This is a genomic window from uncultured Fibrobacter sp. (genome assembly GCF_900316465.1).
In the GTDB taxonomy this organism is placed as follows: Bacteria; Fibrobacterota; Fibrobacteria; order Fibrobacterales; family Fibrobacteraceae; genus Fibrobacter.
This window is the reverse complement of sequence record NZ_ONDD01000004.1, coordinates 57,672-139,786: the sequence shown is the minus strand read 5'-3', so window position 1 is coordinate 139,786 and position 82,115 is coordinate 57,672. Positions and strand designations below refer to the sequence as shown.

Here is an 82,115-nt window from a genome sequence, read left to right as displayed (position 1 = left end):
GCCATCGACGTGATGATTGCGCATCACGAATTTGCCGTTACAGATTACAGAATGGATTGCGCTAGAATCACCAGCATACACCCAATTGCTTACCAGGTTATAGTTCGGCGTAAGGCGTTCATTCTTTAAATCGAGCAGCAAGGCATCGGCATAAAAATCATCGGCAATCAGCCCCGCCGGAATCCCATAGGCAAGCGCCGTATTCCAAGTCGCCATTTCAAGCGCCTCTATCGCCGGCAGAAATTCCGCCTTACCGGTTTTCGGCTCCACCTTTGCAAGGAGCGAAATCAGCTTCATTTCTTCGTGCATGTCGAGGTTGTTATTCGACGAAGCACCATCAGTACCAAGGCCCACGAGGACGCCACTGTCCATAAGTGCATTCACCTTAGGAATCCCGCTACCGAGTTTCAAGTTCGAACACGGGTTCAGAATTGCCGCCGATTCCGATTCGGCCATCAGCGACATTTCGTATTCGTTCAAATGAACACAGTGTGCGCCCACAAAGTTTTCGCCGAGAATCCCCCACTTGTCGAGCAATTCTACGGGAGTGCAGCCGTACTGCTTTTTGCAATCCTTGACTTCCTTGAGCGTTTCGGACAAATGAGTGTGCAGAATGTAGTTTTCTTCGCGGGCCACCTTGGCGCAGCGCTTAAAGATTTTTTCGCCAACCGTATAAATGCTGTGCGGCATCACGGCGAGTTTAACGCGTTCCGACTCAAATCGATGATCCTGCAGGAACTTGAAATTTTCTTCAATATGTTCGGGCGTATCCAAGTTTTCGGCAATCGTTACACCAATGGCTGCACGAATGCCCATTTCCTTGACCACCTTCATGGTAACTTCACGACGCCAATACATGTCCGAGAAAAAGACCGTTCCGGACTTAATCATTTCAAGTACGGCGAGACGCGTTCCGATTTCGATATCCTTGGCGGTGAGTTTCGCCTCAAACGGCCAAATGTATTCCGTGAGCCATTTCTGGAGAGGCATATCGTCGGCATAACCGCGCAAAAGCGTCATGGCGGCGTGAGTGTGACCATTATAGAACGGCGGTACAATGGCAAGGCCATCGCACTTGACAATTTCGGCATTTTCGTAATCACGCTTGGAAAGTTCGCGACCGACCTTGGCAAATTTCTTGCCAGAAATCAGGATGTCCTGTTTTTTTCCCTGAAACAATACTGATTGGAGAATCGTTTTAGCCATAAAATATCTCACTCATGCCTTTTTGCATAAAAGTAGTAAAGGCTCCTCGAACGAGGAACCTTTCTTTTAAAATTTTATTGAATATTAGAGTCGCTTGAGGACTGCTGCAGCGTGGTGGATAAAGCCTTCTTCGGTAGCGACGGCGGCAATAGCCTTCGCATTCTTCTTGATAGCCTTTTCGCTGTAGCGGATGATGCTCATGCGCTTGAGGAAGTCGTACACGCCGAGCGGGCTGAAGAAGCGGCCCGTGCCGTTGGTAGGCAGCACGTGGTTCGGGCCGGCAAAGTAGTCGCCCACCGGTTCGCTGGACCACGGACCGATAAACACAGCACCCGCGTTTTCAATCTGGGCAGCCATGGATTCAGCTTCGGCTGTCATCACTTCCAAATGTTCCGGAGCAATGCGGTTTGCAATTTCAACGCCATCGAACCAGTCCTTCACCAAGAGGATTCGACCGAAGTTGCCGAGCACCTTTTCGAGAAGTTCACGCTTCGGAGAGTTTTCGACCTGGACATCCACGCAGGCAGAAATCATCTGGGCGGTTTCCATGTTGTCGGTAATGCAGATTGCAGCTTCGAAGCCGGAACCATGTTCGGCCTGGCTCAAAAGGTCTGCAGCGACAAAGTCCGGATCGCAAGTATTGTCGGCCATCACGAGCACTTCGGAGGGGCCTGCCACCATGTCAATATCGACGACACCGAAGACTTCTTTCTTGGCGATGGCGGCAAAAACGTTGCCCGGGCCCACAATCTTGTCAACGCGTTCCACGACAGTCTTGCCCTTGGCATCCTTGGCACCGTAAGCGAGCAGGCCAATAGCCTGGGCGCCACCGATGTGGTAGACTTCGTCAATGCCGAGTTCCTGCAGCACGAAGGCCACAGCGCGGTTAATTTCGCCCTTAATCGGGGTCACCACCACAATGTCTTCCACGCCAGCCACAAGAGCCGGAACCGCATTCATAATCACGGTGCTCGGATAAATGCCTGCACCACCCGGCACATAAAGGCCCACGCGCTTCATCGGGCGAATACGCTGACCGAGCACCACGCCATCCTTGCCTTCCATAAGCCAGGATTCTTCCATCTGGTTCTGGTGGAAATCGCGCACGTTCTTGATAGCCAGCTTAAGAGCCTTCTGGAGTTCTGCAGGGCACTTGGCAGCAGACTTTGCAATAGCGGAAGCCGGCACGCGAATATTCTTGCCTTTGAGACCGTCAAACTTCTGAGCGTATTCGGTAGCCTTCGCAATGCCACCCTTCTTGATATCGGCAAGAATGTTCATGACCTTGTCATGAATTTCTTTAGACGGGGCAACTTCACGCCCACAAATGCGTTCGATTTCAGCAGACTTCGGAGTAACTTTTACGATTTGCATGGATTATTTCTTCCTTGAAACACCGGCAAGATTACGAACCTTGCGGGCAGTCAATTTTTTCGTTTTCGTCGGAGCAGGTTCTTCTTTGGCCACAGGCACAACAGGCTTTACGTCCAGATGCTTGTAGGCACCTTCAATCACCTTTTCATCGACAAGAATCTTGTAGGTCAAGCCATCAACGAATGCCATCCAGGACGCTTCGATAATGTTGCTCGAAACACCGACCACATTCCAGTAGCCCTTTTCGTCGCCGAAGGTCGTCCATACGCGAACGGTTGCGTCAGAAGCCACCTTGGAACCCAGCACACGCACCTTATAGTCGTCAAGTTTGACCTTCGCCATATTCGGGAAGAAGGGCAAGAGAGCTTTACGGAGAGCTGCGTCCAAAGCGTTCACCGGACCGTCACCTTCGCTCACCTGATGGCTGATCTTGTCGCCAATCTGAAGCTTCACGGTGGCCTGAGAAACAGACACGCCCTGGGTCGTCTTGTCTTCAATGACGCGGTAACCCAAGACCTTGAACGGTTCCTGAACCATGCCCAAATGACGGTACACAAGCATTTTGAAGCTTGCTTCGGCACTATCAAAATGCCAGCCGGCGTTTTCGCGTTCCTTGATGAGCGTAAGAAGCTTGCCCACCACAGGGTCCTTCTTGTCGATGCCCGGCTTGATGGCCTTGAGTTTTTCAACCACCAAAGAACCGCCCGCCTGGTCGCTCGTAACGAACACGCGATCGTTACCGACTGCATGCGGGTCAATGTGTTCAAAGCTGCGAGACACCTTCATCACGCCATCGATATGGGCACCACCCTTATGAGCAAAGGCTGCATCGCCTACGTACGGAGCATGCGGGTCACTCGGTAAATTCACAATCTGGTCAATGTTTCCGCTCAACTGGCGGAGTCTTGCAATCTTTTTCGCGGCAAAGAACTTAGCACCCATCTTGAAGTGCAAATCAGCCGCAATGGTCGTGAGGTTTGCATTACCGCAACGTTCACCAAAGCCGTTCACCACGCCCTGCACCATGGTCGCGCCGTTCTTGACGGCGTAAATGCTGTTGCACACGCCAAGGCCCGAGTCGTCATGAACATGGATTCCAATCGGAGTCGAGATACGCTTCTTGACGTCCTTGACAATTTCTTCAAGTTCCCACGGCATGGTTCCGCCGTTGGTATCGCAAAGCACGATATAATCGGCATGGCCCTTTTCTGCAGCGCGCAAGGTTTCCATGGCATACTCGGGATTAGCCTTGTAGCCATCGAAGAAGTGTTCAGCATCGTAAATGACTTCTTCAGAGTTTTCCTTGAGGTATGCGACAGAGGACTCGATCATGTCGAGATTTTCTTCGAGTGTCGTGCGAATCACGTCGGTCACATGCAAATCCCAGCTCTTACCGAAAATGGTCTTGACCGGTGCACCCGACTTCACAAGTGCCTGCAGCAGGGGGTCCTTTTCGGGAATCACGCCCGGACGACGCGTCGAACCGAAAGCGGCAATCTTGGAGTGTTTCAGCTTGACGTCTTTAATCTTCTGGAAAAATTCTTCGTCCGTCGGATTGCTCGGGTTGGGCCAGCCGCCTTCGATATAGTCAAAGCCAAAATGGTCCAAAAGGCGTGCAATCTGCAACTTGTCCGCTAAAGACAAACTGATTCTGCGATCCTGGTTTCCATCGCGTAGGGTCGTGTCGTATAAAAAGACTTTCATGAGCTATAATTACTTTTTCTTTTTGTCTTTACCGTAATAGCTATACTTGCCGTAATAGCCGTAGCCACCGTAACCGTAGCCGTGTCCGTCGGATTCGCAATGGTTCATTACAAATGCGCGCGGCTTACCTTCACAGCAGCGGTCTAGTTTCATCATGGATTCCTTGATTTGATCCATCGTATGCTTGCCATAGTGGAGTACGAACAGGGCAAAATCAACAATCGGGTAAATCAGTTCAGAATCCGTCACCAGTTCCAGAGGCGGCGTATCCACAATCACGATATCAAACTTGGTCTTTGCTTCATCCAAAAGATTCTTGAAATTATCACCGCGCAAGAGTTCACTCGGCGACACATCAGTCTTACCGGCACCAAGCACATAAAGGTTCTTGGTAATGGAATCGGCAACGGCGCTATCCAAGGAGCAATGGCCCGAGAGCACATCGCCAAGGCCCTGCTTGTGATGGCTATACACCACACCGCGACGCATGTCGGCATCGATGAGCAAAGTCTTTTTGCCAGAACCCGCAAAGAGAGCCGAAACGTTCTTGGAGACAAAGGACTTACCCACGCCAGGCACCATACCGGTCACCATCATCACGTGCAAGTCAGACGTTGCAAATTCAATAGCCGTATACAGGGAACGGAGCGCTTCGCTGGAGGGCGAATCAGGATCGTCTTCCACAAGGGGCTTGGTATTCTTACCCTTGTTACGCTTCGAAAGAATTGCATTTTCAGCCTTCGGAATCTTGGCGTAAACGCTAATGCCCGTTTCACGTTCAATTTCAAGAGAGCTGCGAACACCGCGCTTGGTCATCTGCAACAGGTAAATCAGCAAAGCTCCCAAAAGGAATGCGCCACCCACGCAACCGGCAAAGATCACCTTCTTATTCGGCTTGGAAGGCTTGCGTTCAATCTGGGCATAGTCCACAATGCGTACGTTACCCACTTCGCCGGCACGCACCACACGGAGCTGCTGGATATTGTTCAGCATGGCCGTGTACTGGGCATTGTTCACCGCCACTTCTTCTTGCAAGCTCATCACGTCTTGCTGGGTACGCGGCATGTTTTCAGCAGACTTCTTCAAACGGGAAAGTTCGGAACGCAGACGGCTCTGCTGCTGCATAATCGTCTGGACAGCCGGGTGTTCTTCCTTGAACAAGCGAGTCGCTTCCTGGCGTTGCTGTTCCAATTCCAGAACCTGCTTTTCCAATTCCGTGACCTTTTCCAAGTGAACCCTAGTTTCACCCGTCATGTCCACAGAGCCGATCTTCAAGCGGTAATCAGCCAGTTTCTTTTCGGCCGTATCAAGCTTGGCCTTCACGCCCGGGAGCTGTTCTTCCAGGAATTCCAAAGTCTTTTCAGCTTCGGCACTACGCATTTCCACATTCTGGCGCAGATAGATATTTGCAATCGTATTCAAGACAGAAGCAGCCTTGTCTGCATAGCGGTCTGTGTAAGACACACCGATGATGCCCGTCTGCTTACCCCTTTCAGCAACATCGAGCTTTTTGACCAAGCCTCGGACTGCATCCAGCGGTTCGGACTGGGCAAGCACAAAGAGCTGACCGGGCCTTGCAAGCAAATGCTTGACATGAATTCTAAGCGTATCGCCACCATAGGGAGCCGCGAGAGGCTCGCCCACTTTTCCCTGCAAAAGCTTTACACCTTCAGGCGTGTAAACGGCGAATTCATTATCACCCACGACTTCGGCGGTCCACTTCTCGATGCGGGCAATTTCAGGGATATAAAGATCTTCAAGATCCATTCGGCCTTCCTGATGGAGCAAGCGATCGATAGCGCCCTTCGGGTAGGCATTAAAGCAGAGACGTTCCTGTTCCACCACATAGGTCAGCACCATGCGGCTCTTCAAAAGTTCAATTTCAGCTTCAGCAGGCGATGCCACATCCAAAAGGGCACCCATTTCACCCATAGCCTTTCCGGCCTTGTTTCCCTTCACATCAATCTGCAAAAGAGCATCACTCGTAAACTGCGGGCGCATCCAGTTCGAAGCCAGGAAACCCGCAGCGCAACCGAGAACTATACAACAAGCCAAAAACAGCTTATGCTTCAACAGCAAGCTCAAGACTTCAAGGATATCAATTTCATCATCGTCCTTGTGCTTTGCAGAGGAAGTAGAGCCTGTAGAATTATACTGATTATTCGGTTCCATTTTCATCCTTTCTTGTTCTTCTTTCATAAAAATAGAAAAACAAGAAAAGACCGAGGATTACCCCTCGGTCTCTTTAAGCTTTTTGGCTTAAGTTAGATTACTTAGCCTTTTTGCAAGCAGGCTTTTTGGCCTTTGCGGTCTTATTAGAAGCCTTGCAGAACTTCACGTAGGCAGCGAGAGTGTCGCAGAACACTTCGTCCGGAGTGTTGTCGCCATTGATGCGGCTGATGATAGACTTGCTGTACTTGCCGAGAACCTTAGCGGTAGATTCCTTGTAAACCTTGAGGCGGTTCTTGATCACAGCTTCGTCAGCGTCATCCTTACGACCTTCGATCTTGGCGCGGTTCAGGAGGCGTGCCACGATGGTCTTTTCGTCCTTGATGTCGAGCACGAAGATGTGCTTCACGTCGACCACGGATTCGATGAGCTTGACCTGTGCAACCGTGCGAGGAATACCGTCGAGGAGGAGGGTATCCTTATCCGGGTTCACCTTGTTCGTATTGATGAGGCCTTCGATGAAACGACCGAAAATTTCGACAGTGGCTTCGTCCGGAACCAAGAGGCCCTTGCTAGAATAAGAAGCGAGGAGCTTGCCAGATTCGCTGGAAGGAGCAATGCCACGGAAGATGTCACCCGTGGAAATGTGCTTGAGGGACGTAGTAGCAGCGAGCTTTGCGCCAACGGTACCCTTGCCGGAACCCGGTGCGCCAAAGATAAGAACTGCAGGAATTTTAGCCATTGTATAACCTCTTGGGTTTAGTGTTGAAATTTTTCGAGCGGAAATATAGTTAATTCCGATTTAACTCGGCAATGCCTCTGACGTGAACTTGAGCTTGTTGTTTTCAACATCGATCGAAATCGTCGTGAAGTCCTTGTAGATTCCAAGCAGCAAGCCTTCGGCAATTTCGTCTTCGACCAGGTTCTGAATGGAGCGGCGAATCGGGCGCGCGCCGAGTGCAGAATCGTAGTTGTGCGAAACAATGAATTCCTTGGCAGCTTCGGAAACTTCCAGAAGGATTCCGCGTTCAGACAAGTTCTTCTGCAAGAAGGTCAGCTGAATGTCTACGACAGAAGAAAGGTCCTTCTTGGTCAGCGGGCGGAACACAATCTGTTCATCGACACGGTTCAAGAATTCCGGAGAGAACACGCGCTTGACTTCTTCGCGGATGGCGGTTTCCATACGTTCGTAGTCGTCGGTCTCGCCCATCTTGGTGAAACCCATGCCCGAGCTGTGGCGCACTTCGCGAGCGCCCGCGTTACTCGTCATGATGATGATGGTATTCTTGAAGTTGATTTTACGGCCGTAGCTATCCGTAAGGATACCGTCGTCCAAAATCTGCAAGAGCAAATTATAAATGTCCGGATGAGCCTTTTCAATTTCGTCGAGGAGCACCACGCAATACGGGCGTTTGCGCACCTTTTCGCTGAGCTGGCCACCGTTATCTTCAAAGCCGACGTATCCCGGAGGCGCACCAATCAAACGACTCACGCTATGCTTTTCCATGTATTCGCTCATGTCGATACGAATCATGGAATCTTCGCTGCCAAACAGACTCTGGCTGAGAACCTTTGCAAGCTCCGTCTTACCCACACCTGTGGGGCCGAGGAACAAGAAGCTGCCCATGGGGCGCTTGGTGTCGCGAATGCCTGCGCGAGTACGGCGAATGGCTTTCACGACGGCGTCTACAGCCTGGTCCTGGCCAATCACGCGTTCCTTGATTTCGTCGCCGAGCTTCAGGAGTTTCTGAGTTTCTTCTCCAGCGAGGCGGCTCACAGGAATGCCCGTCATCTTGCTAATGCAATCGCGAATTTCGTTTTCGTCGACAATCGGGAAGTCCGCAGAGTCTTCTTTATTCAAGGCTTCGCGGCGTTCAGCGATGCGGTTCGTCAAATCTTCAATCTTGTCGCGGAGAGTGGCTGCAGTTTCGTACTGCTGGTCTGCAATGGCCTCTTCCTTCTTTTGCATGGTCGCGGCAAGTTCGTCTTCCATTTCTTTAAGGTCTTGCGGCGTACGAATCGAATTCAAGCGCACGCGGGCACCGGCTTCGTCGAGCACGTCGATGGCCTTGTCCGGTAAGAATCGGTCGGTAATGTAGCGTTCGGCAAGCGTCACCGCGTTGTGGTGCTGCTCGTACTTCGGGCGCAGCCCTTCCAAAATCTGGATAGAATCTTCGGAATTAGGCGGATTCACGACAATCGTCTGGAAGCGGCGTTCAAGCGCGGCATCTTTTTCAATGTACTTGCGGTATTCATCGATCGTCGTGGCACCAATGCACTGGAGTTCGCCTCGGGCGAGCGCCGGCTTAAAGATATTGCTGGCATCAAGGCTACCTTCGGAACCGCCCGCGCCCACAATCGTATGGAGTTCGTCAATAAACAAGATTACCGAATTGTCCACGCGCTGGAGTTCCATAATCAGGCCCTTCACGCGTTCTTCAAACTGGCCGCGGTACTTAGTGCCTGCCACCATGGCAGCCACGTCGAGTGTAACCACGCGCTTGTTCATCAAGAGTTCCGGGATCTTTTTCTGGACAATCTTCTGAGCAAGGCCTTCGATAATCGCCGTCTTACCCACGCCCGGTTCACCGATGAGGGCCGGGTTGTTCTTTTTGCGGCGACAAAGAATCTGAATCAAACGTTCAATTTCGCGACCGCGACCGATAATCGGGTCGAGTTTGCCCTGTTTGGCAAGCGCCGTCAAGTCGCGACCAAAGTGGTCGAGAATCGGCGTCTTGGAACGGCTCTGGCTACGCACCTGCTGGCGGGTATCGCCACCGCGGCCTTGTCCCATAAAGCGGTCATCGCCTTCCATGCCCTCGCCCTCTTCACCAGAGGGCTGGCCGTTCATCGCCTCGCGCTTGATCTGCTGCAAGGCATTTTCAAAACTTTCATAGGTCACGCCAAAAGTCGAAAGCGTGCCCGCGGCCGGAGATTCGGCCTGCTGCAAAATGGCAAGCATCAAGTGTTCGGGACCAATGTACTGGTCGCCTTCTTCTTTGGCAATCTTAGCCGCATTAAAAAGGGCTGCCTTACAACGAGTTGTAAAAGAAAGCAAAGCTCCATGGGCATCGCCTACAGTCATAATGCCACCATTTGTGGTCAACGAGCGCTGCACATTTTCGCCAAGTTCATTCAAATTAATCTTAAGCGCACGCAAGGTTTCGGCGGCAAAGCCGGAATCTTCACGTACCAGGCCGAGCAGCAAATGCTCGGTCGTAACGCTGTCGCTACCCAAGTTGCGGGCCGCAATGCGGGCAGCCTGCAAAACAGCCTTTGCTTTCTTCGAAAAAATACCGTTGATATCAGACATATTTCTCCTTAAGCTACTGAATGACGCCACCGTGCATCACGACACGTCTTTTTGCAAAACTAGCCAATTTTTCGTCGTGCGTCACAATCAAGAAAGCCTGATTAAACTTTTCGTTGAGTTCGCCAATCAATTCGTTCAGCATCGCGGAATTCGCCTCATCGAGGTTGCCGCTCGGTTCGTCGGCCAGCACCAAGTCCGGATGGTTCATGAGTGCACGGGCAATGGCCACGCGCTGGCGTTCACCGCCGCTGAGTTCTCGCGGCAAATGCTTGAAGCGGTCCTTGAGGCCCACCGTTTCCAAAAGCATCGCGGCACGTTCCTTGCATTCCTTTTCAGAAGTCCCGAGAATGCGGCCCGGCACGCACACGTTTTCAATCGCCGTAAATTCGCTCAACAAGTGATGGAACTGGAACACAAAGCCCACCTGCACACGGTGGTAACGGTCGCGTTCAGCGTCATTGAATTTGGAAAGAGCCTTGCCCTTAAAAAGGATTTCGCCAGAAGTCGGTGTATCAAGCATTCCCACCAAATTCAAGAAGGTCGACTTTCCCGAACCCGAAGAACCCGTAAGGGCCACAAGTTCGCCTTCTTCCATGGAGAAGTTCACGCCCTTGAGGATTTCAAGCTTTTCGCCCGTTTCAGAAAATTCTCGACGGAGGTCAACCGTTTGCAGTAAACTACTCATGTCTAATAGCCCCCACCGGATCCAAGCGGCTAGCCTTCCATGCCGGCAACAAAGTCGCCAGAACACAAAGCGCAATGCTAATTACAAAAATCAAAATCACGTCAAGAATGTGCACCGAAATCGGGAAGTACGGAATCACGTAGACATCACCCGGGAGCTTGATAAAGTGATAAGCCTCTTGCAACTTGCAAAGCACAAGGCCAATGGTGCCACCCACAATCGTACCACCCACGCCAATAAAGCTGCCCATGAGCATAAAGACGCGCATCACGCTACCTTTGCTCAAGCCCATGCTGCGGAGGATGCCGATTTCCTTGGTCTTGTCAATCACCACCATAATCAAGCTACTGATGATATTGAATGCAGCCACCAAAATGATGAGGCAAATCACCGCCGCCACAATGAACTTTTCATAGTTCATCCACTTGAGGAGCGTGATGTTTTTCGTTTTCCAATCCATGGCGTAATACGGATAACCGAGCCAAGAGGCAAGGCTATCCACCGCCTCGCCCGCAAGCCAATGGTTATTCAGGCGGAACTGGATACCAGTCACCACGTCATCGAGGCCAAGTAACTTCTGGAGCTCCGGAATGCCTACGTAAGCAAGGTTTCCATCGTATTCGTAAGTACCCGTTTCAAAGATACCACTCACTACGCACATCATCATTTTCGGGCCACCGCTTGTGACCATGGCGTCGGGGCTTTGGAAGGTCTGCAACACGAGTTTATCGCCAACCACCACCCGAAGCCTATTGGCAAGGCCAGAACCCAAAATGATTCCAGGGCGGAGCGTTCCGCTCAAGTCTTCAAGACTGTCGACGGAGTAATTGCCCCACTTGATATACTTATGAATGTCAGTAACGCCCTTCGCCGTTTCGGTTTCGATACCATAGATTACGATACCGTCGTTTACTTTCTTGGAGCTCACGCCCACCTTGTAAATGATAAACGGAGACGATGCCACCACACGTGAATCGCGGCTACGCACTTCTTTGATGAGACTGTCATACGGCGCGATAAAATCGCCGTTGTACGCCATCACTTCGAAGTGAGCGTCTTTGCCAATCATCTGGGCGGTGACTTCTTCTTCGAAACCATTTACTGCGGCAAGGGCCACCACCAGCGCAAACACGCCAATGGAAACTCCCAGCATACTAAAGATACCGATAAGCGATACAAAGAGACTCTTACGTTGAGCCCCTAAGTAACGCCAGGCGATGAGCCATTCCAACTTATGCATTAATTAACAGGTCTCCGGCTTCATGAGCGGGAAGAGTTGCACGTCACGGATTGTCTGCTGGTTCGTGAGGAGCATGACCATACGGTCGATGCCGAAGCCCACGCCGCCGGTAGGAGGCAGGCCAGATTCGATAGCGTGCATGAAGTTTTCATCCATCGGGTGCGTTTCGCCTTCGCCACCGCGGCCGCGGCGCACCTGATCTTCCAGGAGTTCACGCTGACGGATGGGGTCGTTAAGTTCGGTATAGGCGTTGCCCAGTTCCCAGCCGTTAGCGTACGGCTCGAACTGTTCGATAAGGCCTTCGATGGTACGGTGCTTCTTGCAGAGCGGAGTACTTTCAGTCGGCATGTCCTTGATGAACATCGGCTGGATAAGCTTGTCTTCCACGGTGAGCTCGAACAGTTCGAGGATACCGCGGCCGCGGCTGAATTCGCCATCCAGGTGTCCGCCGAGTTCTTCCATCTTGGCCTTGATTTCGTCGTCGCTCATTTCGTTGACCTTGAGGCCGCCGAACTTTTCGATGGCTTCGATCATGCTGTAGCGAGGCCACGGGGCCTTGAAGTCAATTTCCTTGCCCTGGTATTCAATCTTGGTGGTGCCGTTGGCGGCAATACAGGCGCGTTCGTAAATGTTTTCGAAGTGCACCATCATGTCGTTGTAGTCGGCATAGGCTTCGTAGAATTCGAGACCGGTGAATTCCGGGCTATGGGTGCGGTCCATGCCTTCGTTGCGGAAGTTCTTGGAGAATTCGAACACCTTTTCCATGCCGCCCACGATGCAGCGTTTCAGGTAAAGTTCCGGAGCGACGCGCAGGTAAAGCGTCATGTCGCAAGCGTTGTGGTGCGTGGTAAACGGACGGGCGTTTGCACCGCCGTAAATCGGCTGGAGCGTCGGAGTTTCCACTTCGATGAATCCCTTTTCGATCAGGTATTCACGGATAGCCTGCATGATCTTGGAACGCTTGATGAAGACTTCCTTCACGTCGTCGTTCAAGGCCATATCGATATAACGCTGGCGGTAACGGGTATCCACATCGGCAAATTCGTTGAACACGACCTTGTTGCCGTTTTCGTCGACCTTTTCCTTGGCCACCGGAAGCGGACGCACGGCCTTCGAAAGCATGGTCACCTTCTTCACGTGCACGGAGTATTCACCCGTCTGGGTTTCGAACATGGAACCATTCACGCCGATAAAGTCACCGAGGTCGGTCATCTTCACGACTTCGTAGTTTTCTTCGCCGACTTCGTCACGGGCCACCACCACCTGCAAGCGACCGTAACGGTCCTTGAGGTGCATAAAGCACATTTTGCCCTTGCGGTTGAAGCGAACCACACGGCCGGCGAAAGCGATTTCTTCGCCAGAAGCCATCAAGGCAGCTTTATTTTCTTTCAAAACCTTAGAATCATGCGTGCGGTTGAACTTGTGCGGATAAGCCTCCACACCCATTTCCTTGAACTTTTCGAGCTTAGCGAGGCGCGCCTGCACCTGGTCGTTCATATCTTGCATTGCCATAGTATTTATCCTGTGATTAAATCACGTTTAAAATTTACGGCAGAAAGATAGAAATTTTAGAGTTCGCCATGGCGGCGCATCTTGCGGATATTCTGCGGAAGCACGTGATTGTGCCAGTGTATCCATTCGTCGTAATAGATGTACTGGCGTTCGCGGCGTCTAAAGTTACGGCCATGCACAATGCGACGGCCGTTCTTGACTTCGACCGGAATGGCAATATGCAGGCATTCATGGTACACGACACCGGCCACGGCGTATTCCGGGCAGTTCGCGGCATCGTAACCCTTGCTGATGCTGATCAAATGGAATTCTTCGCCAGTCACGGGGTCCTGACGGACCGAATGAAAACTAAGTCCGCCAACGCGGTTACTCCAGGTGATACGGCAAGTTAATTTATCTTCAAAATAAGTGCTGTTGATAGCAGCAAGCACATCGTTCAAATTATGGTACTTGCCTTGGGGCTTAATCGGCGGGAGCCTGCCCTTGGTTGACAAGGATTCATCGCCCCGGTCTGCAAGAATCTGTTCCACCAATGTCCAAAAGCGGCTGACCAAATCCTTGATAATCGCCTTGTTCTTCGCCGTCTTGCGTTTTACGGCGTGTTCCGCCCATTCGGCGGCAAGCTCACGCGCCGGCGCAAACTCAGGCTCCTTCATGTAAGCAGGCAAAATCACCTCAGGGTGGCCAAACAGCACTCCCCCCTTGCAACGGATACTCTTTTTGAGCTGGGTATTGTACTTGAAATGCACCAATCCATTCTGCGAAACCGAAGCCGGCACTTTCGGCTTTGCCGGTTCCTTGGGAGCATCGGTATTGTTCCCGAACAGGTCGAGTTGCATTCCAAACAGATTCATTTCTAGTTTCCGCCAATCAAGCCTTCAAAGCGGTTTACGGCCAAAAGTCCGCCAAAGTAACTTTCGGGCAAATCCAATAGGGCGTAATGCTCCGAGATTCCGTAAACGGCATCTTCGATGCTATCGGGCAAGTACACAATATAGCTATCGTTCTCGGGAGTCTGTAAATGCTCCGGCGTACAGAACTTAGGATCCGTTTCGCTAAAATACATACGGCAAGAAACTGGGCGCAACGGGTAGACCGTGCAATCGCCCTTCTTGTCCGAAAACGGGCACGGATTCCAGGCGCTAAAATAATCATGCAGGGCCTTGTCTTCGGCGTAATCGTCCAAATCCATCTGGTCAGGAACTGCCCCCTCGGCCCGTCTAGCCTCAAAAAACTTGCTAAACAGCGACGACCTTACCTGGCACGCTTCCATAATATCGAGCAAGTCATTCCGCCCCCTGAGGTCACAATACAACGTCACAAGTTCAAAGGGCTCTACCGACATCGGGTAATGATGGCAGCAATTACCACAGGCGGGTCGACACTGAATAGGCCTCGGCTGTTGCGGCAAAACAGCGTCTAAATATTCCGCAAAAAGCCGGTGGTATTCCCGCGTAAATTCCTTGATTTTGGGGAGTTCTTCGAGTAAGTTATCAGGACCGATTGCCGATTCTCGACCAAGCGACGTTGCAATCGCATCTAAACGGTCCCTTTCCGCCCTTAACAGGGTTGCAAGGCGCATTTCGGCTACACGAAACGCCTTTGTCGGAAAATACTCTCGATACGATTCCATACCCCAAAGATAGATATTTTAGGTTTCCAAGAAAAAGCGCATGAAAAAAGCGACAATAATCACTTATTTTTTCAAAATTCCCGCAAAAAACAGATTGATACATACTTTTTGTAAGAATAATGTTATCTTTTACGCAAACGGGGAACACGTTATGAAACGCATACTTCAATCCAAGATTTTATGGGCAACGGCACTATTGCTTTCTCTAGGCATTGCCGGATGCAACATCTTTAACCCGACCGAAAGCATTAACATCAAGGACAGCGATGCGGAAGCCCTCACCTACGAAGGCTACAAGCACATCCGCAGCAACGAATATTCTGAAGCCGAGCACTATTTCAGTAAGGCTATTGCCGCCGACTCCAACTATTCCCAGGCTTGGTTCGGCCTCATGAAGGCGAAACTGAACCGCATGCTGAACAGCACCCAAGAAACCAACGTTTTTTCGCTACTCGCCTACGTAAACGCCAGCCGCGAATCCAAGGTTCCGTTCTCTGGCATGTCAGACCAAGTTGCCGCACAGCTCCAGGAAACGATTGATTCCGTCAATGTCATCGCCAACGCCTTTATCGCTCGCGACAAGGCCGGAAAAACCGACAGCGTTATTACTTACAAGACATTTTCCGAAGGCTACATGGTTCTTCAAATGATGAAAACCATGCTCGTCCTGCGCAAAACGACCCAAGGAATGAATGGTTGTTCCTTGAACAAGAACGATGAAAATTCCTGCGACATGGCCTCGGTCCTGAACAACATCAAAAACGAGCCGGCAGAAGCCGTGGAAGCATTCGACGCCGTGTTCAAGACCTGTGAAGAAAGCCCCGAAAGCATGACCAAGATGTTCGACAGCTACCTGCAGGGTTTCGGTGACTTAAAAGAAGAATCTCAAAAGAAAGCCGTGAGCAGCATGTGTGGCGCTTTGGCCCAAGAAACCGAAGACGCCAAGGATGACGAAGACCAGCAGACCAAGACTTTGAACATCATCATCGGCCAGTTCGGCTACAGCGACATTCTCGATGACGATGGCGACGGCTGCGTCGACGAAGAACTCTACGACGGCGAAGACAACGATGGTGATGGCGAAATCGACGAAGACGTGAGCGACAAGAGCAACGAAATCGAATACGACAACGACCTTATCCTTAAAAACGTTACCGCCGGAAAAACAGCCATCAGCGACCTCCGTGTGATTAAAAAGGCTGGCCCGAACGAAAAATATATGACGGTCGATATCGACATGAACGGAGTAACCGTCGCAAACGACCCGTCCAACAACCAGAAAGAACTCGGTCGAGAATGGAAATTTGTCTATCCTGAATACAAGAACCGCGTCGCCGCTGGCGACCACCGCTTAGTTTTTGCAGCCGGGCTCGTCTTCAACCCGCAAGGCCGCCCCTTCGAAGAATTCATCGCCTATAAAAGAGCCGTAGCCAAGGATACCCATTATCCCCCCACCTACGATCTCGAGTTCCGAAAGAATTACATCGGTGGATGCTGGGCAAACTACAACGAAGAACGCTTTATGCAGTGGTTTGCGGGGAGGAACTAAGCTATGAAAAAGATTCTGTTTTTCCTGATTTTTGTACTTGCAATCGCCTCATATGCAGCCAAGGCTCCGACGCACCATTCCCTACGAGCCGAAGCCATGGGTAATGCACATGTTGCCCTTGTTGACGACAAAGAAGCCATCTACTTTAACTACGCCGGTTTGAGCCAGATCAACCGTTTGGGCAACTATGAATTACGCCCCGAACAAGGTTACTATCCCCGCAATTTCTTGGGCGACATGCGATTGAACTTGGGTGGAGCCGGTCCGTTCGAAACCTACTTTTCGACCTATAGCCTGGCAAAAGACTTGCAGAAGATTTACAAGAACGCAAGAAATTACGCCAACGACAATGGTCTGAGCCAGTCTAATGTGCTCATGGACACGCTCGCTGCCCACCCCGAACTGGTTCACAAACTGAATAATTACGACCACAAGTACCTGACCATGAAAATCAAGATGGATGCCGAAATGGCATTCCACGGATTCGGCGGAGCTATTTGGGTTGACGGTAACGTCGCGCCTTACCTGGACGGAGGCCTTATTCTTCCGTTCCTTGTCGTTGACACCTTCTACGTCGACGGTGTGGCCCAGGCAGGTATTTCTTACGGATTTACGAACAATTTCTCAGTCGGTGTGGGTATCAAAATGGCCAAGCGTCAGAAAGTCGAAATGATTACAGTCGACGTTCTGAACTACGATGCCCTCCAGGATACTCTTGAAGACCGCTACCATGACGCCACCGACAATATTTTTGATTTCAAATCCGTTTCTGCCGGTATCGACTTGGGCGTGCTCTACCAGCTCACCCGTGAATTCAGAGTCGGTATGTCCCTGCGCGATATCTATTTCAAGGAACTTGCCGGCGACAAGATTACGCCGAACCTGACCGCAGGTTTCAACTACAGTCCGCGATTCTTCAACAAGAACACCGGCTACGCCCGCAAATTCAACATTGCATGTGACTACGCCGACGCAATCAACAGCGATAGGAACTACAAGGTTTTCTCTCACCTGAATATGGGTCTTGAAGTCGAGCAGAACTTGCTTGCATGGCCTGGCTACAACAATGAAATCCGTGCCCTCGCCTTGCGCCTTTCGGGCGGTTTCAAGGGCGGCTACCCCGCTGCAGGTTTCGCGATTGAAGCCCTCCGATTCATTACGGTTGAATTCGCCACTTGGGCTGAAGAACTCGGTTACTACACCGGCCAAGACGAAGAACGTGTCTACATGGGCCAGTTGAGTATCGGTTTCTAAATAGGCCGCATATCAAAATTTAAAAGAGCTCCTTCGGGAGCTCTTTTTTTAGACTCATTTTTTATCTTGAGGAACGAGGCGTTCCACCACACGGAACAGGTCATTATATATTTCAAGGAAGTCTTCAATCCAAATCGGGTCACGCTCGCCCACCACATGGAAGGTTTCTTCGAGCGTATGCAATGCATTGTACGGGCCAACCAAACTTCCGGCAGGCTGTACCGAGCCATGATACAAGTCGGTAGCGACCAGACGGGCACGGAAACTACGCCTCAAGCGGGCAATAAGCGCCGTACGGAGGGCCAGAAGTTCATCGTGGGCCTGCAAAAGCTGGCCTTCGCGAATCCAGCCTTCGACAAGAGTCAAGCGACGAATCGTTGATTCACGTTCCGTTGCAGGAACGAGCTGACGTTTTTCAAGCAAGGTCTGCTTCAATTTGGCAGACATGCCCAAAAGCATTTCCGCATTCCAGAAAACCATGGGATTTTCGGAGAATCGTTCAGAGGAATCGACACGCGGTGTATGCGTCTTGATCCAGCGATCCAATTTGTCGGCCACCATGTTCGCTTCAGGGAGCCTGTCAACCGCCAAATATTCTCCGGCACGATTCAGCAGGTTTTCGGCATAGACCATACGCCAATGGGGCAGCTTTCCGCTCTTGCGGATAGCATCGATTCCCGTACGCAATGTTTCCAAGCGTTCCTGCATAAAAACCTAATTACTCCTGCGTCGTCTTCTGGAGCGGGGTCACACCGATTTCTACGCGACGGTTCAAACGACGATGTTCTTCGCTGTCGTTGGGGTACTTGGGCATGTGTTCGCCAAAGCCTGCGGCAAAGAGCCTGTCAGGCGGGAACCCCTGCGCAATCAAAGTCTTGACCACGTTCACGGCACGTTCGGTAGAAAGGTTCCAGTTGGTATAAGTCTTGGACTTCACCGGAGTATCGTCAGTAAAGCCGCTCACCATAATCACGTCAGTAGAATCAAGTGCTTCCAAAAGGCCCTTGCTAATGCCACGAATCACGCCCTCACCTTCTTTGGTAAGGTCGGCGCCGTTAATCGGGAAAAGGAAGGAAGCCTGAATCTGAATTTTGCCATCTTCGAGAGCGATAAGGCCCGCTTCGATGGAAGTCTGCAAGCTCTTGGACAAGAGCGCATTGCGTTCGGCCGCAATTTTACGCATCTGCTCCTGGCAAGTCAAGACTTCTTCTTCGGTACGGGTAAGGTCTTCGGCCTTTTGTTCCTTCAGGGTCGCCATCGCCACAAACGCAAGGATGAACAACGAAACCAGGGCAACACCCAAGTCCGTGTACGCCATCCAAGGATTGCTGTTTTCGTCTTTCTTAAAGCGCATGCTTAGCCCTCGACCTTAGGCTGCTGAATAGAACGTTGCGTCTGTTCCAAGACTTCGAGCAAGATTTCCTGCGTCTTGACCGCGTTTTCCATAAGCACTTCGCTTGCGCGTTCGTGGAAGGCTTCCAGAGACTGGTTGAGGTGTTCCACAAAGCTTTCTTCGTCGTCGCGTTCTGCGGTATCGCCAGATAGCTTTTCGAGAATCGTTTCGAGACCAGCGCGAAGCATTTCGAGGTTTGCGCTGAGTTCGGACTGGTTCACGCGCATGAGTTCTGCGGTTTCCACAATGTTTCCGCCAAGCGCATCCGTCGCTTCCTTTTCCTTGACCACGCGGTTGTCAATGCTTTCGGTAAGGGCCTTCTGGGCTTCGAGCAGCACGGCAGAAGTTTCGGAAAGTTTCTGGAAGGCGCCGAGAATGTCGGAAGAAAGGGCAGAAAGCTTTTCAGCCACGGAATTGCTAAGTTCGGCAGAACCGGCCTGAGCCTTTTCGGCCACCTGCAAGGCAACATTCTTGAGGGTTTCGAGGCCTTCTTTCTGGCTGTCGACATTGGCAGAAGTTTCGGCGGCAAGACGTTCCATGAAGGCTTTCCACTGGTCGCCAGACTGTTTGACCTGATCGGCCACGGCAGCAGCCACATTCTTCGTAGAGTCGTTCATGGCCGATTCCGTTGCAGAAGCAACTCCATCGAGACCGGCCTTCACATCGGAAGCCACCTTAGAGAGAGCCGTTTCAACATTGTTCGAAACACCTTCAAGAGAAGCCTTGAGCGTCGAAGAAATACCGTTCAACTTTTCGTCAAGCTTACCCGGGATCGATTCCACAGAAGCAGAAAGCGTCTTGATATTCTGTTCCATCGGAGTGAATGCGCCCGACAGGGAATCCTTGACAGAGGGGCCCAAGTTTTCGACAGCCTTGTTCATGTTCTGAGAAACATTGGCAAGGGATTCGTTCAACTTCGTCGTCATGGAAGAAAGTTCGTCACCCACCATGGCGACAACGCCGGAAAGGCCTTCCTTGACAGAAGAGGCGACAACAGAGAGATTCTTTTCAACAGAATCGAACAGGCGTTCCAATTCCGTCTGAGCCTGGGCTTCTTCGCTACCATCGCCGGCAGCACCCTGCAAATCGAGAGTCAAGGCATCAAGGCGAGCGACAAAAGAGTCGCGGGCGGACACCATCATGTTGCGGCTAGCATTCAGAATCAAGGCGGCAAACAAACCACAAAGGCTAGTACCGAAAATACCCTTCATGTTCTGGAACAAGAGCTGGATGGTATCGAGCGTCCCCTGCGTCGTGGAATTGTCGATTGCACCGCCTGCCGTTGCCACAGAATACATGAGACCAAAGAAAGTACCCATCAAACCGAGCAGAATCACCGTACCGCCGGCACTCTTCGGAACAGCAATATCAACGCTATTCGAAAGCACTTCGTAGGCCATCGAAGAATCGAGGCGGATGTTCTTGGCAAGCAAATTACGGGCAAGAGCGACACGCTTTGCGACTACGCCATCACCATTCACATAGCCACCACGCTTTTCGCAAGTTTCCAGAATTTCCGTTTCAGCAGCAATCTGCTTCACCATCTTGAGAGCGACAAGTTGTTCTCCGATAAACACGGCAAAAATGGCCGCCATGATAATCCAGCCAAAGAGCGGAGCGCCAAAATAGAAGGCGGCAACCACAAGGGCAAGGAGTCCTACGATGGTAAGCGCTAAAATTATCTGGAATGCATTTTTCATTTCATACCTGCATCTTTTAAGACCTTGTAGGGCCTGTTGTTTCGAACAAATTCAATTGACCGCGCGAGAATCCGCGCAAGAACAAAGCCCACTTGCTCTGGTACCATTCAATAATCTGAAGGGTAAGCCCGCGGGCATAATCACAAAAATCATCGGTAAAGGCAAGGAAGCCGTTTTCGTAAGCGTAGTGCGGATTCCAGAAACGGCCCACATTACGGGCGCAAGAGGCTGCAGAACTGTAATAGTGTGCAGGGCTCTTGGTATTGAAGGCTGCGGCAAAGCGTTTCTTCGCAAGCGTATTTAGCGAACTACGAAGCGAAACGACCATGGCGTTTTCTTTATCGCGGAGCGACGCTTCCAAACTGGGGAGCAGTTTGGACACCGCATCCACGGCGCTTTCGGAGTGCCAATACTTGCATAACTTTTCCTGCAACTGCATGACGCGGCCATGCATGCGGACGAACAACGGTTCGGCGTCGCTCACCAGCAAGTGAATCGTCGCCGAATAAAAAGCATTGATGTCTTGCTTGTTATTCTTGACCGTGAGAGCCCAGCCCTTTTCTTCGTCGTGATGCAAGAAGTCACCGCCTTCAAGCAACAAGCGCATCACTTCGTCTGTCGAAAAGCGCTGCATCCACTTGGTGCGGAATTCATCGTACAGTTTGTTGGCGTCCGCAATGATCTGCGGGAAACTGGAATCAGCCAATTTCCAGGCCGTTTCACTGAAAGAAATCAGTTCCGTCGTTCCGACGTTTACCGCCGGATCGTTCATCATGGCATCCAAGTGTTCATGCAACACAATCGACCAGGTCACCATCATCGACTGCGAAAGTGTCGCCACCATCGTCGAGCGGTTCGGGCATACCGATAGACGGACGCTATTGCCCGTCATCTTGCGTATGGACCTGCGAAAAGCTTCTTGCACTTAAATCAACCTCTTAGAAAGCTGTTTCAATACGATGCCAAATATTCCTGTTCACGCGCTTGCCCTGTGCGGCAAGTTCTTCGGCTTCGTTGCGGACATCGGCTTCAAGGTTATCCTTGATTAAGCTCTTGTCGCCATCAAACTTTCCACCGGGTTCAAGATAAAGACCGTAAACATTGTCGCTGATCTTGGTATCGGCAGAGACCACCTGGCCTGCACGAATCGAAAGTGCGAAACGGTTGCGCACGAATTCGCAACGAGCCAAGAAAACTTCGGGCACATCGTCAATCCAGAGGCCGTAGTAGTTGTTCACGAATTTCACGTTTTCGAAAATGCCCTTGGAACGGAACACCGTATTGCGGAAAGCATTTTCAATGATCAAGTTCTTGATTTCGAACGGGCGGTTGGCCGACACAAAATGAACACCGTTCCAGCTCTTGACGGAATCAGCGCTCTTGAAGACCACAGGAGCCGCATCAGTACCGATAATCTTTACCGAGCCGCGGAACATGAGCTTTGCATATTCGCCCATAAGCACCGTGACACCCGGTTCAATTTCCAGGGTATCCTTTGCAGAGAAAACAGCCCCCTGTTCCAACAAGTAAGGGCTATCCGCCACCACTAGTTTTACCTTGCCATTTTCAATTGGCGGAAAGGGCATCTCCCCTGCCACCGCAACACAGGCAAACAAGAGCGACGTTAAGGCTAACCCCGACCATTTTTTAAAGCCTAAAATCAAAATTCACTCCTCAGCTTGATTTTCTGAATCACATGCATATCGGGAATCACGTTGTCAGCGACAATATCGTTAACACTCAGGTCGCCAGACAATTCCATTTTCACACTCGAAATTGCACCATGCGTCATATCGAACAGGATTGTTCCTGTACCTACAATAAAGCCCTTGCTTTCCATGCGCAAGTCAGAGGTCGAATCTGCAAGTTCCTTGTACTTGATGTTCATGCCAATCTTGGCCATCTGGACACCATCATGAACGTAATGGTCTTCAAGCGTAAAGGACTTGTACACCACCGTCTTTTTAGATGTACCCGGGATTTCGACCTGACGGTCCCAAGTTTCACCCAGTTTGACCGGCTTACCCGGCAAAAGCGGCTGCACCTTGAGGAAAATGCGGATAAGGTCCAAAGCCTCAGTCCCAAGCATCACCGAATCTTCGATGACAGCATCGCGAATATCGCCATCTTTTGCCATCTTGAACTGGAAATGTTCGGTAGACATGTAGCGTTCCATGCTGCGGAATTCTTCGACCGTACGCTTGTCGGACTTGTAGTCCACGGAGTCTATTTTGAGCTGGAACTTGGCAGAGCCATCGTCATACGCGGTCAAAAGTGAATTGGTCGCACGGACATTGAGGTGCGTATTCATCGCTTCGGGCGTTCCGGATACAGAATCCGTCGTCGGGAGGATCGCGTTCAAGGATGATTCGAGGAAATATGTCTGCTGGGGAGCATTCTGAGTGTTGAACGAAAGAACAAACTCATTTCCGTCACAGGCACAAAGGGCAAAAAGAGCGCTAGCGCTCGTAAAAAGCTTTAAGAAATTCATGTTTAGAATGTAGTAAATAGTCGGCTAAACTTAGCTAGCGGAACCTTGAAATTCACCCTTGTTGCCGCTATCGCCTTTTTCCAGCCGCATCTTTTGAAAAAAAGCCTTTAAAATGCCTAAACATTCGTCGGCAAGAAGGCCTCCAACCACTTCAACTTCGCGTTTGAGAGCGTTGTTCGAAATTACGTCAATCGTCGTGCCACAGCCGCCGAAACGGGTGTCCGGGGAACCATAGACCACACGGGAAACACGGCTATTGAGGATGGCTCCTGCGCACATCGGGCAGGGTTCAAGAGTCACATACAAGGTACAGCCATCCAAGCGCCAATTTTCAAGGCTGCTTGCCGCCGTCCCGATCGACAAAATTTCGGCGTGGGCGGTAGCGTCTTTGAGCATTTCAATCTGATTGTGGCCTTTCCCGATAACTACCCCATCTTTCACGATAACGCAACCGATAGGGATTTCCTTTTCGTCAAAAGCCTTCTCCGCTTCGCGGAGAGCCATGCGCATAAACTTTTCGTCGTCGGCAGTGAAACTCACAGGCCTCTCCCGTAAGCGCAGTAGGAGTCTTCTTGCATGTAGTCGCCATCGTGGTAGTAGGCAGCACGAGCACGGCAACCGCCGCAACGGTCATTGAACTTGCACTTGCCACAGGCACCGGCGTAAGCCTTGGTGCGGAGTTTCTTGAACACTTCGGCATTCGCCCAGATTTCGTCGAAAGGCGTGTCATGCACATCGCCAGCCTCTTCCATCATGTAGGCGCAGGGGCGCACCTTGCCAATGGGGCTTACGATGCAGTAATCCAGGCCAGCGAGGCAGCCGCGGCTGTAACGCGTCTTGATGTCGAGTTGGTCAGCAATGCGCAGGAATTGCGGAGCACACGTGGGCTTTACCGGGATGCCGAGCGTACGGCTCTTTTCCATAATCTTGCGGAGAAGTCCCTCGTATTCAGCAACGCGCAGCGCATGGCCTTCGATTTCCTTGCCGCGACCCACGGGAATGAGGAAGAATATCTGGTGGTTTACGGCACCGATTTCCTTGACCCAGTCCATGATGTCGAAAATTTCGTTCTGGTTCCAGTCCATAATCGTCGTATGAATCTGGAACGGGAGGCCTGCCGCCTTGCAGTTTTCAATACCCATCATCGTGAGCTCGAATGCGTTCGGGAGACCGCGGAAATCATTGTGACGGTCATGATCGATACTATCGATGCTAATACCCATGGCCATGGCACCGGCAGCCTTCAGCTTGAAAGCCAAATCGTGGGTAATGAGCGTACCATTGGTACCGAACACCGGGCGAAGTCCCTTGCTCGAAGCATGGGCAACCAGGTCCACAATGTCGGGGCGAGTCATCGGTTCGCCACCGCTAAAGATCATAATCTTGAACCCCGCCTTCGCGATTTCGTCGATCAGCTTCATGGCCTCGGCGGTCGTGAGTTCGGCAGCCTTGTTCTCACCTGCGTCCTGGTAGCAGTGTTTGCAGGTCAAGTTACACTTGTTGGTGGTCATCCAAGATACAATCATTTAAATCCTCAATTTTTCGAAGCCCAAAAATAGAAATTACAGCGACTTGAAAACCTTGCGGGCAGCTTCAATGGTACGGTCGATATCTTCATCAGTATGGGCCGCACTCACAAAAATCGCCTCGAACTGGCTCGGGGCAAGGTAAATACCTTCGTCGAGCATGCCGAGGAAATACCTGCGGAACAGTTCCAAATCGGACTTTTGCACGTCTGCAAAGCAGGTGACGGGACCTTCGGTAAAGAAGATACAGCCCATGGAACCCACCTGGTTTGTAGCTAGCGGAATTCCGGCCGACTTTGCCGCATCCTGCAGGCCCGCAATCAACTTCTTGGTGCTATTTTCGGCGCGGACATAATATTCGGGGTGCGAATCCAATTCGCGCATCGTAGCAAGACCAGCTGCCATCGCCACCGGATTACCCGACAAGGTTCCCGCCTGGTAAATTCCACCAAGAGGCGCAATCTGCTGCATCACATCCAAGCGGCCGCCATAAGCGCCTACCGGCATGCCGCCGCCAATAATCTTACCGAAGGTGGTCAGATCCGGCTTGATGCCATAAAGCCCCTGAGCGCAGTGAATTCCGACGCGGAAACCGGTCATGACTTCGTCTACAATCAAGAGAGCGCCATGCTTCTTGGTTTCTTCGGAAAGAACCTTCAAGAATTCCGGCTTCGCGGGCACCACGCCCATATTGCCGGCCACGGGTTCTACAATGACGCCTGCAATTTCGTCGCCAATCTTATCAAACAATTCGTGTACGCCGGCCACGTCATTGTATTGCAGCGTCAGCGTGTACTTGGCCAAATCCGCCGGCACGCCTTTGCTGCTCGGCTTACCGGTGGTAAGCATACCCGAGCCCGCCTTAATCAGCAAGCTATCGCTATGGCCGTGGTAGCAGCCCTCAAACTTGACAATCTTGTCGCGGCCCGTGAAACCACGCGCCGCACGAATCGCACTCATGGTCGCTTCAGTACCGCTATTGACCATGCGAATCATCTCGACACTCGGAACAAGTTCCATCACGAGCTTCGCAAGTTCCGATTCCAGTCCGCAAGGAGCACCAAAACTCAAACCATTCTGGGCCGTATCAGCCACCGCCTTAATCACGGCATCATGAGCATGTCCCAAAAGCATCGGGCCCCAGCTGCCCACGTAATCGATGTAATCGTTACCGTCCACATCGTAAATGTGGCTACCCTTGGCACGCTTGATAAACGGAGGCGTCGCCCCCACATTGCTATAGGCACGAACCGGGCTATTCACGCCACCGGGCATCAGACCCTTGGCTTCGGCAAAAAGCTTTTCGCTCAAAGAATGATTCATTTCAACAACCCTTTTTCAAGAGCTTCTTTGGCATGGTAAGTAATAATGATATCGGCTCCGGCACGCTTGAATGCAATCAGGTTTTCACGGATAATCGCGTCTTCGTTGATCCAACCGTTTTGGGCAGCAGCCTTGACCATGGAATACTCGCCACTCACGTTGTAAACAGCCACAGGCACATTGCTCATTTCAGCCGTTTCGCGCAAAACATCGAGGAAGGCAAGCCCAGGCTTAACCATCACAATATCGGCTCCTTCTTCCAAATCAAGTTCCACTTCGTGCAAGGCTTCGCGACCATTGCGAACATCCATCTGGTAACTCTTGCGGTCACCAAAATGCGGAGCGGAATCAGCGGCATCGCGGAACGGGCCATAGTAAGCGCTCGCAAACTTGGCACTGTAAGCCATAATCGGCAAATTCGCAAAACCTTTTTCATCTAGTTTTTCACGAATCGCTGCCACACGGCCATCCATCATGTCGCTCGGAGCTACCATGTCTGCACCGGCTTCGGCATGCGAAAGCGCCGTCTTTGCCAACAGTTCAAGCGTCGGATCGTTATCGACATCGCCGTCATCCTTAACAATCCCGCAGTGACCGTGACTCATGTATTCACAAAGACAAACGTCGGTAATTACGTACAAGTCCGGGAAATGCGCCTTAATCGAGCGAACCGCACGCTGCACAATTCCGTCATCGTCATAAGCAGACGAAGCCATTTCATCCTTGTAGCTGGGAATGCCAAAAAGCAAGATGGACTTGACGCCCACCGCCACACAGTTTTCCAGTTCCTTCAGGATTTCATCAATGCTAAAGCGATATTGGCCCGGCATCGAAGGAATTTCTTCCTTGACATTCTCCCCTTCGACCACGAACATCGGGTAAACGAGAGAATCGGGATTCACGGCGGTTTCTGCCACCATGTTGCGGATTGTTGCATTCTTGCGTAAGCGACGTGGACGTATAATCATTGCTTAGTTCCTTATTTCACCTACAATATAAAAAAAAAGGCCAATTTACATCAGCCCCACTTTTTCAAGTCTCATTTCCAAAGTTCTATTCTGTAGGTTCGCGGCTCATAAGAGATGTCGCAGGTTCCTTCATGTAAGTATAAACATAGGAGCTCATCGGCGCCGACAGTTTACCATCTTCAATTGTACCTTCAACGGAAATGGATTCTCCGTTTTCTACAATAGTAACATTCACAACATTATTCAAGAAATCATTTTCTTTCTCAACGCTGTATTCACCTTGAGCCGTAATACGGCGCGTGATTTCACCTCTTTTCAAACGAGTCTTGGTCACCAGGAATGTTCCATTTTTAAAAAGATAAACGGTTTCAATGTGGGAACTCGGGAACTCACCATCTTCTTCATATTCAGTCAAGTACCACGCAGCCACATCTTCCGCTTCGTAACCAACAGGAAAGAACGGACCAAAAGCACTGCTGTAAGATTCAATGCCCGGAATATCTTCATCTTCTTCACTAGGATTGTCTTCCTCTACATCAAGTGGGTTATCGGACGAAACAGCCGGAGAAGAGGTATAGCCCTCAACTTCGGTTCCCGGAGGAATAATGAAGAAAGCCTTGCTGTACAACGTCAAGAGTTTTCCCTTATACTGACCGACAACATAAGCGCGAGCAATTTTCAGGTTATCAATCTTCTGGGAAATGGTTACCGTTACCGAATTTTCTCCACGAGAGATATTCAGAAGATCCCACTCGTTATTATTCCAATCACGCGGCAAGGACTCTTCCTGCACACCAATGGCGTGTACCGGGTACTGACCGATTCCTATCGCATTTTCAGAATCGTCAATTGCGAATTTTTCGTCATCCCAAGCTACCGTAATTGTATAAACAGCCTTATACACTACGCCAACTTGTTCCCATTCCGGTTCAGCAATTTCAAAGGCTATTCCCTCCGCAGCTTCTGCTCCGGAACCCTGAATAAGCAACTTCGCTTTTTCAAGCTGTTCTTCAGTCCCGTTGCGGCTTTGTTCCACGACTTTGCTGTTGTCTTCTACACCACTTCCGCCATTACTCGGCTTCGGTACATCCGATTTCATGAGAGTGTAGTGCATTTCCCCCTCGCCATCGGGATTGATCGAGAACTTTCCATTCTTGATTTCGAGCGGGAGTTTATTGCCATTCATCGTGATTTCAATGGTTCCATTGCTGTAATCGGAGCCTTCGGAGGACCAACCTCCTTCAGCAACGACACCCTTATGGTAGCCTTTAGAATCTCTCAATTGGCTTTCCGTTACAATAAAGGAGCCGTCGTTAAACAAGTATACCGCAGACACATAAGTCAGCGTCACTCCTTCTCGACTTTCGGTCTCGACATCAGTTGCATACCATGCCACCACATCGCTTGTACTGCGCTCAGCGGGGAAAAACGCCGTTACAGATCCAGTCTTATCACTGACGTCTGTACCATAGTCGTCTTTGGTGTTCGGATTTGTAGGAGAATCGGAAGAGCTATCGCCACAACCGATCATTAAACCCATAGAGATAGCCATGGCTAGGAATAGTACTTTTTTCATATAGCTCCCCTTGTTAAGTTATTTTACAAGATATACTCTTTTTCAAAAAAAAGCACAAAGCCCAATACTCCAATTCAGAATATTGGGCTTTTAGAATCAATCAAAGAAATCAGAATAATCCATATGCTTCAATTCTTCGCACTTTGCCTCGGAATCAGCGGCAATATCAGAAAGAGTGTACCCATAACTAGGAACGGTATCTAAAGCAACACCCTCAGATGATTCGTCTCTAAGATAAATCTTGTCACCATCTAAAGTCATTGTCGACACAAAGGACTCGCTAAAAGACTCACCTGTAGCCGAGCCTCTCACAATCACAGAGTTTCCTTCGGTTGTCACATTGCATTTTACATCTATCGAACCGGGCTCTACATTCTGCGGAGTTTCATCCTCAGAATCGCTCTTCACCTCGGTGTTTACTTCATTAGACGGTGTAGGCACACTGGACTTTTTCAGCTTAAATGTCATTCCACGACCGCCATCAGGACTAATGGTCATAGAGCCATTCTCAACCTGAAGAGGCAACGTTATATTTTGGCCTTCCATATTGTACGAAATCTGGAAAACTCCGTTTTCAAAATCATCGGAACCGGACCAAGTTCCCGTAGTCGCGACCCCATTAGAAAACTTCGTTTTGCCATCTTTTACTTTTAACTTAGATTCCGTTGCAAGGAACGTGCCATCCTTAAACAAGTAGACAGCATCAACAGTCTTTTTGAGCATTTCATCATCTTGGAAGGTTTCGATATCGGTGGCATACCAGGCTACCACATCTGCCGTATTGTAGCCAGTCGGGAAAAATGCCGCGACAGATTCAGTGGAGTTTCCATTTATGTTTGTGGAATTGCTCGGACTTGTGGAAGAATCGTCACCACAACCGATCATTAAACCCATGGAGATAGCCATGGCTACGAATAGCATTTTTTTCATATTGCGCCCCTTGTTATAATTTTATTTCAAAAAACTATACTCTTGTAAAGAAAAAAGAACGCAGCCCCATATTCCAACTTGGAATATGGGTGATATTTATCACAATTGATTTTAGGAGGAAAACGCCTTATTTGTCGAAATTTCGTTCAATTTGTTCGAGACCTTCGGCCCAATCAGATTGAATTTTCTGTTTAAGTTTTTTGGCGAGCGAAGGGGCGCGGCCCTGGGTGGAGACCGTTACGGCGATATTTTCGCCAAAATCCATGCGGGCGGGCACGATAAAGTCGCCGTCAAGGTAGTCGCAGGCGTTATTGACCAAGATACGGCGAGCACGGGCATCGTTGCTAACCTGGGCATTGACCGCGGGCTGGTCGGTGCAAATGAAGACCATAAAGATTCCGCGGAGGTCAAGCGGCTCGTAGGGACGATTTTTCAAGACGAGAGACGGTATCGCAGCAAATTCCGGATCGAACTGCGGGGCGACTACGGTAATGCGGGCTCCCGTGGGCAAAAGTGTTTTCACCTTGCGAAGGGCAATGCGGCCTCCGCCCACCACGAGAACATTCTTGCCTTCGAGATTCAGTTCGATGGAAAAGAGGGATCGATTCTGTGATGGCGTAGATTGCTTCGCTTCGCTCGCAATGACGGGTTCAGTTTTCTTCTGGGCAGAACGAATACCATCCACAACCATGTCGGCAAATTCTTTCCAGTCGCCAAGACAAGGCAAAAGCGTAATCGGAATCTGCGGGAATTCAGCTTGCAAATGCGCCACTACCTTGGGCACGTCATTCTTGGTATGCTGACCGTTCAGCAGCAAGTACGGCAAAAGCGTCACCGATTCCACATCTTCGCGTAAGAGCGTGCGCAAGTCATTTTCCAAATCCAACAGGCTCGTGCTTGCCACGCGCGTACCGGGCAAATCATGGTGCAGTTTATCCATGATTTCTTCGAAGCCCTTGTAGGCCCCCGGCAAAATGCAGTGATGCGCGATAATCAGGATTGCCTTCATTATGCACGCCCCCCTGCGTAATATTCCGCGATTTTCTTGACGAGAGAATCCATGGTGGTTTCGTCGGAGGTGACAGTTTCAAAGCCATGCTTGCGGGCGGCGGATTCAGTCATGCGACCGATGCAGAACGAGGTGCGAGGTCGCGCATCCGTCATCTTAACGTAGTTCTCAACGGCGCTGGTGCTGGCAAAGACAATGGCATCGGCAGATTCAACGGCTTCGCGCTTCCATTCAGGGAGTTCAGCGACCGGGAGCGTTTCGTAAACGACCCAGCGGGTTGCCTGCGGTAAAAGTCTCAGCAGAGTGTCATCAGCGAGATTGCCCTGTAGCAACAAGATGCGGGATGCATCTAGTTCGCCTGCGGAGCATTTTTCGGCCAGCAGCTTTCCGAGGCCTTCGCCGGTATGGTCTTCGGGCACGTAATCGCAGCGGATGCCATATTCCAGCAGTTTCTTTTCAGTAATCTTCCCCACACTTGCAATTTTCTTGCCAGCTAGAATGCGAATGTCATTGCCAGAAGCAAGCAACTGCGTAAAGAAAGATTCAACACCGTTCGTGCTTGTGAAAGCGAGTACATCAAAGTTCGCGAGGTCAGCCCAATTGAACGAACCCTCAACCGCACGCGTTTCAATCATCGGGGTTTCGATGACTTCGGCACCGAGAGCCGTAAGGCGGGCTGTAATTCCGCTAGCCTGCTTGGCGGCGCGAGTCACCACCAGACGCTTGCCCGAAAGCGGCAAATTCTTTTTCCAAGCGAGAGTCTTGCCGAGTTCAACGACACCGCCCATAATCGTAATCGCGGGAGCCGTCACATTTTCGCGGACAATCGTCTCCCCCGCTGTTTCAAGCGTTGCCATGACCGTACGCTGGTACGGCGTGGTTCCCTTTTCGATAAAGGCAAGCGGAGTCTTCGGGTCCTTGCCACATTCCATAAGGCGCTTGGCGATAAAGTCCATGTTGGCAATGCCCATCAAGAAAATGAGGGTGCCCTGGCACTTCGCGAGATTTTCAAAGTCGAGAGAGAGTTCGCCGTTCGACTCAGCCTTTTCGTGGCCAGTGATAATGTGGAAACTTGTCGCAATGCCGCGATGGCTTACGGGAATGCCCGCGTAAGCCGGCACCGAAATCGCCGAGGTAATACCCGGCACCACATCGAATTCGACACCGGCTGCCACCAGTTCCAAAGCTTCTTCGCCACCACGCCCGAACACAAACGGATCACCACCCTTCAAGCGAGCAATAATGCCCTGCGGGTATTCCTGCGCAAATTGCACCAGAAGCTTGTTGATTTCGGACTGTTTCACCTTGTGGTGCGTCGGCATTTTGCCCACATCGACCATCTTCGCCTTTGAATTGCACATTCCAAGAATCGCCGGAGAAACCAGGCGGTCGTACACCACCACGTCGGCGCGTTCCAGGATTTCTTTTCCGCGAATTGTCAAGAGTCCCGGATCGCCAGGACCTGCACCAATCAAGTAAACATGACCAAAATTCGCCATCAGAACTTAATCCTTATCATCAAAGGCTTGTGCGTCTTCAGGTTCTTCCACAATCCAGTCGCGAATGTGGTCGGCAAGAGCCTTCTGGCCGTCTTTTTCGATTGCATCAGCAAGGTCCGTCAGTTCTTCGGCATCGAGCGTCGTCAAGTCCTTTTCAAAACGGTCCACGTAACCCGAAAGCTGTTCGTAACGTTTCATACCGGCAAGCAACTGCATAAATTCAAGGTTCGCCGTATTGCCGTTACGGAACTGTTCATGTTCCTTGAGCACGCGGTCGGCCTCAGCATCGGGCAAGAAGGCGGCCAAACGCCCGAGGTTCATCACCTTCGGGAAAGTCTCGTACAGGGTGCGAGCAATCTTGATGCAGTCAGACTTGCGACCTTCCTTGTCGGCAATGGCGGCCTGCAAATCCAGATACGCTTCTTCGTCTTCGGAGCCGGGGTTGCGCACATCGCCGAGCCACTGTTTGGCCAGTTCGATATTCCCCGCCATAAACTGAGCGTTTGCAATGTCGATGAGCGTCGCATTGCTCTTGTCCGGATCCTTGAGGAGGGCTGCCTTCGCAAAGTTCGCCGCATCCTTGATAGAATCAGCCATATCGCAAATAGCATCCAGAATATCTTCGCGGTTGCCCTGGTCAACTTCAGTAACCTTGTTGATCAGTTCTTCGAGCAAAGCCTGCGCGCGTTCCTTGGGCAAAATTTCTTCAACACTCAGGAACACCACCGAGCGGCCTTCACCACCCACATGGCGCATGGCGAGGTCATGAATCAAGTCCGCGACATAATCCTTGTCGGTATACTGCGATGCCAGTTCCACAAAGAACGTTCCGGCATCGTAAAAGAGGTTGTCCCAATATTCCTTTTCTTCGTCAGTATCGGCCTTGAACGAAATAAAATCGGTACGCAGTGTCCAAGCCAAAAGTTCCAGCTGATCCTTCGGATTCTTGAAGTTTTCGATATCGTCAATGCCGTTTGCAATCGCCTCGTACAATTCTTCGGGGCGGTGTAAAAGTCTGCTCTGTCCACTTACAATCTGCGTAAGCGTTTCACGGAGTTTGTCTTCTTTGCTGCGCATGGCCTGTGCCATAGCAGGAGATTTCCATACCTTTTTCTTCTTTGCCATGAGACCAAATGTAGAAAAAGACGCCGTACCCTATTTAATGGCGGTCCAGCTTTCGTTTGATTCGCGCTTGTTTCAGCTTGTTTTTCCGGCGTTCCCGACGGCGTTCCTTACGGAGCCTTCGGCGCAGTTCCGCCATTTTCTCGACTTGGTGCAAAATGTCCTTGATTCGCTCGGTCGCGAAAGCATTATGTAACTTTTTGCGAGTCACATAATCGAGCAAGCATACACACAGCAAAAGACAACCCACAAACAACGCTAACGCCACCGGCCACACAATCACAGATGTCTTGATGGCTACAAGTCCAAACGCAGGCGGCATCAGAATGGAGCCTACATAAGAACCCGCCATTTGAATACTGATGGCGCGACCCGAAAGTTCTTCGCCAAATCGCGCAGGAGTCGCATGAATAAGTGACGGATACACCGGAGCGCAACCGAGCCCAAGCAGACAAATACACACCGGCGTAAACCAGAGCGGCAAAGGCAATACCAGAACAAGACAGCCTAGCACCACGATGGCAATGCCCGCATGCACCAAGCGCATATCCGTAAACTTAATAGCGAAAAAGCCACTCAAAATGCGCCCAATCATGACAGAGGCAAACATGAGCGAAACCGCGATTGCCCCGATTTCAGGTTCAAAGCCGCGGGCCACCAAGTAAGTACCGCACCAAAGACTTGTGGAAATTTCAAGCGATGAATAAAAGAAGAACACCCAGAAAGAAAGCTTCATTCCAGGCACCTTGAGCGCCGCCCACAGCGAGATATCCTTTACCGCAGGCGCCTGCTGCGAGTCATCGCGCTTTTCCGTCTTTTTCCAAATAGGGAGCGTTATAAGCATCATTGCGGCAATCACCGCAAGCAGCAAGGCGACCATGTCGTAGGTTCCACGCCAGCCGACACCCGTCACCACCGAAATCGAAAACAGAGCCGGGCCAAGACACGCCCCAACGCCCCAACTGGCATGCAGCCAACTCGTGTGTTTCGATTCCAAATAAATGGCTGCAAAATTGTTCATTGCGACATCAATCGCCCCCGCCCCGATTCCCATGGGAATGGCGAACAGGCACATCATCCAAAATGTCGTCGAAAATCCGTAACCGAACGAAGCCACCGCCGTAAGCGCAATGCTTATAAAGACAAGCTTGCCAGTCCCCATCAAACGCAAAAGTGCCGGAGTCCACAAGCTAGAAACAATCGTTCCCACACTTACAATGATCGACAAGAGCCCCGCCGCCGAAAGAGGCGCATTCAGGTCATGCTGCATTAGGGGCCATGCCGCCCCAAGCACCGTATCAGGGAGCCCTAGGCCAATAAAGGCCGCGTATATGACAACGAGTAAAAGCAAGCGCTACACCACGAAGAATCTACTTTTTCTCGCGAATGCGCTTGTACAGGCTTTCGGCTTTTTCAGTATCGCCTGCATTCGAGAACACATGGCCCACGTTTTCGGCACCGATACGCCCCTGAGAATTGCCGGCAATCCATGCCTTCATGTAGCAATCGAACGCTTCGTCGTAGCGTTTCTGGGTAAAGTAAATCTGTCCCAAATCCAAGTTCAAATCCGCCTTGCCCTTATTGTGGCGAAGTCCTTCTTCAAGCGTGAAAATGGCCATCCACGGAGAATTGTTCTGCACATACATTTGCGCCAAGTAGCGGCGGGCCGAAACATTTTCCGGATCCATCAAGATTCCGTTTTCCATTTCGTTCAAGGATTGTCTCGTGGAATCCATGCTGCGGTAGTAATAGGCCATCGTAAAGTGAACATCGGCGCCCGCGGTAGCGGTCATCTGCAACGCATTCTGAAGCGTCTTGATGGCGTATTCGTAGTCGCCCAATTTTTCGTAGACTTCTGCAAGGCCATACCAAGCATCCATACGGTCCGGGTTCAGCTGCAGGGCGCGTTCAAAGTTCTTCTGGGCAAGGGTCCAATCGCGGCCCTTCAAGTAGCATTCCGCCAAGGCAAAATGCACATGGTCCGATTCCACGCCAAGTTCTATAGCGCGATTGTAAGCCGCAATGGCCTCGCCCACATCGCCACCCAAGTAGTAAAGGTCGCCGAGGAGCATCCAGGCTTTCTCGAAATTCGGCAAAAGTTCTACCGTACGCTTGTAAGCGACCATGGCCACCTGCTTGCGGTCAAGCTGCACCATGGCGTTGCCCAAGTTGAACCAGGCAAAAGGTTCGTAACGACCTTCGTCAATCGCTGCACGGTACAGCGGCACCGCTTCCTTATATTTTCCTTGGTCGTAAAGTTCGTTAGCCTTGAAGAAATAATCCTCTGCGGCAAGCAGCGGGAGCGCAAATAACAAGACGAGAGAGAAGAGTCTAGTTGACAAAGCGGAACTCCTTTGTGGCCTTCTGTGCCACGGGGAATCCGCCCAACTGAGCCGGACTAAACTTCCACTGTCTTACAGCCTTCAAGGCTTCGTTATCAAATCCATAGCCGGCAGGTTCCTGCGTCAGCACCTGGGCCTGCGCCACATCGCCATATACGTCAATCACGATCAAGACTTTCACGTAGCCCGAAACGCCCATGCGTTTTGCCTTTTCGGGGAACTTGGGCTGGATTTCACGCAACACCTGTGCCTGCACATCCACTTCGCCCGCTTCGTACACTACGTTTTCCATGGAACCCGTCCCCACGGCCACACCATCGCCGGCGGCACCGCGGGCAAGCGACAAGTCCATCTGGAAATTCTGGCTGCGTGACACGCCCATGTTCGAGGTAATCTTGAACGGGTTCGGGTTCACAATCGTGCGAATCACTTTCTGCTTGACTTCGGGTTTCTTTTCACTCACCAAAACTTCGACTTCAGTGACCGCCTCAAGTTCCTTTTCACCCTTAACTCCTTTATCCGACATCAACGCATTAATCACCGGAATCGCAAGGAAGAACACCGCGCTCAACACAAAGGAGAGCACCAATGCTATCGGGTAACGGAGGTATTTTCCAACAAAATCAAGCATAAAAAAACGGGGCTATTCTTCCTTATTCGCCGAAATAGAAACTTTGCGCACCTTGGCGAGGTTGCATTCATCGAGAATGTCGACAACCACACCGTTAGGGGCATCGCGGTCACTCACGATAATCACCGGGCGGTCAGGAGCTTCAGCCATCATCTGGCGGAGCACCGTATTCAAAGTTGACAAATTCACTTGGGTTTCGTTAATGTGAATTGTCCCCTGGCGAGTTACGCCAATCAAAATGCTTTCCTTTGCCAAGTCCTTTGCAGAACTTGCCTTGGGCTTGGTAACGTCCACGCCCGTTTCGCGGGTGAAAGTCGACGTCACAATAAAGAAGATAAGCAGGATAAAGACGCAGTCGAGCATCGGCGACACGTCAATCTTTCCTGTATCATGAACTCTTTTACGAATAAAACTCATTATTTGACCTCAAACTTTACTTCTTTAAAAACGTAGCTTTCGTACTTGAGCGCTTCGCTCCAGGCCAGTTTCTCGATTTTTTCGACGCGGCCCGCCAAGAAGTTATAGGCAAGCATCAGCGGGAACGACATCAAAAGTCCCGCCTGCGTCGTGAGCAAAGCTTCAGAAATGCCGTCGGCAAAAAGCACCGGATTTCCGAAACCGAACAGCTTAATGTTTTCAAATGTGTGAACCATGCCCGAAACCGTCCCCAACAAGCCAAGCATCGGAGAAAGGGCGGCGCATGTCGAAATCGTCTTGAGCGACCTAGACAAATTCAGCGATATGCGGTGGCGTGTTTCTTCCATGGCATTGCGCACAGCAGTTGGCCCCTGGTCGCGGTAATTGCGAACATCACGGGCAAGTGCATAGAAGTATCCGAACCGATGGTGCGAAAGTTTTTCAAAAGCGAAATCTTCGCCCTTCTTTTCGAGATTCTTCCAGAATCCACCCACCACACCATTCACGGTACCGCCGCGAAGCATAAAGTAGTAGGCGTAGCGTTCAAGCATCAAAAACCAACCGAACCACCCCAACACAAAGATTGGGGCAAGCACCCAGCCACCTCTAAAGAGGATAGCCATTGCCGCTTCAAGCACGGAATTTTGGTCTACCGCAGGCACTACTTTTCCTTAATCCAAAGGGCGTTCAACACGGCAAGACCGGCCTTTTCCATGCGACCGCGCAAGGCTTCGGAACGGTTCACCAGGAACGTGTGAATCAGCTGCAACGGAATGGCAACAATCAAACCCGTTTCCGTCGTGACAAGGGCGATCGAAATACCACCTGCCAAAAGTTTAGGATCAGAGGTACCGTGCATGGTAATCACGTCAAAGAGTTCGATCATACCCATCACCGTACCCAAAAGGCCAAGCAACGGAGCCACAGCCGCAAACACGGAAATCCAGTTCAGACCAAAGTCCAGCTTGGGAACTTCGGCAGAGAAAAGTTCTTCAAGGGCACGTTCTGCACTTTCGCGATCCTTGTAATTCTTGGTCAGCACCGTCTTGAGCACGCGACCCACTTCGCCATGAGTCTTTACGGCAAGCTTGCGGGCACCTTCGATATCGCCCGCCTTCAAGGCCTTAATCACACGGCGAGCGGCAATGGTACCAAAGCCCTTATAAGAGAGCCACACAAAGCGCCACAGGGCAATCAAAAGACCCAGCGCAAAGAGGACTGACAGCGGATACATCAGAAGGCCACCGTTCTTGAAGAATTCCCTCAAGTCATCTTTCCAGGTGGTTTCCTGGTGGTTTGCCATTTCAGACGAAAGCTCGGTACTCAAGAGCACATCGACCGGCACCATCACGTAGGCGGAATCGCCCACATTGGCAAACACCTTCGCAATGTCTCTCTTGGTATCGGGAGTCAAATTTTCTTGCCAGCTGTAAATACGCTTCTTTTCGCCGGCCACCGGGAGCATCAAAGCCGCCGGATGCATGCCATTGATATCGACCGCATTAGCCATCTGCATAGCATACAGGCCGCCCAAACGCATGCGACCGCCCTGGGCAACCGCATTACCGAACACGAGTTCAGCCTTTTCGACTCCGCTTTCACGGGTAAATTCCAATTCGGAACGCGCAGCATTCAAGACAGACTGGGCAATACGCACAGGATCATCCCTGTACAGCCCCATTTCCTTTTTCACCTTGTTCTGCACTTCGACTCGTTCAGCAATCTTGAACGGGATACCCTGTTCGCTGAACTTCGCAAGAGTCTCAAGGCGTTCGGGGCCAGCAGCAAGCGACAGGTATTCAGCACGGGCCTTTTCAGCCTGCAACTTGACCTGGGCCAAGTCTTCACGGGCAACGCGCACATCTTCGAACAGGCGTGCACGTTCCGACATCAAGGCATCGACCTTTTCCTTGCTTTCGTTATACTTTTCGTTAAAGAGTTCGCGTTCCTGGTTGGCCGTTTCACGGTCCTTCCAACGGGCAGCCACAGCCATGTCGCGCTTCTTGCGGGCTTCTTCGAGGTCAGCCTTCGCGCTGTTCAATGCGGCACGCTGCTTTACGGCATCAATATCAGCATTCTGCTGGGCGTAAGAGAGCGGAGCCAAGGTAGCGAGAGAGGCTGCCAATACGAGAGCCCCCATTCCGCATCTCACATTCCACATTTCACGTTTCATTTACTTGCCCTCCTTCGGAATCGTCACCGGAATCAAGACAAGTCTCGGAGCGGTTTTCCCTTCGGCCACCTTCATCACGTCCTTCAACACAGTACGCATGGAAAGGTCATCGGACACGTTGTTCCAGGCATAACCGCCATCGCTTGTCCGACTAAGCCACAGCACATCGTTGCCGTCATTGCTCACGAATACCGAGGCGACAGCACCATAACGCAAGAAAGTTCCCGGAACACTGCGGGCATCTACCTGCAAGAATCCCTTGTACACTTCGGTCGTGTATCCCAAGCGAATGCGGTCATAAAAAACTTCGAGCACGCGATTCAAGCCATCGTCTGCTTCAATCAACCCCTTATGGAGCTGGCCTGCAATTTCTTGCACGCTCTTGACGGTTTCTTCGTTACGGTACGGGAAATCCGATTCAAATACCGGCACCAAGGAATCGATTACCAAGGCCAGGGATTCGCCATACTTTGCCTTACGATTTTCGAAGTACTTGATGGTCCCCAAAGATTTTTGACGGACACTAGCCAAATTCTGGAGTTCGGCCTTAAGGGAATCGATTTCGGCCTTCAAGGTCTTGTTCTGTGTCGCGAGCGCCTGCACCTTTTTGCGTCCCACCTCGACAAATTCGGCGTGGCGTTTCTTTTCGGCATCATGGAGCGATTTTTCGCGGGCTGTTTCTGCCTCCACCGCCTTAATCTGGCGACGGACACTTTCAACCGTTTCCTGCGCCTGCGAAAAAACACCCGCAAGGCTCAGGCAAAGGAATATCTTGGTCAGTAAATGAAATTTCATATGCGAAAAAATACAAAGAACCGCGGCCACTAGACCACGGTTCTAAGCGAGAAAATCGCGAAATTTGCGTAAAATTCAAGAATTACTTCTTGGAATCCTTGAAGTACTGCGGAGTATTCTTGGCACCAGCCTTCTTAAGGGCCTTGATTAAGCGGGTGTAGCCTTCGTTGGTAGCCCAGTCGAGCACAGAATAGCCCTGACCGCACTTGGCGTTCACATCGACACCCTTGTTGATGAGGAACATCATGGCATCATAGTTACCATTCTTCACGGTCCAGTGAATCGGGAGGTAACCGTCAGCGCTACGAGAATCCAGCGGAGCACCGGCATTTGCCAAAACTTCGAGCATGTCAACCTTACCGGTCTTTGCGGCGAGGAGCACAGCCGTACCGAGAGTCTGCTTTTCAGCACCTTCGGCATTGAGCTGGGTCAAAAGGCGGTTCACCACTTCCTTGTTGCCCATCATCACGGCGTTGTCGAGCACGGCTTCGCCGTTGCCGTTCTTCACGTCGGCCTTGGCGCCATGTTCGAACAAGTAGTTAAGCACAACCATGTTGCCCTTGTTGGCAGCGATAGCCACAGCATTGTTACCGTTGTCGGCCGGAGCGTCAATTTCAAAAGAAGCCTGCAAGAAGAGCGTCATCTTGGCAGTATCACCATTCACTGCATAAGAAACGAACTGGTTCGGGGTAAAAGGAATCTGCTGCTTGGTCAAGTACTTGCGCACGGACTGAGGATCATTCGGGTCCATTTTGCTATCGCAAGCGGTCATGGACATCATCATAGTGGCGGCGCAAAGGGCCAACAACTGCTTTTTCATAAAAATATGCTCCAAATGAGGTTTTCTTATTTTTGGTCTAAAAAATAAACAATTTTTAGCCAATTAACACAAAAAAACTCAAATTACAACTTTTTTTTACCAAAATATCCCCCACACCTCCACAGCCCTTTTTCTCGTTTTTAAGCAATCCTTTTATATTTAAGACATGAGAAAGAGAATTTTAAGTCTGATTTTGCTTTTCAGCACCCTCACTTTTGCCGACCGTCTGGTCATCGACACTACCATGGCGGCCTCTACCGACAGCGACTACAAGGATTTCGAAGACCGGGGATCTTTCGGGCCCTACCTTGAATTCAATAATATCAAGATGAAAAACGTGGATTACTCCTACAAAGTAAACGGGAGAAAGCACACGATCACGGTCGACAACACCTACATTTACGGCGCCTCGGGTAGCCTCCCCCTCACGGAATGGTTCGACATTTACCTGATGGCGGGCTACCAGTACCTAGGAGTGAGCCACAAGCCGCGCAACAGGGACGCCGCCTACAATGACCTTGAAGACTGGGACGATTTCTTTGAAGCCCCCTTCGATTCCAGCGACATCGAAGGCCGACACGAAATCCACACCGCCCTTTTCCAGCTGGGATTTGACCTTGCGCTACCGCTGGTGATGAACTACAAGCACCAATTCATGATCAAGCTTTACGCCTTCGGCGGCGCCGTATTCGGCAAGACTTTCTTTGCCGACGACACCAAATTCACCTCGCCCGCCATCTACGGGTACGCTTACGGTGCCGGCATCCGTACCGCTTGGCACGGATTCTTCCTTTCGGGCGGTTTCCGTAACAACCACGAATACTTCCACACTTATTTCGAGCGTAAAACCGGAGAAGTCCGCGAAAATGACGAATTCATGTTGGATTACACCACGTATTTCCAGCCTTACGTAAGCCTCGGAATCACGCTGTTCTAACAGGAATTTTTCTAAGAAAGCCTATTTCTTAATCTTAAGCTTTTCACCCATCTTGATCTTGGTATCCTTCAAGTCATTCCACTTGACGATATCTTCGATGGTCACATTGTATTGGCGAGCGATATCCCAAAGGCCCTCGCCCTTTCTGACAGAATGAATCTTGTATTCGGCTTCAGGAGCAGAAGCGACCTTCAACTTTTGACCGACACTTAAGCTCGTGGACTTACCCATATTGTTGAGTTCCTGGATCTTAGCCACAGTGGTGCCGAACTTGCGGGAAATGCTACTAAGGTTATCGCCCTGCTGCACGACATAGACAGAGACCTTTTCGTTAGAGGTCTTCTTGGCGGCCGGCTTAGATTCAGACTTGGCGGGCTTCTTTTCGCCCTTTTTCTTCACGTATTCCGGAATCACCAGGGAATCGCCCACGGTAAGGCGGCGGCTAAAGCCCTGGTTTGCCTGCATCAGCATCACGACAGGCACTCCATAAGATTTTGCAATGTCGGCAAAGGTATCACCTTCACGAACGGCATACTTTTCGCCCTTCGAAATCTTGGGGCGGTCCTTTTGCGGACGTTCGCTTTCAACCTGGGGTATCGGTTCGGGTTTAGAAACCATCAAGGTATCACCCGACTTTATGACCGCGGCAACGTCCAGGGAATTCCATGCGCGAACGGAATCCTGCGAAATGCCGAACTTGCGTGCCACAGAGGCCACATCATCGCCGGACTGCACGATATAGGTGCGGACCTTGTGCGGTTTCTTGCCCTTATTAGCCTTGGGTTTCGGCGTCACCTTGATTGGAATAAGCAAAGACTGACCGGCACGAATGCGAGTGCTCTTCATGTCGTTCGCCTGCTGCAATTCAGACACCTTGATGCCGTATTGGCGAGCAATCATACCGAGGTTTTCACCTTTACGAACCTTGTGATGGTGCCAGCTAGAGAAGCTGTTCTTTTCCATCTTGTCGTAGCCATCGACAAATGCGGTTCGGGTTCCGACCGGCAAGCGCAACAGGTAAGATTCCTTGTTCGGCGGCGTACACCACTTCACCAGTTCCATATTCAGGCTGCGAAGCGTATCTTCGGTCACCTTCAAAAGCTTGGCCACTTCTTCGAGCGGGAACGAATCAAATACGGTTACAGTATCGAAATCGGGGCGGTACGTCTGTTCGACCGTCATTTCATACTGCTCCGGATAATGACCGATTACCATAGCCGCAAGAATTCTCGGCACATAGCGCATGGTTTCTTTCGGGAGTTCCAAATCCCAATAAGTCACCGCGACAGATGTATCGCGAGTAGAATCTTCCTGCATTTCGCGAAGGAGCCTGCGCACGCGGCCTTCACCGCAGTTGTAGGCAGCCATAGCCAAAAGCCAGTCGCCAAATTCATCGTGCAAGCGGTTCAAGTACTTGAGGGCAGCCATCGTCGCCAGTTCCGGATTGCGGCGCATGTCAACCCAGTAATCCACTTCAAGCCCGTAACGCTTGCCTGTTTCCGGAATGAACTGCCACATGCCAGAAGCCTTGGCTCGGCTGTAAGCCTTGAGTTTGAAGCCCGATTCCACAAGGGCAAGGTAAATCAAGTCGCGGGGCATTTTAGCCGCATCAAGCTGGGCATAAATCAGCGAATCATAGGCGGTCTTTCGGTTCAACGAGCCCGACATAAAGGCTCGAGCAGAATTGGTCATATAGTAGATTTCTTGCAGCACGCGTTCGTTAAACCGTACCGGAAGCGTAAACTGCGACACATCGAGCGTATCCAAGAAACTTTCAATCACAAGCAAGGCGGCGCTATCGGCTTCACTTTCGTCAAGGGCGTCCACACCTTCGATCGAGACTTCGTTTCTCACAAAACTTTCGGCATTTTCGCCAAGTTCAGCCACATTGGGGTAAACTTCGTCAAGAGCGCGAACAATACGAAGCGGCATTTTGACACGGTAGGCCGAATCTTCTGCGGCAGAAACATTCTTATAGGTCGAATCAAACCTTTCAGAGACCAGCTGCCTCAACGATTCATCCAGGTAATGTCTGGCCAGGAGCCATTCCTGGTTATCCATGGCCTGCAAAGCATACTGGTAATAGGTCCAAGAAGGGCGAATTGCAAGGGAATCCGAGATTTTTTCTTTGAGGGCCCGTTCCGAAAAAGATTCCGTATCAGACGGATTTGCAGAATCAACCTTGGGCGTCATATCGGGCTTGCTTGCGCAACCGGACACCAACAATACAAATAAAGATGCTATGCCAAAAAAGAAAAATCTCATCAAAAAATTCCAGACACCTAATTACAGGCCACTCAATTGCCTGTCACGCGTTCCACACCAAACCAGATAACACCTGCCAAGACAAACGCAGCAACCATTTGCAAAATAATGATGATACGGTTTACGCGGTAGGCCTTTTGCGCCTTACGATGCCAAGACGGCAGTTCCTGTTTTTCATTCGATTCATTCATTGCGGGGTTAAATATAACAAATAGCAATTTCTTTATCCGTTAAATTTCTATGTTATACAGCGGATTATGAAGAAGCTGTTTGCCGCATTAAGCCTAATGTGTATTCCTGCCTTGGCTCAGGTAGGAATCGTAAGGTCAACGAGCGGCATTCACGCCCCATCGGCAAAGACTCTTCCACAAGGATTTCTTTACATTTCTGGCGCTTTCGAAATGGTGAGCGACGGAAACCCCTTGAGCTTGGACGGAAGCTACACCGACAGCAAAGGCAACTTCGTCAATCTTGAAAAGAACACGCCCTCGAACGACGAAACCTTTTACGCGAGTTTCGCCGTCTTGGACAACCTTGAACTAGGCTTTTCTTTACCCTTCCATTACGAAGGCGATATCAGCAATACGGATTTGGACGGTTTCGGTCTCGGCGACCTGCATTTGTCCGCTAAAGGTTCCATTCCCGTAAACGAATGGTTTTACCTGGGTCTTAGCGGTGAACTTTTTGCACCGACAGGTTCTACTGAAAAAGGGTTCCGCCCAAGACACCGCTGGTATGTCAAATCAGACGACGAAACGTACGCATTCACCTCGAATTACGCTGCCGCCAATGTAAACGCCCATTTTTCGTTTGACCTCAAGCAGTACTTGACCATTAACGGTTACATAGGTCTTTTAAGCGATTTCGGCGAAAAGGGAAAATACCTCCTTTGGGGCGCCGGCTTCAACATCTTCCCCGAAAAGACCCTTACGCTGATATTCGAAGCTTCGGGCGAAACGCCTATGCGTTCTACGCGCATGAGCTACCATTTCTTGAATAGCCCCTTCAGGCTGACTCCGGGCTTGCGACTGCACTTGCCTTACGACGCATACCTCACGCTTTCGGGCGATGTGGGCTTCCATTACTTCAAGGAGCTCGACATCGAAGACGCTTTACCCGTCAACCTAAAATCGGGCGACGAGAACTTGCGTTACAAGACATCAGGCTCACCTGAAGTCGCCATTGCCATCAGCCTTAGCAAGGTATTCAATCTAAGCTGGGGCGACGACGACAACGACGGCGTCATTGACCGTAAGGACATGTGCCCGAATACGTTTAAAGGCCAAAAGGTAAACCCCCGCGGATGCCCTGTTGACGAAGACCAGGACGGAATCCTCAACATCGTGGACCTTTGCCCGAATACGCCCACAGGCCTTGAAGTCGATTACAATGGTTGTCCCCTCGACCACGACAAAGACGGCGTTGCCGATTACCTCGACAAGTGCCCCAATACGACAAACGGCTTTGCAGTCGATTCTACTGGTTGCATGCTCGACACCGATGGCGACGGCATTGACGACAACAACGACAAATGCCACGAGACTCCGCACGGAGAACCCGTCGGAAGAGACGGATGCCCCTTGGACCAGGATAAAGACGGCATTCCCAACGAAATTGACCAATGCCCCGATACCCCCGAAGGCATTTCAATCGACAAGAACGGCTGCCCCCGCGACTTCGATGGCGACGGAGTCCCCGACGACATCGACAAGTGCCCCAACAGTAAGCTCGGCGAACAAGTCGGCGAATCGGGCTGTCCGCTCGATTCCGACAAAGACGGCGTTCCCGACACGAAGGACGAATGCGCCGACACACCCGAAGGTGTCATGGTCAACATCCTCGGCTGCCGCATAGACCAGGATGGTGACGGAATCTTTGACGAAGAAGACAAATGCCCAGGCACACCTGAAGGCGCCCCGATCGACAGTCTCGGCTGCCCCCTCGATTCCGACGGAGACGGTATCGCCGACTGGGCCGACCAATGCCCGGGTACCGCGCCCAATACCTTTATCGATATTTCAGGCTGTCCCACCAACCAGAGACACAACTTCAACACATTTGCAAAGCATATCCGATTCAAGGGCCAGGATACCGTTCTTGTAAATTCCAGCTACACCGCTCTTAACGATATCGTATACTACATGCGGCAATACCCCATGAATCTGGAAATCCAGTGTTCCGCAAGCGAAGCCTCGGGCGAACGGGCTGAACAAATTTCGAACGAACGCGCCGAATTCATTTACAACTATCTCGTCAAAAAGGGTATCCGCAAGGAACGCCTCAAGTTCCAGGGATTCGGTAAAAAATTACCGCCGACGCTTACGCAAAAGAACGGTAGCACCGACGTTGTGCGATTTATCCCCTCGCCCGAAAATCAAAAGCAATAGTTTTTTACTATATTTGCACATCCATTCTTACGGCACCTCGCCAAATCAAACAAAGGATTTTCTATGAAGATTGCTGACAAGACCGTTGTCCAGATGCACTACACCCTGACCTCCGACGAAGGCAAGGTCATCGATTCCTCCGAAGGCCGCGAACCGCTGCAGTACATTCAGGGCGCCCACATGATCGTGGTCGGTCTCGAAAAGGCAATGGTCGGCCACGATGTGGGCGACAAGTTCGACGTCAAGGTGATTCCGTCCGAAGGCTACGGCGAATACAACGAAGAAATGACTCAGGAAGTCCCGCTGGACGTTTTCCAGGGTGTCGACAAGGTTGTCGAAGGCATGATGTTCTACGCCCAGACTCCGGCCGGCCCGATGCCGATCCGCGTGAAATCCGTTTCTGAAAAGACCGCCGTCATCGACGCCAACCACGAACTCGCTGGCCAGAACCTGAACTTCGCCATTGAAGTCGTTTCCGTGCGCGAAGCTACCGAAGAAGACCTGAAGCCCCTGGGACACCACTGCTGCTGTGGCGGCGATGGCGAAGGCAATCACGAATGCGAATGCGGTGGCCATGGCAACAAGGAAAACTGCGACGGCAAGGGCGGCTGCGGCTGCGAACACCACGCCGAGCACCACGGCTAATCATTTTCAAGCCCTCTAAAAAATTTAAAACGCCCCGCTTTGAAGCGGAGCGTTTTGTTTTCTAGAAAAGTTCGTTCATCGACGCTTATTCATACTGCGGGAGCGTCCAGGTCGTGGGCACTGCCGGAGTATCGTCGTCATCGTGGTTGAAGGTGAAGCCCTTCTTGGCGTCAAAGCCTTCGATAGAGCCCTTGACCGCCGAGGCGCATTCGCTCGGGCGCATGCAGCTGGAGTTCTTGAGCACAAGGATATCGCCATAGACATCCCAAATGCCGGACTTCAGTTCTTCAGTATTGGCGCCCTTCTTGGCGACAACGGAGTAATCGCCCGACTTTTTGAGCGTAAGCGTCCAGTCAAGGCCCTTTTCAGGAGCAACCCATTCGCCAGCCAAGGCTTCCTTGTCGATATCCTTATATTTGATCGAGGACTTTTCGCACTTGTAGGATTCACCCGTATCCATATTCAGGTTGAATTCGGTGCTGACCTGAGCCGATACCAGCGAATACACCGCCTGATCGAAGAACACCGGGAGCATCAGCAAGTGGCTGCGTTCGATATCGTAATAGCCCGCAGACCAGCTAGATTCTTCCTTGACCGTTTCTTCAACAACATAGCGGCCCTTGTAGAACGAATAAACCTGCTTGGTGTCGCCATTCTTGCAAGAAAGCTTGACGCCCTGCAACTGGGTTCCGTCCGAAATCCAGTTCGAGGAGATTGGCACATTGGCCTTTTCGACATCGATATAGTCGCCATCGTTGATCGAGACCTGAAGTTTCTTTTCGTCCTTGACGACAAACTGGAGCTTACCGGATTTTTCGAAGAACTTCTGCATTTCGTCCGAAGCCTTCGAATCAATTCCCATATACGAACCGTTGGACTTGCCGTATTCAATCACGCCGTTTTCGAAATTCGAGCGGACAGCAATCCATGCCGTATCGGGAATCCAGATAGAAAACACACCCTGCTTGGCACCGGATGCAAGATAAATCTGCGTTCCGAACATTTCACCAAGGGTCATGTTCTTTTCAAGATCATCCAAAGTTGCAGCTCGCAAGCCCTTCGGAAGATCCGGAGCAGAAGAAGACGAGGATTCTTCGACTGAAGAAGAAGATTCTTTAACGCTCGAAGAGCTACCTTCATCGCGCTCCACATTCGACGAATTGTCATCGCTGCCACAAGCGGCAAGCATCATGGACAATGCAATGGCGGAAGTGAATACCGCCGACTTTGCTTTAAAATTCATAGATACCTCTTTTTCTGCATAGAATATATACAAAAAATGGGCCAATGTAAAGAATAGTTGATTTTTTGTGATAAAAAACGCTTTTTTAATCAAATTCCTAAGGGCGAACCGGGTTTATAGCCCAAATCAACCTTCGCATTTTCGATATCGGGAGCGGCATCGTACAAAAAGCCTGCCAAGGCCTGCTCCGCCGTCACCGGGCGGCCGCCAATCCAGCTCTTTAAGACAGCGAGTTTCTTGGAAATCCACCACGGCAAGGGCACCATCAAATGACGCTTGCCGGCCTGTTTCAAGACAGCCTTGGCCATATCTGCCATCGAAAGCACAGTCTCCCCCGCCAAGGCATACGTTTTTCCCACCGCATGTTCGGAAAGGCCCGCAAGGGCTATTCCCTTGACCAGGTCTACGCTTTTGACGGGACGCTTGAGGCACTTGCCACCCCCCGGCATAAAATACACCGGGAAACGCTTTACGTAGGCCACGAACATGTTGAATTCGATTCCGCCCGTACCGATTGGTGAACTGATAACAAGCGTCGGGCGAACGATAGTCCATTCCAGGCCGGAATTTTTGACGTAAGACTCCCCTGCCAATTTACTTTTGCCATACTCCGTAAGTACGGGGTACGTTACCGAAATGCTTGACACGTAGACCAGGCGCTTGACACCCGCCGCTTTAGCCGCATTCACGACATTGCACGTTCCACCGGCATTGATGCGTTCAAAGGCGCCCGGTTTAGTAGAAAGGAGTATCGCGGCGAGATGGTACACCAAATCTACGCCGGCAAAGGCTTCGCGAATTGAATCCGCGTCCGATACATCCCCATAAAAAACTTCCACCCCCTCGGGTAAAAACCCAGCCTGGGTATCGCCCGGGAGCACAAGCACGCGCACACACACACCGCACGCTAAAAGTTCCCGACAGAGCGCCTTCCCTACGACGCCTGCGCCACCCGTCACCAAAGCAATCATTACTAGGCTTCCAGCAAATAGCGGATATCCTTGACCTTGCGGGCAAGGTCTTCATCATTATCCATCTGCTTTGCAAGTGAACGGATTGCGGCGATAACAGAAGAGTAATCCCTGTTAAAGAATTCACCGATATTCACAAGAGAGGTATTCGTCATTTCGCGGCAAAGGTACATTGCCACCTTACGCGGCAAGGCGACACCGGCATCCTGACGCTTGCTTGTAAGCGCCATCAGGTCTGTGCCGAATTCCAAAGCAACCGTTTCTGCAATACCCTTGACCGAAAGTTCTTCGACACCGGTCGTTCCCGGAGGGGCCACCAAGCGCTTTACCACATTCAGGTCAAGATTCTCTTCGCAAAATTGATTCAAGGCTCGAATACCGTTCAGCATGCCTTCGATCACGCGGACATTTTCGCGCGGCGGCAGCGAAAGGAACCTGCAAATTTCTTCGCGGTCACGATCGAGGAACGGAATATTCATCGATTTCTTTTGAATCAGCTTGATTCGTGTCGTCAAGTCCGGAACATCGATACCGACGGCAACGCAAGATTCCAGCGGAGCCAAGAGCTTTGCCGAAATACTCGGGATAGCGTCGGGAGACAGTTTGCGTTCAGGCGGAACTTCGCCATCTTCCAAGCGGTTAAAGTTGGAAGGATGACGGTCGCAAGACAACACAACCTGCTTTCCGAGCGTACGCAAATGCTTGATCAGGATAGCCAGCTTTTCTTGGCAGAACTTCTTGTATTCCAGAAGCTGGATGTCGTCCAGAAGCAAGATATCGCAATTTTCGTATTTATCCTGGAAGGCTTCGGCGAGTTGGCGGGCGTTACCCGTCTTGAGTTTCAGGGCCTTGTACATGGCCGTAGCATCGTGTACAAAATCAAAAGCCTGACAATAGACGACACGCGTACCGGGCTTCGTTTTTACAATTTGGGCGGCAATGGACTGGAGCAAATGGGTTTTGCCAAGACCAGACTTACCATACACAAAAAGAGGATTCAAGGCCGGATCGCCCGGGTTTTCTGCAACGGACTTGCAAGCTTCGCAGGCGGTGCTGTTGCAATCACCTTCGATAAAGTTGTCAAAGGTATAGTCGGCATACAAAGAAAGCTTAATACGCGGAGCACGCTTCTTAGGAGTAGCGACACGGGCACGAGCCGGAGCAAGCTTCGGAGCGGCCGGAGTAGCCATCACCTGCACGCCCTTTTCAGCAGCAGCAATAGAAATCTTGAAATCAACAAATGAATCGCCCAAGACTTCGGCAAAAGCCTTGCGCATAATATCGGCATAATGCGCCTTCACCCAATTTTCACGAAGTTCATCGGGGACAGAAAGACGTACAATACCGTCAAAAAGTCCTTCGTAGCTGACCGTATCCAAAATAGTCAGACCGAAATAGTCATTACATTCCAGGCGCAAACGGTCCAGAGTCAACTGCCAGACCGAAGATTCCGAATTCAAGAGAGCAACAGAGTTTGTCACGTTTTACCAATCATCTAAAAAAGCATGAAAAAATTAAATAAAGCATACAACAAAATGTCCGAAGTCTGTCATTTTTTTTGAAAATTGGCGAATTTAGCTCAAAAACGACAAAAATTTATTTATTCCCAATATTGCCCCCACTATTGCAAACAAATCACTCTTTTAATCACTCCACAATCAAGACAGACTCCCTATGATTGGAACAACTTATCAACAGAAAAATTTTGTTGCATGTCTTGACAAAAAAAAGTATACTTTCAGTGCTCAAATTGTCACCACTTCAAAAAGCATACAAAAAAATAATCGCCTTTTTTAGTCAAAAAAAGGCAATTTTTCGTAGAAGATATTGATTGTCAATGATTTAGCGGTCTATTTATTTTCGTCGAGTTTCGACTGGAGATTTTCTATCCGCTGTTCCAACATTTTCTGGATTTCAGGCAGCAATCTGTCCTTGATTCGGTCCAGATAAAGGCACTGGAGCTGAATCATACGATTACGGTGACGACCGGCATGTTCCTGGATCCAACGGCTTACCGCCACCTGGCGGTCCTGCATGCGTTCCTGCAACACCTGCTTGATGTATGTCGTCTGTACGGACATATAGCGCTGCATGTTAAACGGAAGCTTGTAGGTGCGAATAAACTGCTTGAGCAATTCCAAAAGCGAGAGATTCTGCCCTTTGCGATCCTGAATAAATTGCTTCAGTTCTTCGCGGTGGCATTCAAAGAAAGGCATAATGGCTTTATCATCAATCTGATAAAGTTCCAATTCGTCTTGTTTCTTTGTCGCTTCGTCGACAGCCATATTACAAATCTAAAAAAAAATTCCGTTTTTACGTGATATTTCGCACAAAAAAGCAAAAAGTAGCGTTTTCCTGAAGGCCTTTTACATCTTCTGAAAAGAAAATCCAACCTTCGGTCCCCGGATGCAAGCGATCTACATTTCCGCCCTTGAAATCCTTCATCGAATCAATTTTGCAAGGCGCCATTCCGGAAGGAGTCATGAGCTCCAAGGAATCTTCTATCGAGAACGGATTCTTGACATTGACGCGACATGCTTTCGTATTCGGGTCATAGGCTATGACCTGAGCGGCAACGCAACCACCGGGTGCTTCTTCGTGAGTGCATTCATAATTCTGCGGCAAGGGGCCGCGCAAGAATCCCGGCATAAAGCCGCGACCGTCTACAAACGAAATCGCGCGATAGGCGTCGTCCGAAACCTTGACCGATTCCGTTGCAACGCCCTGTTCCATTTGAGCGGCACAAGAATCGATTGCCATACGGTAAGCACGTACCACCTGGCTCAAGTAATACACCGACTTGGTACGACCTTCGATCTTGAACGAATCGAGGCCTGCCGCCATCAATTCCGGAATCACGTCGATAGCGCAAATATCGCGGCTGCTCATGAAGTACGTTCCCCAAGTGTCTTCGTCCAAGGCAATCGGGTCCAATTCCGGGCGGTCAGTGCGCTGCAAGCTGAAGGAACCTTCATGCTCCTGATAGTCTTCGCACTGCGGTTCCGGATTGGCATACAGGCGGTAAGGCATACGGCAACTGTTATCACAGGCGCCCTGGTTTGCATCGCGGCGTGTCACCCAGTTACTGAGCATACAGCGACCAGACATTGACATACAAACCGCACCATGCACAAACACTTCCAGTTCCAAATCCGGCAAGCGATTCTTGATTTCAAGGATTTCAGACAAGCGAAGTTCACGACTCAAGATGACGCGACGCACGCCCAAGTCGTGCCAAAACTTGGCCGCCAAGTAATTGGTCGTATTCGCCTGCACAGACAAATGAATCTCGACCTCGGGTCGCACTTCGCGCAACCAACCCACAAAGCCAGGGTCTGCCACAATCAGTGCATCGGGTTTCAAGTCAATGGCTGCAAGCAATGCGTTCTGGAAAGCTTCCACCTTCACATTGCGAGGAATCACGTTACTCGTGAGATAAAACTTTTTACCCAAGCGGTGGGCATATTCAATACCCGCGGCAAGGTCATCCAAATTCTTGAAGCCGTTTTCACGGGCACGGAGCGAAAAAGCGGGCTGCCCCGCATACACGGCATCGGCGCCATAGGCAAAGGCGTACTTCATGCGAACAAGGTCGCCAGCAGGGGCTAAGAGTTCAGGCTTTTGCATAGACTACCACTTGAATCCTGTTCTTAAGTAAACCTTTTCATCATTAAACAAAGTAATCTCGCCGAGGAAGAACACGTACTGACCTTCGTAGCTGATTGAAGGCGTGAGCGAGTATTCCATTTTTGCGCCCTTCAAGAAATGTTTGTGCAATTTCATGTGATCCGTTGTCGGGGTCGTATCGTTTACTGCGCTGCCGTAATCAGTACCCTTCCAGAACCAGGTGTTGCGAAGTGAGGCAAACACATGATGATCCAGGCGACCATAAGCGGTAAAGTCAATGGTCTGACTATTGGGACCAGCCTGGTTACCCAAGGGGCGGCCCAAATGAGCTAACTGCGCCGTGTTCGGATGGAAATGCGAATACACGTAAGGTTCGATGCGGGCGTATTCTGCAATAAAGCCCGATTCCAGCAAGTGCGAATTGATCTTGAAATCATGGGCGCCATGCATACCCGCCATCCAAGCCCACTTGGCTTCGATGTTGTCATTCTTTACAAGGCTCACAGGACTTTCCATATCGTCAAGGAAGAATTCCGTATACACACGAAGAGACCTGAACAAGCGGTAGTTGAAATCAAAAGAAAGGGAACCGTTGTTGCTGTCTTCGGAATAGTTACCCTTTTCCATGAACAAGGGAACCGTCGGAATAAAAAGCCAAGGTTTCAAGTTGTCGTATTGGATTTGCAGTTCACTAATACCGAACGTAGCGTTACCAACGGCAAGTTCGTAGCGGTGACCAAAGATGTTGCGAGTTTCATCGATATTCTTGTAACTCATGCTCGAATAAACGCGCAAGTCACCATAGAACGAAAGCACACGCAACGGGCCAAACTGCATGTCAAGCGAAAGCATGTTGTACGGCAGCGCAAACTGGTTCAAGCTCAAGTTGTTATAGTAGCCAGGGCCCCAGTGCATCACATCACGGCCAAAGTCCAAGCGCAACCAATCGTAGTTCAAGGCAATGTGTGTACGGTAGCGGGCATAGCTCGTGTATTCAAGTCCCGAATTATTTTCATCTTTTTGAAATTCCAAGAATTCGCCGTCAAAAGAATTCGGGTAACTGGCAGAATGACCTTCATCATAAATGCGGGCGTCAAGCACAAAATCAATAGAGTCCGCATAACCGCGCAAGTAAATACCGCCATCGATTCCCGGCCAAATGGTGTCGCCAAGAGCCTCGCCACCGCGATAGTCCATGCCGCCAACCAGCGACATTGCAAGTCCCATGCGCGGATTCGATTTTTCAAAAGACGATCCATGTCCCGAAATAGCAGCGCCGTTTTCTGAATCAAAGTAAAGCAACGCATTTCTTTCGGTCGCCACAAAATTCTTGCGGAATGTCGTATCGCGACGCGGATAGGCAAAGAACTGGCGCCCTTCCCCGGTCGTGACGCGATGCAGTTCAAACAGCATCGGGGAATTTTCCAGGAGTCGCAAATTGCGGATATTTTCAGGACCGACTACAGGCGATGCTGCAAATGCCGGTACAGAAAGCATGGCTGCCACCAAAAGGGCAAACGGCTTAGAAAGTTTTTTCATAACGTCTCGATTTTTCAAGAATCAAAATGGCGTATTCTATTTCAAAAGATAGCTTTTTATTTGTTGTAAACAACGCAACGGGTGCATTTTGGAGCGATTTGTTCCGAACGGGAAAATTCGTTCCAAATTACGTTTTCTGTTTTTTTTATTAAGTCACTTTTTTGTTTAAAACGGATTGTTCCACTATGTATCTTTCATAAAAACAAAACAACCCCCATAAAAGAGGAAATCATGCTTACAAGGAATTGTTTGGGATTAACTACTCTTGTAGCAGGCGGTCTTATTGCCGGATGTTCGAGCGACAGCAGCTCTACCAGCCCCAAAGACAACCTCGCCGATGCTACAGGAATCATCACTAACGCATGCGTCTATGACGGCTACGCCGCCATGCAGGGCGCAAGCGGAGAAACACTTTGCCTCGATACCGAAGGGACACTTGCCTTCTGGATCAATGCAGACGGAAGCTACGGGTTTCCCGAAGCCACGCCGGGCTCCACTGAAAATAACACCGCAGATCCTATCGAAACCAGCACAGACGTAGGCACAACGACGCCTAGCGACTCTACGGCATCCACCGTCGATCCTGCAAAGGATTCAACGGGTACAGAAACTGCAAGCGAAACATCGTCTTGTACCACGGAAAAGGCGCTCTATACCGTAAACGGCATTTCTTACTACAAGAATGACGACGGAAGCCTGTATTACTTTGATACAGACTGCAACAAGACTTCTCTTTCGACGGTCGCACCGGCAAGCAGTTCTTCTGTAAATTCCGAAGGTTCTGAAACTGCCGCAAGTAGCACCTCTCAACCAGGCCGTTCCTCCTCTTCCGAGACGACAACGCCGGTATCGAGCAGTTCGAATGCAACGCCTAATAGCTCAGCAAACGTGACACCGAATAGCAGCGCCACCACCACTTCGAATGGTAACGTGCCGACAATTACCTATGCCGCAAATGGTGCAAGCGTAGAAAACAATAACAACTGCGTCACGGTTACCGGTGGCGAAGTCGTCATCACCTGTGCCGGCGACTATGACTTTAGCGGAACCTATAGCGGTGCCGACGCACAGATTCGTGTGTATTCTCCCAAGAGCGATTCGGGCGTTTACCTGAACCTGCGCGGACTCACGCTCACCAACACAGCTGACGCACCTATTTATTCGCAGATGTCCAGCAAGACGTTCGTGGTTCCGAAAAACGGTACCACCAACACGCTTAGCGACGGAAGCACCCGTACAAAGTCCTACACTTACGTGAATTCCAACAACGAAACGAAAGTGGATACCACCGGCGCCTGCATTTACGCCAAGGATGACTTGACCATTAAGGGCGAAGGCACCTTGATCGTGAAGGGCAACTACAACAACGGTATTCACACCAGCAACGACTTGCGCTTCCGCGGCGCCACAACAATCAACGTGACCGCCGTAAATAACGGCTTGAAGGGCAAGGGCATCGTGGATATCGAAAACGGCAACATTACCATCGCAGCAACCAACGGCGACGGCATCAAGAGTGACGAAGGTGAAGATGAGGGCTCTGTAGTAGACAACAAAGGCATTGTCAATATCAAGGGCGGCAACATCACCATTACCAAGGCAGGCGATGACGGCATCCAGGCTTACAACTATATCATCGTCCAAGACTCGGTTTCTGAGCCGACCATCAAAGTAACATCGACCGGCAAAGGCATCGTCTCTGACAACAGAGTTTACATCAATGCCGGAAAGATCGATATTTCCTCTGGTGACGACGGTGTTCATTCCAACCAGAACGTCTACTTTAACGGAGGCTACACGACCATTGCGGCTCCCAAGAACGACGGCGTACACGCCGACTCAACCCTCATGATTAACGACGGTACCATCTACGTGACCAATTCCTACGAAGGTCTCGAAGCCTGGTACATCAAGGCAAACGGCGGAATTACCGATGTCTACGGAACCGATGACGCCTGGAATGCAGCCGGCGGCAATGACGGATCCGGCAACACCAATCAAGGCGGCCAGTCAAACTGGGGATTCGGCCCCGGAGGCGGCATGGGTGGCAGAATGGGCAGCAGCAGCGGATTCTTGACCATTACGGGCGGCGTACACCACGCAAAGACTGGCTCCGGTGACACCGACGGCATTGACAGCAACGGCGAACTCACCATTTCTGGTGGCGTTGTCATCGTAGAATGCCAAATTAGCGGCGGCATGGGCGGCTCCTTCGATGCCGACGGTTCAGCAAGCCTCACCAGCAAAACGGTTCTCGGATTCAGTAGCGGTTCCTCGGAAAAGGGCACGAACTATAACGTGAGCTTTACAACCGGCAACTACTACGGAACCTCTAACATCGCATTCAAGCCCACCATATCGGGTAGATACATGGTCGCTACTACGGGTCAGCCCGCACAAGTAAGCAATACCTCCAGCTACCAGAAAAGCGTCACCTTCCCTTCAGGAAGCTCCGTCTACTACAACGAATAGAATTCCTCCTAATCCACCAAAAGTCCTCCGCGAATGCGGAGGACTTTTTATATAAGCAAAAGCTTTTGAGCAACAACTACATCCAAGTACGTTCGGAAGTACCCGAAATACCGCGAATCTTAAGATCGAAGTCATCGGGGTTCGTGGCTGCATTCATAGCTGTTTCCAAAGAAATCTTTTCTTCTTCGTAAAGCTTGAGAAGAGCCTGGTCGAACGTCTGGCTGTGATACTGCAAATGACCTTCGGCAATCGCCTGTTCAATCAAGTCATTCTTTTCCTTGTCCTTGATATATTCCTTGATGGCAGCCGTATTCACCAAAATTTCGGCAGCAGGCACACGGCCATTGCCATCCTTGGTCGGCAACAAGCGAAGCGAAATAATACCGGCAAGCACTTCAGAAAGCAGCAAGCGAATTTCGTCGTGCTGGTGCGGCGGATACATCGAAAGCACACGGTGAACCGTTTCAGTCGCATTCGTGGTATGAATCGTAGCAAACACCATATGGCCCGTATCGGCCGCGGTCAAGGCAATCTGCATGGTTTCAAGGTCACGAATTTCGCCCACCAGAAGCACATCCGGGTCCTGACGGAGCGCGGCACGCAGGGCGTTTGCGTAGGAATTGGTATCCACGCCGATTTCACGCTGCGAAATAATCGACTTCTCATCTTTGTAGAGGTATTCGATCGGGTCTTCAACTGTAATAATGTTGGTCGCTTCTTTCTGGTTGATATAATTAAGCATGGCGGCGAGCGTCGTCGACTTACCCGAACCAGTCGTACCCGTAACGAGAATCAGACCGCGCTTGGTCAAAGCCATTTCGGGAATGATTTCAGGCAAATGAAGTTCTGAGAATGCCGGAATTTTTGCCTTAATGTGACGAATCACAACTGCGATAGAACCACGCTGGCGGAACACGTTCACACGGAAACGACCCATGTCGCGGGCGCCCACGGCAAAGTCACATTCCTTATTCGCTTCAAAGCGTTGCTTTTGATCGCGGTTCATGATATCATCCAAGAAGGAATCCATCAACAATGCGTCGACCTTTATATCGAAGGGGCGCTGCAAGGCACCGTTAATACGGTAAACAGGCGGAACACCTACGCGCAAGTGCAAGTCAGAAGCACCGCGATTCACCATTTCGCGCAAGAGCTTTTCAATACGAAGTTGCGGTTGTTGCTGCTGTTCGGCCATTAGGCTTCACCTCCAAACTTTTCGTTATAGAGTTTTTCGACTTCAGAAAGTCTAGCCGCAATGTCTTCGTTTTCAGGTTCCTTCTGAGCAAGGTCCTTGTAGATTTCGAGAGCCTTACCATACAAGCCCTGGTCGAAATAAATTTCGGCAAGCGTACGTGTATTCAGGCTTTCATCCAAATCATGGGAGCCACGATCAAGCGGAGCATCCGGGTCATTAATCAGGCCAGCAGAAATTTCATCATCGGAATCACCGGACATCAAGAAATCGACACCCTTGTTGGAAGGAGTCGTTTCTTCGGGCAAGGAATCATCATCCATGTCAAACAGGCCCTTGAACGCGCCAGAGACTTCCGATTCCAGGGAATCAAGATCCTGTGCAGGTTCTGCGGCCGAAGTTTCCTGAGCGGGAGCTTCCGGCTGAGCAACAGATTCCGCCGAAGCAGCAGAGCCTTCAACCGGCAAATCAGACTCGGTTTCTTTTCCGAACAAATTATCAAAAGACTTGTCGATATCTTCTTCAAGAGCTTCCTGAGCAGATTCCGGAGCCTTTTCAGAAGCTTCTTCAACCGGAGTTTCGGTCAAGCCCTGTTCAATCACTTCTTGGCTGTCAGCCGCTGCCGGAGCAGAGACTTCAGGCAAATCCAAGTCATCGTCAGTGTTGCCGAACATCGAAGCGAAGGCGCCGCCCATTTCCTGAGCAAGATCAGACGTTTCTTCGGTCTTCGTTTCCGGCATTTCAAGTTCAGCTTCAGCCTGGTTCACTTGTTCTTCAAGTGACACCGTCTCTTGCGGTTCAGCGTTCTGCACTTCAGCAGGTTCAACAGGCTTTTCTTCGGGCAAGTCATCGTCTGCACCGAAAATCGATTCAAAGGCGCTGTCTACACTAAAGGAGCTATCAGAAGAAGGACGTTCTACAACAGGAGTTTCCTCAACTGCAGGCGTTTCTTCAGCAGGAGCTTCCGCAACCAGTTCCTCTGTTTCAGCCGGAGCATCATCAGCAAAGAGATTATCAATCGGAGACTCTAGTGCCGGAGCGTCATCAATAGAGGGTTCTTCGGTTGCCGGCTTATCGTCTGCAAAGAGATTGTCAATCGGAGATTCAAGAGCCGGAGCATCAAGAGCCGGTTCGTCGTCAAGCTTGAATGCATCTTCTTCAGCAGGAGCCGCAGCGCTTTCTACAGGCTTTTCTTCGGGAAGTTCATCTTCGCCGAAAATGGAATCGAACGCGCTATCAATCGTCATCGGTTCATCGGCTGCAGGAGCTTTTTCAACAGGAGCTTCGGCGGCAGGAGTTTCAGCCGCAGGGGCTTCTTCAGCAGGAGCGTCGGCAGTCAAATTCATGTCAGCAGAGGCAGACTTTTCAAACAGACCGCTACCGCTAGATTCCTCGGGCAATTCGTCTTCGCCAAAGATATCGCCAAAGGCATCATCGATGCTCTGCGGTTTATCTTCGACAGACTTTTCAAACAAGGACGATTCATCAGCATCCTTGTCTTCGATACCTTCATCAAGCGGAGATTCGGCAAGCGATTCAATGGACTTCGTCGAGAAATCTTCAGTGTCGACGGGTTCCAAAGTTTCCGCACTTGCGCTTTCTTCATTAACCGTTTTTTCTTCAGGCAGCTCATCTTCGCCAAAGATATCGCCAAAGGCATCGTCAATGCTTTGCGGTTTGTCTTCGACAGAAGCCGACTCAAAGATTGATGCGGCATTGGACTGCGCGTTCTCGTCGATGCTAGCCGGAATATCCGAAGCAGGAGCAGCGGGTTTTGCAAACGGACTTGCGCTGGTCGTTTCCTCGGGTTCAAGATCATCATCCAGACCGAACATGTCGGACAGAGCAGAAGACACGTCAGAACTGGAAATGTTTTCTTCAGCACCGAATTCTTCGGCAAGGGTTTCAGACTCGTCGGTCTTAATGGAATCCATTGCTGATTCAAGCGATGCAGACAGGTCGTCCATCGTAGAATCTTCGGCAGCATCGCCATTGGGAAGCATCGCAGCCAGAGAAGCAAACGGATCGTCTGCCATGCTTTCATCAGAAGCAGATTCTTCGCCATTCGCTTCAGCCATCGGAGAATCAATAGAATCTGCGGTAGCAGGCATTTCAAATGCACCCGCACCAGCATCCGCGGTCGCAGGTTCAGCCGGAGCTTCTTCATTGAGCGACATATTGAGCGGAGATGCCGCGCCACCCATTTCCTGGGTGTTATCGGACATGATAAATTCAGTATCGCCGGCAGCAGCAACGGCAGCTGCAGCAGCCGTGCTTTCGAGCACGACGTCGTATTCTTCTTTCCAGAAGGTATTCAGCGGGTCCATGTCGTGCAAACGACGGTAACAGACGTTTCGCTCCGCAAGCATACCCAGCTTGTCGTAGGCATTGCCCATCAACTGCTGTGCAGCCAGGTTGAACGGATCCATCACAATGATGCGTTCACATTCCTCAACGCAAGGCTGGTATGCTTCGAGTTGAGTAAGAATCTTTGCGCGTACAAGTCTTGCCGAAATATCGTTCGGGTACAACGTGAGACCGCCGTCGACTCTCTGGAGAGCCTTGTCCAACTCCCCTGCCACGCGTTCAAGATCTGCAAGCCATGCAAACACCATGGAATTGGTGTTTTTCTTGCCTACAGACTTTCTGAGTGATTCCAACGTTACCGCCATAAACACCTCTTAGAGCAAAATTGCTTCGTCCGCCAAAAGAACCGGGATTCCTTCGCGAACCGGATACACCCTGGAATTGTCCTCGGTAGAAAGAGCCTCGGTCAAAGGCTCTGTCACCTTTTCACCGGCAACATTCTTGAGCGTGCCGGCAGAAATAGATTGGTTCAAGGCGGCCAAGCATTCGTCAGACGCCAATTTCAGCTTACCCCTAGTTTCAGGGCAGCAAAGAATATTCAAAAGATTCGTATCGAACATAAAACCTTAATAATCAAATACTTACACAAAAAAATAACTCAATTTTTGTGCAATGCGTAAAGAAAATGTAGGAATTTTATGTTTTAGTGCAAATATTTCAGGTTTACAAGGGCAAAATCGCCCATTTTGGTGTTTCCGATAAGCAAAAACACCCGTAAACCGAGACTATCGAGCCATTTGATGTCGAAAGGCTCGCGATAGCCCGACAGATTGGACACCACGAGAAGTTCACGACAGCCGGTACGATTGCAAATTGATTCCATCGAAGAAAGGTCGCCCAGCAGATGCTGGCGGTTTTCATCGGATACCTTGGACGGGTCAGAACTCACACAGCCAAGGATTTCAATTCCCGGAATCACATTGTAACGGTCAAACCAAGATTGCAGGGAATCTTCGGAACCGCCAAGCAAAATGGAACGATGGCGTTTCTTGGCAAAGATTCGATAGAAATAGTTTATCCAAAACGCAAAGCGTCTCCAGACAAAAAGCGCAAACGGAATAACTAGGCTAGAACTTGCGACAACCGCAATCCAGCGCGGATCGTAAGGTAACAGGCTGATTTCGTCGATATCAATCGGGGTCTGGGTAAAATAGCGGAACGCCAGGTAGCCGCCCACGGCAAGGACATTCAGCGGAATCAAGTAACGGAGCAAGCGATCGCCCTTGAGACTTGAAACCGTATATTCTCCGCGGAAAACAAGGAACACCATATTCACGATCAGGACCAAGCCGACCAGCCACCAATCTTCAAACTGCGAAATATCCAAAATAGAATGCTTTACAACAACGGCGTAATTAATGCACCCTGAAGCGGCATCCCCCTGCAAGTTCATATCGGCACAGGAACGGCTGACAGAAATGCCGCGACCCAAGAAGGCGAAAGCCCAAATCGCAATGACGCCCAGGTCCAGGAACATTTTCCAGAACTTCGGAATCAAGCGCGAGAACATTCCCACAAAGGCCGCAAAAAGAATTCCGAATGACACGAGGAAGTTCGGAACAAAGTAAAGGTCCTTGTGCTTTTTCACAAAGATAAGCATCGCCTTGTAGAAGTCTACATAAGAGCCCCAACGACGCGTACGGCAGCTTTGGCCCTTAAAATGCAGAATGTTCGTCGAAGGCGTATAATAGTTCTTGCAACCAGCTGCTTTCGCTCTAAAGCAAAGATCCAAGTCTTCGCCATACATAAAGAAATCTTCGTCAAAACCGCCCAAAGATTCGTACAATTCACGACGGATGCAGAAGAACGAACCACTGATGGCATCCACCTCGATCATTTTGTCGGGATCGGCAAACGTCATGTTGTAGCTTGCAAGAGTCTTGTTCTTCGGGAAAAGAGCAGCAAGTCCAATCGTCTTCGACACTGCAGAAACAATCGTCGGGAAAGATCGACGGCAAGCCCATTGAATGGATCCATCTTCGTTTAAAATACGACAACCCACCGTACCCGATTCCGGGTGTTCTTCCATAAAGTCGAGCACCTTGGTAAAGGAATCACGCGACACCACCGTATCGGGATTAATAAAGAACAAATACGGCTTGGTCGCATGCTTTTCGGCAAGATTACATCCCTTACCGAATCCCAGGTTTTCCTTGGAATCAAGCCAAAGAACCTCGGGGAAATAAGCCTTGATTTCAGGTAGAATCGGCGAGACAGAACCGTTATCAAGAACAATAATCTGTGCATCCACATTTTCGCACGCATCGCGAACGGACTTTAGGCAAGCCGGAATAAAGTCACAGGAGTTGTACGCAATAACGATAATGGAGCAAGAATACATAGGCAATTCGGATTTTAAATTATGCGAGTCCCAAGCGGAGTTTAAGAACCAAGAAGAAAGCTTCGGAAATAATACCGCCACTCATCTTGGATGTACCGCGAGTACGGTCCGTAAAGATGATAGGAATTTCCTTGACTCGCAAACCCTTTTTCCAAATTTTGAAAGTCGTTTCAATCTGGAAGCAGTAACCATCGCTCTTCATTTTGTCGAGGTTCAAAGCCTGCAGAGCTTCACGACGGAAGCACTTGAAACCACCCGTAGCATCGCTAATCGGGAGTCCCGTCACAATGCGGGTGTAAACGTTTGCACCGTAGCTCAGAATAAGGCGGCGCAAATCCCAGTTCACCACACTAATGCGGTGATTCTGGTAGCGGCTACCGAGTACGAGATCGGCATCTTCGGCCGTTTCCAAAAAACGGTTCAGGTCGGTCGGAGCGTGGCTAAAGTCGGCATCCATTTCGAACACGCGTTCGTAATCGCGTTCGAGAGCCCACTTAAAACCAGTCACATAGGCGGAGCCAAGCCCCATTTTGCCCTTGCGGCGAATCAAGTGAACGCGCGGATTCTTCTTGGTTTCTTCTTCGACCATGTCGCCCGTACCATCGGGACTGCCATCGTCAACCACCAGGATTTCCAAGCATTCGTTCTGTTCCAAAATAGCCGACATAATGAGCATGATATTTTCTTTCTCATTATAAGTCGGAACAATTACAAGACTTTTAGGGTACGCCATAAACCAACTTTCTCCTAACTCAAATCTACAATTTCACGTATCGATTCGGCCACCGGATAGCTCTGTTTCTTGCTTCCGTTCATCATTTCGCCCAAAAGACCAAGCGAAATGAACTGCACGCCCATCACCAGCGAGAATCCGCCTGCCAAAAGAAGCGGACGCACATGGAGAGCGCCTGTCTGGAACCATTCATAGCCGAAATAGCCCGAGATGCCGAAACCGACGAGCATAAAGATAAGGCCCAAGAGTCCAAAGAAATGGAGCGGCTTCGAGGCAAAGCTGCGCATGAACATCAAGGAAACCAGATCCAGGAATCCAGATACCAGGCGGGACACGCCGTACTTGGAAACACCATGAATACGGGCGCGGTGAGCCACCGGCATTTCGGTAATGCGGAAACCCTGCCATTTGGCCATCACTGGAATAAAGCGGTGGTAATCGCCGTACAGGTGAATAAAGCGCACCACGGAACTGCGATATGCCTTAATACCGCAGTTAAAGTCGTGCAAGCGCTGACCGCACACAATCGAAACCGTCAAGTTAAAGAGCTTGGAGGGCCAAGTCTTATGCCAAGGATCCAGGCGACGGATCTTCCAGCCAGAAACCAGGTCGTAGCCGTCTTCGAGAATCTTGATCATCTTCGGGATTTCAAGCGGATCATCTTGCAAGTCGCCATCCAAAGTGGCGACGTAGCGGCCGCGAGCCTTGGAGAATCCAAAAGCTAGTCCGGCCGCCTTACCGCAGTTGAACTGGAAGCGGAAAGCTCGGACAAAAGAATACTCCTTGGACAAAGACTCCACCACTTCCCAGGTATTGTCACGGCTACCGTCATCAATGACGATGACCTCGAAGGTAAAGCCTGTCGGCTCGATGGCAGCAACAATTTCCTTAAAAAGCTCGGGAAGGTTCTCGCTTTCTTCCTTGACCGGAATAACAAGACTCAAATCCATTCGTATCCTCTTATCGCAATAAATTACTTAGCAGCTACTACAGCAGGTTCGTTAGCAGAATCTTTTTGGAGGGAATCGGCCGGAGCAGCCGGCACAGGTTCTTCAACCTTCAAAGGTTCGTCGGACAACTGTTCAATCTGGCGAGCAGCCATCATGAGACGAGCACGACCGCCATCTTCGTAAGCCGGAACATTTTCAAGACCGCGATTCACCGCATCCTGGGCCTTAGCCTTCTGGCCAGCGGCTTCGTAAACGAATGCTGCAGCCCAGTAGTTACGCCATTCGCTCGGGAACTGCTTCATGCCCATTTCGAGGTACTTGCCAGCAGAAGCGGCAATGCTGTCGACCTGAGCCTTTCTTTCGGCAGTAAACGGATGCGTGTTGCGGAGCGTCGAAATCTTGTCGCGTGCATCGAAAGAAATCTGCAAGTAGAGCGACACGTAGCCAGAGAGCAGGCGTTCGGTTTCGCCATTGATATAGGCAGTACCGTCGCCTAGGCCGCGGAACTTGAATACAGAATCAATCAAGTTGGCCGTGAACTTGGAATCGAAGGAGTTACGCTTCGGGGTCAAATCACCCTTCACGAAGTTGTAGACCATGCCTTCCTGGACCATGTACTTTTCAAGGCCCATGAAGTTGGAAGTACCGACAGTCGTCGAAATTTCAATCGGCTTGTCCATGTTCTGGAGAGCAAGGTCAATCACCAACTTGTGCTGTGTGAGCATCATGCCGCTACGAGTACGGGCAGCCCATTCCGTAAAGGCATCCCACACCTGATAATGCACCTTGAACTGCAAGAGCTTTGCAGAATCGGCCGAAGAAAGTTCCTGACCTTCCATAGCGTCAATGCGGTTCTTGAGCTGCGGCATAAGGCGCTGAGCGTTCTTGACCCAAGTAGAAACCTGATGGTTCGGGTTAGAAGCAGAGCTGTTGTCGAGCACCATGTCGCGGTCGATAGCGGCCTTGTCGTAGCTGAGCTTGAGAATCGGCTCGTTGTCGAGCATCTGCTTGATGTACCAGTCGGTATTACCAAGCGAGAGGTTCACCACGCGAACGTCCTTACGCACGCCGGCCACTTCCTGAGCAAACCACAGCGGGAAGGTATCGTTGTCACCATTCGTAAAGAGAATGGCATTCGGGCGGCAGCTATTGAGCAGGTTGAAGGCGTAATCCCAAGGAACCCAAAGGCCAGAGCGGTCGTGTTCCTTGTAGTTCGAAATGCAAGGTACCAGGAAGGACACAGCAACCAAGGCTGCAGCCACCGGGTTGGCAAAGGCAGCAAAGCTAGACGTTGCAACCAGGAACACCAGGATACCGGCACCGATACCGTAAATCATGCTCATGACAATGAATGCCGGAGTATAGAAGTAGTCACGTTCACGCACTTCCAGGTGCACAGCATCGGGGAACGGAGCACGGCTACCCACCTGGGCAAAGCCGCTTTCAATCTTCTGCCAGTTCTGCCAAACAGCGGAATTGGTATAGCCATCGATTTCACGCTGGATATCGGCAAGACGAGCTTCGTTTGCACCACGGGCCTTGAGCGTTTCCAGGCGGATCTTGGCATGTTCGATATTCTGGCGCATATCGATGAGTTCGTTCGGGTCCGGCAGAGCCGAAATACCCATGCCGCGGCTGTTCAGGTCTTGAACATTGCGGCTCATCACAGACACCCAGTAGTCATGATCGCGCTGTTCCATGCGAGTGCCGTCGGCAAAGTTGATGTAGAACAACAGGCCGAGAGAGCAGAGAGCATAAAGTACAGAAACGAACACGCCCACGTTGCGGTTGCGCTTCCAGACAAACACGCAAACCATCACCAAAAGGCCGTTAAAGAGCAAGAACATCATGAACTGCGGGAGCGTTGCATCGCCCATGAAGCTCATCTGTGTGGGGAACTTGATACCGAAACGTTCCACCGGCTGGTTGTCGGCAGCATCGAAGGTATAGACGCCGTTGGCGTAGTTCACATCGCCCACCTTATACGGCAGGTACTGAGCCATCTGGTATCCACCGTAACCCATGTGCGGGAAGGAGAGGAACTGGTGGCTAATGCGAGAACGACGATAGAAGGCACGACTAATCATGCTTTCGGAGCCGTACTGCTTACGTTCAATGAAGTTATTGAAGGCGACCCAGTTTTCATCCTTGAACAGGTTACCCAGCTGGAGGTTGCCTTGTTCATCGCGGATGTTGATTTCAGGATCGTTTTCGTCGATAATCGGGTTCAATTCCGAACGGATCGGAATGTAGAGGTGCGTGCTGTAACCAATCAGGGCAAAGAAAGCAAATGCCAAGGACAGACGCATGCTGCGCTGCACACCCTTGTTCTTGATAGGCTTTGCAAGGCAAAGAATCGAAAGAGCAATCAAGCAGATGAAAGAGATTTCAATAAATGCAGACACCATGTAGATCACGGAGCAAAGGAGCGTACCCGTAATCCAGATAGGAATGCGTTCTACAATCTTCTTGGGTTCGGCCACGAGCAAGAGCGCAAACACGGCAGGAACCGTAAGCATGGTGTAAAGGTGAGCGCCCACGCCGAGGAAGGCGATGTAGCAAATGAAAATCAGAATGCGGTCGCTATATTCTTCGTTACGCTTGTTGTACCAAACGAGACCGAGATAAGACACAAGCATCAAGATCAACATGGCGATGCCGTAAACTTCGGCTTCGACAGCATTGAACCAGAAGGTGTCCGAGAAGGTCAGGAGGAAACCGGCCACGAGAGCGGCAGAGCCGAGCACGGCCGTGCGAACCTTACTGGAAATCTTTTCAGCCAAGGCATCCGTCTTGAGCACGGTTGCGAGGAGTTCCCAGGCAAAGAGAGCCGTCACGTAGACAGTCGCCGCGGAGCTCACCACCGAGATGTAGTTCACGCGCTTTGCGATTTCACCCACGAACGGGAGCAGCACGATGACTGCACGGGCAAGGAACACGAAGAACGGAGTTCCAGGAGGATGCGGAATACCCAAGGTATTGGCACAGGCGACAAATTCGCCGCAATCCCAGAAGCTTACCGTAGGAGCCATTGTCAGCACATACACGATCAGTGCCACAAATGCTGCAATGCCTGCGAAGATATGTTTCATCCATTTTTCCTTAAGCATTTTACTTTTCCTTGGGTTCGGTGACAACCATGCCACGGTTACGCATAAAGCCAGTCAAAAGGCCGTTCACGAAAGAATCCGAATTGTCGGTGCTGTACTTGGCGGCAATCTGCACCGCTTCGGTAATGGCGACCTTCATCGGGATTTCGGGGATGTAAGAAAGTTCGACCATCGCAATGCGGAGCACAATGCGGTCAAGGCTTGCCATGCGGTCCAGTTCCCAGTGGGCGGCCGCGGCCTTGATGTTTTCGTCGAGTTCTTCGCGATGGGCCTGCACCAGGTCCACCAGCTTCATTCCATACTTTTTCTGTTCAGCGTGAAGGGGCTGGGATTCGAGCACTCCCGGAAGAGCCTCCCCTGCGGTCTGGCCCGTAATTTCCATGGCATACAAGAGCTGCATGGCAAAAACACGGGCGGGTCTGTAACTTACTTTCATAATCGAGTCGCTAGTAATTAGATGGTCTTGTAAAGGTTTGCCATTTCAACGGCGGTAGATGCCCAGCTGGAGCCGAGGTTGCCGGCCTTGAGGCCTGCACGATTCATAGCCTGGTCCACGGTATCGGTGGTGAGGATTCCAAGAATCACGGGGAGCTTGCCTTCGGCAGCGATGTTAGCAATACCGCCGGTAGACGCATTCACCACCACGTCGTAGTGGCTGGTTTCGCCGCGAATCACGGCCCCCAGCGCCATCACGGCACTGTACTTGCCGCTGTCAGCGAGGCGACGGCACACGCCCGGGAGTTCGAATGCGCCCGGCACATGCACGACCGTGATGTCCTTGTCTGCTACACCGAGCAGTTCAAGCTGACGCACAGCCCCTTCCAGGAGCTTGTCGGTCACGACCTCGTTAAAGCGGGCAACGGCGATTGCCACCTTGAGGCCACTACCATTGAGGGAATTCTTGATTTCGTTCACCATTTACTTATCCTCTTTCAAATTCGCTTCGGCAGCGGCATCCACGTGCAGCTGGTGTCCCATCTTCTTCTGCTTTGTGAGCAGGTAGAACAAGTTTTCCTTGTTCGGCTTAATTTCGATCGGCACGCGTTCCACAATTTTAAGGCCATAGGCCGTAATGCCCGAAATCTTGCTCGGGTTGTTCGTGAGGAGTCGCATTTCCTTGACGCCGAGGTCTGCCAGAATCTGGGCGCCCGTACCGTACTGGCGCAGGTCCGACTTGAACCCAAGGTGCAAGTTCGCTTCGACCGTGTCCATGCCCTTTTCTTGCAGTTCGTAAGCGCGGAGCTTGTTGCAGAGACCGATTCCACGGCCTTCTTGACCGCGCATGTAAAGGAACACGCCGCCGTGCTCGCCAATGAACTTCATGGCGGCGGCCAGCTGCTCGCCACAATCGCAACGCAGGCTACCAAAGATATCGCCCGTAAGGCATTCGCTATGCACGCGCACGTACACCGGCTTGCTGAAGTCGGGGTTACCAGCGACCCAAGCCACATGTTCTACGCCGTCGGTCTTGCTCTTGTAAGCGTAGGCGGTAAAGTCGCCGTACTTGGTCGACACGTGCGGGGCGGCTACGCGCTGCACGAGCTTTTCATTTTTCAAGCGATAGTCGATGAGGTCGCGGATCGAGATAATCTTGAGGTTAAACTTCTTCGCGACTTCCTGAAGCTGCGGCATACGAGCCATCGTGCCGTCTTCGTTCATGATTTCGATCAAGGCGGCCGCCGGGCGCAGGCCCGCAAGCTTTGCCAAATCTACAGCCGCTTCGGTATGGCCTGCGCGACGGAGTACGCCCTCTTCCTGGGCGTACAGGGGCGAAATATGCCCCGGCCTGCCGAAGTCGCTGGGCTTGGAATTCGGGTCAGAAAGTGCAAGAATCGTCGCCGCACGATCATGAGCGGATACACCCGTAGTGCAGCCTTCAATTTTATCGACCATGATGGTAAAGGGCGTTCCCAAAATCGAGGTATTCTCGGCGGTCTGCCGCGTGAGGTTCAGTTCATGGCAACGCTTGATCGGGAGCGGTGCGCAAAGCACGCCACGGCCTTCGTGGAGCATGAAGTTCACCTTTTCGGGCGTAATCTTTTCGGCGGCGATGACAAAGTCGCCTTCGTTTTCGCGGTCTTCGTCATCGACCACAATCAAAAACTTGCCGTTCTTAAAATCTTCTATGGCCTCTTCAATCGTATTAAGCAAGGTCACGTTCCTTCAGATAATTTTCAATATACTTGCCGAGCATGTCGACTTCCACATTCACAATCGTACCCGGAACCCAGTTGCGCAGGTTCGTGCGGGCAAGCGTTTCAGGGATAATGCACACGCGAATGGAATCTTCAAACTTTTCAGCGACCGTCAGGCTGATTCCGTTGAGAGAAATCGAACCGCGGCGAATCACGTAGCGACGCAGGTCTGCAGGGAGCTTCAAGTCCACTTCGACACCCGTTTCGCGCGGAGTCACCTTGATGACTTCGGTAATGCAGTCCACATGGCCCATCACAAAATGACCGCCCATAAAGCTGTCTGCACGACACGGAAGTTCCAAATTCACCAACTTACCGACAGCGGCCTGCTTAAAGCCCGTATTTTCCACCGTCTGGTGCATCAGGCAAAAAGTCGCTTCGTCATCGGTACAAGATTCAATGGAAAGACACACACCATCGTTAGCGACACTGTCGCCCAACTTACAATTCTTAAAAAAGCCCGGTGACTTAAGGCGCATGGTAAGCGCATCGCCCCTACTTTCAATAGAAACGATTTCACCGGTAGATTGAATAATACCCGTAAACATACGGGGGCAAAAATAGAAAAATTTCTCTTTAGAACTTAATGGGATACAGCAAGTACCAGTGGAATTCGGGATAAACTTGCACGGTGGGGGCCGGCAGTTTGAAGTAATTCAGGTACTTGACAATGGTACGCGCCATGCGGCTCTGCGGACGGAACGCTTCCAGGTCGTAATCCAGGGCAATATATACTTCGCGATGCGGCGTCACATCTCTGTCGTGCAGGAACACACCTTCGTCAATACTCAAGCCAGCCGCAATGGCAAGCCAGCTCGGATAATACTGGCGCGCGGCCTTAGGCAACAAGCGGTAAACCTTAAACGATGCCCAGAATGTTTGGTTGCAATAGTCATCGGTAAACACGCCTGTTTTACTTTGTCTGTAATACGCCTTGGTATTGATCCAGTAGCTCCACTTGAGATCTACATACTTGAACACGGGAACATAGCGTTCCGCCATCGGCAAGAAGCCGCCGAGCGTTCCCGAAAGCACATCAAAAATGCTGAAGCCCCACTCCGGCGAATAGCCGTCTTTCACGTCGATTGCAATATGAGTCGCCATTGCCGAGAAGCCTGCAAACAAGTACGAATAAAACTCGGAAATTCCCGCCCAGCGGTAGCCTTCGTAAAAGGACTCGCCCATCATGACGCCCGAAGCGAAATGGCCAAGTTTATCGAGGTTCAAGGCGTAATCAAAATCGTTTTCGAAATGGAAATCACTCCCCTGTTCGTCCCACCAGCCTTTCTGGAATACAAGCCAGTAGGCGGCACCGTAAGCAATCAACACCGTCGAGGCCACGCCGACACTTTTAGCGACAGAAAACTCAACCGTATCGGCCGGGTCTTCACTGCGGTAGTCCCACGTGGAATCGCGCCATGTCGGCGGATCACTCGGAGCCGCTTGCAAGGAAACGCTTGCAAACAGGAGAGCCAACAGCGCAATCGATATAGAACGGAAAATTTTCACCGGCTCAATTATAGAAACATTTCTTTACAAAGGCAACAAAAAAAGCCCCGGAGAATGAACCCCAGGAGCTTTATAAAGTGTGGTTAGCGAACCTTAGTTGCGACCGAGGAGCAGCACGCTGTTCTGGCCACCGAAGCCGAAGCTGTCGGACATGGCGTAGTTGAACGAGTGGCTGGTGTTCTTGTTGGCGCACACATCGAGGTGGATGCGTTCGTCCTGGTTGAACACGTTCGTGGTCGCATGAATCATCTGATTCTGCAAGGACTTCACGGTGATGATGGCTTCGAGAGCACCAGCAGCGCCGAGAGCGTGGCCGATCATGCACTTGGAGGAGTTCACCTTGAGGTTGTCGGTAGCGCCGGCAAAGACCTTTTCGAGGGCGGAGCATTCAGCAACGTCGCCGAGCGGGGTCGAAGTACCGTGGGTATTCACGTAGCCCACATCCTTCGGGGAAATACCGGCTTCGCGGAGAGCCATTTCGATAGCGAGGCGGACGCCTTCGCCGTCTTCACGCGGGGCGGACATGTGGTGAGCGTCAGCGCTCATGCCGATGCCGGCCACGCGGGCGAGAATGTTGGCGCCACGCTTCTTAGCATGCGTAAGGCTTTCGAGAACGAGAATGCCAGAACCTTCACCAATCACGAAACCATCACGGTCCTTGTCGAACGGACGAGAAGCCGTCGTCGGGTCGTCATTGCGCTTGCTCAAAGCCTTCATGGAAGTAAAGCCAGCGAGAGCGACATTGTTCACGGTTTCGTCGGTACCACCGGCGAGCATGATATCGGCGCGGCCGAGACGGATCTGGTCGTAAGCGGCGGCGATGGAGTGGTTAGAGGTTGCGCAAGCGGAAACCACTGCGTAGCAGGGACCCATCCAGCCAGTGCGGTTGGAAACTTCGCCAGCGGGCATGTTCACGATAGACATCGGAATAAAGAACGGAGACACACGACCCGGGCCACGCTTGTCAAGGGCCACGACAGAGTCGCTATAAATCTGCATGCCACCGATACCGGAACCGATAATCACGCCAGAGCGGGTCGGATCTTCGTTTTCGGGGGAAATACCGGCGTTCTTAAGAGCCTGGAAAGAGGCATACACAGCGTACTGGATGCACCTGGACAGACGGGACGAATCGCGCGGGGTAATATATTCGGAACCATCGAATTCCTTGACGGCAGCAGCTATCTTAATCGGATAGTTGGTGATATCGAAGCGATCGATCGTTGCGAGTCCGGATTTACCTTCCAGCAGGTTGTTCCAAAGGAGTTCCGGCGTATTGCCGAGGGCGGAAACGCACCCCATACCTGTAATTACAACTTCTTCCATAGTGCGCGCAAATATAGAAAAAAGCAAAGTAACTTGGGAGCATTTTGTCTTAAATTTTTAGAAATTTGATACAAAATACTTACAAATTAGCTACAATTCTAAAATTTTGAGCAAAAAAGCCGCTCTAATGGTACAAGTCCCAAATAGAAACGCGACGCTGTTTGATTCTAAACGGAATCGATTTAGCAAAGTCTTTCCAATACTCTATTTCATGCCAAAACACCTCGAACGGCGAATAAGGCATAAGCCGAATCGACTTCCAGCGATTCGTAAACCAGCGCAGAACAAAGTTCATTCCATGCAAGTCCTTGGCATTTATACGACTAAAGCCGAAGTTTCCGCTATCGTAAACCTCAGCAAGTACCTTTTTTCCCAGTTTTTTATTGGGCGGCACAAGCATATAATCTATTTCCAGGCCAAAAACTTCTTGCATGGCCCACATAAAGGCACCAGCCATGCGCTTAAGGCCAAAACTCCCCAATTTTGAGGCAACTTCGCGACGGTCTTCGGCTGTAGAATGCTGCAACAAGATAACATAATCGACAAACTGCTTGAGTCCAACGCCCTCACCGAAAAAATGCCTTTGAAGGTGAGCCAATTGCATAACAAGAGCAAACTTGATTGACGGCGACCAAAAACCTTCGGGCACATGCTCCGTATTCAAGATTTCGCGTTTCAGATAACGTTGCAGACGGGCATTCGCAAGCGGGCACAAGACTCCTGAAGATGGCTTAAAATGAACCTCAACAGAAACTTTACCCGTATTGAGCAAATGAACATGATGCGGGGCATTTTCACCAGTCTTATCAAGTTCATAACCCATCTCTTTCACAAGAGCGACAACGCTTTTCCGGCCACCTTCGACCCACAAGTCAATATCCCCCGCATGTCGCATAAACGGATCCGGGTAAAGTCTTGCATTGGCAGCCCCTTTCAAGACAGCCGTTTTACGCCCCTTCGCAGCAAACAGTTCCGTATACTTCGCAGCTTCCGCATTCAAAAGTTCATTATGCCCTTTGACAGTTTCCGCCTCACTCGCCCACTGAAACATCAATTCTAACGGGGGGCGTTTTTCTTTAGGCAGATTACGGACGGCTCGGTAAACAACCGCCGCCACCAAATGACGCAAGCTTTCCGAATGAACCTTTTCCCATTCAGATTCATCTAATTTACAATCAAATATCTGCGGATTACACTCGGGCGAAACAGCCATTCGCAGCAACTTATTCAAAGACTCCATGCCCTAAAAATAAAAAAATAACGCACCTGGGCGGAAATGCATTCATAACCAACCACCAGCACAATTTTACACTTTAAATTTTTTTAAATTGTCCGCGTTATGGCAAGAATTAAAAGCGCACCGAACCTCGTCTGGATGGACCTCGAAATGTCGGGTCTTGAGCCGGAGAGGGACGTCATTCTCGAAATAGCGACGATCGTAACCGACCCGAACTTGAATATTTTGGCCGAAGGGCCTGTCTTGGCGATTCACCAGACTGAAAACGTTTTTGAAGGCATGGACGACTGGAATAAGCGTCACCACACCCAGAGTGGACTCGTGGAACGCTGCCGTAAGTCGACACTCACCATGGCCGACGCCGACAAGATGACCCTTGACTTCATCAAGCCCTTCACCACCGAACGCGGAAACGTGCTCTGCGGAAATTCCATTACGCAGGACAGGCGTTTTCTGTACAAGTACATGCCGCTTTTGACCGGCTGGCTGAATTACAGGAACATCGACGTGAGTTCTATCAAGGAACTGACCTTCCGCTGGTACCCGGACCTGCCAGAATTCCAAAAGATGGAAAAGCACCAGGCCCTGGACGATATCCGCGAAAGCATTGCCGAACTCGAATACTACCGCAAGACGATTTTTAAGTAAAGTTTAAACTTTAAGATGGACTATAACAACTACCTTCCGAAAAAAAGGCTCCCCTACGCCGTTAGGATCCGCAATCGAATTATCGTTTTTTCCGTTTTTATGGGACTTTGCGCCCTGATGGGCACCTGCATCTTTAGCGAGAAAGACCCCCAAAAGCCCGCTGAAGAAGATGAATATGCAGAAGCGATTGATTCTACAGCCACCAACGACGCTACCCTGCAGGCCGAACAGATAAGCGAAACGGGAATTTTCCCGAAGGCCGATTCCGAAGACCTGGCAAATACGCAGGCAACGGTAGCCGCAGCAGTCGTCCCCGAAAGTCCTACCGAAGCAGACGTCATCGACAGCACGCACATCAAGGCCCAGAAAGATGTTTTCATGGCCGAAAAAATCGACAACCTGCTACGCCGATTCCGCCCCGAACACGCAGTCATCTTGATGGTAGACCCGCAGAGCAACGAAATCATTGCCTGGGGCGAACGCCGCAATAACCACGTGCAAGAAAAGCCCGACTACTTTATCAAGAACACCTTCCCGGCGGCATCGCTTGCAAAGACAGTCACCATTTCGGCAGCCATGGAATCGAACCGCTACTCGCTCACGTCGCAGATTCCAATGATTGGCTCCAGCATTCACCTTTACAAGAACCAGCTGCGCGTCAAGGAAGGCTACAAGGGTCCGTTTATCGAACTGCAAGACGCCTACGCCAAGTCCGCGAACCCGCCCATGGCCATCGTGGGCATGAACGTGGGTGCCGAACGCCTGCGTAGCGCCGCCAAGAAATTAGGCTACAATACGAACTTCCCGGGTGCACTCCCCCCGCGTTCCAACTACGCTCCACCTGATACCGGCTACGGCCTCGCCGAAGTCAGCAGCGGCTTTACGGAAGCCACCACATTGACCCCGCTTCTTGCCGCAGCACAGGTTCGCTCCATTCTCACGAAAAAGCCGCTGGAAATTCCATGGGCAGCCAACTTGGACGGATTCGCCCCCAAGAGCCGCATCGCACTTGATGTGGGCAAGTTCAGCGACAACACTTATTACGGCCTGCGCGAAGCGATGATCCGCACGGTCACACACGGTACCGCCCGCAAGAACATTTCGACCAGGCACATGGCCCGCAAGAACTACGAGGCTCTCACCATCGGCGGAAAGACTGGTTCCCTCGACGGACACGACCCCTACGGCCGCTACGAATGGTTCATGGGTTTTGCACAGTCCAAGGCGGACCCGAGCAAGGCGGTGGTGCTCGTGATTATGCAGGTGCACGACTTGCAGGGCATGCGCTCGCAGCCGGCAACCCAGGTCGCCGGAATGCTGTTTAACTATTGGGCACACCAATATTTACCCAAGAAAGGAAAGTAAAATGGAACCGACATGGTGGAATCTAATCCCTTCTTATTTTGACGGAACGGCCTTTATGCTCGGGAGTTTCCCGGTGCGCTGGTACGGCATCATGTACATTTTCGCCTTCGTGACGGGCTACCTCACACTGATGCACGTAAACAAGAAGGAAAAGCTGGGCTACACCAAGGACCAGTTCGACAGCCTGTTCACCTGGATTATCGCGGGTATCATTATCGGTGCACGCCTGGGTTACGTGTTCTTCTACAAACCGGGCTACTACCTTGCAAACCCGACCGAAATCATACTGCCCATGACGCATGATGCACTTGGTTACCACTTTGCCGGAATCTCAGGCATGAGCTACCACGGCGGCATGATTCTTGGAACGATTTTCACCTACATCGGCCTCAAGCGCAACAAGATGAAGGTGTGGGAAGGCCTGAACCTTTGCTTTATGCTGGCGCCGCTCGCCTACACCTGGGGCCGCTGGGGCAACTTCATTAACGGCGAACTATTTGGCGAAGTCACCACAAGCGGCATCGGCATGTGGTTCCCGCTCGCCCACGATAGCCCCATTACCAACCCCATTCTGCACCACCCGAGCCAGCTTTACGAAATGCTGTTCGAAGGCGTTATCTTATTTGCAATTTTGTACAACTTAAGACGCATTCCGCTGCTGCGAGACAAGATGCCTTGCCTGTACCTGATGGGCTATGGTTTCTTTAGATTCTTCATCGAATTTTTCCGCAGGCCCGACGCACATCTCGGCCGCGTGGACCTGTTCGGCATGAGCCGCGGACAGACGCTTTGCAGCGTCATGTTCCTGACCGGTTTAATCTGGCTGATTGTTCTGATTTACAGGCAAAAGAAGGCTGCTGTAGACAGTAAGAAGTAGGCAGTAGACAGTGGTTTGAGATTAAAAAAAGAGTCCCCGTAAGGGGACTTTTTTTAACAACTCACCGCAAGCTCGCTGATGGCAAGCGCCGGGACCTTGATCCCGGCAAACGGATTGTAATATTCGTTGCCGACTCCGACCACATTCTGGATGATGTCGAAGTAGTTGCCCGACAAGGTCACGCCATCGACAGGGTGTTGAATCACGCCGTTTTCGCACCAGAAACCGTGGGCACCAATGCTGAGTTCGCCACTCACGGAGCTACAGCCGGAACCGCCTTCGAGGCGCACCACCAAGAGGCACTTGGGGAAAAGCTTCAGAAGATCCGCAGAAGAATACTCCCCTGCCGGAACGAACATGTTCCAGAACGCCGTAGACATCTTGGAGCCGAAATCGCGGGCGCCGTTGCCCGTTGTGGCACAGCCAGCCTTCGCAGCGGTTTCCAAATTGTAGAGAGCTTCGTTAAAGATGCCGTCCTTAATGACTTCGACTCGTCGAGTCAAGCAGCCTTCGGAATCAAAGTACATCTTGTGGCAGAAGTTCTCACCGAGCGGATCGCTCCAGAGAGAAAGCTTTTCGGAGGCTATCTTCTGGCCTTCTTTACCGGCCAAGCGAGAAGTTCCCTTCTGCATGGATTCAGCGATGAACGGTGAAGCGTACATACTCATGAATCGGCCGGAAATTCGTTCCGAGAACACGACAGGAATCTTGCCGCCTTCGATTTTCTTGGCGCCGAAAAGTTCCGTTGCGTAGTTGGCAGCCTTGTCAGCGATTTCAGCAACGGTGAACTTGCTCCAGTCGCGTTCACTTTTGACAAAGTTGCCGAGCTTGCTGATACCATCGCGCACAGCGACTGCGCCTGCACCCACCGATACCGAGTTGCCCTTATCGGTATAGAAAAGGCCCTTGTGGTTTGCGACAATCGAAAAGTCGCGGTTCAGGTCAGCACCCAAGTACGGAATATTCTTGATGTCGGCAGAACGTGCAAACGTTTCCTTTTCAAGTTCGATGCAAAAGTCCTTGAGTTCTGCCAACGTAAGCGATTCCAGCGCCGGATTGTAATTGGGATTGCCTTCAGGAATCTTTGCCGGAGCAGGCAATTCAAAGTCAACCTTCTCGGTCCACTGCGTATGGCAAATGGCATCCTTGATGGTCTGCGCAATCGCTTCCTTGGTCAAGCGTTCCGTGTGCGCATACCCCGGACGTCCATCCTTAATCACGCGAATGCCAAGCCCTACGGAATCCGAAATTTCGGTATTCTGCACCTGGCCCTGAAAAACAGACAAGCCCTCGGAATGGGAATTCGAGGCAATTACATCAAACTGTTCCGCCTCGCCCTTCGCGAGGTCGCACATACAAGAAACGGCGTCGGTAATATTCATTACGCATTCCTCTTGGCTTTGCTGGCGAGCATGCGCCAATAGGCAGCGGGGCTACCCGTCACGGATTCAAGCGCTTCGGCAAGTTCGCGGGTAACTTCAACCGTTCCCGCAATCAAGCCCTCGAGAGTCTCCATCGGGACACCGATGCGGCGGGCAAATTCCGCCTTATCCATCTTGAGCCATTCAATGCCTTCTAAAATCGCCTGCCCCGGAGTGGGTGTTCCATGCCTTGCCATAGTCAATTCCTAAAATTCAATCGTTTTCCAGCCTTCGGCGCCAAAGCGCAGGTCGCGTTCTACAAATTCCCAAATCAGGAGTTTCTTGCCTTTGAGCACGCCCGCCTTACGGGCAAGCTTTTCACGCACAAGCGTAGAAGCACCGCCATCGCTCACAATCGAGGACACCGGTCGGCCGATATTCCTTGCAAAATGTGCAATCCAACCCGCATTCACAGGCGCATCCGTCTGGTAAATGCGACTGAAGCTGTCGCCCAAAATCAAAATCTTCGACTTGCGGAAGTCATCCTTAAACGGAGTCTTGGTCGTATCGCGTACCACCGTGGAATCCGAAAGCGAATCTGCCGGAGCTTCCATGTGTTCCGAAATTTCTTGCTGAGAAACCACATGGCCGGTTACCTGTTGTACCTTGAACACGTTGAACTTGTTGAGGCCGCTCATTTCGCCAATGTCGCCCATGCGGTCCGCCAAAGAATCAGACACCACATAATCCATGGACGGTTCACCGATATTGATCAGGCCCGCATCCACCATCGCGTTCACCTTTTTCGCGATTTCACCGGCGGCAAGTTCTGCACCACGCGGAGTCCAGTGCGTATCGTCATCCAGATAAAGCGCACCCAGGTTTGCATCGTCTGCCTTTGCGGCAAGGAGCGGCGTATACAAATCCACCGTATTCAGCCCAAGCGTAGCAAGCGAATCCAGAATCGCCTTGCCGTGTCCAGCAAGTTTCAAGCCATCAACGCCGGTCAAGCGTTCCGGATAAATGCTCGGCTTGCCCGGAGTAACCACCACTAGGAGCTCTACGCCCTTCGCCTTGAGCTGGTCGCGGAACTTGAGAATAGCCTGAATCGGGTTATCGAGCTTTGCGCTGCGTACATCCAGCGGCGACGGCTGCACCAGGAATTCTACATCTTGACGGTAGAACAGCCAACGGCCCGAACCAGAACCGAGCACAACTTTTTCGCCCGGATCATTGAAAACATTCCATACCGCCAACTGGTACTTGGGGCGGAAAGCAAGCACAAGCGCATTTTCGTCTTCGACTTTGTTTTCGAACGCACGCAGATAACGGCTCGTCCACACGCCGTAATGCTTAATGCCACAAAGCGCACGCCAAACCGAGAAATGTCCAAATTCAGCCACAACCGCCTTCAGCGTGGAATCCACGGTTTTGAAGGTTTCGGGTTCATCTTCAAGGGAGGCTACCAAAGTATCCGCCAACTTCAGCAACTTGTAGTCCGCCTCAGCCGTATCGAGTTCGGCATAGCTGTTCACCGTAAGAGCAACCGCTTCCAGGTCCGAAAGCGCACTGACCACGTTTTCCAGCGACTCGCCCACCTCGGCACCACCGGCAATCGATTCACGCGCCGCAAACCAGGCATCGTTCAACTTGGCAGCCGATTCCGCCATCTCGGATTCACGCTTAAACGGCGTATAAACGACATCCTTGAAAATATCCAGGCTGACAAAGCGCTTTTCACCGCGCAAATCCGCCACAGTCTGCACCGTAAACGGCAGCAGCAACAAGACTGCAAAAACAACAATAAAGGCAATATAGAGTTTCTTCACACTAGAAAAATAAAAATTTCAGCTTGAAAAGGGGATCCCCACCTTGGTGGCCATGCGCACAAAGCACTAAATGTGCTAAGTGCTGTCCGCCCGCCTACGCGGGGATGACATAAAAAAAGAGCTGGCAGCCGAAGCTACCAGCGAAATACCCGGATCGCGATTCGAACGCGAGTCTGATCCTTAGGAGGGACCCGTTCTATCCAACTGAACTATCCAGGCAAATTCGGTGGCAAATATAACAAAAAATTTCTACATTTGTGGCCATGAAAAATTTTTACGTTACTACCCCGATTTATTATGTGAATGACGCCCCGCATATTGGGCATTCCTACACCACGGTCTTGGCCGATATTCTCACCCGTTTCCACAAGATTCTGGGCTACCAGACTTTCTTCTTGACCGGTACCGACGAACACGGCCAGAAGGTGCAGCGCGCCGCCGAAAAGCGCGGCGTGACCCCGCAGGAACACGTAGATGAATACTACCACCGTTTCGAAGACCTGTGGAAGAAGATGGGTATCGGCAACGACTTCTTTATCCGCACCACGATGCCCGAACACAAGGCTTTTGTGCAGGAATGCCTGCAGAAACTCTGGGACAAGGGTGAAATTTATTCGAAGGAATACGAAGGTTGGTACTCCGTCGGCGAAGAACGCTTCTTCAGCGAAGACGAACTCGACGAAAACAAGTGCGACCCCATCAGCCACCGCCCGGTGGAATGGCTCAAGGAAAAGAACTACTTCTTCAAGATGGGTTCTTACCAGCAGAAGCTCATCGACTTCTTGGAAAGCCACAAGGACTGGATTGTGCCGGACTACCGCTGGAACGAAATCCGCGGATTCCTGCGCCAGCCGCTGAATGACCTCTGCATCAGCCGCCCGAAGGCACGCCTTAGCTGGGGCATTCCGCTGCCCTTCGACACTGACTACGTGACCTACGTTTGGTTCGACGCTTTGCTCAACTACGTGAGCGCCTCCACCGCCTTCCACAAGACTTATGCCGACGGCACGCCGATCTGGCCTGCCACTTACCACCTCATCGGCAAGGACATTCTCACCACGCATAGCGTGTACTGGCCGACCATGCTCATGGCCCTCGACATCCCGCTTCCGCAGCACATCCTCGCCCACGGCTGGTGGCTCGTGAACGGCGGCGAAAAGATGAGCAAGTCCGCAGGCAACGTGGTGAACCCGATGGACTACATGGAAAAGTACGGCATCGACGCTTTCCGCTACTTCCTCGCTCGTGAAATGGTCGTCGGTCAGGATGCCAACTTCACTCACGAAGCATTCGTGCGCCGCATCAACAGCGACCTCGCTAACGACCTCGGTAACGTGCTGAACCGCGTGCACCGCCTGGTCATCACGAATTTCGAAGGCAAGCTCCCCGCCGCCACCGCAATCGGCGACGCCGAAAATGAAGTCATCAATCTTGCAAACAAGGTGATTGCCGAAATCAAGGAAGGCCTGCCGCAGGCTCGCCTCTCGCAGTCTATCGAAACCATCATGCAGCTCGTGCGTAGCATCAACCGCTACCTCGAAGTCAAGGCTCCGTGGAAGCTCGCGAAGGACCCCGCCCACAAAGACGAACTCGCAACGGTTCTTTACGTATCTGCAGAAGCCGTGCGTCTCTCGCTCTGCTTGCTGTGGCCGGTGATTCCGGGCAAGTCCGAGGAAGGCCTCGCCATGATCGGCTCCAAGTTCCAGAGTGCCGACGATCTCGCCTGGGGTATCCTCAAGGGTGGCGAAGCATTCGGCGAAGGCAAGCCGCTCTTCCCGCGTATTGAAGAAGAAGTCAAGAAGCAGGAAGCCCAACCGAAGCCCAAGCAGAACAAGCCCCTGATGGCTGCCGACGTGCCCGCCGCCATGGACATGCGCGTGGCCCAGATTAAGGAAGTGGCCGACCATCCGGATGCTACAAGCCTCTACGTGCTCAAGGTGGACGCCGGCGAAGGCGAACTCCGCACCATCTGCAGCGGCCTCAAGAACAGCTACAAGGCCGAAGAACTTCAGGACCGCAAGATTCTGTTGTTCGCAAACCTCAAGCCGAGCGCCCTGCGCGGTATCATGAGCCAGGGTATGCTCTTTGCAGGCGACCTCGACGCCGAAGCACACACCTGCCGCCTCGTCTCTGTGCCTGAAGACGCAAAGCCCGGTGACCGCGCCCTCTTCAAGGGTGTCTCCCCGAGCGAACCCCGCGAGCTCAAGGTGAAAGACTTCGAGAAGATTGCGCTCTCCGTGAAGGGAGGCGCCGTATTCTGCGACGCTCTCGCTCTTGAAGTGAACGGCAAGCCGGTGACTTGCGACGTCGCTGACGGCAATGGCGTGCATTAATCAAAAAAGCAAATTTAAAACAGGCACCCCGCTCAAAGCGAGGTGCCGTTTTCATTTCTAGAAATAAAACTAAGCAATCTCCATGAACAACAAACGCCTCGTATTGCGATTTCATCGCATAAACCGGCGCCTCAACAACAGAAACAAGCAAGCTTTTTTCTGCTGTACTCGGCTTGGGATTATTTAACGAGGCGTGGTTGTGAGAGCGAGGCGATATCACATTCTTGACGATGCGACAGAGCCGGGCGGTCTCCGTGAGCAACAAAGCCCTCGGGTGTTAACCGAGGGCGGTTGCGAGAGCG

At 51.1% G+C, this 82,115-nt stretch carries 69 protein-coding genes and 1 tRNA gene; 10 read left to right on the top strand and 60 right to left on the bottom strand.

Translation table 11 applies throughout. The annotated features are described in order from the left end of the window. From QZN53_RS02920 to QZN53_RS02870, 11 genes are all read right to left on the bottom strand, one after another. Positions 1–1,206: amidohydrolase (locus QZN53_RS02920; RefSeq protein ID WP_163437370.1), on the bottom strand; the 1,206-nt coding region annotated here is incomplete at its 3' end. An 84-nt stretch (positions 1,207–1,290) separates the two neighbouring features. Continuing rightward, the gene (gene hisD, locus QZN53_RS02915) at positions 1,291–2,580 is read right to left on the bottom strand and encodes a histidinol dehydrogenase (protein WP_163437368.1); all 1,290 of its coding nucleotides are present in this window, start codon (positions 2,578–2,580) and stop codon (positions 1,291–1,293) included. A gap of 3 nt (positions 2,581–2,583) precedes the next feature. Continuing rightward, positions 2,584–4,284, bottom strand: a complete 1,701-nt coding sequence (cimA, locus tag QZN53_RS02910) for a citramalate synthase (protein ID WP_163437366.1) — start codon at positions 4,282–4,284, stop codon at positions 2,584–2,586. Positions 4,285–4,293: 9 nt separating this feature from the next. After that, a complete protein-coding gene (locus tag QZN53_RS02905) occupies positions 4,294–6,456 on the bottom strand; it encodes a polysaccharide biosynthesis tyrosine autokinase (RefSeq protein ID WP_163437364.1) in 2,163 nt (720 codons plus the stop codon). Between the two features lie 97 nt (positions 6,457–6,553). After that, complete coding sequence (locus QZN53_RS02900) at positions 6,554–7,195, bottom strand: nucleoside monophosphate kinase (protein ID WP_163437362.1); 642 nt, start codon at positions 7,193–7,195, stop codon at positions 6,554–6,556. Between the two features lie 60 nt (positions 7,196–7,255). Then, positions 7,256–9,766, bottom strand: coding sequence for an ATP-dependent Clp protease ATP-binding subunit (locus QZN53_RS02895; protein WP_163437360.1), 2,511 nt, complete (start codon positions 9,764–9,766; stop codon positions 7,256–7,258). A 13-nt stretch (positions 9,767–9,779) separates the two neighbouring features. Next, positions 9,780–10,451 (bottom strand): ABC transporter ATP-binding protein, encoded by a 672-nt coding sequence (locus tag QZN53_RS02890; protein WP_163437358.1) that lies wholly within the window; start codon positions 10,449–10,451, stop codon positions 9,780–9,782. Then, on the bottom strand, positions 10,444–11,691 hold the full coding sequence (locus QZN53_RS02885) for an FtsX-like permease family protein (protein ID WP_163437356.1): 1,248 nt from the start codon (positions 11,689–11,691) through the stop codon (positions 10,444–10,446). The genes QZN53_RS02890 and QZN53_RS02885 overlap by 8 nt, the downstream gene beginning before the upstream one ends. Before the next feature lie 3 nt (positions 11,692–11,694). Then, complete coding sequence (lysS, locus tag QZN53_RS02880) at positions 11,695–13,203, bottom strand: lysine--tRNA ligase (RefSeq protein WP_163437354.1); 1,509 nt, start codon at positions 13,201–13,203, stop codon at positions 11,695–11,697. Positions 13,204–13,259: 56 nt separating this feature from the next. Further along, complete coding sequence (locus QZN53_RS02875; protein ID WP_294651484.1) at positions 13,260–14,057, bottom strand: hypothetical protein; 798 nt, start codon at positions 14,055–14,057, stop codon at positions 13,260–13,262. 2 nt (positions 14,058–14,059) lie between these two features. Then, positions 14,060–14,836, bottom strand: coding sequence for a YkgJ family cysteine cluster protein (locus tag QZN53_RS02870; protein ID WP_163437353.1), 777 nt, complete (start codon positions 14,834–14,836; stop codon positions 14,060–14,062). Between the two features lie 151 nt (positions 14,837–14,987). On the opposite strand from QZN53_RS02870, the gene QZN53_RS02865 reads away from it, so the two are divergent. Next, entirely contained in the window at positions 14,988–16,385 is a 1,398-nt protein-coding gene (locus QZN53_RS02865) for a hypothetical protein (protein WP_163437351.1), read from the top strand. A gap of 3 nt (positions 16,386–16,388) precedes the next feature. Then, the gene (locus tag QZN53_RS02860; protein WP_163437349.1) at positions 16,389–17,639 is read left to right on the top strand and encodes a hypothetical protein; all 1,251 of its coding nucleotides are present in this window, start codon (positions 16,389–16,391) and stop codon (positions 17,637–17,639) included. A gap of 54 nt (positions 17,640–17,693) precedes the next feature. Here QZN53_RS02860 and QZN53_RS02855 read toward each other — a convergent pair whose 3' ends face one another. From QZN53_RS02855 to QZN53_RS02745, 23 genes are all read right to left on the bottom strand, one after another. Next, positions 17,694–18,347, bottom strand: coding sequence for a hypothetical protein (locus tag QZN53_RS02855; protein WP_163437348.1), 654 nt, complete (start codon positions 18,345–18,347; stop codon positions 17,694–17,696). Positions 18,348–18,357: 10 nt separating this feature from the next. Then, positions 18,358–18,993, bottom strand: a complete 636-nt coding sequence (locus QZN53_RS02850; RefSeq protein ID WP_163437346.1) for an OmpA family protein — start codon at positions 18,991–18,993, stop codon at positions 18,358–18,360. A 2-nt stretch (positions 18,994–18,995) separates the two neighbouring features. Next, positions 18,996–20,732, bottom strand: a complete 1,737-nt coding sequence (locus QZN53_RS02845; RefSeq protein ID WP_163437345.1) for a fimbrial protein — start codon at positions 20,730–20,732, stop codon at positions 18,996–18,998. 16 nt (positions 20,733–20,748) lie between these two features. Next, positions 20,749–21,657 carry a hypothetical protein gene (locus tag QZN53_RS02840; protein WP_163437343.1) on the bottom strand — a complete coding sequence of 303 codons (909 nt, stop codon included), beginning with the start codon at positions 21,655–21,657 and terminating at the stop codon, positions 20,749–20,751. A 13-nt stretch (positions 21,658–21,670) separates the two neighbouring features. Continuing rightward, a complete protein-coding gene (locus QZN53_RS02835; protein WP_249268871.1) occupies positions 21,671–22,318 on the bottom strand; it encodes a hypothetical protein in 648 nt (215 codons plus the stop codon). Between the two features lie 74 nt (positions 22,319–22,392). Continuing rightward, complete coding sequence (locus QZN53_RS02830; protein WP_163437341.1) at positions 22,393–23,223, bottom strand: hypothetical protein; 831 nt, start codon at positions 23,221–23,223, stop codon at positions 22,393–22,395. A gap of 30 nt (positions 23,224–23,253) precedes the next feature. After that, positions 23,254–23,763, bottom strand: a complete 510-nt coding sequence (gene tadA, locus QZN53_RS02825) for a tRNA adenosine(34) deaminase TadA (protein ID WP_294651471.1) — start codon at positions 23,761–23,763, stop codon at positions 23,254–23,256. Beyond that, positions 23,760–24,749, bottom strand: a complete 990-nt coding sequence (gene nirJ2, locus QZN53_RS02820; protein ID WP_088628803.1) for a putative heme d1 biosynthesis radical SAM protein NirJ2 — start codon at positions 24,747–24,749, stop codon at positions 23,760–23,762. The genes tadA and nirJ2 overlap by 4 nt, the downstream gene beginning before the upstream one ends. A 36-nt stretch (positions 24,750–24,785) precedes the next feature. Further along, the gene (gene hemL, locus QZN53_RS02815) at positions 24,786–26,072 is read right to left on the bottom strand and encodes a glutamate-1-semialdehyde 2,1-aminomutase (RefSeq protein WP_163437339.1); all 1,287 of its coding nucleotides are present in this window, start codon (positions 26,070–26,072) and stop codon (positions 24,786–24,788) included. Next, positions 26,069–27,040 carry a porphobilinogen synthase gene (gene hemB / locus QZN53_RS02810; protein WP_163437336.1) on the bottom strand — a complete coding sequence of 324 codons (972 nt, stop codon included), beginning with the start codon at positions 27,038–27,040 and terminating at the stop codon, positions 26,069–26,071. Before hemB ends, hemL begins: the two co-directional genes overlap by 4 nt. 85 nt (positions 27,041–27,125) lie before the next feature. Beyond that, the gene (locus tag QZN53_RS02805) at positions 27,126–28,616 is read right to left on the bottom strand and encodes a hypothetical protein (RefSeq protein ID WP_163437334.1); all 1,491 of its coding nucleotides are present in this window, start codon (positions 28,614–28,616) and stop codon (positions 27,126–27,128) included. Between the two features lie 96 nt (positions 28,617–28,712). Further along, positions 28,713–29,546 (bottom strand): hypothetical protein, encoded by an 834-nt coding sequence (locus QZN53_RS02800; protein ID WP_163437333.1) that lies wholly within the window; start codon positions 29,544–29,546, stop codon positions 28,713–28,715. A gap of 127 nt (positions 29,547–29,673) precedes the next feature. Continuing rightward, positions 29,674–30,555, bottom strand: coding sequence for an NAD(P)-dependent oxidoreductase (locus QZN53_RS02795; protein ID WP_163437331.1), 882 nt, complete (start codon positions 30,553–30,555; stop codon positions 29,674–29,676). Further along, positions 30,555–32,054 (bottom strand): uroporphyrinogen-III C-methyltransferase, encoded by a 1,500-nt coding sequence (gene cobA / locus QZN53_RS02790; RefSeq protein ID WP_163437329.1) that lies wholly within the window; start codon positions 32,052–32,054, stop codon positions 30,555–30,557. The genes QZN53_RS02795 and cobA overlap by 1 nt, the downstream gene beginning before the upstream one ends. 6 nt (positions 32,055–32,060) lie before the next feature. After that, positions 32,061–33,179, bottom strand: a complete 1,119-nt coding sequence (locus QZN53_RS02785; RefSeq protein ID WP_163437327.1) for a hypothetical protein — start codon at positions 33,177–33,179, stop codon at positions 32,061–32,063. 34 nt (positions 33,180–33,213) lie between these two features. Beyond that, positions 33,214–34,527, bottom strand: coding sequence for a sugar MFS transporter (locus tag QZN53_RS02780; RefSeq protein WP_163437325.1), 1,314 nt, complete (start codon positions 34,525–34,527; stop codon positions 33,214–33,216). Between the two features lie 19 nt (positions 34,528–34,546). Next, positions 34,547–35,518 (bottom strand): tetratricopeptide repeat protein, encoded by a 972-nt coding sequence (locus QZN53_RS02775; protein WP_163437323.1) that lies wholly within the window; start codon positions 35,516–35,518, stop codon positions 34,547–34,549. Continuing rightward, positions 35,508–36,149, bottom strand: a complete 642-nt coding sequence (locus QZN53_RS02770) for an energy transducer TonB (protein ID WP_163437321.1) — start codon at positions 36,147–36,149, stop codon at positions 35,508–35,510. The genes QZN53_RS02775 and QZN53_RS02770 overlap by 11 nt, the downstream gene beginning before the upstream one ends. A 12-nt stretch (positions 36,150–36,161) precedes the next feature. Continuing rightward, positions 36,162–36,566, bottom strand: a complete 405-nt coding sequence (locus QZN53_RS02765; protein ID WP_088657171.1) for a biopolymer transporter ExbD — start codon at positions 36,564–36,566, stop codon at positions 36,162–36,164. Beyond that, entirely contained in the window at positions 36,566–37,228 is a 663-nt protein-coding gene (locus QZN53_RS02760; protein WP_294651437.1) for a MotA/TolQ/ExbB proton channel family protein, read from the bottom strand. The genes QZN53_RS02765 and QZN53_RS02760 overlap by 1 nt, the downstream gene beginning before the upstream one ends. Further along, complete coding sequence (locus QZN53_RS02755) at positions 37,228–38,739, bottom strand: MotA/TolQ/ExbB proton channel family protein (protein WP_163437319.1); 1,512 nt, start codon at positions 38,737–38,739, stop codon at positions 37,228–37,230. Before QZN53_RS02755 ends, QZN53_RS02760 begins: the two co-directional genes overlap by 1 nt. Further along, positions 38,740–39,534, bottom strand: a complete 795-nt coding sequence (locus QZN53_RS02750; protein ID WP_163437317.1) for a DUF3450 family protein — start codon at positions 39,532–39,534, stop codon at positions 38,740–38,742. 82 nt (positions 39,535–39,616) lie between these two features. Beyond that, the gene (locus QZN53_RS02745; RefSeq protein ID WP_163437315.1) at positions 39,617–40,354 is read right to left on the bottom strand and encodes an ankyrin repeat domain-containing protein; all 738 of its coding nucleotides are present in this window, start codon (positions 40,352–40,354) and stop codon (positions 39,617–39,619) included. 166 nt (positions 40,355–40,520) lie between these two features. Between QZN53_RS02745 and QZN53_RS02740 the strand changes: the two genes are divergently transcribed. Then, positions 40,521–41,291 (top strand): hypothetical protein, encoded by a 771-nt coding sequence (locus QZN53_RS02740; protein ID WP_163437313.1) that lies wholly within the window; start codon positions 40,521–40,523, stop codon positions 41,289–41,291. A 21-nt stretch (positions 41,292–41,312) separates the two neighbouring features. Here the strand turns inward: QZN53_RS02740 and QZN53_RS02735 are convergent, their stop codons facing one another. Together QZN53_RS02735 and QZN53_RS02730 are read right to left on the bottom strand one after the other, a co-directional pair. After that, the gene (locus QZN53_RS02735; RefSeq protein WP_163437311.1) at positions 41,313–43,556 is read right to left on the bottom strand and encodes a LysM peptidoglycan-binding domain-containing protein; all 2,244 of its coding nucleotides are present in this window, start codon (positions 43,554–43,556) and stop codon (positions 41,313–41,315) included. A 32-nt stretch (positions 43,557–43,588) separates the two neighbouring features. Beyond that, positions 43,589–43,747 (bottom strand): hypothetical protein, encoded by a 159-nt coding sequence (locus tag QZN53_RS02730; protein ID WP_163437309.1) that lies wholly within the window; start codon positions 43,745–43,747, stop codon positions 43,589–43,591. A gap of 66 nt (positions 43,748–43,813) precedes the next feature. Here QZN53_RS02730 and QZN53_RS02725 point away from each other — a divergent pair, with 66 nt between their 5' ends. Together QZN53_RS02725 and QZN53_RS02720 are read left to right on the top strand one after the other, a co-directional pair. Next, positions 43,814–45,943 (top strand): thrombospondin type 3 repeat-containing protein, encoded by a 2,130-nt coding sequence (locus tag QZN53_RS02725; RefSeq protein WP_163437307.1) that lies wholly within the window; start codon positions 43,814–43,816, stop codon positions 45,941–45,943. Between the two features lie 63 nt (positions 45,944–46,006). Continuing rightward, positions 46,007–46,588 carry a peptidylprolyl isomerase gene (locus QZN53_RS02720; protein WP_163437305.1) on the top strand — a complete coding sequence of 194 codons (582 nt, stop codon included), beginning with the start codon at positions 46,007–46,009 and terminating at the stop codon, positions 46,586–46,588. A gap of 85 nt (positions 46,589–46,673) precedes the next feature. On the opposite strand, the gene QZN53_RS02715 is transcribed toward QZN53_RS02720, so the two are convergent. From QZN53_RS02715 to QZN53_RS02690, 6 genes are all read right to left on the bottom strand, one after another. Further along, a complete protein-coding gene (locus QZN53_RS02715; protein WP_163437303.1) occupies positions 46,674–47,831 on the bottom strand; it encodes a hypothetical protein in 1,158 nt (385 codons plus the stop codon). An 89-nt stretch (positions 47,832–47,920) separates the two neighbouring features. Beyond that, positions 47,921–48,802 carry an NAD(P)-dependent oxidoreductase gene (locus tag QZN53_RS02710; protein ID WP_163437301.1) on the bottom strand — a complete coding sequence of 294 codons (882 nt, stop codon included), beginning with the start codon at positions 48,800–48,802 and terminating at the stop codon, positions 47,921–47,923. Between the two features lie 2 nt (positions 48,803–48,804). Beyond that, positions 48,805–50,283: a DnaA/Hda family protein gene (locus QZN53_RS02705; protein WP_163437299.1), complete on the bottom strand. Its 1,479-nt coding sequence runs from the start codon at positions 50,281–50,283 to the stop codon at positions 48,805–48,807. A gap of 369 nt (positions 50,284–50,652) precedes the next feature. Continuing rightward, the gene (locus QZN53_RS02700) at positions 50,653–51,087 is read right to left on the bottom strand and encodes a hypothetical protein (RefSeq protein WP_163437297.1); all 435 of its coding nucleotides are present in this window, start codon (positions 51,085–51,087) and stop codon (positions 50,653–50,655) included. A 28-nt stretch (positions 51,088–51,115) separates the two neighbouring features. After that, positions 51,116–52,429, bottom strand: coding sequence for a U32 family peptidase C-terminal domain-containing protein (locus tag QZN53_RS02695; RefSeq protein WP_163437295.1), 1,314 nt, complete (start codon positions 52,427–52,429; stop codon positions 51,116–51,118). 3 nt (positions 52,430–52,432) lie between these two features. After that, complete coding sequence (locus QZN53_RS02690; RefSeq protein ID WP_294651398.1) at positions 52,433–53,968, bottom strand: hypothetical protein; 1,536 nt, start codon at positions 53,966–53,968, stop codon at positions 52,433–52,435. 249 nt (positions 53,969–54,217) lie between these two features. Here QZN53_RS02690 and QZN53_RS02685 point away from each other — a divergent pair, with 249 nt between their 5' ends. Beyond that, the gene (locus QZN53_RS02685) at positions 54,218–56,440 is read left to right on the top strand and encodes a carbohydrate-binding domain-containing protein (RefSeq protein ID WP_163437293.1); all 2,223 of its coding nucleotides are present in this window, start codon (positions 54,218–54,220) and stop codon (positions 56,438–56,440) included. A gap of 76 nt (positions 56,441–56,516) precedes the next feature. Here QZN53_RS02685 and QZN53_RS02680 read toward each other — a convergent pair whose 3' ends face one another. The 14 genes from QZN53_RS02680 to QZN53_RS02615 form a co-directional block, all read right to left on the bottom strand. After that, a complete protein-coding gene (locus QZN53_RS02680; RefSeq protein ID WP_163437292.1) occupies positions 56,517–57,635 on the bottom strand; it encodes a type IV pilus twitching motility protein PilT in 1,119 nt (372 codons plus the stop codon). Next, a complete protein-coding gene (locus tag QZN53_RS02675; RefSeq protein ID WP_163437290.1) occupies positions 57,635–60,304 on the bottom strand; it encodes a hypothetical protein in 2,670 nt (889 codons plus the stop codon). Before QZN53_RS02675 ends, QZN53_RS02680 begins: the two co-directional genes overlap by 1 nt. A gap of 9 nt (positions 60,305–60,313) precedes the next feature. Further along, a complete protein-coding gene (locus QZN53_RS02670; RefSeq protein ID WP_163437282.1) occupies positions 60,314–60,559 on the bottom strand; it encodes a Trm112 family protein in 246 nt (81 codons plus the stop codon). 83 nt (positions 60,560–60,642) lie between these two features. Continuing rightward, a complete protein-coding gene (locus tag QZN53_RS02665) occupies positions 60,643–62,340 on the bottom strand; it encodes a glycosyltransferase family 2 protein (protein ID WP_163437382.1) in 1,698 nt (565 codons plus the stop codon). Positions 62,341–62,359: 19 nt separating this feature from the next. Further along, entirely contained in the window at positions 62,360–63,073 is a 714-nt protein-coding gene (locus QZN53_RS02660; RefSeq protein WP_072799187.1) for a polyprenol monophosphomannose synthase, read from the bottom strand. Positions 63,074–63,087: 14 nt separating this feature from the next. Beyond that, a complete protein-coding gene (locus QZN53_RS02655) occupies positions 63,088–64,023 on the bottom strand; it encodes a glycosyltransferase family 2 protein (protein WP_163437281.1) in 936 nt (311 codons plus the stop codon). A gap of 23 nt (positions 64,024–64,046) precedes the next feature. After that, positions 64,047–67,115 (bottom strand): DUF2723 domain-containing protein, encoded by a 3,069-nt coding sequence (locus QZN53_RS02650; protein WP_294651384.1) that lies wholly within the window; start codon positions 67,113–67,115, stop codon positions 64,047–64,049. A 19-nt stretch (positions 67,116–67,134) separates the two neighbouring features. After that, positions 67,135–67,569 carry a transcription antitermination factor NusB gene (gene nusB, locus QZN53_RS02645; RefSeq protein WP_283429198.1) on the bottom strand — a complete coding sequence of 145 codons (435 nt, stop codon included), beginning with the start codon at positions 67,567–67,569 and terminating at the stop codon, positions 67,135–67,137. Positions 67,570–67,586: 17 nt separating this feature from the next. After that, positions 67,587–68,048 carry a 6,7-dimethyl-8-ribityllumazine synthase gene (gene ribH, locus QZN53_RS02640; RefSeq protein WP_072799326.1) on the bottom strand — a complete coding sequence of 154 codons (462 nt, stop codon included), beginning with the start codon at positions 68,046–68,048 and terminating at the stop codon, positions 67,587–67,589. A gap of 3 nt (positions 68,049–68,051) precedes the next feature. Beyond that, entirely contained in the window at positions 68,052–69,290 is a 1,239-nt protein-coding gene (locus QZN53_RS02635) for a bifunctional 3,4-dihydroxy-2-butanone-4-phosphate synthase/GTP cyclohydrolase II (protein WP_294651370.1), read from the bottom strand. Beyond that, positions 69,277–69,876 (bottom strand): riboflavin synthase, encoded by a 600-nt coding sequence (locus tag QZN53_RS02630; protein WP_072799199.1) that lies wholly within the window; start codon positions 69,874–69,876, stop codon positions 69,277–69,279. Before QZN53_RS02630 ends, QZN53_RS02635 begins: the two co-directional genes overlap by 14 nt. A gap of 28 nt (positions 69,877–69,904) precedes the next feature. Next, positions 69,905–70,837: a hypothetical protein gene (locus tag QZN53_RS02625; RefSeq protein ID WP_294651360.1), complete on the bottom strand. Its 933-nt coding sequence runs from the start codon at positions 70,835–70,837 to the stop codon at positions 69,905–69,907. A 93-nt stretch (positions 70,838–70,930) separates the two neighbouring features. Continuing rightward, positions 70,931–72,163 carry a beta-ketoacyl-ACP synthase II gene (fabF, locus tag QZN53_RS02620; protein WP_163437279.1) on the bottom strand — a complete coding sequence of 411 codons (1,233 nt, stop codon included), beginning with the start codon at positions 72,161–72,163 and terminating at the stop codon, positions 70,931–70,933. A gap of 124 nt (positions 72,164–72,287) precedes the next feature. Continuing rightward, positions 72,288–73,403 (bottom strand): nucleotidyltransferase family protein, encoded by a 1,116-nt coding sequence (locus tag QZN53_RS02615; RefSeq protein ID WP_163437278.1) that lies wholly within the window; start codon positions 73,401–73,403, stop codon positions 72,288–72,290. Between the two features lie 108 nt (positions 73,404–73,511). Here QZN53_RS02615 and orn point away from each other — a divergent pair, with 108 nt between their 5' ends. The 3 genes from orn to lgt all read left to right on the top strand — a co-directional run bounded on the left by orn (position 73,512) and on the right by lgt (position 76,290). Further along, a complete protein-coding gene (orn, locus tag QZN53_RS02610) occupies positions 73,512–74,048 on the top strand; it encodes an oligoribonuclease (RefSeq protein WP_205428114.1) in 537 nt (178 codons plus the stop codon). A 99-nt stretch (positions 74,049–74,147) separates the two neighbouring features. Beyond that, the gene (locus QZN53_RS02605; RefSeq protein ID WP_294651351.1) at positions 74,148–75,413 is read left to right on the top strand and encodes a penicillin-binding transpeptidase domain-containing protein; all 1,266 of its coding nucleotides are present in this window, start codon (positions 74,148–74,150) and stop codon (positions 75,411–75,413) included. A gap of 1 nt (position 75,414) precedes the next feature. After that, a complete protein-coding gene (gene lgt, locus QZN53_RS02600) occupies positions 75,415–76,290 on the top strand; it encodes a prolipoprotein diacylglyceryl transferase (protein ID WP_163437274.1) in 876 nt (291 codons plus the stop codon). 53 nt (positions 76,291–76,343) lie between these two features. Here the strand turns inward: lgt and QZN53_RS02595 are convergent, their stop codons facing one another. The 4 genes from QZN53_RS02595 to QZN53_RS02580 all read right to left on the bottom strand — a co-directional run bounded on the left by QZN53_RS02595 (position 76,344) and on the right by QZN53_RS02580 (position 79,699). After that, positions 76,344–77,672, bottom strand: a complete 1,329-nt coding sequence (locus QZN53_RS02595) for a TldD/PmbA family protein (RefSeq protein WP_163437273.1) — start codon at positions 77,670–77,672, stop codon at positions 76,344–76,346. Then, the gene (locus QZN53_RS02590) at positions 77,672–77,908 is read right to left on the bottom strand and encodes an XRE family transcriptional regulator (protein ID WP_163437271.1); all 237 of its coding nucleotides are present in this window, start codon (positions 77,906–77,908) and stop codon (positions 77,672–77,674) included. The genes QZN53_RS02595 and QZN53_RS02590 overlap by 1 nt, the downstream gene beginning before the upstream one ends. 9 nt (positions 77,909–77,917) lie before the next feature. Then, positions 77,918–79,480 carry a hypothetical protein gene (locus tag QZN53_RS02585; RefSeq protein ID WP_163437269.1) on the bottom strand — a complete coding sequence of 521 codons (1,563 nt, stop codon included), beginning with the start codon at positions 79,478–79,480 and terminating at the stop codon, positions 77,918–77,920. 146 nt (positions 79,481–79,626) lie between these two features. After that, positions 79,627–79,699, bottom strand: a tRNA-Arg gene (locus QZN53_RS02580). Between the two features lie 44 nt (positions 79,700–79,743). Here QZN53_RS02580 and metG point away from each other — a divergent pair. Further along, positions 79,744–81,813 carry a methionine--tRNA ligase gene (gene metG, locus QZN53_RS02575; protein WP_163437267.1) on the top strand — a complete coding sequence of 690 codons (2,070 nt, stop codon included), beginning with the start codon at positions 79,744–79,746 and terminating at the stop codon, positions 81,811–81,813. Positions 81,814–82,115: the final 302 nt, after the last annotated feature.

What these genes read in the sequence shown, in the direction of transcription:
- hisD (WP_163437368.1), bottom strand. Translation starts at nt 2,580, where the DNA reads ATGCAAATCGTAAAAGTTACTCCGAAGTCTGCTGAAATCGAACGCATT.
- cimA (WP_163437366.1), bottom strand. Translation starts at nt 4,284, where the DNA reads ATGAAAGTCTTTTTATACGACACGACCCTACGCGATGGAAACCAGGAT.
- QZN53_RS02905 (WP_163437364.1), bottom strand. Translation starts at nt 6,456, where the DNA reads ATGGAACCGAATAATCAGTATAATTCTACAGGCTCTACTTCCTCTGCA.
- QZN53_RS02900 (WP_163437362.1), bottom strand. Translation starts at nt 7,195, where the DNA reads ATGGCTAAAATTCCTGCAGTTCTTATCTTTGGCGCACCGGGTTCCGGC.
- QZN53_RS02895 (WP_163437360.1), bottom strand. Translation starts at nt 9,766, where the DNA reads ATGTCTGATATCAACGGTATTTTTTCGAAGAAAGCAAAGGCTGTTTTG.
- QZN53_RS02890 (WP_163437358.1), bottom strand. Translation starts at nt 10,451, where the DNA reads ATGAGTAGTTTACTGCAAACGGTTGACCTCCGTCGAGAATTTTCTGAA.
- QZN53_RS02885 (WP_163437356.1), bottom strand. Translation starts at nt 11,691, where the DNA reads ATGCATAAGTTGGAATGGCTCATCGCCTGGCGTTACTTAGGGGCTCAA.
- lysS (WP_163437354.1), bottom strand. Translation starts at nt 13,203, where the DNA reads ATGGCAATGCAAGATATGAACGACCAGGTGCAGGCGCGCCTCGCTAAG.
- QZN53_RS02875 (WP_294651484.1), bottom strand. Translation starts at nt 14,057, where the DNA reads ATGAATCTGTTTGGAATGCAACTCGACCTGTTCGGGAACAATACCGAT.
- QZN53_RS02870 (WP_163437353.1), bottom strand. Translation starts at nt 14,836, where the DNA reads ATGGAATCGTATCGAGAGTATTTTCCGACAAAGGCGTTTCGTGTAGCC.
- QZN53_RS02865 (WP_163437351.1), top strand. Translation starts at nt 14,988, where the DNA reads ATGAAACGCATACTTCAATCCAAGATTTTATGGGCAACGGCACTATTG.
- QZN53_RS02860 (WP_163437349.1), top strand. Translation starts at nt 16,389, where the DNA reads ATGAAAAAGATTCTGTTTTTCCTGATTTTTGTACTTGCAATCGCCTCA.
- QZN53_RS02855 (WP_163437348.1), bottom strand. Translation starts at nt 18,347, where the DNA reads ATGCAGGAACGCTTGGAAACATTGCGTACGGGAATCGATGCTATCCGC.
- QZN53_RS02850 (WP_163437346.1), bottom strand. Translation starts at nt 18,993, where the DNA reads ATGCGCTTTAAGAAAGACGAAAACAGCAATCCTTGGATGGCGTACACG.
- QZN53_RS02845 (WP_163437345.1), bottom strand. Translation starts at nt 20,732, where the DNA reads ATGAAAAATGCATTCCAGATAATTTTAGCGCTTACCATCGTAGGACTC.
- QZN53_RS02835 (WP_249268871.1), bottom strand. Translation starts at nt 22,318, where the DNA reads ATGCCCTTTCCGCCAATTGAAAATGGCAAGGTAAAACTAGTGGTGGCG.
- QZN53_RS02830 (WP_163437341.1), bottom strand. Translation starts at nt 23,223, where the DNA reads ATGAATTTCTTAAAGCTTTTTACGAGCGCTAGCGCTCTTTTTGCCCTT.
- nirJ2 (WP_088628803.1), bottom strand. Translation starts at nt 24,749, where the DNA reads ATGATTGTATCTTGGATGACCACCAACAAGTGTAACTTGACCTGCAAA.
- hemL (WP_163437339.1), bottom strand. Translation starts at nt 26,072, where the DNA reads ATGAATCATTCTTTGAGCGAAAAGCTTTTTGCCGAAGCCAAGGGTCTG.
- hemB (WP_163437336.1), bottom strand. Translation starts at nt 27,040, where the DNA reads ATGATTATACGTCCACGTCGCTTACGCAAGAATGCAACAATCCGCAAC.
- QZN53_RS02805 (WP_163437334.1), bottom strand. Translation starts at nt 28,616, where the DNA reads ATGAAAAAAGTACTATTCCTAGCCATGGCTATCTCTATGGGTTTAATG.
- QZN53_RS02800 (WP_163437333.1), bottom strand. Translation starts at nt 29,546, where the DNA reads ATGAAAAAAATGCTATTCGTAGCCATGGCTATCTCCATGGGTTTAATG.
- QZN53_RS02795 (WP_163437331.1), bottom strand. Translation starts at nt 30,555, where the DNA reads ATGAAGGCAATCCTGATTATCGCGCATCACTGCATTTTGCCGGGGGCC.
- cobA (WP_163437329.1), bottom strand. Translation starts at nt 32,054, where the DNA reads ATGGCGAATTTTGGTCATGTTTACTTGATTGGTGCAGGTCCTGGCGAT.
- QZN53_RS02785 (WP_163437327.1), bottom strand. Translation starts at nt 33,179, where the DNA reads ATGGCAAAGAAGAAAAAGGTATGGAAATCTCCTGCTATGGCACAGGCC.
- QZN53_RS02770 (WP_163437321.1), bottom strand. Translation starts at nt 36,149, where the DNA reads ATGCTTGATTTTGTTGGAAAATACCTCCGTTACCCGATAGCATTGGTG.
- QZN53_RS02765 (WP_088657171.1), bottom strand. Translation starts at nt 36,566, where the DNA reads ATGAGTTTTATTCGTAAAAGAGTTCATGATACAGGAAAGATTGACGTG.
- QZN53_RS02755 (WP_163437319.1), bottom strand. Translation starts at nt 38,739, where the DNA reads ATGAAACGTGAAATGTGGAATGTGAGATGCGGAATGGGGGCTCTCGTA.
- QZN53_RS02750 (WP_163437317.1), bottom strand. Translation starts at nt 39,534, where the DNA reads ATGAAATTTCATTTACTGACCAAGATATTCCTTTGCCTGAGCCTTGCG.
- QZN53_RS02745 (WP_163437315.1), bottom strand. Translation starts at nt 40,354, where the DNA reads ATGAAAAAGCAGTTGTTGGCCCTTTGCGCCGCCACTATGATGATGTCC.
- QZN53_RS02740 (WP_163437313.1), top strand. Translation starts at nt 40,521, where the DNA reads ATGAGAAAGAGAATTTTAAGTCTGATTTTGCTTTTCAGCACCCTCACT.
- QZN53_RS02735 (WP_163437311.1), bottom strand. Translation starts at nt 43,556, where the DNA reads ATGAGATTTTTCTTTTTTGGCATAGCATCTTTATTTGTATTGTTGGTG.
- QZN53_RS02730 (WP_163437309.1), bottom strand. Translation starts at nt 43,747, where the DNA reads ATGAATGAATCGAATGAAAAACAGGAACTGCCGTCTTGGCATCGTAAG.
- QZN53_RS02725 (WP_163437307.1), top strand. Translation starts at nt 43,814, where the DNA reads ATGAAGAAGCTGTTTGCCGCATTAAGCCTAATGTGTATTCCTGCCTTG.
- QZN53_RS02720 (WP_163437305.1), top strand. Translation starts at nt 46,007, where the DNA reads ATGAAGATTGCTGACAAGACCGTTGTCCAGATGCACTACACCCTGACC.
- QZN53_RS02715 (WP_163437303.1), bottom strand. Translation starts at nt 47,831, where the DNA reads ATGAATTTTAAAGCAAAGTCGGCGGTATTCACTTCCGCCATTGCATTG.
- QZN53_RS02710 (WP_163437301.1), bottom strand. Translation starts at nt 48,802, where the DNA reads ATGATTGCTTTGGTGACGGGTGGCGCAGGCGTCGTAGGGAAGGCGCTC.
- QZN53_RS02700 (WP_163437297.1), bottom strand. Translation starts at nt 51,087, where the DNA reads ATGGCTGTCGACGAAGCGACAAAGAAACAAGACGAATTGGAACTTTAT.
- QZN53_RS02695 (WP_163437295.1), bottom strand. Translation starts at nt 52,429, where the DNA reads ATGCAAAAGCCTGAACTCTTAGCCCCTGCTGGCGACCTTGTTCGCATG.
- QZN53_RS02690 (WP_294651398.1), bottom strand. Translation starts at nt 53,968, where the DNA reads ATGAAAAAACTTTCTAAGCCGTTTGCCCTTTTGGTGGCAGCCATGCTT.
- QZN53_RS02680 (WP_163437292.1), bottom strand. Translation starts at nt 57,635, where the DNA reads ATGGCCGAACAGCAGCAACAACCGCAACTTCGTATTGAAAAGCTCTTG.
- QZN53_RS02675 (WP_163437290.1), bottom strand. Translation starts at nt 60,304, where the DNA reads ATGGCGGTAACGTTGGAATCACTCAGAAAGTCTGTAGGCAAGAAAAAC.
- QZN53_RS02670 (WP_163437282.1), bottom strand. Translation starts at nt 60,559, where the DNA reads ATGTTCGATACGAATCTTTTGAATATTCTTTGCTGCCCTGAAACTAGG.
- QZN53_RS02665 (WP_163437382.1), bottom strand. Translation starts at nt 62,340, where the DNA reads ATGTATTCTTGCTCCATTATCGTTATTGCGTACAACTCCTGTGACTTT.
- QZN53_RS02660 (WP_072799187.1), bottom strand. Translation starts at nt 63,073, where the DNA reads ATGGCGTACCCTAAAAGTCTTGTAATTGTTCCGACTTATAATGAGAAA.
- QZN53_RS02655 (WP_163437281.1), bottom strand. Translation starts at nt 64,023, where the DNA reads ATGGATTTGAGTCTTGTTATTCCGGTCAAGGAAGAAAGCGAGAACCTT.
- QZN53_RS02650 (WP_294651384.1), bottom strand. Translation starts at nt 67,115, where the DNA reads ATGAAACATATCTTCGCAGGCATTGCAGCATTTGTGGCACTGATCGTG.
- nusB (WP_283429198.1), bottom strand. Translation starts at nt 67,569, where the DNA reads ATGAAAGTAAGTTACAGACCCGCCCGTGTTTTTGCCATGCAGCTCTTG.
- QZN53_RS02630 (WP_072799199.1), bottom strand. Translation starts at nt 69,876, where the DNA reads ATGTTTACGGGTATTATTCAATCTACCGGTGAAATCGTTTCTATTGAA.
- fabF (WP_163437279.1), bottom strand. Translation starts at nt 72,163, where the DNA reads ATGGAAGAAGTTGTAATTACAGGTATGGGGTGCGTTTCCGCCCTCGGC.
- QZN53_RS02615 (WP_163437278.1), bottom strand. Translation starts at nt 73,403, where the DNA reads ATGGAGTCTTTGAATAAGTTGCTGCGAATGGCTGTTTCGCCCGAGTGT.
- QZN53_RS02605 (WP_294651351.1), top strand. Translation starts at nt 74,148, where the DNA reads ATGGGACTTTGCGCCCTGATGGGCACCTGCATCTTTAGCGAGAAAGAC.
- lgt (WP_163437274.1), top strand. Translation starts at nt 75,415, where the DNA reads ATGGAACCGACATGGTGGAATCTAATCCCTTCTTATTTTGACGGAACG.
- QZN53_RS02595 (WP_163437273.1), bottom strand. Translation starts at nt 77,672, where the DNA reads ATGAATATTACCGACGCCGTTTCTTGTATGTGCGACCTCGCGAAGGGC.
- QZN53_RS02590 (WP_163437271.1), bottom strand. Translation starts at nt 77,908, where the DNA reads ATGGCAAGGCATGGAACACCCACTCCGGGGCAGGCGATTTTAGAAGGC.
- metG (WP_163437267.1), top strand. Translation starts at nt 79,744, where the DNA reads ATGAAAAATTTTTACGTTACTACCCCGATTTATTATGTGAATGACGCC.